Source organism: Hungatella effluvii (genome assembly GCF_003201875.1).
GTDB classification, from domain to species: domain Bacteria; phylum Bacillota; class Clostridia; order Lachnospirales; family Lachnospiraceae; genus Hungatella; species Hungatella effluvii.
Map to the genome: position 1 here is coordinate 1 of NZ_QJKD01000008.1, position 115,343 is coordinate 115,343.

Consider the following 115,343-nt stretch of genomic DNA (forward strand, 5'->3'; position numbering starts at 1 on the left):
TGTTCCACTAATAATTCATTCAATGTTCCAAGCTTGCGGATGGTTCTGGACGTAGATTTTCCGTTGCCATCTATAAAGGACTGCTTGATGTAAAACGATTCAGCATTCTTTGATTTTGATGTATTTACCTTCATAAGTTATTACCTCCCTCCCCCTATTATACCATAAAAAGCTAAAAAGCCTATATATAAAAACATAAAATTTGACAAAAAAATATAAGCCAGTAGCGGCTTAGCGGTGTTTTTCTAGATTGGGGGTGTCAAACTCCCGTAATTGGAGTTTACCACAACCTGACTTCGAGTGCAATCGAATCTATCCTTTTAAACGGTACTGTACCGTTTCATAAGCTCATGGTATAATAAGGCAGAGGTGAAAACATGAAAGGCAGCAATGAATTATACAGACTCGTATACGACTATTATGCAACCAGAATCCTGTTTGGCTTTTATACTTATGGGGATGCGATACCGTCCCTCCATAAAATATGTGTTCAATTCAGACTGGCGGTTCCAACGGTTCGGACAGCATTTACTTATCTGGAGCGGGACGGATATATACAGGTCGAAGCGTCCAGAGTGGCACACGTGGTTTACAAGGCGGCTCCCGCCCAGATCAAGAGTAACATTGCCGACTACTTTCTGCCGCGGGAGGACGGATTAAAAGACATCGGAGTGGCCGGGCAGGTTCTAATCGAACCGCTTTTCGCACTGGGGCTTCAGCGCTGGGAAGAGGACAAGTGGAATCAGCTGCGTGAATGGCTCTCCAATCCCGCTCCGGACGCGTTTTTTATGCAGATTGAGCTCTATATACCGGCGCTTTCTGCACTGGATAATAGGCTACTGCTAAATCTTTACTGGGAGATGGTCCGCTACCTCTGCTTCCCTTATCTGGCCAAACACCATATTGTCTGTAAACGATCCCTGGAAGAACTGGGAAACTGGACAAAAGAAGAGATTATCCACTATCTAAAAGCTGAACATTTCACTATTTATCATAAAACTGTTGATAATCTGTTTTCTTTTCTAAAAACTGTACGACCAAACTATGTATCAAACGAACCGGAGCCTATCCCTTTCCAGTGGAGCATCTACCGGCAGCGTCCCCAGATACGATATTTCCTGGCTGCCAACATCATCCGGGGAATTTCCTCCGGAATTTACACCATCGGAAGCTATCTCCCCTCTCTGCCGCAGATGGCCGAAAGGTATGGAACAGCGCTGTCTACGATACGCCGTACGGTCTCGCTCCTCAATGACCTGGGAGTGGCCGCGTCCCAGCACGGTAAGGGCGTCCTGATCTGTATGACACCGCAGGCCATTGATTTTTCCAGTCCTGATGTGCATGAGATGCTGGATCTCTATCTGGAAAGTTTCCAGATGCTGGTATATACCTCCCGGTCGGTATCCCTGTTTACACTTCAGTCCGTCTCCAAGGCGGCTCTGGAGATTTTAACCGAGCAATTCAGATGCATCAGGAAGGAAAACCGAACGTATCTGTATTTTGAAATCTATCTGGCCTTCATCGTGAAAAACTGTTCCTCTGCCATGGTGCGTGAGTGTTACGACAAATTAAAACTGTTTCTGGCCTGCGGCTATCCGGTCACCCTGATGAGGCTGAAAAAAAGCAGTCTGGGTCAGGAATACGAACCTGCCGTCCTCCAGGCGGTCGCTTCACTTGAGGCCGGGGACACGGAAGGTTTCACCGATCAGTGGTGTGAATTCTTAAGCCGGCAGGAGAACGAGGCGAGATCATTTATCATGGAACAATGGAGGCATTCACCCAACAATCAGAACATTCACCAGAAAGCAGGTGACAGTCATAGACGGTAAAATTTTATTGGCAGACGACGAAAAAGATATTGCAGACCTTATGGAAGAAGTCCTGCGCCAGGACGGTTTCCGGGATATCCGAAAGGCCTGTAGCGGCGCGGATGCGGTGAACATCTGCCGCGAATTCCAGCCGGACGCGGTCATTCTCGATATCATGCTTCCGGATATGGACGGTCTGGAGGTATGCAGGCAGATTCGGGAGTTCTCCTATTGCTCCATCCTGTTCCTTTCTTCTAAAAATGATGATGTGGATAAAATTCTCGGTCTCGCCTCGGGCGGAGACGATTATATCACCAAACCATTCAGCCCCCGCGAGGTTGTGTTTCGCGTCAAGGCGCAGCTTCGGCGCCAGCATTATCAGGCTTCCTCCTCCCAGGGCGCGGGCTCCGTCTTAACCGCCGGTCCCCTCTCGCTGGATAAGGAAAGCGGGCGGGTCTATAAGGATGGACTCGAAATCTCCCTGACCGGACGCGAATTCCTTATGCTCTCCTATCTCATGGAAAATGCAGACAAGATCATAAGCAAAGAACGTCTCTATGAACAGGTCTGGGGAGAATCCAGCAGCATCTGTGACAACACAATCATGGTACACATCCGTCATCTCCGGGAAAAAACAGAGACGGACCCGTCGAGACCGCAGCAGCTCATCACCGTAAAAGGCCTGGGCTATAAGCTCAGGAAAAGGATCGAATAAATGAAGAAATCCGGTTACCGCACCACATTCCACATATATTTTATCTTCCTGCTGACGCTGATCGGCACGATCCTGTCGGCAATTCTTCTCTTTTTTCTGCTGATAACAGTTCGAAAACCGGACGGGTCTTACGTCAGAAGTGACTGGCCAAAAGCCTTTACAGAGAGTTTCGGCAGACAGATCCAGTTTACGGACGGTACGCCCCGGGTTACACAGGCCGGAATCGAGCTGCTGCAGGACAACGGCGTGGGCCTCCAGATCTTAGCTCCGGATGGCCTGGTGGCATACAGCTACGGAAAGCCGGATTTCGTCAGCGGCTCTTATTCCGCCTTTACCGGCACCGTTCAGGGCGCCGGAGAAGACTGTGTCTATATCCTCTATTTTCCCATGAAAATATCCGCCATCACCATGTATCTCAACGGAGATCGTTTTTCTGGCGGCCGGTCGGTCATTCTGACCATTTTATGCGTGCTGTTCCTGGTTATTCTCATCTCCGGCGCCCTCTACGGCTTCTGGACCTCCAGACAGTTAAAGCGGCTGACTGCCTCCATTCAGGACATCTCCCTCCGCCGCTATCTTACTGATCACAGCCGCGGCGCGTTCGAAGATCTGTACGCCAGCCTGAACACGTTAGATGCCGAGATCCGGGCCAGCGACCGGCTGAGGGAAGAGACGGAGAAAATGCGGGAGGAATGGATATCCAACATCACTCACGACCTGAAGACGCCCCTCTCCCCGATTAAGGGCTATGCGGAGATCATAAAGGAGGGGGACGCCGGGCAGGAGGAATCTTACAGGCGGTACGCCGCAGTCATGCTGAAAAACGCAGCCTATATGGAAGCGCTCATCGATGATCTGAAGTTGACGTACCAATTGGAGAACGGCCTGATTCCCGTCAGCCGGGAGAATCAAAATATGGTCCGCTACCTGAAAGAGCTGGCGATCGATATTTTAAACACGCCCGAGTACGAAGACCGCGTCATCGGTTTTGACAGTACGGAAGATGCCATATTTTATTCGTTTGATGAAAAGCTGCTGACGAGAGCCTTTCGCAATCTGATCATCAACGCCTTTGTACACGGAGGAGAAGCGGCGGAGGTCACGCTCCGGATAATCAGCTTTGCCGGAACGCTGCTGATCCAGTTGGCTGACAACGGAAAGGGCATAGGACCGGAGGAAGCAGAGCACCTTTTTGACCGCTACTACCGCGGCTCCGGCACCGATACCGGTACCGGAGAGAAACCGGAAGGGACCGGCCTGGGCCTGGCAATAGCGAAAAGCATTATCGAGCTGCATGGCGGAACGATCACTGCTGCCGGCACCCCTGGCGTGGGAACCGTGTTTTCGATTGAATTTCCTGTTTCTTAAGGTTAATTAAGGTTGTCTGAAAGTCAGATTAAGGCTGACAGTTTATCATAATTTCTATGATAGCTGTCAGCCTTTTTAAAGTAACAGTTCAGCCTTCGCTTCCAGCTGCCGCTGCCCGGCCCGGTGTTTTCGTTTCCTGGACCTTTCCAGTTCCGGTTTCGGGCATAAGAAGTTCTAAACGTGCAGAAATTTTCTAAATCAGCTGATTCCACAGAAAGCAGGTGTCACAATGAAGATCATACTAAAATATATTCTCACTAATTTAAAAGAGCGAAAGCTGCGGACTGCAGTCATGTTCCTGTCCATCCTGCTCTCCTCCATGCTTCTGTTCGTATCCTTTTCCATCGGCGCTTCGTATGAAAGTGCGCAGCAAAAAATGGCCAGAGGCATGGCGGGCAGCGCAGTTTTCTCTGTAAAAGCGGCAGACAGGGCCATTGGAACGAACGAACTTCCCCTGCTTTCGTCCGTCGAGGCGGGCGTCGGCGTGCTGAAGGGCACGGCCCTCTATCATGAGAACGGCTACTACGAGACCATCGATTTAGTTGCCGCCGATTTAACAGAGCTGGAGAAAATCAATCCGCCTCATCTGGCCAATGGTGGGAAAATTACTGATTTCACCGGCTGCCAGGTGATCCTGCCGGACCGATTTACTTTGAAGTACGGAATAAATAAAGGCGATACCATTCATTTACAGATTCATGACGCCACGGTTCCGTTTCAGGTTGCAGAAATTGCCAACTATGACACGGTTTTCCTCCGCCACACAAGGGGGGCAACAGCCCTTCTGCCTCTTTCCACCCTGGCCCCACTCTTAGATCAGACGGACGGGTACAGCGAAATCCTGATAAAGCCCGCTGCCGGAGCGGACACCGCGGTCTTGAAAAACGAACTTGCCGCTGCTCTGCCCTCCCCTGCTTATGTCGTATCCGAGGTGGTCAACGAGGCACAGATCGCAGCCGACGCAAGGCAGAAATCCATGCCGTTTTTCCTCATCAGCTTTTTCTCCATGACCATGAGCGTGTTCATTATTTACAGCAGCTACAAAGTAATTACCCTGGACCGCCTGCCGGTGATCGGAACCTTCCGCAGCATCGGCGCAGAGAAAAAGACCGTGACCCGTATCTTCCTTCTGGAAAGCCTCCTGTACGGAAGCGCAGGCGGCCTTCTGGGAATTCCGTCAGGCATTGTGGTGCTGAAACTGATTCTTCACGGCATGGGGCAGTCTCTGTCCCATGGCATAGAAATCCCGGCGGTGATCTCCCCGCTCAGCGCCGCGCTCTCATTTACCATGGCAGTAACCGCGGCATTTTTCTCCTCCTGGATTCCAATCCGCCATGCGGGACGCATGCCTGTGAAGGACATCGTGCTCGGCATCCCGGAAGAACCGCACACTTCCACCAGATTCGTCACGAGCGTCTGTGTAATCGTGTTTCTGATCTCTGTGATACTGCCCCGTCTTGTATCCGGCCCCATGCTGTACCTGGCCGGCGGCTTCTCTCTGCTGGGAATGATTGCCTCGGCCGTGCTTCTCGTTCCCATACTCACCAGCCTCTGTTCCGCGGCACTCACACCGATATACCGCTCCCTCCTGGGAAATGAGGGCTGGCTGGCTGCCCGGAACATGAGGGGCAATAAAAATACGGCGCAGAATATCACGCTGCTCTTCATCAGTATCTCCGCTGTGATTGCCATCACGGTTGTCGGTGATTTTGTCACAACGTATGTCAGCGATGTCTTTAACGGGGCGGAACTTGACGGCTTTGCGGACGGTCATATGGAACAGGAATTTGTCGACAGGGTAAAGGATATGGATGGTATGGAACAGGTTCTGCCGCTTTACGTATATAAGAATCAGATAACAGCGGACGGCCTCCCCCTAAGCCGGATGGAGGCAACCGACCGTCTCGACTGGTACGGTCCCATGCTGGCGCTCCATTATACGGATAAGGACATGGAAGCATCCGCCATTTCGGCCTTTGCCTCCGGGCGGGCCGTCATCCTGAGCACCGACTGCATGAAACGAATCGGCGCTTCCATCGGGGACAGCCTGTCCCTCTCCGACGGCTCCGTCCAGCAGGACTATCTGCTCGTTGGCAGCTTCAAATCGAGGGCCACCGATGTCGAGGCCGTTATTCCCGCAGCTTGTGCGGTTTCCGATTTCGGAGCCGTCTCCTACGGCTTTCTCGCTTATACCGCGGCCGATCCGGACGCCATCATGGTACAGCTTCGCAGCCTGTTCGGTGAAACCTCCAACTGGAGCCGGACAGTAGAAGAATTCAACACGGACGCCCTTTCCACGGTCGGAACCTTTTTGAAGCCCATGCGCACCATGACCTGGTTTATCCTGCTGCTAGCCGCGGTCGGCGTCGTCAACAACCTTTTGATCAGCCACATTCAAAAGCGCCGCAGCACCGCCATGTATAAGTCCGTGGGGCTTTCAAACCGCCAGATGGCGTTGGTCACAGTGATCGAAGGCTTTTCATCCGGCCTGATCAGCGCAGTCCTTGCTGTATTTATCTCTTATATGGAAATCCAGACCATCTTCCTTGTGGCTGGTCCAAAAATACAGATCGTGCCGGAGCTGGATGCTTTTACGTTTCTGACTTCCGGTATCCTGGGAATTGCGGTCACTCTGCTGGGCTCTATCGTACCCATCATTAAGTGCCGGAAAATGAAGCTTGTGGAAGAAATCAAATTTGAATAGCTTACAGAACTGGAGGATAAGAAATGAAACCTGTTATAGAAACTGCCGCCGTAGAAGGGCGTCATATCGTTAAAAATTTCCGGCTCGGTGATACCGTGACCGAGGTGCTAAAGGACGTATCCCTGCAGGTAATGCCCGGGGAATTTGTCTCAATTATGGGACCATCCGGTTCGGGAAAAAGCACGCTTCTCTATATCCTCGGCGGTCTGGACACCCCGACAGGCGGCCGCGTGCTGCTGAACGGAACCGATATCTCCAGCTTCGGAGACGAAAAAATGAGTGTTCTCCGCCGTCGGAACATCGGATTCGTCTTTCAGTTTTACAACCTGATTCCCAACTTGAATGTGGAAGAAAACATCATGCTCCCGCTTCTTTTGGACGGCCAGAAAATGGAGCGCTGCACAGACCGGCTCGACCGGATTCTGGATATGGTGGGCCTGTCAGACCGGCGCAGACACACGCCCCGGGAGTTATCCGGCGGTCAGCAGCAGCGCGTGGCAATCGCCCGTGCGCTCATCGGCAATCCAGGAATTCTCTTTGCCGACGAGCCCACCGGTAATCTGGACACGAAAGCCGGCGCCGATATTATGAGCCTGCTGCGTGAAATCAACCGCAGCACCGGGCAGACCATCATTATGGTAACCCACTCCCCGGAAGCCGCCAAAAGCAGCAGCAGAATCATTACGGTGCGGGATGGGAGCATCGTGTGATGCGGCAGAACCAGGCTTCCGATTCCGCTTACACTACATCAATCCAAACAAATTCCATAATGGATACATGACAACAATAAATCCCACAAACATGATCAAAGTCTTTAGGCCTTCCTGTTTGATAAAATCCTTCATCGGCATCATTCCGTATTCGTACATAATCAGGTTTCCGTTGGACTCATACGGCAGAAACAGCATTTCACATGCGTACACCAGGATCATGCAGGCCACCACCGGGTTAATGCCCAGGGACACGGCGATCTGCGCAAATGGAATAGACAGCCCGCCCAGCATCGCAAGGGGCGTCATGAAGAAATTGGCAATCATTCCAAACAGCATAAAGGAGATGCATACGACCAGCACGCTCTTTCCGGAGAGAAACGGCACGGCGATATTCGTCAGGAAATCTCCAAATCCGACGGAAGCTCCCACGACGCCGATCCCGAGGCAGGCCGCTACAAGGAAGATCATGGAGAAATTGATTCTTCCGATTATCTCCTTGTCCCCGATTTCAATGCCCGGAACGAACATCAGATACGGGATCGTCATAAATCCATAGGCCGCCGGAAGGCCGGTAAAGTTTGAGGAAAACAGCCAGGCGAACAGAAGCACGATCATGGCCACCGCCTTTTTCTCTTTTTTGCTCATCTTTCCCAGCTGCTCGTATTTTTCATCGAAAATCTTACGGTTCAGCTTTCCGTCCATCTTCTTTGTCTTATAAACCTTCATCAGGATAAACAGCGTCAGCAGGCACCAGATAATGAAGCAGCCGTTGTACAGGAATGTGGTGAACATACCCATGCTGTATTCCGGCACAAACTCCTGCAGAGATGTCTCAATCATGGAATAGTAGCTTGGATAGTACAGAAACACCGTGCTTCCTGTACAGCCTATGGTACCTGCGAAGCACACCAGCGATGATTCCCTGGAGGGCTTCAAATCCATGGCCTTGCACACACCAAAGATCAGTGCACCGGCAATCACCCAGCCATAACAGAAGGTGACCAGATTTAGAAGAATCCCAATGACAAAGCAGCCGTAAACCACACCGCCGTAGGTTCCGCCGCATTTTCTTATGACAAAGTAGGCGATCCGTTTTAAAAGACCGCACTCATCCAGTACCGTACTGAAGATAAGTCCCCCCAGGACCATCCATACCGTCGTATTGGACCAGGAACCAAAAGCCGTCGCGGCCGGAACGATTCCGCTGACAATATACAGTGACGGAAGCAGAATCGCCGATACCAACAGCGGAAACAGCTCAAAGGCAATGATCATAATCATAAACAGCGTAATCATAAAGAACCGCTTCAGACTTTCTGTAAAATCTCCCGAAACCGGAATAAAAGCAATGATGAAAGGAATCAATATGCTGACTGCCCATCCGATCCGTTTTTTCTTATCTGCACTCGTACTCATTCTAGTGTCTCCCCGGATAACCATCTGAACATCTGGGATGCCCTTTACAACGATCCTATTTTATAATGCTTTCCTATAAAGTTCCATAATATCTTTTACATTTGTCTGTCTCGGGTTGGCCGGAATGTTGCCGCTCTTCATGGCATCCTCCGCCATAGCCGGAATCAGCTCCTCTTTAACGCCTGCCTCGGAGAGTGATTTCGGAATGCCAAGGTCTGCGTTCAGCTTTTTAATCTCTTCCACCAGCATCTCCGGTTTGAAACCATTTAATACTTCATTGCCCTGGCGGATATAATTATAAATCACTTCATAACGGCCGTTGTCGGCAAGGGCGTTGTATGCCAGAACCGTTGGAAGCAGAATGGAATTTGCGACGCCGTGGGGGACATGAAAATAGGCGCTTACCGGGTGGCTCATGGCGTGTACATTGCCGAGTCTGGCCCATGCAAATGAGATTCCCGCAAAATTGCTGCCTGCCATCATGGCGCTGGCCGCCTCCTCATTCTTTCTGTTTGCGACAAACTGACGGAGGTTTCCGCCGATTAATTCCATTGCCTTTTCAGCCATTGCATCCGAAAACGGGGAGGCATTGACGGAAAGATACGCCTCAATGGCGTGAATCAGTGCGTCGACACCGCAGGCCGCGGCGATGGACGCAGGCGCCGTCATAATCAGTTCCGGATCCAGAACCGCGTATTTCGGCAGGATTTCATAGCTGAACACCGACAGCTTGTAATTTCTGGTTTCGTCCGTGATAACTGCGGAAGCGGTTACCTCACTTCCGGTTCCCGCTGTTGTAGGGATCGCAATCATCGGCACAATCGGGCCGGGAACCTTGTGATTTCCCTCATAGTCCGTGATGCTGCCGCCGTAGTTCGCCAGCACGCCCACAGCCTTCGCCACGTCCATCGAGCTGCCGCCGCCAAGAGCGACGATGCTGGTCGCTCCGCATTCTTTATAGAGAGCGGCCGCTTCATTGACGATATCGGTGGTCGGATTCGGAATGACATCCAAATAGGAGGTATACCGGATTCCTCCCTCTTCGATGATGTCCTGTATCTTCCCTACCACGCCGATTTTCTCCAGACCGCGGTCAGAGATTAAAAACACGTGCTCCGACTCGTTTTCTTTCAGGATCTCGGGAAGCTTTTTTAAGCTTCCCATTCCAAATTCAATATTCTGAGGTATTTTAAAGCGAAAATCTTTCATTGTTCTTCTCCTTTTTTACAAAACTGCCATCAGGCTGGTGATCAGCATGTTTGCGCCGATAAACAGAAGTACTAAGTATACGATACGCAGGAACTGCTCACGGTTAATTCTCTTTAAGAAGCCCATGCCGAGGAAGAATCCGATGGCGGCACAGGGAAGGCCGATTGCCAGGGCGCTCCACATGCGGGGGGTAAATGCGCCGTTGCGGAACTGAGTATAGATGTTCCAGGTATTTAAGACCACCCATACCATGTTCATCGTGTTGCGGAATTTTTCTTTATCCTTTACCGCCTCGATGGTGTAAACCGTAATCAGCGGGCCGCCGATGGTAAATGCGCCGTGAACGATACCGCCTAATATGAGACAGCCGTAGCGGAAAATCTTCCTGCCGGTTGTGTCGGGCGCGTCTTCCTCATCTGTTTTTTTCAGAACCAGCGGCCTGATGATGTGCTTATAAATATTCATCAATGCGATGATGGTAACCATGGCGCCGATACAGATCTTCGCGGTCGTCGGGCTGATCTTGTAAAACAGATAATTGCCGATCAGGATTCCAGGCGCACACAGTGCGACGATTTTCACTAAATCTTTCCAGGAAACCTCACGCCAAGCCTTCACGCCCAGATAGTATAGGAATGGAATTGTGAGGAGCGTCCCGTACGGTACCCCCTCCGCGGTTCCCAGAAGGCCGTTCGTAACTGCCGCGGCGATAACGGTACAGCCAAATCCCGTACATCCCTGTACAAAGAATCCAAAAATCTGCATCAAACCAACCAGTATAAAATCAAACTCAAAAGTCATAATATCCCCCTATGTATATTCCGTGTATTTTAGAAATGAAGCTCTGTACGCTGAATCAAATCCTTCTGCAGCGGCTTGCCGAGTTCGACAAAGTACGCGCTGTATCCGGCGACACGCACAAGCATGTCTTTGTAGTCCTCCGGCTTCTTCTGCGCCGCCCGCATTGTCGCGGAGCTCATGATATTGAACTGGACATGCATCGCCTGCTTTGCCATATACTCATCGATAAATCCGATCAGAGTGTCTCTTCCCTCGACACCGGCCACAGATTCCTCCGGGAATCTTAAGTTCATCAGCGTGCCGTTGGATGCCAGGGAGTGGTCTACCTTTGTCAGGGAATTCACAAGTGCTGTGGGGCCGCAGATATCGTGGGAGCCGCCGTCGGTATGAACCGGTCCCATGTTGTCAGAGATCGCTTCGCCCGCTTTACGGCCGTCCACGGATGCGTTGGTATTCAAGCCCATGGCCACGTTGGCATTGACCGAGTAGACTCCCGGGCTGAACTCGCCGCCTCTCGGATTCTTTCTTCCCCTGATATGTCTGCAGTAGCATTCGAACATGTAGCGGAACAGTTCATCTGCATAGTCGTCGTCGTTGCCGTAGTGGTGAACCTTGGAGCTGTTTACAAGGGCGTAAAGCTTTTCATGACCTTTCCAGTTATCCTTCACGGCTGCAAGCAGTTCAGAACCGGTACAGCGCTTCTCGTCAAATACGAGCTGTTTGATCGCAGCCAGGCTGTCCGCGCAGGTTGCCATGCCGCTGGCCTGCGGACCGGTGCCGTTATACTTGGCGCCGCCTTCCGTTAAGTCCTTCCCCGATTCCATGCAGTCCTCATAAAATGCGGATACGTAAGGTACCGGCTTTAAGGCGCGGTGGGCATTGTCAATGATATTCAAGCTGCTGCACATCTGATCAGTCCAGTAAGCAAACTGTTTATCTACACTCTCTAGAACCTCGTCAAAGCTCTGGTAGGTATCCAGGCTTCCGGTATCCGGTCCCAGATGGCCGCCGAGGGCGCCGCATTTCTCCCATCTTGCACAGTGAGGTCCGCAGTCCAGACAGCGTCCGCCGTTTAATACCATTTCCATCATCTTCGCCGTGTTGACGTAGGCGGCGTCGTGCCAGCCGTATTCCCTGCCGGGAAGATCGATCTCCACACAGCCTACGACACAGTAATCTCTCGCTTCTTCCAGGATCATGCCTTTTCTCATCATGCCCTTGATCGCCGGGGCATCGTTGAAAAGCTTTGGATGGCCGTAGCCTGCGCGGATACATTCCACGGTCTTGACCTTTAATTCATAGGGGGTATTTTCATGCATACGCACGCAGACCCACGGATTCATCATGCGGGTATGGGCGGAGCCTTCCAGCATCAGCATCGTCAAGTCATTGGTGGCGTCATTGCCGTCTCTGTCCACGCCGCCTATGGTCAGGCTCTCGCCTCCGAAACCGCGGCCGTTGCGCACAGCCATACTTCCCTTATCCTTTAACTTGGTCGGGTTGTTCATCTTTACGTATTCGACCTCGATCAGCTCCAGGACAAATTCCTTCGTGATGGTGCCGCTTTTCATGTCCGCCTCATAGTACGGATACAGCCACTGATCCATACGGCCGTAGGAAATGGAGTGGCCGTTGCTCTCAACCTGAATGAGTGTTGTGGCTATATTAAATAACTGCATTGCCTGCCAGAACGTCTTCGGCACACTGCCTGCGATCTGACGGCAGTTATCTGCCATGGCTTCCAGTTCTTTCTTTCTCACCGGGTCCTGCTCTCCTGCGGCATACTCATCAGCCAGCTTCGCATAGCGCATGATGTATTTTTTCGCAGCCTCATGCATGATAATCATAGCCTGGTACGTATCCCGCTTGTCGCCGTATTCCGGATCTCTCTTATCCAGCTTCTCCAGACCCGCTTTGGCATTTTCGATCAGGCCGTTGTAACCGACCTTCATCAGCTTCGCATAATCGATGGCCAGATGTCCGGCGCCTGCGAAATGGTACAGGTTCGTCTGGAAGATCTTCTTTCCTGCCTCGGAACCCTTAATCTGCTCTTCCTCCAGCCGCACATTGATTAAATCATCCACGGTTCTGCCCTGCCAGTATTTGCACAGTTCGATAATTTCTTTTCTCTCTTCGTCATTTCTTATGTAGAACTGGTCGTGTTCGCGCTCCTCAAACGGGGAGTGAAGGATCTCTTCGATGATCCAGTTCACGGAAAACTCCGGATAGATCGGCGATGCCTTGGGCGGCGCAGCGATCTCACCCAGAATCAGATCTCCGTCGTCAATATACAGCTTCGTATTCAGCAAAATGTTCTCAAAGGCGTAGGCACACTGAAGCTTGCGGGGACAGACTTCATGCTCTTTATAGCTTTCCGTCACCAGCCTTAACCGCTCCACATCGACCTCGTAAGGTCTGTCTAAAAACGTCTGTCTGAGCATGTTTACCCTTGGAAATGGGGACCAGTCTTCATGGTGAACCTGGTAACCCAGACTGTAGACATGATCGAAAGGTTCTGTTCCACACGCGTTTGTGTGATTCTCGTTCATTGCAATTCCTCCTGAAAATATGATATAATTTGGTTTACTGTTTTTCCTTTGTTCCCACCAGGCAGTGAATTCCCCGGCTGTTAAAATACTCTGCAAGCTCGCCCACATGCTTCTGAAAGACCTTTCTATTGATCTTCACGTCCTCCATCTGATAGGGCATTCCCAGGGAGGCGTATTTCTCTTCCCCAAGGCGCATGAAGCTTAAAAGCTGCAGCGTTCTGACGCGGCCGCCCAGCTCGTTTAAGATAAATTCGGCTGTGGCCTCTATGTTGGCCATATCATCATTGACATTGGGGATCACCGGAATCCGAAGGATCAGTTCCCGGTCCCCGCCGGCCAGTCTCTTTAGATTTTCCAGGATTCTTTCGTTGCCCACTCCCGTGTATTCTTTATGTATACCACTGTCCATATGCTTGATATCGGAGATAATGAGGTCCGTATACGGCAGAACCTTCTCGATTTCCTTCCAGTCGGCGCAGAATGTGGATTCACAGCAGGTATGGATTCCCTCGTCCTTACATGCCTGAAACAGCTCCGCCACAAAGTCGCTCTGAATCAGCGGTTCCCCTCCGGATACGGTAACGCCCCCGCCGGAACGGTCGTAATAGCCCCGGTCCTTTCGGATCTCCTTCATGCAGTCTTCCACGGACATCGACTGCCCCCACTGCTTGATCGCATCCGACGGACACGCCTGATAGCAGGCCAGGCAGTTGGTGCATATACTCCGGTCGATGAAAGCCAGCTTCCCGCGCGTAAATTTAAGCGTGCCTTCTGCCGGACAGGCTTCCTCGCACGAACCGCAGTTCCTGCGGGAAATGCATTTGCTTTTATAGATCCCTGGCTGGATATGCGCAGTCCAGCTCTCGGGATTGCTGCACCATCTGCATCGCAGCGGACATCCTTTTAGAAACAGTTCCGTCCGCATCCCCGGTCCGTCATGGATTGTGAAACGCTGAATATTGAAAATAATTCCCTGTTGTGACAATCGGCCCCCTCCTCTCAATGGTCGTTCTCTCCGGTACTTCTGATTGATTGTATCTCTCTTTCGTTGTCCCGGAGTTGTTTTTGTATGTTAAAATTATATCAAACCCGACGGACTGAAAAAAGTGGCCATCTGTAGTATTTCGTATAGGGAATGTTCCCTATTTCGACAGAGAAACGGAAGTCTTCCGGAATCGATCGTGGGGTTCTGGCTTACAAAAAAAGAACAGCTCAATCAGGAAATAAACTATCTCTGATTGAGCTGTTCTTTTCTCAAACTTCTATTTCACTTATACTAAAAAATGCTTTTCTTCAATACAGCCCCTGCCTGACTGTAAACCGCCCATCCTCTTCCGGTTCTATCGTCTGTCTCTCCTCCAGCGTCTTCACCAGCACATCATAAACCGTCATACCGGTACTCTCACTCTCGAGGATAAAGCTTTCCGGAACTGTGGTATCCATAATGGCAGCCGTATAGACCTTCTCCTTATCGATCGCTTTTCCATCCGCTGTCTGTATCGTCCCGATTCGCTTTCCCGGTTCCGCCGTGGGGTCATAGTTCATGGAAAGTCCGGAAAAATAGTAAAACCAGCCGGACTGATTCTCCACAACAATCGATTTTTCCAGAGTCTCGATCAGATTTTCTCCGGTTATTTTTACTACACGCATCTCTCCGGTATCGGGACTCTTCAGATCCGGAAGAATGCATTTTAAATCCACATTCGTCACATCGCCTTTATAGAGTCTGCCGCTCAGTCCCTTGCCGTTATATAAGCCGTCCTTCCCATTATCCATGAACAGGGCGATCTCTGCACCGCTCTGCCCGCGCATGGCGTCCGTAACAAAATTTCCCGTCTGCATCAGGGTAAAGTCAGAAGCCGCAGTTCCATAGATCTCCGGATCAGCCTTATGAACAGGCTCTTTATTTTGTTTATCCACCATCTGTATCACGTCTTCTTTCGTCTTCTCTCCCCGCAGCATACCCGCCAGGCCTTCCTCCAGCGCTTCCTGCGCATGCTCCAGCTGGCCGAACACCGCGTAGCGGCCGGCGCGCAGTACCGGAATTAACGATTCTATTTCAGGGACATCCGGCAGGTCTACATCATTCAGGCAGGAAAACATCGCTCCGGTGTCCGCCATCATGGCCTCCTGTCCCTCGGGTGTGGAAATGAAATCCATAATCTTCATCACCTGCCCATACTTATCCTGATTTTCAGGCTCCGCCAAGTGCTTGTTTACTCCCACATAACACACCATATAAAGCCTTGCCCAGTCGTTGCTGCTGTCTGGATTGAAAAACGGCATGAGTGCAAACTCATCACCCATTTTGGATATCTCATGTCCTCTTCTGGCCAGAAGGGCAGAGTCCTCGACCATGGCGCACTCTCTGGCATAAAGCATGGTCTCCCGTTTGGAGTACTCAATCTCCAAATCAGAAGGTTTCCAGATTCCTTCCTCCGTCATCTGCTGAAAGACGTCTAACGCCGGGCCGAAATGATCCCCGAAGCTGCCGGTTCCCTTGTTATAATTCGCTATCCACTGCTGATCCTCCGGCCTGCTGAAGCAGCTGCCAAAATTAAAACCAGTAAACGCCGTATTTAAGACCTCCGAATTCTCAAATCCCAATTGAATCGACCGGATTCCGCTGGCTTCTATGGTTTTACAGAGCTCCACAAACTCTCCGTAATTACCGGGAACCTCCCAGCCGTTTTCCTGAAACAGAGTCTTATTATACAGAATCCCTCTCACCTGAGAAGGTCCCGGCAGATAAAAAAGTGTTCCTCCCCTGGAAATACTGTTTAATATCGAAAGCTTATATCGGCTCGTAAAATCTTCACCAGACAAATCCAGGAGTCTGTCCGCCCAGTACTCTTCCCCTACATCCAGTGGCCACGTCATCACGATATCCGTCAGATCATCGTGCTCCAGCCTCCGGCTGTATTCTTCAATCCCCATATCCGGAGTATAATTACCAATCTGAACAATATCAATATCCGGGAATTTTTCTTCCACTGCTTTTTCAAAGCTGTTGATACTAAACGCATATTTTACCAGAACGGTTACAGCAGTTCTGCCCTCTTCCACCCTTTTCTGAGAAATGACGTCATAACTGCCGCTATCCTTTTTTCCTCCGCATGCGGTCAAAAACAGCATGCCGCACGTGAGGGCAATCAATCCCGCCTTCTTAACTTTACTCCGGTTCTCCCAACGGATCACTTTTGCGCACCTCCGCTAAACTTTCACCAAAAGCCTTCTGTTCAAACGATGCAATGTTCATGGGTTTATCAAATATATACCCCTGAATGTAGTCGCAGCCTTCCTGCTTCAGCATCTCCACCTGTTCCCTGTACTCCACGCCTTCCGCGACTGTCACCATCGAAAGGGAGTGGGACATGCGGATGATACCGCCAACCACAGCCTTCAGACGGTCTAATTCCATTGTTTTATCTTTGAAAAATACCTTATCAATCTTTAAGGTATCAACCGGAATCGACTGAATAAGATTCAAAGAAGAGTAGCCGCTTCCGAAATCATCCATCGAACAACCGAATCCCGCTGCCCTGATTTGTTCAATGATCTTAATCAGGCGCTCTGTATCTTCAAAAACCACACTCTCCGTAAGTTCAATCTCAATCAGGCTCCTGTCAATCTGATATTGATCTGCTACGGTCAGATAGGCCTGCAGGAACTTCTCATTTTTAAAGTGAACGCGGGAACAGTTGACAGATATCTTCACCGGCTGCACTCCACGCTCTATCCAGGAACATAAGGTACGGCAGACCTCCTCAAATACCCATAAATCCAGCGTAACGACAAATCCGTTTTTTTCAAACAATGGGATAAATTCGTCCGGATAGATCATTCCCTCCGTGCTGCTGCACCAACGTACCAGCGCTTCCGCCCCGCCGATCTTTTCCTCGGGAAGGCGGTATTTGGGCTGTAAGTACACCTGGAATTCCCTGTTTTTCAGTGCTTCCTCCATCACATCCGACAAATGCTTCTCCCGGAACATGCGAGAACGGGCAGCGTCGTCGTAAAATGCATACCGCAGCTTACTGCCGGCCTGCCTCGGCGATTCTCTCAACGCAAGCTTCGCTCTATCGATCATCTCCGGAAACGGCATATCCTTGTTCTCGATCACATAGACGCCGAATTCGAGCTGCGGCATCCCCCATGCAGGATTGAGACGGCCGAAATACTCCTCGGCGGCGGCCGACCAGTCTTCGAATCGCTTGATCAGCTCCTCTTCACTCCGGCAGGTCAGCATGATACAGAAATTATCGGCAAACAGTCTGCCCATGCACTCGTTTTTATTCAGCACGGAGGAGGAATATTTGTAAAATTGCGTTAAGATCATATCGCAGTTTTTCCGTCCGATCTGCGCATTCAGAATTTTAAAATTTTCTATATTGGTATAGACCAGCGCATACTTCTGTTCCGGGACAGATTCCATCATCTCGGCTGCCAGCTCATAAAACCTCTGTATGGTATTCCCCTCGGTTATCCCATCCACGTAAGCGAGTCTCTCCAGCTTTTTTTTATTCGCACGGAAGATCCAGAACAGGATGGCCACAAGCCCGCAAAACAGAACTACAAGCAGCCCGCAGATACGCAGAGTCATAACCAGCAGCATATCCGACTTCTCGTTCACCGCCTGAAACGGAACAAAGGTCAGAAGATACCAATCGTCCGGCTGAATCGGCGTATAAACCATATATCTATGTACACCGTCTAAAGAAAAGCTGATCTGGTCCGCGACATTATTCTCTATATCACTGCATACTTTCGTCAGGCTCTCTTTTTCATCCATCTCCGCATTCTGAAGCGTGGAAAAAATATTATAACCACTTTTCATGGCAAATGGAAAGACGGCCTTTGTCACAAGCGTCCCCGACTTCGTGATAATCTGAGAATAGGCCTGACCGTTAAAAGAGGTCATGGACAGCACCTGATTCAGCGTATCCGGATCATAACAGGCAGCCAGTGCCATAATCTTTTCCCCGCCAACCACGACATGATCCAGGGAAACCGCAAAAACAAAATACTCTTTATTATCCATAATCTGGTCTTTTGCAATCGCGGACTTATTAGCCAGCATACTGTCGAGCATGGCACCATCGAAGGAAAAAAATACCGATTTACTGTCCGCGATATTGTATGCTTTCCCGGATTCCTCTACCAGCATAATTGTTTCAAACTCGCCAAACCCCTGCTGCTTCTGTAAAAGCCGCCTGACTTCCTCCATATTCTCAGGCTCTGTCGCCTCCAGGGATGCTCCCATCATATTAAGCATGGCGAAATTATCTTTCGTTATGCGGTCAAGATTGGCTGCAACCCTTCTGGAAACCTCCTGAAGATATCCCCTGCTCTCTTCTCTTATGGTCTTATGCAGGTTCCTGTAATACAAAAAACTGAAGACGCTTGCCAGAATACAGATCACTATAAATACAACAAAAATCCACCGGTATGTCCCGTTTTTCTTTTTATATCCAGCCTTTCTTCGCTCCATACATCAGACCTTATTACCTTTCCCCGCAGGCTTATTTTAATTTATTCCTGTCAATTGCATTGCTTACTGCTCTCTGTTTTCCAGCCACTTATATAACTGGAAGCGGCTTTTTACTCCACACTTGGTATAGATATTCTGTACATGCTTCTTCACCGTATGATAGCTGATCACAAGCTCGTCGGCGATGGCCTTGTAGGTCAGGCCGTTGTACATGAGCTCTGCCACCCGCTGCTCCGCCTGTGTCAGCGGCAGCATGGTTCCGGAGCCTTCCAGCAGCTTTCCTTCTTCTTTCCTGGAGATGGTAATCCAGTGATACCGGTCGATGATTCCGTTGGAATAGCTCTGATCGTACGTATAGATTGTAAAAATATAATTTTTAATTACCCGTGTCTGGACCCGGTCGGCCGTAAAATTGTCCTCCTCGCCGCCCAGTAAAAACGGCAGCCAGCTGCACGGTGTGGTCGTACTGATCTGTTCGGCGATGGAAGGGCCAAGAATCTCTTTTAAATAGCTCTGAGCCGTCTTGTTATAGCTCATAATATGCATAAAGTCATCCGTGACAAAATAGGCCTTTTCACCGGATGAAATGATCTCACTCTGAATATTTGACACGATCTTGGCCTGCTCGTATTTTTTGAAATTCTTATAGGAATTGGCCACATAGACGTAGATTTCATTCAGTGCCTCAATTTCCTGATCCGTAAAATCTCCGTTCTCCAGACTCTTAAAAAAGGCGACCTGGATATAGGCGTTAATGCCGAATGCCATCGTAACGCTATAATGCGCATGAAAGTTTTCCTCCAGAAAACGGACATAGGCGGAGTGGGTATAATCGACAGGACTGATGACGTCTGTGGATTTATACAGTCTTGGTATCACATTAAAGTAAGTCAGATGGTCACGGACCGCGTCCTGATAAACCACATGCCTGATGACATCATTTGCAACAAATTTCCTGTATGGATGCTCTTCACAGTCCAGCAGGATTCCGTTCCGATTGATCCATGAAAGAAATGTTCCATGTGTATCGAAATAGGATATCAGCACATGCTTTAAGCCGAAATTTCTATCCAGAGAATCCAGCAGAACGTTGCTGAAAAATTCACGTGCCGAAATCTGATGTTCCGCCATTTCCGAGAAAAAATTCATCTGGCCGGCATTTTCGTATTTCATGGTTTCTTTCCCCCATTTTTCGTTTCGGATTGCTCTCTTATGCGGTAAGGCAGCTTCCCTCCACCTTACCATACTCCAAATACATGTAGAAATTATAGCATGAGAACCAGGAACTCTCAAGCGAAATTGATGCTGCCTTTAACATGGAAGTTTGACACCTCATTCATACAAAAATAGCCCGTAGGCCGCCATAGGACCATCTTTTTTTGTCAAGCTCTCCTATGTAGATACCATTGGAAAATCCACAACCAGAACGATCCGTAAACTTGGAACATTAAAAGATTTATTAGTTAAACACGGACCCACACGGGAAACCAGGCCTATATCGTGACACAGTCAATCAGGGAGCCTGCCGATTTGAGATTGGAAGGAAATATTAGCTTTCGTGGACGGTAGAAATAATTTTTTTTCTAAGATCCCCAAAAAGGAAAAAAGACTATATTTCAAAACGAAGCAACACCGCTGTAACCCCCTTATAGAATGGGAATTACAGCGGTGTTTAATTCTTTTAAAATTGTGTGTCAATAATATTCCTGGTGCAATAGTGTCTCATAATAGTATCAATGTTATTGCACTCAAGAAAGTGCCTCCGGCACTTCAGCTCCCCTGGCCCCTCATCAAGGAATGAATGTGCTGAATGCCACCTTTATATCAAAGTTTCGCACCGTTTGAGGCAATTACATCTTTATACCAGTCAAATGATTTTTTCCGATACCGCTGATAACTTCCATTCCCCACATCGTCGCAATCCACATAGATAAAACCATAACGTTTGCTGATCTGGGATGTGGACATGCTGATGATATCAATCGGCCCCCAGGAGGTGTATCCCATCAGTTCCACCCCATCCTCCAGAACCGCCTTTTTCATTTCGCTTAAATGCTGGGTAAAATACGCAATCCGATAATCATCCTCAACTGTTTTTTCCTCAGTCAATACATCATGGGCACCAAGACCATTTTCCACAATAAACAAAGGCAGCCTATATCTGTCATATAACTCAATTAGGGAATACCGCAATCCTACCGGATCAATCTGCCACCCCCAGTCACTGGATTTCAGATATGGATTACGAATCCCTCTGGCAGTGTTGCCGGCGGTTTGTTCTAATCCGGATTCGGTACTGGCGACCATTGACATGTAGTAACTAAAAGAAACAAAATCAGCCGTATGTTCTTTTATTAATGCCATTTCTGCCGCGGTCCGTTCTACCGTTATCTGCTCCCGCTCCCATTCCTGCATGATAAATGCCGGGTATTCGCCAAACACCTGGACATCCGTGTAAAAAGAGTTGCGGCGATTTAACTTCTGGGCCAACAGCACATCCTCTGGCTTGCAGCTGTAAGGATAGATGGTAAGTTTCGTGAGCATACAGCCCATCCGGGACCCCGGAATTATCTCATGGCAGAGTTTCGTCACCATAGCACCTGCTGTCAGTTGATAGTGCAGTGCCTGAAAAATCACTTCATTTAACTGCTCCGGTGCAAATCGATCTGGAACAATTCCGGCGGTTGTAAATGGGTGGCGGAAAATACTGTCAATCTCATTGAAGGTAATCCAGTACTTCACATCCTTCTGGTAGCGTCTGAACAATACTTCACAAAAGCGTACAAAACAATTTATTGTCTCCGGTTTCGCCCAGCCATTATACTTCTCCACCAATCCCATCGGTATTTCATAATGAGACAGAGTAATCAACGGCTCGATCCCGTATTTCTTTAATTCATGAATCACATCATCATAAAATTTAAGTCCTACTTCATTTGGTTCCTTCTCATCTCCCTGGGGAAAGATCCGGCTCCATGCCACAGAAAAACGCAATACTTTAAAACCCATTTCGGCAAATAATTGAATATCTTCCCGGTAGTGGTGGTAGAAGTCAATTCCCCGTCGTTTAGGAAATTCCCCAGCTCCTTCCACTCCCATTGCCCATCTGATATGTTCATTGGTAATTGCGGTCTGCTTCTTAAAATCCTTCACATCTACTGCCGGTTTAAATAAAGCCATATCCGCCACAGACAAGCCTTTGCCATCTTCCAGATATGCACCTTCACACTGGTTGGCGGCCAGTGCGCCTCCCCAGAGAAACCCTTCTGGGAATGACTTGGCGTCAAGCTGCTGCAGGTTTAGATTGTCCCAGCTCAGACCGGCAACCTTGGATTGTTTCTGCTCAGACTGTTGTGTCTTAAACTGACTCATCTCAGGCACCTCCGCACTGCTTCTCCAGCTCTTTATTGGCCGCTTTTACAAACGGTGTGTAAATAACGAAGCAAACAGTCAGAATAATTAACTGTACCAAAATTGCCCGCCAGGTTCCATAGGCAACCAGAGCGTTGATGAACAGTGGCAATCCCCATGGTGTTGCCACCGAGTTGCAGACGAGGAGACCGGAAGAACAGGCAGAGAATGAAATCGCTGCTGCCGCACAGCCGGAAAGCACAAACGGAACACACATAATCGGGTTCAAAACAATCGGAAGGCCGAAGATAATCGGTTCATTAACTCCAAAAATCCCAGGAACCAGTGAAACCTTGGCAATCGCCCGATAGTCCTCCCGCTTTGAAAAAGCCAGGATGGATAGGATCAGAGACATTGTGATTCCTGATCCAGTCATAGTGATAAATACCACCCACAGAGCACCGGTAAATGGTTCTGTTGCCAGTTGTCCTGCTTCTACCAATGCCACATTGGTAGCCAGTGCAGCCGCCGTCAATGGGCTGCGCAACGGAGCAATTAACTGATTGCCATGAATACCAATACACCAGAACAGCAAAGAGGTAAAGGTCATCGCAACAACCCCGAAAGGCGTATTGATTACCTGCTGCAGCGGGATCTGAATCACCTTATAAATAATCTGAGTCAGATACATTCCACTGAAGGAAAGAATAATATGGCCAATGATCGCAATGGCAAAGATCACAATCGTGATTGGAATCAAATCGTTAAAGGTATTGGCGATATTCTTCGGCACCTGGGCCGGCATCTTGATCTTAATCTTATCAATCTTGCCGAGCTGAAAGAACAGCTCAGAAGCCAAAATCGAAACAATAATTGCAGTAAACAAAGCTTCTGAGTTTGTTGATACCGCGGGTAATACATTTTTCACAGTATGTACGGTTTCATCAACTTTTAAGGAACCAGTAAGCGGCGAAACCGAAAGGTATGTCACCACGCAGAGCAGTGCGTTGGTAATCTGGTTCACCTTATTTTGTTTTCCATATAAGAAACCCATAATTGTAGCAATAAAAACCGCCATCAGATTCATCGTCACATAGTTGATCGAGCTGAACATCGGTGACAATCCCTGCAGCCAGGCAAGCGCCGGGAATTTGGCCAGCCCGGTCGCCGGGCTGCATAAGATGGTGTTAAACAATGTTGCAAAGGAACCCACGATAATAAATCCCATTGAAGCCATAAACGTGTTCTTAATTACATTAAGATGCTTATTATTATCGAATACCACTGCAATATCCGACAGCTTTTCCGTAAACGTATCCATAAACCCCATAACTCATCCCTCTACTTTCCGAACAATTCTTCTGCCTGTAAAATAATCCCTTCCACATTCATTCGTCCATAGTCCATTGGCTTGATCACGGCTACCGGCGCTTTGCCGTCAACGATTTTTGTGATTTTTTTCAGCATATGCTGAACCTGTGGTCCTAACAAAAGCACATCAAAATTCTCCAATTCATTGGCAATAACCCCCTGATCAACTGCCCAGATGGTATAATCCTTCCCCTGACTCTGAGCATAGTCCTTCATTTTTTCGACCAGCAGACTGGTGGACAGTCCCTGAGCACAAGCTAACATAATTCGCATAAATACCTCCATCTTCCCCGCCCGTTGGGCAGTTCGGTTAATTTGTTTGTTTATTTTGTCTGGTTATTTTTTAATTCACTGATCATCCGGTATAAATGGATCATCTCGGCAGCATTCTCCTGAGCCATCATTGCCATGGTCAGATGATCCTGGGAATGAACCAGGATAATATTGACATCAACAGGCTCTCCTTTTGCTTCCTGTGTGATGATATCAGTCTGTCCCTGATGGGCTTTTCGCATCTCCAATTCGGCCTGCACCAGGTATTCTTCGGCTGCTTCAAAATCGAATTGCCTGGCCGCCTCGACCGCTTTCATGGACTGGGCTCTTGAATTCCCGGCATTCATGATAATTTCAAATGCACCTAAATATTTATTGTCTTCCATTTTATTCTCTCCTGTTATCTATTTCGAGTTCAATTCCGGCAAGTATCTCTTCCAACACGGAAAACTCCTGCTTCTGCAGCAATTCATGGATATAACCGGAATTAAGCAGCAATTTGGAAGTGACCTGATAGAATCTCTGTAAATCTCTGTTTTCTTTATTTTCAATTGCTGTCAAAAAGACAATTTGAACCTCTCTGGTGCCCCATAAAACCGGCTCCTTTAAAATCCCAACACAGACAAAGGTAGTCTCGCTGAGTGCTTCAAAGGGATGTGGCATAGCAGCCAGATTACCAAAATCAGTGCTTGATAAATGTTCCCGTTTCATCACAGATTCAAAAAATCCAGGGGGCATCTCCTGCCTTTTCTCAATATGCTGGCACATATAGGACAGAATCTCCTCCTTCGTCTTAAAATCAAGTCCGGTCAGAAAAAATTCCGGACAGTAATACCGCCTGACACTCCCGGCACTACGGTTGGTCAATACCTTTTTAACCACTTTGATATCCTGCTCTTCCAGGAAATATTCCACTTCCTGAATCGGCACCGGTACCCGGATGGGAATCGGCACAGTTGTGAATATGTAGTCAAACTGCGTCAGATCCTTCTGGGCGATATGATTGACATCGCAGGCTTCAATATGATTGATATAGCTTCCGAATTCCTCCTGATAGCGGTAAAGCATCAGTTGGGCACTTCCTTTTCCCGATGCACAGACCAGCAATACATTCTTTTTGGCAATCCGGGACTTTTTTCGTTCCAGTGCCAAAGCAAAAGCCAGCGCAAAATATCCGCTCTCATCCTCACTCAATTGTTTCTGACAGTAGGTGGCGATGATGCTGCATGCCTGAAGCGCCATCATATAGGCAAGTGCATAACGTTCTTTGATTTCTCTTAGCATCGGGTTCTTTAATTTCAATCCATACTGCAGCCGGATGGCGAGTGGCACGATATGCTGGCACAGGGACATCCTGAGTTCCAAGTCATTGCGAAAATCAAAATGGAAGGCTTCATACACGGCCTGCAGCATGTCTGTCACCAGACAACTGATCTCATGGCTGATCACCAGATTGCCTGTATCTGACTCCCGGACTTCCATAAACTGTTTGCCAGCCAAATGGATGGCAATATAGTGCTGCTCCGCCTCGGGAAAGCGGAAGGAAAAACGCTGTTCCAACGCTTCTACCAACATCTTTGCCGCTTTCATTTCTTTTTGCAGTTCCGCCATCTGTATCATATCAACCGACAGCGGAATATAATGACCATCTTCTACCCGCTTTATCGCAATGAAGATATGCACCACCAGATTCTGAAATGCCGGTTCCGACACATAAAGGTTACTTTCCTGGAGGCTGGCTCTGACAATCTCGGCAATCTGTGAAAGGATATCTGTTTCCTCACAAGGGTTCCGGTAACCGGCCGCGTAGGTAGCGATACATAGACGAAGATGCATTTCGTCGCCTTCCACCTTGATGCCGTATCCAGGCTTTTTCTTTAAAGTTAAGTTGTATTCTGCCAGCAGTTTTTCTACTGTCTTCATATCATCTGCCAATGTCCTTCTGGATATATAGAGCATCTCACTCAAATCCTCGGTTTTGACATACTCCGAAGCATTCAGCAGATAATCCAGCACATAGCGGATCCGCTCCTCCGAAGAGTTGGGCAGAAACTGTTCCTGCTGCTGTTCCTGTATGGATCGGCAGAAGGTTTCAAAGCAGGAGGGTTCATCAATCCGCAGACAATATCCATTGCCGCGTCTTACCTCAATTCTGGCTCCGTTGGCCGGAAGGAGCTGACTCAAGTTTTTTATGGCTGTCCGCACCGTACGATTGCTGACATTAAGAAGTGCTGCCAATTGATCTGCCGTGAGACAGGATGCGCCCTGCAGAGCTGCTAACAACTGACGTTCTCTTTTCTCCATAAGTTCTTCCTCCTTTATGCGATACCACCTTCAGTAGTATGAAATTATCATAGCAAATTCATTGATTGAACTCAATGAACAGTTTTGCCAGTTGCTTGTGGCAAAAGCTGCAAAATGAACCATTTTACTATCCAGTTGATTTATTTTATGTAATTGTCATATCCTAGGCACAGCGCATGTTCCACAACTTCAATAAATCCGACTCCCTCATTCCCGGGTTTTATCTGTGTTCTTCATACCTTTGGACGCGACTTGAAATGGAATCCTCATATTCATTGTCTTATCTCCGAAGGCGGCGTTGGTTCTTCCCTTTCCTGGCGCAGGGTTACTCACTTTCCTTTTGCTTTTCTGCGCTTTTCCTTCCGGACAGCTCTTCTTAACTTACTTCACTCACGGCCTGGCGATTCTTTTAAGCAGGTGAAAGCTTCCATTTATCATAATCACAAAGATGGGTTTTATGTCTATGCCGAATCCAAAGACTGCAAACCCGACACCGTCCTGAAATACATTGGCAGATACCTCGGACGGCCCGTCATTGCCTCCTCACGCATTGACTCTTATGATGGCGATACCGTTACGTTTCACTATAACAGGCATGAAGACAATGCTCTTGTCACCGAATCGATTCCTGCTATGGAATTTATTTCCCGACTAATCCAGCACATCCCAGAAAGACAGTTTAAAATGATCCGCTATTACGGCCTGTACGCCAGGCATAAAGAGCAGGACAATAAACTTCACCGGGTTCTTTCAAGGGAAAAGCACAGGTTTCTTTTAAGTTTTCATAAATGGCGGTCTCTAATCCTTTCTTCTTTTGGTTATGATCCTTTAAAATGCCCCTGCTGTGGGTGCATCATGGAGGTAGTGGAAGTCTATTACAACCACAAACCGGTCTCTCTGCTGGAATTATACGAAAGGGCTATGAGGGAATACAAATGCCGGCCGCCTGCACAAAAAAACTATACAGCCCACTCCTCCCATGCTAAAATCAAAGCATCTTAACTTTGATTGGAGGTGGGCACTATTACTAACAAAGAACTTGCAGAGAAACTCCGCATAGAATATGCGAAAAATCCTCCGGACGGAATGACCGCTGCCGAAATCCTGCGCATGAAGGATGAAGCTCTTCTTGATATGGATTATTTTCTTCACGAAAATGTATTTGGCGAAGATGATGGAAGTGATGGCTTTTTTATATTTTAGTCCAGTCCATCGTCTGTTTTTGATGCTCTGCAAAAGCAGAGCATCAGGTTTACATAAACCGTTCCACACAAGAACTTTCCTGTTATACAAAAAATATGCCAGATGGGAGCAGAGCCATATCCCTCCTGCGTCAGCCATCCAGCATATCATCTATCTAAAAATGGTGGGTTGATAATCATAAGCTGTCAGAATAACATACATCTAACAAAAGGATAAACAACTCTGCTTACAATTTCCTTTCATCAAACTTCATAAAAATGAACACATTACTTCAATTCTATTTTATCAAGCCATTCTCCGCCAGCCATGCTGTAATATCTTCCGTATCCGACGCCCCGGCAAACAGTCCTTCATGAACAACAGCGTCACCCGCACAATCCCGGATAAAGTCCATAGATTGCTCAAACTGTTCTGTATCCATAGAAGCAGACTGGGAAAATGGGTAAATATCAATGTTACTTAAATCATAGCTCTCCAAAAATGTGCCGATTACCATAGGAGCCGAATGCCACCAGATAGGATAACCAATAACAATGCGGTCATATTCCTCAACAGATGCAAGAGGATTTTTTATTTCCGGCCTCTCATTATTATCTTTCTCCGCTTTGGCAACCTCTGTCGTCTCCGTATAATCATCCGGATATGGGTTAAGCGGAATAATTTCATACGTCGCACTGTCTGTCTGCTCTGCAATATACTTTGCAATTTCCTCCGTATTACCGGAGCGGGAAAAATATACAACCAGTGTCTTGCCGTCCCCTTCCATGGGTTCTGCAGGCTCGGATTCGTCGGTTTCTGATGTTTGCGGTTCTTCCGATGCTTTCTGTGCTGCAGCCTCCGTCACAGCCTGTGTTACATCCTCCGTTGCAGCCTCCGTCACAGTCTGTGTTGCTTCCGGCGTGCTGTCTGGCGCCTGGTTTTTGCCGCAGGCGGCAAGGCCAAAGGCCATCGAAAGACTCAATAATATCATAGTTAATTTTTTCATTGTTTACGCTCCTTTTGGTAAATCAAATCCGTTTTTAGCAACACTTCCTCTGCCCTTATAGCCGAGAAGCAGTCTCCCCAGATAATGACCAATAAAGACAAACAATCCCATTATGAACATATAATCTATTAAAAAAAGAGCAAGCGGTTCTTCAAAGTCAAAGAACACAAATTGGTTTTCAAGAAACATATAAGTTCCCACATCCCGTTTTATAAAAGCATAGATTCCATATCCGGCAATCGCTATGGCAATTCCACGGGCAGCCGGTAAAATAATCTTAGATGACTTCACATGAAGCCGTTTTGCCATACCCACAATCATATTCCAGTGCAGTCCCAGATGTAATGACATCAGTACGAACCCCCAATAAGCACAGAGCAGGTGTAAAGTTCTTGAAAAGCCGCGGCCGCCGTTGATTGGCAAAAAAGTAAACAAATGGTTTGATAGGATAACGCCACTTATCACAGAGCCGATCATGGTAAAGCATATGATAAATACAAGCAATGTCTGCAGTACCCGAAAAGCTGTATACGTTCCACGAAATAAATTTTTGCTCCATTTTACGTTCCACACATGATGCAGTATAAAAAGTACAAACATTACCATACCCACATATTCATGGAACGCGCTGCTGATCAGTTCATAAGTCATGAGCAGTAACAGACACACCGTCATGCCTATATCCGTCAGCATCTTTAGTTTCATCTTGGGTTTCATTCAGTTTCCTCTCAGTTCTGCCAGTATGTCTTATTTATTTAAGCGTTTCAATCCAGTGATCTACCTCGCTTTCCGGTGTTACAAGCAGCCCAAACTGCTTTGAGCTAAACTGGATTGCTTTGCTGTTTTCAACAGGCGAACCTTTGCATGCGTTCCCCATATCCTGCAAAGTGTGACCCGGCCAGCCCGCATGTGTCTGAAACGGAATCACCGTTTTTCCCTCCAGGCTGTTGGAATTCAGGAATGTTAAAATATAGTAATATCCTTTCTTTCACAATCAGAGTTTGCTATAATCTTCATCCAAAACAGGCTCCATCCATTCACAGGAAGAACCTTCTGCTGTCACCTCAACAGCCAGGTGTGAGAACCACTTGTCTTTTGCCGCTCCGTGCCAATGTTTAACCTCCGGCGCTATATCCACTACGTCTCCTGGGTTCAGCTTTCTTGCAGGTTTTCCCCATTCCTGGTACCACCCCTGCCCTCCGGTAACAAGCAGAATCTGCCCACTCTTATGATGAATATGCCAGTTATTCCGGCAGCCTGGTTCAAAGGTAACATTTGATATCGGTCCCCCTTTGTCGGTTAACGGCTGTAAATACGCGGTGCCCTGAAAATACTGGCTGAACTTTTCCGGAAGCTCCTGGCCCGCCGGAAATATACTTGGATTATTTTTTACGATTTCCTTCATGATAAAATCTCCTCTCTATTACTGTTTGTGTTGTGAAAGCAGCCATCGGACAATCGTCCTGTCATTGACTGCATACTGACCGCCCACATGATAGTTATAAATTCCCTGGCGGTTAAAATACAGGTTATCCGGCATATTGATTACTGCCAGTTGTTCAATTTCATTTTCAGTCAGACCTCTATCGGCATAGCCATTACGCAAATCCGTATACGATTTAAGGGTCTGTTCTGAGCCATAATATTCATCGTTCCCAGCTATAAAAAAGTAGATTGGCAACCGGTTCTCTATTACATTGCTAAAATCTCCATTCCACTTTGAACTGCAATGCAGGTAAGCAGAATATAAATCTGACCTGACATTCAGAACACGGGACATGGTTTCACCGCCAGCCGAATATCCCATGGCATAAACACGTGTGGTATCAACAGAATAAGTTTCTAAAAAATACTCTGTCAGTTCTATGACCTGTCGGGCTGATTTTTCTCCCCAATCCTCCAACTGCGGGGACACCACAATCATGTCATCAGGCTGTTCCGTCCATACAAGCGAACTGCGGTCTGTAAACAAATTTACGCCAATCGTCTCCAGCTTCAGAGAGTGAAGCAGTCCATTGTAACCGGGAAGCACAAGAATCATCGGATAACGCTTTTCATGGTTATAGTCCTCCGGAATGAAAACGCTGTAATGCACATCTCCGTCTTTTCCCTGGAGAACATTATTTATTGAGAATCCCTGAAACTCCGGCCAGCCAACATTTTCAGACCGGAGTACAGGAAGGGTGCAAGATGGTTGGACCGTCTGCCCCCTGGCATTCAGGGCATCAAAGTTCTGCCGAATCTTCACCCCTGAATAATCGGTGCGAAGCGTATGTAAATAGCTGGAACTTTGAAAATGGAGCGCCATACCCGCTGTACTTTCCGGCTGCCAGGGTTCGGACTCATCGGGTTCAGGGTTTTCAACACGGGAAAGCTGAATAATTACAAACCTCCCGGATGACTGATTTTCTCCCTTATTAATCTCCCGTTGGTTATTCATATAGACTGCTGTTATTTCACGGGTTTTTCCGCCTGCTTCATCATCTGTAAAAGTGTAGAGTGTTTTAGGATCACTGTCTGGCAGAACAATCTCATCGCTGTACTCAACCGTAATCGTATCCAACATCGTATAGGTGGGGTAAACAGCCGCATTTGCTGAAATTCTTTTAATTCCACTTTGAATAGACTGCGCTTTTATATCTGCGATACTGTCAGCCCCAGCCTGGGGAATGCCGCAGGATGACAGAAGGATACTTAGAGCGGCCGCTATCCAGGCAATTTTGTGTTTACCAAGTCTGTTCATACTTGTCTATCCTTAATATTCAAGGTTTTGAACCCACTCCGTAACAATACTTTCAGCGTTGTCAAGTTCGTCCCAATAAACCGTTACCGGATCATCAATGACTGTGGCTCCCGGTTCCAGTTCTTTGATGGTGGAGACGGTTCTGGAAGCGCCGCTGCCGCCGTGCGCTACAAAGGGAATCATTGTCTTGCCGCTGAAGTCATATTCTTCAAAAAACGTATACATAGGCATTGGCAGGTCCGCATTCCAGTTTGGATAGCCGATAAAAACAGTGTCATAGTCATCCAGATTTTCAATGTGGGTGGACAGTTCTGGTCTTGCATTATCACTTTTTTCTTTGGCCGCGAATTCAAGCAGGTCGTCCATGTTGTCCGTAGGATATTTTTGAGCTGTTTCAATGGAAAACAGCTCCCCGCCGGCATTTTTCTGGATAACATGCGCCATATACATAATGTTTCCAAAGGTTCCATCATCCGACTGCTTGCGGCTGGCTCTTGAAACGGCGTCAACTCCATCCTCCATCGGCAGGGTAAAGTAAGCAATCAGGATATTTCCCTTGCCGGTATCCTGTGTAGGGCTGTCCCCAGCGCTTTCATTGGCTGAACTGCTTAAATCAGAAGTTTCTGCGGTGACAGTGCTGGCGGCGGTGGATGAACGGCTGGCTCCATTGGCCTGGGAACACGCGGACAGGGATACCATGGCAGCAACGGATACTATGATGGATGTAAGGACTTTTTTGTAATCTTTCATTTTGTCTCCTCCTGAATTCCAGATAGATTCAATGACTGAATCCAGTTTGTAACATCGTTTTGGGCTTCTGCAACATTATTTCTCGAAATGGAAAGACCGTCTTTTATCATTGTTGCTTCCGGTTCCAGCTCGGCAATCGTATCTACCGTCCGTGAAAGTCCGCTTCCGCCGTGGGTAACAAAAGGTATCACGGTTTTACCGCTAAAATCATACTCCTCAAAAAAAGTATAGAGGGGCATTGGCAGATCCGCGTTCCAGTTTGGATATCCAATAAAGATTGTGTCATACTCGTCAAAATTGTCTATATGTGCGGCAAGCTCCGGCCTGGCATTTTTCTCTTTTTCCTCAAATGCAAATTCTAAAAGAGGATCATGACTTCCCGGATATTCCTGCTTGGTACTGATTTCAAATAAGTCTCCGCCAACAGACTGATGGATTAGCTGGGCAATATACTGTGTATTTCCCAATATTTCTTCATCTACGACCACGCGGCTTGCGCCAGCTATGGTATCCACTCCATCTGTCTCCGGTACAGTAAAGTAAGCAATTAACACTTCTCCATGTACAGCCTCTGGTTCACTAAGTGGCATGTCATCTGATAATTCCTGGCTTCCCGCAGAGCTTGCGGACCTTTCAGTGCCGGCCCTGCTGCAAGCAGATAATGTAATAATCAGTATGGAAAAAATAGCCACCACCTTCATCCATCTGCTTTTCTTTTTTGTCATTTGCCATCTCCTTTCGATTGTGCTTTATATATTGAAATAAATGCAAAACGGCTGCAGAAAACGCTGCCATAGCGTTCCTCCGCTGCCGTCTGCGATTTATTGCTCTCGGTTATTTGCTGCTATGATATCCGATAGAGCGATATGCTCGTTGCGATAGCGGGCATTAGGGTTCATTTCCGGAATATTAAGCTGAATGGCCTTGTGGGGGCAGTGGTGGATACATGCCATACAAGTCTGGCAATGCTCCGGATCTTGCACAGCTTTCCCATTTTCTATCCGGAAACAGCCTGCCGGACAGACGCTCACACAGAGACCGCACCCAGCGCAGCGGTCTGTAATCCGATACAGATTCTTAAACGTATCGGGAGGAAGTTTCGCGGTGCGCTCCAAATACATCTGATGGGCCTGACGATCCTCCGGCATGGCCGGCTGGATAAAATGTATGCGGGAATTAATATCAGATAACGCAGCCGCAATTTGTTCATCCTCTTTTTTATCTATCTTTTTCTGTTCGTCCATATCAAATGCGGGAAGATAGTTATCCACCATCCTTATGGTGTTGATGTAGGCCGGCTTTAAGCCGTACCGCGCTGCTGTCTGTTCCGCCAGTTCAGCCGCGCCTCCATGTCGGTTGCCGTAAGTCAGAAGTATGTATAAGTAATCTGTTTTAAAGGTTGATTTTCTCATGAAATCTTCAACCATGGGCGGAACCTCATGACCGAAAATCGGGCATACAATGCCAATCGCTTCATCTTCAAACACAGGCTCCTGATTGTCAATAATCTGCGGAATGCTGATTGGCATTTTATCAATCTGCCTTGCTACATACAGGCTGTTTCCCGTAGCTGTAAAATAAAATAACATCATATTCCTCTTTTCCTTTTGATATTAGCAGTTTCTGCCAAGGGCGTATGCTTCCTCCATGGCCGGTCTGCCCTGAATCTCTCCTACATGAAACGCAGAACCGTAAACCTTGCCTTTTACCACAGAACCCGGCACGCAGTTCACAAATCCCTGCATGTCATTCATCGTACATTCCATCACATGTGCTCCATCGGCCGCCGTTGCGATAAAATAGAACTCTTTGCTTTTCAACCGGCTTCCGCCCGCCAGAGTACGGTCAATCATGATCTTGAGCTGTGCGCAGATGGAATAATAGTATACGGGTGTGGACAGTACAATGACATCTGCCGCAATCAGTTTTTCAAGGATTTCTCCCATGTCATCCTTCTGGACACAAACCCCGCCATTGTTTAAGCAGGCTTCGCAGGCGATACAAGGCGCGATTTTTTTGCCCTTAAGACATATTTTTTCCACCTGGTGTCCCGCTTCCTCTGCTCCGGAAATAAACCGGTCGCAGAGAAGTTCCGAATTTCCGCCCTTACGCGGGCTGCTTACAATTACCAATACTTTCTTAGCCATATTCGTCTCCTCCCTAACGATAAGATTCTTTATAGATAGCCACACAGTCCTCATTACTCAACTGGCAGGGATCGTTCAGGAAATTCACTCCAAGCGTATCCTTCGCATTCTGTGCCATTTTTTCAAATTCGTCCGGCGTAATACCATAATCCGACATCTTTAAATCAGCTACCCCGCAGGCTTCCTGGAGGTTAACCAGCGCCGTAATGAAATCCTCCGGCTTTGCAGCGTTCTCCATCCCCATCAGACGGGCCATTTCAATAAACCGGTCATCGCAGACATGTTTGTTGATAAAGAAGCTGTAAAATGCCTTTGAAATCATGATAAGCCCCGCGCCATGTGGAAGTTCATGATGATACGCACTTAAAGCATGTTCCAGCGGATGTGCGCTTGTACAGGAACCTACACACATCTGGATTCCAGAGAGATAGCTGCCGAACGCAACCTTTTCCATTGCGGAAATATCGGTAGGCTCCTTGATAGCTTTTGGCAGATAACCGCTGACATTGCGGATTGCCTCACTTGCCACCATTTTGCTCATTTCGTTGCGCTTATTGGAAATAAAACCCTCGGTGCTGTGAAACAGCGCGTCAAATCCCTGGAATGCCTTAAACTTTGCCGGTACGCTCGTCATTAGCTCTGCATCTACAATCGCAAGTACAGGGAATGTTCCGGTCCCAAAAACACCTGTCTTTTCATCGGTTTCCGGATTCGTAATAACTGCGCCTCCGTCTGTTTCAGAACCAGTGCCTGCGGTTGTGGTAATTGCAACAATGGGGAGCGCCGGCGTCACAGGCCACTGCTTTTTACCTGTGCCGAACTGAACATAATCCCATAAGTCACCGCCGTTGGCCGCCATGATTCCGATTGCCTTGGAGGCGTCGATGACGCTGCCCCCGCCCAGTGCCACAATAAAATCGCACCCGTTTTCTTTGGCAAGCATTCCACCTTCTTCTACAACCGGTTTGGTTGGATTTGCAGGAATCTTATCAAACAAAACGACTTCGACTCCGGCTTTCTGAAGCTGTTCCTCCACCCTGTCAAGGTAGCCGTTTGTACGGGTTGATTTTCCGTTGGAGATGACCAGCAAGGCTTTCTTACCCTTCACTGTCCCCATAGGTGTGTTAATTTCTTCATGTAACATGCCTAATTTACCGGCGCCAAATATCGCTTTTGTTGATACTCCAAAGATAAAACTCATAACGATTTCCTCCTGTTTTCATTGATTAATTTGTGCATACTTCATTTATGCAGTTTAAGGCATTCAAGGTTCTGGGGTAGCCGATGTAAGGCATACACTGTGAAATCACATTGATAAGAAACTGCTTATCATTGCCTACCCGGACATTGCCGTCAATATGTCCTTTGAGCTGCGGTTCACAACCGCCCTGGGCCAGCAGGAAGCAGAATGTAATCATTTCCCTCTGTCTGTAGTCAAGACCATTTCTTGTATAGTAATCCCCAAAGCAATTAGCTGCCAGCCAGCAGTTAATGTGTCTGCTTTCCTCCGGTCCGGATTTGTATAAGTCTTTCATTCTCTGTCCGAAAATTTCAACCTGTGTCTGGCTGCCCCTTATCAGACGGTTTTCTGGATTTGTCGTGGACTGGCCGGAAAGGGGAAGGGGAATCTTCTTTTCTTCAAAGACTTCATTGGTTGCTTTTAAAAATGGATACGTTCTGCCGACTCCTAAGTATGCTGTGGCCTGATATCCAATCTCTTTCACCTCAACCGGTGTAATCCCGGCGCTCAGCGCATCCGGCAAAAGTTCTTTATAAAGAGCAGCGCCCTGGCAGCCTATGAGTGTTGCCAGAATCGCCATGTAGCGGGTTCTTTCCTCCAATCCCTTTCCGGGTTCACCGGTCACCTCGCTGCACGCAAACTGTTCAAAAAATTCTTTGAATTCCGGATCAGTCATTTCAAACTCTGAAAGATACATATTTGTTTTTGCCATACGAAATCTCCTTTTAATCGTGAATTTTTAGGTTGTTAAGCTGCCTTGCGGTACATGCGCAGCTATGGTCAATTATTTCGCTGTGTCCAATATCCATAGCAGTAATTGCGGTCATTTCCTTTTGTGTCAGCTCAAAGTCCCAGATATCTATATTTTCTTCCATCCGTTCTTTATGGGTGGATTTCGGGATAATCACGACTCCCCGCTGTATATGCCAGCGGAGGATGACCTGAGCTGTGGTTTTATTATGCTTTTCTGCTATCTTAGTAAGAACATGATGATGAAAAATATCTTTCTGCCCTTCTGACAGCGGCCCCCATGCCTGGGGCTGAACACAAAACATTTTCATCACATTGAGAGCCGCCGTCTGCTGGTGAAAAGGGTGGATTTCAATCTGATCGACTGCCGGCATAACCTCCGTGTTCATGCATAAGTCCGTGAGACGAGCCTGATCGAAGTTACATACCCCGATGGAGCGGATGCTTCCTTCCTTTTTCAAGCGTTCAAGAGCCCGCCATGCGCCATAATAATCACCAAATGGCTGGTGGATTAGATATAAATCCAGATAATCAAGTTTTAGTTTTTTCATGGAAACGTCAAAAGCCTTTAATGCTTTATCATACCCGGCATCTTGTATCCATAACTTTGTTGTGATAAACAGTTCTTCTCGCGGAATTGCCGACTTTTTTATTGCATTTCCAACCGCCTCCTCATTTAAATAGGCGGAGGCCGTGTCAATCAGGCGGTAGCCAGTCTCAAGAGCGTCATTTACACATCGCTCGCACTCATCGGCATCATTAATTTGAAAGACGCCATACCCTTCCATCGGCATTTCCGTACCGTCATTTAAAACTGTATTCTGCATTTTTTATCCTCCTTGCTTTTATTTTCTGGCTTTATTCTAAAGTTTTTTTCTGAAAAAGTACAATGCCGTTTGCGCAATGTGCTATAATGTAAACGCATACTGAAACGGATGGAGCAAAGGAGGAGTCGTATGTTTGAATTATACCAACTGGAACAATTAGTAATATTCGCAAAATGTGGAACACTGTCCAAAGCCGCAGAACATCTGCATCTTTCACAGCCGGCGCTTAGCCGCTCCATGCAAAAGCTGGAGGATGAACTGCGGGTGACAATATTTGAACGTCATAAAAACAAAATCGAGCTTAACCAAAATGGATTACTGGCAGTGGAGTATGCCGAAAAGGTGCTGGATCAGTCAAGGAATATGGCAGAGCAGCTCCGGGCGTTTGACCGGAGCCGTCATACCATATCCGTAGGCTCCTGCGCACCGGCTCCTCTATGGGAAGTGGCGCCGTTACTATCCGATCTCTACTCGGATATGACGATTTCTTCTGAGATGAAGGATAAGGATTGTTTGCTTCAGGGTTTGCAGGATGGCTCTTATCAAATCATACTCCTTCCCGAACCGTTAGAAGCGCCAGACCTCTATTGCACAAAGTACGGAGAGGAGCACCTGTTTTTTTCCCTGCCTCCCGCCCATGCCTTGTCTGGCAGCAAAAGTCTTTATTTCAAGGATTTAGACGGGGAAAATATGCTGCTCCGTTCTAAAATCGGTTTTTGGCATGACATACACGTTAAAAAAATGCCTGCCGCCCACTTTTTTGTGCAGGAGGAAAATTTTGCTTTTAACGAGCTGGTTAAAATCTCTGCGCTGCCGTCGTTTACTTCTGACCTGGTGATAAAGCGCGAGGGAAAAACACCAAACAGAATCATCATACCCATTCTGGATCAGGAAGCGAATGTCACCTACTATTGCCTGTGTAAGAAAAGTGATATGAAAAAATTAGGCGCTTTCTTCAGGAGAATCGAGCGGGAGCGAAAGTGAGCATTACAGGGCTTATTTTTACTGTTTAGGCATAATCCAGAATTTCATTGTCGGATAGCTCAGTACCACTTGTACCAGGATATTCACAATATTAGCTAACGTTGGAACAACTCCCTGGGGAATGCCTGTATTTACAAGCAATGTCTGGCTGTATGCGGGCAAAGCCGCCGACACGATGACAAGCACCACAGCCAGGCATATGTACTTTGGCACTGCTTGGGCAAACGCTGCGTTGGACCTAAATACAAAATTCTTCTGAACAAAAAAATTCACTGTCTGAGCGCAGGCCGTAGCCATCAGAAAACTTGCAAAGCCGCAGAGCCCCAGATCACTCTCCACATTCGTATAATTAAATATCAGAAAGCGGAAAGGCGTCCGGTTCAGCGATGAAAACACAAACCCTGTACAAATCCACATGACTGCGAAGTTCACCACGGTAGCCACATTTGACAATACATTAAACAAAATAAACTCCCAAATATTGGGGTGTTCTGATATCCAGTTCTTAATTCCTTTCATTGCTTTTGTCCTCCCTGCGCAGCAGTTTTTCATATTTCCGGTTTTCTCTCTGGTTTTTGAAATAGCCTGCGGCTATTTTGGAAACTCCGTGAAGGAAGTGACCATTTATCACCGTCAGCATTCCATCGACCATATCCATGCTCACCAGACCACTGGTCATCTTTGCAATCCCGCGGAAGGGCATATTATAGATGAAAAGTATATTCAAATCAGGCTTGCCTTTTTCTTCACTTCGCTTTTTCATGGTGGTGAGACGGTTGTAAATCATGCGGGCCAGTCTGCTTTTTGCATAATACATCTGGCAGATGGCGTCGTTGATTCCCAACTCTCCCTTCCATTTGCCGGAGGGAAGCGGATAACCGAGAAGTGTCTCGAACTCCTCGTCCTTCACCTGTTTAATCAGCCCTGAAAAATAGGATGGGAGCTGTTCCTTCACATAAGGATATTCCGTGGTCGTTCCAGCCACTGGAAGGCGGCTTACCAGGCGAAGGTCTGTTGCGCTGGCGGCTACAACAATCTGATAGTTCCCTTCCTCAATTTCCCAGCGTCCGGTATTCACATTCCAGTATCGGAAGGTTTTATCATCAAAGGGGATATGGACCGTCTGACTCTCCCCGGCTTTTAGAAATACTTTGGCGAATCCTTTCAATTCTTTTTCAGGACGAAATACCTTTGGCTCTGGCAGCGCAATATATAACTGTGCAACCTCAGCGCCATCAAAGTCTCCGGTGTTGGATAAAGTAAAAGTAACGCCATCTTTTGTCACTTCTAAGTCCGAATATTCAAACCTGGTATAAGAGAGGCCGAATCCAAATGGATAAAGGACTCTTACCAGACTGGTATCATAGTAGCGGTAACCCACGAAAAGTCCTTCCCTGTATTCCGCATTCCTCTCTTTGCTTGGGAAATTCCCATAGGCAGGAGTGTCCTCATGGCGAAGCGGATAAGTCTCGTTCAATCTTCCGGAAGGGTTGACTTTTCCCGTCAGGATATCCAACATCGCGCTTGCTCCGGCCTGTCCGTTTAAATATCCATGGAGAATCGCTTTACAGCACGGGTGCCAGGGCATCTCTATGGAAGATCCGGCGCTGATAATTCCTATTACATTTGCGTTTGTCTGCGCCAGGACGTTTAGCAGGTCAATCTGATTCTGTGGAATCCGCATATGGTTCCGGTCAAGTCCTTCTGCCTCACTCAGCTCATCCAATCCGAAAAAGTACAGAACGATGTCAGCCCCCTCCGCCAGGTCAAGCGCCGCTTTTCTAAGTGCGGCATCCTCCTCGCCGGTCCGTCTGTAACCCTTTTGGATTCCAAGAACCTGGAGATCGTATTCCTTTATCACTGTCTCAATGGTTTCCAGCCTGGTGGGATTGACCATAGAAGAACCGGCCCCCTGATATCTCGGTTCAATCGCAAAATCTCCAATCACGGCCACCTTAGTCTTTGCTTTAAGGGGGAGGATACCGTTTTCATTTTTCAGCAGCACAGCGCTTTCTGCCGCCGCTTTTCTAGCCAGCATATGATGAGCCTGTTCATCGAAAGGCTCTGTTGACGTCGCGCCTTTTGATAATGTCAATACAGCGTCAAGCAGATGATCCACACAGGTATCCAGCTCCTCCATTGTGAGTTCCCCGGTATCGAGGGCTTTTAACAGCTCTCTGGCAGAACCCAGGCCAGGTGTCGGCATCTCCAGGTTCGAGTTTGCTTTTACCCCTTTTACATGGTCATTGGACCCTCCCCAGTCCGAAATAACAATTCCCTCAAATCCCCATTCCTTTCTGAGGATATCTTGAAGCAGGTGCATGTTTTCATTGGCATATTCACCGTTTATTTCATTGTAGCTGGTCATAATGGCTTTGCCATTTCCCTCTTTTACCGCAATTTCAAACCCGGTTAAATAAATTTCCCGTAATGTCCGTTCATCCAGTACGGAATTCATTGCCATGCGGCGCAGTTCCTGGCTGTTGACTGCAAAATGTTTCGGACAGGCGGCAACGCCATTACTCTGAATCCCTTTTACATAGGCAGCCGCCATTTTCCCTGACAGATAGGGATCTTCGGAAAAATACTCGAAATTCCTTCCGCATAAAGGGCTTCTTTTAATATTAAGTCCTGGGCCGAGCACAATATGAACGCCTAAAGCAGAGGCTTCTTCGCCAAGGGCTTCTCCGATTTCGTTTCCTAATTTGGTATCCCAGCTATTTGCAATCGTTGACGCGGTAGGAAAGCAGGTAGATGGAAGGGAGGCGTTTAATCCCAGGTGGTCCCCGGCTCCTTCCTGTTTCCGGATTCCATGTGGGCCATCAGAGCAGAACAGAGAAGGAATCGCAAGATGCGGAAAATCTCTTGTCTGCCACTCTGTTTTTCCACTTAAAAATGCCGCTTTTTCTTCTACAGTCATCTGACTAATCAGTTCCTTATATTTCATAATCCACTGCCTTTCATTCAATCAGGCGAAACCATCTCCTGACAATTTAAAAATGATATTGCCCGGAGATGGCTTCCGTTTTACTTATTCTGCACTGTCTATTTTTCTTTTCTTCAAATATCCCCGGATTACCAGTATCTCAAGTCCTGCCAGAAGAACGGCAGCAGCAAGATCGGCGCCATAAACAATCTTTAACCAGTTGGGAATTGTCCCTGGAACATAGTTTTCATACGCAGAACTGTTTACAGTTGTATAGAATATGTTCTTTACCGCCTGACGCATGGCTATTACGGATGTTGCGCTTAAATCTGTCATGATTGCCTCGTTTCCCGCTGTGCCTAACATCATATCCGTACCGCCGCGAACCGCCCGGTCTGCGTCCATATAGCCATAATTTCCAAAGTAATCGGAAATCACCATGCCTTTAAAGCCCCATTCCTCTCTCAAAACATTTTTTAAAAGAGCAGCACAGCCGCCGGCCCAGTCTGTACCAATGAAATTATAAGAGGACATAACAGCTATTTTCCCATCTGGATTGCTCTTTACTGCTTCTTCAAATGGTTTCAGATAAATTTCTCTGATGGCCTGTTCCGTACTCCAGGTGCAGCACAAGGCGTTTCGATTAATCTCCTGTTCATTTAATGCAAAATGTTTGATGAAAGGATACATGCCTGACTCTACTGCGCCTTCCACCTCGGCTACTGCCATCTTTGCGCTTAACACACTATCTTCTGAATAATACTCAAAATCACGGCCGCCAAAAGCACTTCGGTGCATATTCATGCTTGGAGCATACCAGCCTACAATATGGAAATCGGCAAATTCAAGCCCCATCGCTTCCGCATACTCTTTTGCCAGATCAAGATTCCAGGTCTGAGCCAAAACCACTTCCGAACAGAATCCGGTTCCAAACGCTCCCAAAGTGCTTGAATTTACGCCGGCAGGTCCATCCGTATCCAAAATCCTGATTTTATTAACAGAACCAACCGCTGCATTCTGATGACCGCCGAAAGCAATTAATTCTACCATTTCATCTACTGTCACCTGATCCAGCAAGGACTCCCATCTGGGGTCATCGTAATCAGCGCCTCTTAAATCATATAGTTCCATGCCGTTCTTCGCCCCGGTTACAGGCATTACATCGTCCGCATGATTAAACACGGCAGGATCGTATGTTCCATTTCCCTGGACAATGCCATCCAACTCAAAATCAACCGGTTTCGCCGTTGCGGCTGCATAGTTCTCAAAGCCATTTTTTCTTGAAAGGTAGGTCACGTCGCCTTCCGCAAAGTCAAACTGGCGCTCTGCCACCTGTACGTCCCCATTATGGGTTCCGTTTTCATCAAAAACTACGGTTTCTGCTACATGATAATTTCTTGTATCCACCAAAGTATGACTGTCTGTCCTAAGACTGATCTCATAGTCTCCAGCTTCCAACACATAATGCCCTGTTTCATAAGTATCGTAGGATGCCATATCTTCCACATCAAAAGTCAGCGTCATTGTCTGTGATTGCCCCGGTTCCAGTAAGTCTGTCTTATCAAATGCTGCCAGGTTTACGCTGGATTTTTCAATTCCGCCATTAGTATAAGGCGGGGTATAATAAAGCTCTACGATCTCTTTTCCGGCTGTATTCCCCGTATTTGTCACCGTTACATCAACACTGACCGCACTGTCAGTTACTTGCAAATCGCCCATACTCTGCTGGAAAGTGGTATAGCTAAGTCCATATCCAAACGGGTACATAACTGTATCTTCATAGTTAAAGAGTCCTTCTTGGGCCGCCGTCTCATAAAAACGGTATCCAACATAGATGCCCTCAACATAGTTGACAAAGGAGACGATTCCGTCTGCTTTCTCCCAGGCCGCCTTTGCCGCCGCAGTAACGTCCTCTGTGTTGGTATAAGCAAAATGCCCAATATTGTTAAAGTACGGCGCTTTATGTATGTCTTTCAGCCATGTGTCAGCAGTCTTTCCCGATGGATTGATTTCGCCTGACAATATATTTCCCAGCGCGTTAAAACCCGTGGAACCGGCCCCTGCGCAGAGAAGCACGCTTTTAATCTGTTCATATTCCTCAGTCCAGCCCATTTCCATGGTATTAGCGCCGTTGTAAATGACGACCACATTGTCAAACTCATCACACACCATGTCCACCAGTTCTTTTTCAGTACGGCTTAATTCTAAATAGGACTGTCCGGCTTCAAAATCGTCATAGTTATCTGAATTATTCGTATAGCTCCCTTTCATATATTTCGTGCCGATTTCCATCGTAGATCCGTCCATCACAGGTCCCATATCGTAAGGCAGATCTGCGCCTTCCCCACCGGTTCTGGAGAGTACAACTACCGCAACATCGGAAAAATCCTTTGCATGATCCAGCACTTCCCCGGAATATTCCGCGGCCGGGATTTCAGGGAGGGTCCAGTCCTGTCCATCGTTAATACTGATGGCAGGGCGGTCTGCCCGGTACTGCTCATACAGCTCTGATAATTCCTCATTTGTTTCAAATCCTGCATTTTCAAGTCCCTGAAGAATGCCAATAGCCGTGGCTGTATCAACCGTTCCAGAACCTGTTCCTCCATAGATCGGGTTTGTTGACGCCCAGCCAAACACATTGATTTTCTGCGGAGCAAGGGGAAGGAATCCATCTTCATTTTTAGTTAATATGATGCCCTCATTGGTTACTTCTTCCACAACCCTCCGGGAGTTCTCCACATGTTCCGGCTTTAATTCTCCCTTATCAGACAGTATGACATTCAGCGTATTATAAATGGTTCCTGTCACAGCCGAATTTATGGTAAGAACCACAATTAAAACAAACGCAAATACGGACTGCCAGCGGATTAGTCCCCGCATCGGTTTCTTCCATCTTTTTGCAACTATTAATGCTGCAATCATACAAACAAATGCAATACCGATTATGATGAGGTGTGTCCGCATCATCTGAATGACACTTATGACATCCTCCCATGCTACTTCAACATTACCCATACCCAATTCCTCCTTAAAAATCATTTGTTATATTTGTTGTGAGATTAAAATACCATAAAAACAGCCAGGAAAACCAAAACTGGTTTTTCTGGCTGTTTTTATGGTAAAAGTGGTAGTTCAAGACTGTTCCGGATAAAAAATAATATCCACATAAAATCTCTTTTTTTCTTCGCGCATTAACAAGGTCCCACTATATTTTTCCACGATATACTTAATGCTTCTGACACCAAATCCATGATATGCAGTCTCTTTTTTCGTAGTCAATGGCAGTCCGGCCTCAAACACCACCTTTTCCCCACAATAATTCTCTACATGAATATAATTCCCATGGTTGCGCTGGCTGACAGAGATACTGATGATTCTTTTTTCTTCATCAGGCTCCTTCACAACACACTCTATTGCATTATCCAATAAATTCCCAAACAAGGCATATACATCAGTAGTCGAAATAAAACCCAAAATACTGCCATCCACCATGCAGCTTAGTTTAATATTATACTCATTGCACAGCAGTCCTTTTTCGGTCAGTACCAGATCGAGAGCATCATTGCCCGTCTGGTAAATATTATCATAGATTTCCAGCGCACCCTTGACGTCATTGATATATTCCTGCTGATCATCTACATTCTCAATCCGCGGGATTTTAGAAATACGGTATTTTAAATCATGACACTTCAAATTAATAATATTAATCGTTTCCCTGGACAGCTTCTGCTGTTCCCCCATATTGTGCAGCAGGCTCTCCATCATTTCATTCTCATGGAGAATCCGGTTTTGTACGGACATATAATAAGCGATAAAAATTGCCAAAAGGCTGCAGACAATAGCATATACTTTACAGAACACATTCTGGAGCAGACTGCTGTTCCCGCGAAACATGGCATGATCTACTAACACGCTGATAATTACCACGGTAAACAAAATTGCAAGGGCTAATAGGATCATGCGTATATCCCTGTTTTTCAACTCCCCTTTCCCCTCATATCTGCGTATTACACAAAAATAGATCAGGAGCGATACGGTTACATACGGAAGCACACGCACAAAAATAAAATCAGGGACTACTGACAGTGAAAATCCAGTCAACGTCTGAATAATGGTTATCAGGGCAAATGCAATATGCTGTGTTGCGTATCCACAAACACCTGCAAATAAAATTTCCGCTAAATTGACTGAATAGCACCACTTCATCAGTCCCAAAGTGAGGAGGAACAAACAGCCATAATACAGAATCAGTATAACCGGGTTAGCCCCCGGAATGCTGGAACATATATGGAAAATCAAAAAAGCCAGCACGAAATATGTTAAAAGCCCGGACAAAAGGCGTATTAAAAATTTATCTTTCCTCTCGCAGCCTATTACAAAGACGCTTTCACCGATAAAAAGCTGCATGGAAAAGCGAATACAGGAAATCAGTTGTATCCCCGCCATTAAAAATCACCTCCCAGATATTTCATAAAGTCTTCCTTAAATTCTTTCTTCCGCCTTCTGGTAATCGGTAATGGCACTTCATCTACCCAGACCGTATCTTTTTCCATCTTCGTAACGTATTTCAGATTCACCAGACAGCCATTGATACATTCGGAAAAGCCCTCCCTGCTCAACTGTTGTTCCAGTTCGCTTATCGTTCCTCTTGAACGGCAGACTCCCTGCTTTGTATGAAATACCAGATAATTTTTATCTTTTTCTACATAGATAATCTGGGAGCTGGTCAGCTTTATAATCGAATCCTCTGTATGTATGACAAAATCTTTTTCCATATTTAATCTGGAAAAACGGATTGCCTTATTCAGCTTATCCGTAAACACATAGTAGCTGACAGGCTTCACTATAAAGTCAATGGCATTGACTTCATATCCATGGATTGCATATTGAGCCATGTTGGTAACAAATACGATGCCCAGAGCCTGATCCTTCTCACGGATTTTTTTGGCCGCTGTCATTCCGTCCATATGCGGCATCTCAATGTCCAAAAAAATCACGTCCAGATTGCCGTCATAATCTTCAACAAAATTCAACCCGTCATTGAATTCTTTCATGCTGAAATTGACCTTCTCCTCTTTTTCATACTGTGTTAAAAATGATTTCATGAGTCGCAGATGGTCCAAATCATCATCAATCAAACCAATTCGAATCATATCCTTGCTTCCCCCGTCCTTCCGATATGCCCAAATTATAACACAAGTAAATGATACATTGTAGTCTCAAATGCTATTTCATCTGGGTATCCGCAGATCCCGATTAGCAAATAATACAAGTCAAAACATTTCTTAAAATACACTGGGCATAATAAAGGCGAAACACATGATTAAATAAACATGTATTTCGCCCTATTCTTTACCTTATATTAATTCAACACACACATTTCCCGGCTACTGCATAATCGCAGTAACACTCCTTTTCTTCAAACTCCTTTTTTAACACGATCAATGCTGTCATCAGACCACCAGGAGCCGATTCACCGCCACGCCCGCATATTCCGCAGTCCAGGTTTTGATATCCATGGCTTTTCAATATTGAATTAATCTGCTCCATAAAGTAACCCTGCAGGCGATGTCAATCCCCCCGATAAGGATCAACTTCTGAAGCTGGCAGTCCCTGATAATATGCTACCGTTCCAACAGGTTTTGACTGGCAGATTTTGATTGGATATGGCAAAGCCGCATTGTCCTCGTCCTCACAGGCAATACAAATTCCAATATCCCGATACTCTGTGCAGCTATTCCAGATTCTATCTTCTCTTAACCGTCTTTCAATCTCCTTCGGAGATAATTCCAAGTTTGCATAATATAAATACCAGTTATAGCTGGATATTTCTCTGCCAATACTTTTGATAACAAAGTAAGGATTTTGAGATAAAAATTTCCGATTCCAATCCGCTACTAAATCGTAAATATCCTTTCCCGCAAAATCGCCATAACCATTATAACATGGCTCATATAAAATGCCCCCGTCCGGGCACATCACATAGGCCGCTCTGTCTATTTTCAGTCTTCTTTTATTGTTCTTATCCGCAAATCTCCAACTAAAACAACCCATTTTAAATTCTCCTTTCCATTTAAACACAGCACATAATCTTACCGAACAGCCTCCGCTTTCTCCTGCTTCTTATTTACGATTTCTTTCACACGTTTTTCTGCAATCACAAAGCCGCGGTATCGCTGTTCTTCCTCAAATTCTTTAAAATATGTCTCAAATACCATTTCCGCTACCAACTGGCTGTTTGGAGCCGGTTCAGCGCTGATTCTATAAGTTCCGTAGTCCAGATTCTGGTACCCGTAGCTTTTCAGTATGGAATCAATCTGCTCCATAAAATAATCCTGAAGGCAGACCGTTCCATGGGATACGGTATAGAATACTGAATCCGACAGATAGCGGTTAATCTGCACAAATTCAAATTCGTCCGGTCCAAGGCATCTGCAAAACTGCGCGCAGTCATCAACCGTTTCTGTCCACTCTCCTTCCCCTTTTACCCTTGTTATCTGGAACATCATTCCTGCTGTCCACGCTTCTGCCTGGCAGTTCTCTTTCTCCATCTGACTCTCCATATTTCCTCCAAAAAACCCTAATCAAGAGGCAATGAAACTGAAAATATCCATTTGCCCTGGTATCTGCGGATGATCCTCGGCATGGATCGCTTTTATCTTATCCATCTGTATGTACACCATATTCCTTTCTTTCATGAGCCGAGTAACTTTATCACGGCAGGTTCTCAACATCTCAATACCATTCTCCGGAACCTCATGGGACCGCATCAGAACACAATCGTCCTGTTCTATGGCTTTTTCCAACTGTTCTACATAGCCAAGCGCATAGTAAATATCGGACTTCTTCCGCTCTTTCTCACTTAATTCCGGATTTTTTTCAGCAAGCCACTGATAGTCCTTATTTTCCTTATAGATTTGCAGCGCCCTTTTTGCCGCCGCCTCGATCTCCGCTCTCCGCGCCATGTACTGGCTGCTAATCATGTCCGGTATCTCCAACTCATAACTGGCTGGATAGTCTGCTTCAAGCAGACAGCTTCTAATCCGGCGCCGCTGGGATATCATGCGGTTTCTGAGAAGGTTTAGTTCAACTCCGTCCGGGCAGTTGAAATCCGTTCCCCCGAGCGCATATATCTGCTTCCACAAATCATGCAGCGCTTGGAGTTCCTTCCCCAGCGTTTCCGCCATTGCCCGGTTCTCTATTTTCTGTTCGTCCCCAGCTTCCCACTCATCACAGGACTGATGTTCCAGCCCTGAGTCGGATACAATGGCTTTGCGAATCAGTCCATGTACACAGCAGCCATAGTAATATCGGTTCTCTCCCAGTTTTATTTCCTTCTGTTCCCGTTTCAATGACACACAGGTATTGCAACACGCCTTACCAATCATGCAACCGCTCCTCTCAGGCAATCTTTGCCTCCATCTCACTATAAACCTCTGTAAATGGGGAATCTTCCGCCTCAACCCAGCCGGTTCCCTCCACTTCCTCGTACAATGCCTCCAGCATCGTATACGGCAATAACACCAGGGACTCATTTTGCGCATAGCTGCGTCCATCCTCCAGCTTATCAAACAGCACTGCATGTCCGTGCGTATCGTAATAGTAGCAGTCCTGTCCCCGCGCAAGGATTGTATCCGGCCTTACCACAAGGGCATACGAATACGCATTGCTTTCTCCCAATCCGCAAACGCTTACAGCAATTTTTCCATCAATGATAACCATAAAATCGTTCCTTTCTTAAATGAGAACAGACCTCTTTGTCCCGTTTTTATACAGCTTCATCAAATGCTTCCACATCATAGTCAAGTTCCATCTGTCCCTCCACCTGTTTTTCCCGTTTGGGATTCCCGTACATCCACCAGTTGAATACCGCTTCACCATTCCTCCAGTTCCCATCTGTTTTTCCGGCAGCTCTCCTGGCCTCTACCATACGGTCAAAGGTTCTGATATACGCTTCCCGGTACTTCGGATAACGTTTAAATTCCCACTCCCTGTTTTTTACCGACGCCAAAGGGCAGCCGATACAGCCGAGCCGGCGAAATCCGCAGTCGTAAAGCTCACAGTAAGAAATCTTTAGAGAATAAATAAAAAGCCACACCTCATTCTCTGTCCAACTGATGATGGGATTGATTATCCGTTTCCCCTTTAACTGGCAGTTTTCAATTATCCTGCGGCTTTCTTCATTATCATTATTAAGTATTAAATCCGGTTTCCGTTTTCCCAAAACCTCGACTGCTCCACGGCTTTCCCGTTTACGGCTCTCCTGCCATCTCACCCCGGTAATCACAAAGCGGCCTTCCCCTCCCGTCTCTTTTAGCACGCTGCAGCAATACCTGGCGTTCCGGTAGGGGGGAAGCTGCTTTTTGATAATCAGGTTCCACATGGTAATTGGCGGATAGTCTATAATCACATCAGGATAAATCCGCCGGATAAAATGCACCAGCTCCGGCGGATCTACTGTGGTTAAATGGTAATGTGCCTCGAACCGGACGCCGGCCATTTTTGCCAGATGGTAAATCACCAGGCTGTCCTTGCCTCCGCTGAAAGCTAAATAAAAGCCGGCAGGGTTCATGGCCAACGCGGCCGGTTCACACATGTTTAGCAGTTCAACTGCATCTTTCATTTTTTTCTCTATTTCAAACAGATATAGCTGTTCCATTCCTTCCCGTCCTTCACATACATTTTGCTATGGACGGAAAAGCCATTCTTAACGGTGTGTCTTTTTACGCTGCTAACCGAGTACAGTCCGGAACTTCAGCGCGCAATCGCCTGATTCCTAACAGCAACCCGTATTTTTATACAGGGAATGAAGAAACGAAACGTATTTAAGGCATAAGAGAAAGAGTTGCATATGCCCTCGGCCTGATTTCCAGAATTTGAACATTGGAAATCTTCCGATACGGCCTGCGCCGGTTTTCTTCCTCTACCCAGTCACGAAAGAGCATGTCTATTTCAAACTCTTCATCATCATGGGCGGACCGTAAAATCACATACTTCTTGCCCTCTCTCTGGTTATTCCTGCAGGTATCATAACGGTATGTCACTTCATAAATAGGAGCCGTAACCCTGGAGGTGAGTATCTGTCTGGGGTGTAGATTTTTGAAAAATCTCCGGTATTCTTCCGTGGCCGGAAGTGTGCCGCCGATGGCGATCTCATCAAATGTCACCATATCCGAAAACTTATGTATATGCATACGCTTCACTCTCCTGCACCGATAAAAGACGTTTTAAACGTTTCCTCATCCGGTATAATCTGCCATAGACTCCCGATGCCGTAACACCGCATGCCGTTCCAATCTCACGCCCGGTAAATCCCGCCGCCCTCATCTGGACCACTGTTTTCTCCTTTTCTGTCATATGCACCATGACCTCCTCAATCATCATTCTCTGAAAAACCAAGTCCTCGCATGTTGCATTTTTTGCCTCAATAGTCTCTGCAAGCGTAAAACTGGAATCTTCATATATGGTTCCGTCTAAGCTTATCAGGCAGACCCTGCGTTTTAGCCGGCTGTTGTAACGCCAATACTTAAATAGACAGTCACACATTTTTCTTGACGCGATTGTCTGAAACTCATACTGTCTGGCCCTGCTATTTTCATCATAAGCCTGTACCGCTTCCAAATATCCCATTGCTACCACATCATAATATTCTGCCATATTTAACTGGTTGTAATATAAAAAATCCTTGACGAGGTTATGGTTTTCCTCTGCAAAGCTCCTCTGGTATTCTGTCAGCTTGTGCATCATTCTGATTCCTCCGTTCTTCGGTTTTCTTTTCTTCCGCCTGTTTCTTTCCAAGGGCAACTCTCCGGTTAACCGTAGAAGGATAACAGCCAAACAAATCCGCAATACTGCGTTTGCTGTACCCCTCCTCAAACAGCCGGCACATACACTGGTTCATCTCATCTTTGCTCATCTTGGCAAAATTGACCGGGGGCGGTCTCTTTTTCAGTATCTTCCGGCAGACCGGATGATCCGGGCCGTATTCATAAAGAAACCTGGCCTCACTGGCATCAAAATTTCCCAGAATGGCAATCAAAAGGCAGTAATAGCCCTCGATTTCCTCTCCTTCATATCCCATGCGCACCTCTTATTCCACCGCATATGCCAGACGGTAAGTTCCTTTTCCATCGGTCTGAAATTGAGAGCGGTGTTCGTAAATACAGGCGCGGATACGTTCCTTGTAATATTGGTTTTTCTTTGCTTTGGGATGTTGTTCGAGATGTTCATAAAGATTTTTCAAAGATATTGTGCCGCAGGCCCGTACCGCTTCGGGGGAACATTTTCCCCGCCAGCGGTTGCTGCCGCCCTGTTTCCGTTCCGGAAACGCCATAAACGAGGTCAGATTACGTCCAACACAGCTTGTCAGCTCCTGGGTTCCCAAGTGCTGCACAATCTCCTTCCAGTTCCCTCCAAACTCTTTTTTTAACAGGTGTTCTGCCAAGTAAAGATCGTCCTCTGTCATATATTCCCTCCTTTAGCCCGTCATGACCGTTCCCTGTAAATACTTTTACCATCATACACATGGTTTCCGGTGAGGACTGAATAACAATTCCAGAAAAATCACTTCCCAGTGATTTAAGCTCCTCCCGTTTCCCGCGAACCAGCGATTTGGCAAGACCGAATTCCAGCTGCTCGCTGGACACCATATAAAGCTTTGTTTCCGGATCAAGATGGAAATTTACTCTCTTTCCTACTTCAAAGTCATATTTTCCTGCCATAATTACCTGCAGGCTGATTGATGTTCGTTTCAAAATTTTTCCTCCGTTAGAATTTAGGGTAGCATGTCAAAATCCGGAATCCCCAGTCGGCCTCACCGTCCTTTAATAAGACCACGCAGGCTTTTTTTAGATCTTCATTCAGCATGTCTATCCCCTTTTTAAATCCATAGCCCACAGGCTTTGAAAATTCACCATGCAAAGATATTACGTCCCTGGTGGTGTCTAAGAGCCATTCCCGGATTAAGGGATTGTAAAACCGTTTCATCAGACTCTTTACAACCGCTACCGCCACTTCCATATCCCAAAAAGATGTGGCATAAATAATGTCTTCTGCATTCAGCCGGGTTTTCAGTGCAAGCACCTGAATATCGGTGTGTTTCCTGATTGTATGTCCGCCGTAAAGACCAACCTGGTCTAAGTTTCTCTGTATCATATCCAGCGTAGTCTCTATGGTTTCCTCCGGGATACCCTCAAACAAATCTTTCATCCGTAACTCCTTTCCTCTTTGCGGATAAAATGCACAGGTATCCCAGACGGATTTCTGTGTTGATGGCTGTTTTTTCCATCAAAAAAACCACCGGCTGCTGCCAATGGTCCATTTTTATCCGTCAAAGGATTTCTTTTTTGTTTTTTGCTTTGCCGCTTACTGCGGTCTTTTTAATTTATGACTGCCCTCCTCTCTTTTATAGGTCAACCACAGACTGCCGGTATGACATTTTTCCGCGGTTTCATAGAAATAAAAAAAGACGCCAAAATATCTTCCAATTTTGACGTCTCTCTTCCAAATCAGTAAGGCCAAAGCCTAATGTTTTTACTTCCGGTCAGCTACCGGAACAAAGGTTATTTACAATGACTGAACACTGCAAAAATCAAATTCAAGTACAGTTTAGCACTATATATAGTACGTGTCAATAATTCTTTTCTATATATAGTCATGTGCAGGTATTTGCAGGTATTACTCCTCTGTATGGTTCAGATTCACATATCCATGGTCCGCTTCAGGAATCTTGACTTTTGCTACTGCCTTGAGCCAGTACCAGCGGATACTATAAATATTGAAATCGAATTCTCCTCCAACTGCATTCCTGACCGTTGCCTGGAACGCCGCCGGGATTCTGTGAAAAACCATCTCATCTTTCTTTTTTAGCTGTTTTAACAGATCATACGTTTTTTCGCTTATCTGGGAAACCGGATAGAGAGACCTTGTTTTCTTTGCCATAACGCCTGAGACATATGGAAACTGAATATTATCCCACAGGACATTTTCTAAATCTCCCAATCGGATTCCAGTTTCCCTCATCAGCTGGACCATACAGAGATCTTCTGTTTTTCCGTTCTCTTCCAGAGAGGCTTCAAGATATTCCAGCTTCTGCTCCAGGCTTTTTTCCGTTTGGCATAAATGATGGCTGACTTTTATGATTTTTCCTACTATTGACATCCTATTTCCCCCTACTGTCTTATGTATGTTACGGTTCTTCTTCCAAAAGCTGCCGATAAAGAGCCTCAATACGGCTCTTTATCTCAGCTTTTGTCTGCTCCTCATCCCTGTTGTGCATTCCTAAACGGTTGAGGATATTAATGGTTTTCAGATACTCAATCTGCAGCATCATTTCTTCCCGGATTTCCTGGTTTGTCATGGCTATGCCCTCCTTTATCCATTACTTATCCGGTATTCTGCCTTTTTTGTAAAATAGCTGTGTTTAATTTACCATTTCCTCTTCATACCTCTCAATCATCTCCCAGGTAAGCCATTCGGGTTTTTCATCCTCGGAAAAGCTGTTCCAGATTGCCTTCATCTCCGCAATCTGCTTCTTTTCACTTTTTGCCCACAGGCAGCCGACATATCGATTCCCATGTCCAAGGTAATAGTTACAATCAGTCCTTAACCGGTCCAGCATTTGATACTGGAACCGTTTTTCTTTACTCACGAAACCATTCACGGGCTGAATGATGAACTCCTGTTTGATTGGCGTATTCGGGTCCCCATCCATCCCATTTCCCATGACAGAACATAACTCTGGCTGTTCCGTCTCTCCCAAATTAATATCTTTCCATAAACGGGCATACTGATCCCAGTACACAGGCATTGAAAAATCGTCTTCACCTATATACTTTAAAATTAGCACCACATCTTCCTTTGCTTCTGAATACATAGCGTATCCTCCTCTGCCTTTTAGATTAACTTGCTTTTCTGCATTTTGAATCGTCTTCCCATTCGTCCGCCTGGTCAATGTGACGGATAATCATTTCGGTCTGGCCTGATATCTCCTTTTTTATCAGCAAATACAGCTTATTAAAAAGATTAAGCAAATAGGAACGGAACGCATATTCCTGTTCAAAAGCCCGAATCCATGCTTCTGCCTTGGCAAACAGCCGGAACATATCCAAATCGTTCACATTGACAGATACCTGGGCGTCACAGATGTAGGAATTCTTCTGGCAGTAGGTTCCGCCATTGGAATTACGGACAGCGATTCCCCTTCCGTTTTCAATCTCTGCAATCCACGGATACCGGCGTTTCTCTCCCTTTGTATCTGTGTCAAACCGCTTAATGGATAGCTTTGTTACAATACTAAGCCCATCCGCGTCCGGCACTCCAAAAATCTTCTCCTGCGAAAAATCCACATATAAAGCTCCGCAAAAATTTTTAGAATAGATAAACTTCACTTCCTCCGGATTGATATGAGCACTGACACTGACGGTACGGTCCCCCGTCCCCTTGCTGTAATCCAGCATAATCAGTTGTATCAGAGATCGGGTGCCCTCCTCCGCCTCCTCTCCCATGGCGTGAATATGAGCCGGGAAAAGTTTGGACGCGGGTTTTAATTTATCATTCAGTTCCAGAAGTTTTTTATCTGTCTTATAAACCGCAATCTGTCTCGATACTTCGTTCTTCCAGTCCCTCTGTTCATTTTGTGCCATTTTTTCTCCTCTATCTTATATAACTTAATATCTTCTTCGTAATGCTGAGAGGAAGCCTGGACAAGTCCGAAATATTTAAAAATCCGTCCTGATAGATGTCCTCAATCACTTCCCGGTCATCTCCGATCGCAGCAGCAAAAAGCAGTATCCCATGCCGCTTCAAATCTCTTTTTAAGGCTTTTAAATCCTCTTTTGCCAAATCCCCGCTGTAATTAAGCGCAGCCGGCTGGCCGTCAGATACCAGGAACAGCATTTTTAATTCTTCCGGTCTGGTTTTTAAGCGCTCTGCCACAAAGCGGATTGCCGCTCCATCCCGGTTGCTGCCTCTCGGAGACATATCCATAATCCGGTACCGGTCCTTCCCATCTACGGAATCAAATTCAGCATAGGCATATAAGTCTACGGTTTCCGTTGTATAAAGGCCGCCATAGCTGGTGGAATGCCCGTAGACAATCACCGGGATTCCCAGGTTCACACAGACATCATAGAGAATCAGAGCCGTCAGCCGTCCGAAAGTAATCCGGTCCTCATATGCCATGGATAAAGACTCATCAATCAGCACCGCGATTGCGGCCTGCCGTTCCTCCCCATATGCCCTTCGGCTCATGAAGATTTTTCTATCCTGGCGGTAAAGCCGGGAACTGTCTATCTTTTTCCCTATGGACAGGTTCTTTTCCATCCCATCTTTTTCGGGATAGATAATCTCCCACATCTCTTCCTTCAGCCGTCTCGCAGTTTTCAAAATATCCGGTGACAAACTGTCGTACATCCGTCTGCATGAAACCGGAACATTTGCAAGCCGATGGACCTCAATGTTGCAGTCTGCATGGGCATACCCAAAATCCATGTGTTCTGCCTGGTTTTTTATAGAGCTTATCAGTTTCTTTTCCTGTTCCTGTTCAAACTTCTCCTCCGCCAAATCATACAGTACCCGGTTCATATCCTCCGCAGCATTAAAATACCCGCTTCCTTCGTATTCATGATCCCACTTAACGAGCGATTCTCCATTTGTCGCTTCGCAGACGCTTTCTCCTTCAAACCGGCCATCTTCCTGATCTGTGACTTCCGGTCTGAAATTATCGCGGAATATCTGTAAAAGTTCTCTTAACAGATTCTCTTCCTCATCATCCTCCTGTGGGATTGAATCATCTTCTGTGGTTCCTTCCACAGCCTCCGGAGGTTCTTGCTCCGTTCCGCTTCCTTCCACATCGGATTCCTCTTTATTCTCGTCATCCCGGTCATCTTCCTTCTTTTCTTCATCTGCATGTTCCTCCTCATCTTCCCATGTGCCATCCCAGCCCTCCGGGGTTTCCCCGTCCTCCTCACATTCCTCTTCCAAATCCGGCGCAGGAGCAGCCACATTGCTGAATACGCTTTCTAAAATATCCTCTTCCTCACCATCATTCCGGCAGCCGGCATCAGCTTTACTGCTGGAACCGGCTTCGCTTTCAGAATTATCCTCACTGCCGGAGCTGTCGTCACTGTCAGGTTCCTCCTGACGGTCAGACTCCTCACCGTTTTCCGGTTCATCAGCCGTGGATTTCTTTTTGTCCTTCTGTTCATGAATCCGCTGAATCAAATCCTTCATATAGTCCCAGATTTTTAATATCACCTGATTGGCGGCGCGGAAGCGTTCCGCTTTATCCACGTCCACCACCGCATCATCAATAAGCTCCATGCAGTCATACAGACAGTCCAGATACTCGCCGTCATAACCTTCCCAGTTGTTGATTTCACCGGCTCTGGCATATCCTAAAATCAGATTTAAGATAATCGCCAGCCCATGATCCTGTCTCTGTATCTCCTGGGCGACGGTGGGCAGCTTTTCTATATGCCGGTTCGCATTCATTAAAATGCCTCTCCGGATACTGCCCGGGTATTCGTCACACATTCGCATTTCCACATAAATGTCTTCCAATATGTTATTGATACGCAAAGCGGTATCTGCAATCACAGATACCGCCGCCTTATCTCCTGCCTGGAGGAATTGCTTTATTTCCTCCAGGGCCTCTCTCTCTTTTTCATTCCCCGGCACTGGCGGCCGGGGATATATCTTCCCTTCTTCAAACCCCTTTCCATATAATTTTCGTAAATACATGGCAGTATATTTCTGGTGGCCGCATTCATGCCCCAGGAATCCCACCAGGCTGTCTGTCTTTAATTCCTTTGTGGGAAAGCTCCCTGTAATAGGATTTGCCGCATTGATATACACACTTTTTCCACTCGTAAAGGCAATCGCTGCTGACGGGCTGGTATTCCATCCCATTGAAACCCTTAGTTTCCTTCCCGGTTTCCAGACCAATGAATTTGCCAGCTTCTCCATGTTACGGATAAACGGCTTAGATGTAAAAACCTGCTTATTACTGATCTTATTTTTAATCTCCCGGATTCTTAATCGGTCATATCCTTTCTCACTCATAAAATCTCCTTCACCTTATGCCGCCTCCAGAACTTCAGAGTAGCTTACCTTGATGCAGTTATCATAAATTTCTTCCCTGTATTCCCGATCGGAAGCCGCTTTGCTTAAAATAGTGGACTTTGCCGCTTTTAACACGTCGCCGGTCACCATGTATGCCCAAACCCAGGACTCATATTCCCGGTATCCGCAGACACCACCGCGTATCCGCTCATTTCTGCAATACTTTCTGATTTTTTCCACGGTCTCTGCCATTTTTAAAAGCATGATCTCATCTTTGCAGCCAGTCTTTACCATGGCCCGTTTCTTCATCTGTTCCGGCGTCAGCTCCTTTTTGTCAAAGACCATACACATACGGGACAGGATTGACTCATTCATATCCTTACAGCCTTTATAATCCGTGTTGGTTGTTAAGACAATCACGGTATCTGGGTTTCTGTGGACAATCTCGCCATCCGCAAGGGTGATAGAAGCACAGTCATCCAATAAGCCATTCAGCTTTACCAGAGTTCCCGGCTTTCCTATCACCGCGGGCTCCTGGAGCTCAAAAACGGCTGGCCTGCGGCACGCTTTGATTAAATCCGATTCCACCAGCACAAAGTCCTTCTGGTCTTTGCAGTTTTGATAACCGATTTTATAGATTTGCCGCATCAGCTTTTCAAATGCATGATTGATATCCACGTCCTCCTCATAAGTACCTGTATATTCACTCAGTACCGTGGAGGGGTCCATCATAAATTCCTCGTAATCAGGAAATGGCGGAGGCTCTGATTTTACCTTGTCATTTGTATTGGGAATCATGGTTGATACAAGATCCATCTCGTCCGTTCCCTCTGAGCAGGTTAAAAAATAATACGGAAGCCCCAGCGCATTGGCAAGAATCGCTACATCAATGGTCTTGCCTGTGCCGGAATCTCCCCTTGTCATGAATGTGCGCATGGGAGTATTGTGAATCATCTCCAGGATGTCCTGTACCTCCTCCGATACATGATAATTGGGGGAAATCTGCGGCACGCGGGCCTTTTCTTCCTCCGTCAACTCTACATTCATACAGTATTTACTGCCCAACGACCCGATTGGCTTTGAATTTGCCGTAATCCGGTTCACGCTCAGGATTTCAAACCGTCCTGACGTAACCTCAGTCGGCGCATATTCTCCCCCCGCAATCGCCTGCGGCGTCAAAATAGGCGCGTTTCCGGAGGCAAGGGAGTTCCTGTCAACCGGCAGGCCGTCCGTTACCAGCGCATTGGCATTTTCCACTCTCCGATAAATATTATCACAGCAGATAAATGCGGCTTTAAGCGCTAAATCCATATCGGGCCAGTTGTTTTTGTACTGCGCTCTCAGAATCGTAAAGTTATCAAAAAATTCGGTGTCAAACAGCGGGCCATCTATATTTAAGCTGGCATATTCAAGCATACATATTAAATACTTCCCGTCGCTCTGTCCCGACCGCAGGGCCGGCATATGCCGGTGTATTCCTGCTCCACTCTCGCAGACTTTAAACTTTCCGTTTTTGGGATTATATACAACAACCATCCTGTCCTCATTATTTTTTTTCTTAAATTCGCCGCAGTAGAACTGAAGTTCTCCCATATCATTTTTCTGTACCCCCAACGCGCCGTCCGTATCTGTCTCCATTAATTCCACCAGCGTGAGAACCGCCCGTAAAACAGGGCCGTGAAGTGTAGACTGTTTCCCCTGCTGCATCAGATTGTATCTGGATGTATATCCTTCCTCTGATGATGCTTTGTTTAGCCCATTTTCGATCAGCGTCTGTAAAAATGGTTCCGGTATGGGTAAACTGAATGTCCAGCTTTCAAATATCTTTGAAGATGCCATTTTATCCCTCTTTCTATCTGTCTCGTATTACTTAGCTCTCTACTGTAACCATGCCTCGCTTGGCATATTGCTGATTAAACGGTTCAATGTCTTTGTAGATTTATACCAGCTATAAAACCTATCGTCATTTGCCCTCTCGTAAGCTTCTTCAATCTGCTGTACTAATTGAAGGAATCCCGTATTCTGGTCCCGGAGTATGTCAAAAGACGCCTTTAGGCAGTCATATCTGTGCCGCACGCCAAGATAAGCATACAACACTTTAAAACATGCCTGCGCACACTCTATAAACTGATCTTTTGTCAGCCGCTTCAACCGTTTCCTGCTCTCCGACTCTGCCACACAGTCGTCAAGCTCTATGCCGAAATAATCCTGCTCATAGGCGTCCCAGCCCAACACTCCTCCGCCATATCCGCTTGCGCCGATGGCAACAAATAAATCGTCGAAGCACTCTGGAACATAAGCATTCTGTAAATCCTCCTGCATCTGTTCACACTCCGCGCATAAATCGCAAAACATCATTTTAAACTCAAATTCCTCATCTGAATCCCCGTCCAGCGCATTTAGCAGCGAATCGGAGCCGTCCTCCGAGTCAAAGTACCATTTGACATTGTTGCATTCCTCCTCAATCTCGTACAGTTCCTCCCTTATGAAATCCAGGTTGAGGTTCTTTACGATAGCTTTCCGATACCGAAGCTGTCTTGCCTTGTACCGTCTCGTTTCTTCCGAATCAATCTGATTTGACATCATACCTCCTCCGCCAGGAATCGCTCTGTTGCCGTGTGGGCTGCCCGTATCGCCGCGCCTGAAATCTGGCGCTGCCAGGCCCCGTGGTATCTTGACCAGCGGAAACCTAAGTTCCTGTGCAGAAATTGCCGGAACTCCTGGGATGCGTATCTGTTCATTGTTTTTCTCCTCGTAAATTATGAACTAGCTTGCAATCTGTCCGTCAGAAGTGTCATACTGGGATTTTGCTTTTTCTATCCGCAGAGCCTCCATCTGAATCCGATAAGCCAGTTTTGTATTTCTCTTTTCTTTGTCATCCGTCATAACCGCTTCACAAAAAGCAGCCCAGTTTCCCACCAAAAACACTTCACACTTGGCGCGTGTCACTGCGGTATAGTAGATGTTGCGCTTTAACATTCGCTTGAAACACGGAAGCACCGGAATGATGACCGCTGGATACTGGGACCCCTGGCTTTTATGTATGGTAGCAGCATAGGCGTGCATCAATATGCCATAGTCTTCCGAGCCATATTCCCCAATTCTTCCATCCTCAAACCGGACCACTAATGTAGAGTTTCCGTCCTCATTCTGATAAATATCAGTGACAATCCCCATATCTCCATTGGATACCTCATCTGTGTTCTTTAACTGCATCACCTTATCCCTCAAACGGAATACGGAGCTGCCAAGTTTCATTTCCAGGCACCCCGGAAACTGCGGATTCACCAGTTCCCTAAGCTTTCTATTGAGCGCATTGGACCCCACCGGCGTATCTTGCCTGAAGGGCGTAAGTACCTGTACCACATCGGTATCACCATGACCGGCCTCCAGCTTTTTCTGATACAGGTCAGCAACCACCTCAGCTGCCACCTCATCGCTGTCAACGGATATAAACTGAAAATCGTCACCGAATAACAAGTCCGTATCTCCATTGTTCATTTTCAAAGCATTGATGATAATGCGGGACCCTTCAGCCTGGCGGAACTGTACGTCAAGAACCGTGACCGGAATGACTCCGGAATCAATCATTTCTTTAAACACACTCCCCGGTCCAACTGATGGAATCTGGTCCGGGTCTCCAATAAATACTACTCTGGCGCCGTTTTTTACTTTTGAGATCAAAACGAAAAAAAGCCACATATCCACCATAGACATCTCATCAATGATAATCAGATCCTCGTCCAGTTCTTCCGTCAAATCCAGATTGACTTCTTCTTCCTCACCAGTGATGTAGAGCGCCTTATGAATGGTCATGGCCGGGTATCCCGTGCTGATTACCATGTTACGGCTGGCACGTCCGGTCGGAGCGCACAAAAGAGCGGTCTTTTCCCGCTCTTTCTTCTCAAATATCTTTAAAATAATCCGCTCGACTGTAGTTTTTCCAGTTCCGGGGCCTCCCGTTATGATCGACAGGCTGTTGGCAAATACAGCCCTTACCGCTTCCTTCTGCTGTTTGGTCAGAACCATGTGCGCGGTTCCCTGCACCTCGTCCAGCTCCCGTTCAATGTCATAGGAAGTCTGCCTGTTATTCATCACCCGAAGGATATGCTCCGCTGCCATTTTCTCTGCCATATAATTCTTGATGGAGTACAGTGCATGCCCCTCCGCTGCCAGAAGTTCATCGGAAAAGACCATTTCATTTCCAATATCCTTAATCAGACGGATTTCCACTGCCTGCCGGTACATACCGTAATTTAAAAGTTCCGCCGCCTGTTTTACAATCTCCCTGCTGTCTAAATACAAATGACCATCGCTCTCTGCATTTTTCAGAACCTGGAGAATGGCTGCCTTAACCCGCAGCGTGTCATTGGGCCGGAAATTTTTATTCTTTCTTGCAATAGTATCCACATTTTCAAACCCGAAACCGCTTAACTCACATAGCCTGAATGGCTTTTCCTTCACAATCTGCAAGGCGTTTGCTCCAAAGTAGTCACGAATATCAGATACCCGTTTCGGTCCCACTTTTAGGGGTGAGAGATACTGCATCAGTTCCCGTAAAGAGCGGCTTTCTGAGTATGATTTAAGGATGGTCTCCAGTTTACTTTTCGTAATGCCTTTTACTTCAAGCAGCCTTTCCGGCTGTGTATCCAAAATCTTCAGGGTTGCTTCCCCAAACCGGCTCACTATCCTGTTTGCAGTTACCGGCCCAATTCCTTTAATCAGCCCTGATGCCAGATAACATTCGATCCCCTCTCTGGTTGTCGGCATAAATATCTGGCTTTCCGCCACCGACAACTGCAATCCATAGCCTGTTTTTACCCATTTTCCTTCCAGTCCTGTATCTATTCCCTCAATAAAGGGGATTGCAGTTCCAAAGGCCGTAAAAACACTCTCTCCATTTTTGAAAGACTGGTTTACAGCCGACTCCGGAATCGTCTGGCTGGTTCGATAAGAGGCTATGGTATATCCGTTTTCATCGTTATAAAAAATCTTACGATGTGGTGTACACTGGATCACATTTGATACCTCCGCTTATCAGCCATTCCACGATAGATAAACATACCTTCCCTTTACAGACGCCTCCACTCCGCCATCCCTGGTTAAAAGGCGGCAGATATCCTCTGCCTCCTCTCCCGGATATTCCGGCAGGCTGCCAACACGCCGATACCCCTTGGGTGTTCTGATATTACAGATTCCATCCTTTCGCAGCCAGCATTCATATACGCCTTTTGTATTGAGTCTGGCAATAATCTGGTTTAGGCGCTCTTTTCCAATGCTTCCATACCAGGAAATCACGTTCTGGGAATTTATTTCATCTTCGGGATTCATGTCTGCTTCGTAGGCTGCTGCTGTTTCTGATTGTGCCGGCTGCGTTTCAACAGTCTCGTTTTCCTCCTGGAATACTTCAGGAAGGGTCCCGCCCAACAGGGAAACCAGATGTTTCCGCGCGCGTATTAAGATTCCCAATGCCCATGGATTTTTAAGAGCACACAGGATAACGAAAAGCGGGATTCCAAGGGAGATAACATTGACTGCAATTCCAAGAGCAAACGGGAGCAGAAACGGCAATAAAATACTGCATCCGATTCCTGCAATTACAAATTGAATAATCTTTCTGATATTTTTCTGTTCCATCTTCTTATCCTCCATAATAAAAGGGGGAAATGCAATCCTTTCACCAATCGGTTCCAAAGGATATCCATTTCCTCCTGCATACATCACTTAATTAAACGGTAAATCCCCGTCATCCATTCCGGCATCAATATTCATAAAGTCATCCTTGTTACTCGCGGGTGCATTCTGCCGGGTACCTCTGGGTGCTGGCCTTGCGGCCTGGCGTGCCGGCTGCCTGGATGGCTGTCTTGATGAAGCCTGGTTCGGCTGTGCCGCCCGACTCTGCTGCGCCGGCTGTCTTGACTGTGCGGCCTGACGTGGCTGTGCGGCCTGGCTCGGCTGCGCTGACTGACTTGGCTGATTTGCCGGAGGCGCCTCCTGAACACCCCCATCTTCGCTGCTGTTCTTCTTGCTCTCCGCAAATTCCAGGTCATCCACAACATACTGCATGGAATAGACTTTTACGCCTTCTCTGTTGGTATAGTTATTGTTCTGCATTTTCCCAGTCAACAGCAGCTTCAGACCTTTCCTGCCAAAACGCTCCAGCAGTTCTGCCTTGCGGTCAAATGCCGTACATCGGAAGAAGTCCGCCGTAGGTTCCCCTTCACGTGCCCCCCGCCTGTCTACCGCAAAATCAAAACGCGCAATCGCCATTGCAGTCTCGCCCTGTGTATAGGAAATTTCCGGATCATCCGTCATTCTGCCTAAAAAAATACATTTATTCATGCTCTCTCTCCTTCTGCATTTGTTATTTTTCCTTCTCTGCACTCTAAATAAATCCAATCTTCTGTCTTGCTTTTCTTAAACAAAGATTAATAAATTTCTTTTCCTCCTTTCTCTCATTTTCAGGCAAAAAAATAAGACACAAAGAATTTTCATTCTAAGTGCCTTTAAAGCAGGTGAATCCTGCTGTGCCTTTTCGTTTTAGGGTGTTCCCTGAAATCTTAACTCCCAGTAAAAAGCTGGGACAAAATAAACTATCCGGCTCTTTGAACCAGACATAAATCAAATATCATGTCAAGAATAACACAATATATAGATTTAGTCAACATTTTATATCTATATATAGTTTTTCATTTGTTGAATCCCTATAACTTTTCCATGAGATCACGATATTCCGATTCATAGAGCTGATACTTTTCATAAATCTTTTTGTTTCTTTTATTCAATTTAAAAAACCAGGGAAGCTCAATGTAGTCCTCCACCCAGAACCGGATTGTCATGTTGTCGGCTTCAAAACGGTATTTTATATCCTGTTCCTCTACCGTTAAAACACCGTTGTGAAAATTGTAAACGGTACTGGACCCCAATTTCGGATCATAGTCCGGATTTTCAATGTGCTTATAGCACTCCCTAAAATAGTTTCTCTCTTTATCAATCAATAATTCCGCCATTTCCATATTCTCCTTGATTTCCCGGTACCTGTTTATCTGAAAACCAATTGAAGTATAAGACGTAATAAAGACATACAGGGAGACTCTAATGATAGGTGAACGATTATATGATTTACGGAAAGACGCTGATTTAACGCAGGAAGCCTTGGCTAAAATCTTAAATACCACGAAGCATAACATATCAAAATATGAGTGCGAACAATCGGAGCCGCCTGACAGCATGAAAATTCTGATTGCAAAGCACTTTCATGTATCCATTGATTACTTGCTCGGTCTGACTGATACCCCGGCGCCCTATTCTACCAGACCAATTTTACCTTTACCTGAAAATTTTCCTCCGGAAGCCAAAGCGGAATTACAGGAATTCATCAAGTATTTAAAATACAAATATAAAAGTTAAGGCAGGGAGCCTGTGATAAAACCAGTTCCCTGCCTGCCATTCTACATAAATCTCAAATCTTTACTATTTCTAACCCTCCCGAATTGCCTCAAGCATGATGGGGGAACCCACACAAAACTCCTCAGCATTTCTGTAAATTTTAATTTCATGAGTTATTTCGCCGCTTTCCGGACGCAGGCTTCTGCTGGATACCTGAATCAGTCTCGCATCCTTTTTCAGTATCTCTTCGTCAGTAAGTTTCTCGTATTCTTTGGGCAGTTCTATGTGTATCCCATGATAACCGTCACTGATGGAGAGCAGCAGTCTCCCGCTGTTCCCTATTACCTTACAAAAAAGCTGTTCCTCTATGGTAAGGTCAACCAAGCGTCCCATGAAAATTTCCTCCGGTATAAAATCCCATTCCGAATACTTTTCACCAATCTCGGCCCTCAGCTTTCGCTCATCATAACCTGGAAGTAGTTCAAAGTGATCCGGGCCATCATAATAATCATTGAACCATACCCCTATCATCACATCATTTAAGTATAATTCACCTGCCCACACAATGCCTTCCGGACCGTCTATTGACTTCAGCCCTTTCACTGTAATTCCATTTAAACTTGCCATTCTTCCCTCTTTTATCCTAATATCATTTTTTCATAGTTACTTAACAGTCTCATAACGGAGATTTCATATGCAACCCTTTCCTCCTGCTCACCCATTGGCAGCAGCTTCACGTATTTCCGGCTCTGCATTCTTCCCAATATATGGATTGGCTCACCAACCTGTTTCCCGGCTGCTTCACGGGCATCCTTTCCCCAGCATATACATGGAATGTAATCGGTTTTTCCATAGGGCCGGTTGACTGCAACAATTAAGTCTGTGATTTCCCGGTTTAACGGTGTCCGCCGGTAAATAGGCTCCTTACACAGGAAACCGATCAGTTCCACCTGGTTTATTCCTTCTGCACAGGCCTGTGCATCCCATACCTCCCTTACAAAAATGCGCAGCAATACCTGCCTATGGTCCCCAACGTCTTTTGAATAAGTCCGAAGCTGTCCTCTGATTCCAATACAGCTCCCTGCTTTTAACTGGCTGCAATAACGTTCCGGCAGCGTAACAAGCACTTTGTCAACCGCGTCACTAAGCCGTTTTACTATAACCTCCACCTCAAAAAAACGCTCACCGAAGCTAGTGTGGCTGTAACGAATTTCCTGTCCTACCTCGCCTGTTATCTGGATGTAGTTATTTTCACCGTTCTCCTGCTCTATCATATGTACCTCCATTTCTGCTCTCATAAATATTTCAATTCTCTCCTCTGCCGCTCTACATACGGTTTCCAATAATCGTCTATTCCCTTGAAATTTCCTGCCCAGCTCCCATCTGTATCTAAATCCCATTGCTTTCGCCGGTAGCGGATTGACTGCTCCTGACACAGTGCATAAAGCCGATTGCTCCCCTTCCGGATTTCGGTCCGTTTTCTCTTCTTATTTGGGCAAACCGCGCCTACCTTTCCCTCTAAATCGCATTTATCACAGGATTTGTCATTGTGGTCGCAATTTATTTTCATCTGGCGGTCCATATCATAATAATCAATCACTTCTTTCACGCCGTTTTTTGCCAGGGCAGCCAACAGCAATTCCAAACCCTTATAGTTATTGACCCCCGGATTCCCAATGAAGGTGCGCCCGGAAAACTCGTGGGCAATCAGGCCCTTTAACACACCGTCCGTCACACATACGCTTGTATCATACGGATTTCCGAAAAATGCGGCTGGGCTGTTGCTGCTAACCCCTTTTTCCCTTCCTGCGCTGGACAGCCAGACATACTTCCGGTCATGGACTGGCACATCAAGACGGATTTGAAAACCGATTAAATTCCCTTCAATATCCGGAACCGGGCAGAGATATCCTGAATAATTCTTTCCAAAAGCGATATCCCAGTTTCCCCGGCTATTGAGGTAAAATCCCGGTACACCCGACAGGCTTAAATCTTTTAATAAAAGTTTTCTGGCAAGGGCCTCCGTTCCATAAATGGGCGTACTGCAAAAACGGAACCGTTCAATCGCCTCCTCCGACAGTCCCCGTTCCCTTAACAAAAGGCGGTGCTGTTCTGTTAACTGCAGCAGCTTGAGAAGTTCGCTGTAAACCTGATTCCGTTTTATACTGTCCGCAGGGTCTGCTTCCGCCACCGATGGTTTTCGGATATTATATGCCTGGTTTGAAGAGTATCCGCCACGCGCCAGCCGTTCACGGATTTCCCGATATGCAATTTTATAGCAGTCCGGTCCGGTAATCCCCTTGAGTTCACAGTACAGCGTCAGCATATTTCCTTCAGCACCGCAGTTGTAGCAATGATAGACGTTTTTAATCCGGTTACCCTTCCAGATGCAGGCGTTCATTTTTCCACGCTCATCCCCGCAGAACGGGCAGATCAGATTAAACGAATCCTCACCACCCGTCAGACAGGTTAAATCCAGAAGATTTACAACATCAGCTATACTAAAAGGAGGTATAAAATTTTCGATTTTCTCATCTCCTTTTACGATTCGGCCCCTGTGTTGAACGATTATAATTAAGACGCAGCCTGCAATAAAACTCTTGCCGCCTGCCGGACATTATCGTTAGGGCCTTTGTATTTATACGCAAAAAACTCTAAATCACCAATCCCCTTTGCACCGTCAAGCGCGATCTCTCCCAGGGTTCGTCCTCTGTTTGCCACGCCAAAATTGCAAACCACTTTTTTAGCCTCATCCACGGTAAACCCACCAGGTTCCGGCGCATTAGAAGAAGGTGCCGTTTGCTTTTCCTCCTGCTGTGCCTTTTTTGCATGTTCCGGCAGTTGAACCGGGACTCCGCTTTCCGGTTTTATATTATGGGAAGGCGCAGGCGCCTGTGTCTCCGGCGCTACGGAAGGTTCACTTTCCGCAGCATGATTTCCGTCAGCCTCGTTCTGCTCATCATCACCAGCGGCCTGCATATCAGGATCATCACCGCCTTGGTCAATTGTAAATTTATTAAAGAAATAATACTTCAAAGTATACGTGAGGGCACTACCTTTTGCTTTGTCCGGCATATCATTGGTCCCAATCGCATGAATTTTTACTTTCTCAAAATCCTGTGGGTCCTCCACATTAGTCCAGCGTAACGTTAAATCCTCCTCATACAGCCAATAATTTACCCCTGAAATATAGCGGACAAAGACCTGGTTTCCATTTTCGTCGGTATTGGTAGCCGTTTCTTCCACAATATCAAAATTAACCCCAAGCTCATTCATAGCCGGAGTCAAAAAGCGGTAGATATCATCTATTTTGAGAAAGTCATAGTCAACATTCTCATTGTACCTGCGTTTTACCAGCGCAGGAATCGCTTTGCGTATTCCCACAAACTTCTCTTGCAATGTCATGCTTATTCTCCTTCATTTGTTTGCTTATGAGGCGTTTTTTCATGCCGGCTTTTCTTCCTTCTTAATAAAAAAAATGCTGGAAACGTTTGTCTTTGCATATTCCTGATAGACATCAGGATATGTAAGCTTCAACTTCTCCAACTCTGCTTTGTTAATTGACGTTGTCGTTCTTTTCGTATAACCCACACGGTAAATGATATTACCGGTATTCAGTTCCCCTCCTTCTGCCTGTCCAAGCGCTTTCTGCACCGGAACATAAATCTCCTTAATCTGTTCCTTTACCTCCCTTGCCTGGCTCTCCAGCTCTGCCCGTTTTGCATCAAGCTGTACATATTTTTTCATCACATCTTCCAGTTCCCCAGGAAGCACAATCGTTTTGCCAGGTTCAATTTTCCGGTATTTTTTAATGGCCGCCAATACCAAATCAGGTTCTTCATAGAACTCCGGTTCCCGGCCGGCCTTAACGTTATTCACCCAGAAATCCCGTTCCAGCTCAATCATTTCATCTTCTAATTCTAAATCTCTGGTTAAGGTTCTGATGAAAAATGTATTCTCGGAATTGCCGTAAAGGCAAAGGAATATCACCCCCGCCACATTGGTAACGCTCATATAATGCATCCCCTGCAGCATGTAATGATAAGGGATGGAATCATTGTCCCACTCATCTTTCTTGAAGCTAAAACATAGCGATAGGTAAGGTCTTGATTTGTGCTTCGTTATATTGCCTTATTCTTTAACTTTCTCTTTTATAACATAATAGTTTGATTTAAAGCGTTGTTTCTTTCAACTATGTTGCTAAGTTCTTCAATGTATTCTGTTATGACTCCCTTACCATAGCCTGTGTCGCCAATCATTCTTGGTATAAGGTTCCATATAGCTTCTTCACCATATACTGTATCTCTCATGCTTTCCATGATAATAAGAGCTATTTGGTACATTTCATTATCTACTAGATTTTGCAACATTTTGATTATATCTTCATATTTCAAGTCATTGCCTCTTAAATTACAGATGTTTCCCCATATTGTAAGATTTTTACTTATCCATTTAATAGTTCTTATAACTTCTCCATTTTCTTTCATACGAATAATCTCCTTTGATATGCGCTAGACTATATAGTCCAGACTTTCTAGTCCTAATAATATCATGATTGACTGTTATAATCAATACTAATCGGACCATTTAGTCTGGTTCAGAAAGGATAGATAATTAATTATGACGAAAATTATTCTTGATTTTTCTATTGGCGAGAAGTTACGTCACTATCGTAGTCTTAAAAGGTATTCTCAAATGGATGTTGTTAGAGAAGCAAATTTATTAGGTAGCACCATGTCCGAGTCTACTTATTCAAAAATTGAACAGGGCACTCGTAACATTTTTGCTTCCGATTTGGTTATTCTTAAAATAGTTCTGGGATTTTCCTATGAAGATTTATTTACCGATTTTGAGAAGTCAATTCTTGAGGCGTATAAGTAACACAATCTCAACCTTTTCCCCCGCTCTACACCGTACGTGAGACTTTCATCTCATACGGCGTGCCACCATTTCTATGGTTCTCATACTAGATTTTAACTTATACATTTCTTAGAAGTCTTAATTAAATTGTGCTTAAATAGCATTATTTCCAGCTAAAGTTCTCATTTTGTTAACCTTTTCTAACTGTTTACCATCACATTTTAAAAGCTCCATATATTTTCTTATTGTTTCCGCGTTAGTTGCATGTATAAGAATATGAATATTCTTGTCGATAATAATTAAATTGTTGTATTCATCAGTTCCACCTAGGTGTCTGGGTTTTATATGATGACAGTGAATACTTTCATATTCCATTACTTTTCCAGTAATCGCACATTTTCCCCTTTGAGCACAGTATCTTGATATCCTATTGTCTGAGTATTCAATGCTGCGATTGGCTTCTACTGTTCTCATCATTTTTAAAAGAATTGACATATTCAACTGTAATGGTTCATACATAATTGCTCGGCCCTCAGGTGTATACTTATTTATTTTTCTATTTTTATACCTGGGCTGTTTTGTTTGAATATATCCTATGGGAATGATTGCAGTTTCATGAACATAGCGGAGTTGCTTGCTTTTTCCATACTTTTCTTTTATAAATCCTTCTGGTGAGCCTTCCTTTTTTAACCTCTTGCCTAGCGTTTTTCTTAATACCCGATTAATTATAAATGCTATTTTGTTGCAATCAGCACTTATATGGGTAGTCACTTGGTAGTAATTATGAATTCCTAGAACAGTTGAATTATACTTTTGTATCGTTTTGTATTCTCCTATTCCATCTTTTGGACATCTAATTTCTTTGATAATTTTTTTCAACTTTTCACACTCTGTTTTGATGGCTTTGTCTTTCATGTGCGACTTAATAACGTATTTTTTTCCTTTTTTAGTAGCTCTGATTTTGAACCCTAAAAATTCAGAATATTGCTTTTTTAGGTTTATGACTTTGGACTTTTCTTCATTAATATCCAATTTCAATCTGTCTTTTAACCACAGCTTTGAGGCCATAAATACTTTTTTCGCATCATTAAAATTCCTACAGAAGATTTTAAAATCATCTGCATATCGAACTATATACATTTCTTTCAGGTTACTGTATCGTTTTAGAGACTGATACTTTGCTCCTTGGTCAATAGAACCATTGCTATTAACATATTCTGCATATTGATGTTCTGTAGGGAATAATTCCCATTGACTAGCTGTCCACCAATCAAATTCATTTAGAACTACATTAGCTAATAGCGGCGAAAGAATACCTCCTTGTGGAGTTCCTTTGTCTGGATACATAATATCTCCATTTGGCATGACAATGGGAGCTTTTAACATTTCCTGAATTATACAGATTAATTTTTTGTCTTGTATACCTATATTCCACAGTTGCTTCTTTAGCTTATGATGATTAACATTATCAAAGAATCCTTTTATATCAATGTCTACTACATAGTGTAAGCCTTGCCTTTGAACCATTTTATAACATTGGGCAATAGCTTGTTCTGCTGAACGATTTGGCCTAAACCCATTATTTCGTTCAAAGAATTTAGCCTCACATATTGGTTCTAATATTTGTAATATGCATTGTTGTATTAAGCGGTCCATTATTGTTGGAATTCCGAGTGGTCTTAATTTTCCATTAGGTTTTGGTATTTCTACTCGTCTTACTGGTGATGGTTTATAGAACTTCAGTTTATTCCTAACTTTTTCTACCAGCCAGTCTGGTTCTCGGTTTTCAATATCTTTAATTGTTTTACCGTCAGTACCTATTGTGTGGCTACCAGCGTTCTTTTTAATATTTCGATATGCTAACAGGATATTTTCTCTAGTCAGAATTAATGACATTAGGTTGGTGAATTTTTTTCCCTGTTGACTATCAGAATACAGCTTGTCCATTATTTCTTGCATATCGTAATATTCTGCATATCTAAGCTTTTTGTTAACTTTGGACTTTTCGGAAATCGACATAGGCATCACCCCTTTCTTTTCAAAGGATAATTTTCTTTGTCCTACCCGAAGCTACGTCTATTAATTCTAGTATAATTATATAGAATTGGCTAGTGGCCCTTCCTCCACAGCTTATTATCACTGTTTCCTCGGTACTATGCCACCGCTATCACCTCAATTAAATAGCTTATTTATCCATATGGATTTTCGTCTATACTGTTTCATAGATGTGCAATCATCTCCACATTTGAGGCTTCTGACGTTCCAATATTCCTATCATTGCATTAATTTAGGTGCTTTCTCTGAGCCTGTATATAGCTTATTCAGCCCTGTTGCCTATAACAACATATGGTCTTTCATAAAACAAAGTCTTACTCAACCACATATACCCCATCATTGATGGTATGTACATTTCTATACATTATGCATTTAGACTCGTACTCTCAAAAGTTCGTCGGTGTTTATAACACATTCTCACCATGTTAATGCGACACCCGGCCTATAGGATACACCATCCACCTCTGGACAGCTTTCGAGTTGGCAGATAGTTATTCTGCAAAACTTACGGTATCTCTCAGCCGACTTTGGCGAGCTCCATAACAACTTTCAAATTGCCTATCCAGTTGCCATTCGCAGGTTGTAGTGAGGGCATTTCAAGGCGTTACTCTGTCATTCTACCCTTCGGAATATTAGTTCTATTTCATTAATTATTAATGAAACGCTTTAGCTTTTCACTAAAGAACGTCTCGCACTCGTTTTGCATTCTACAATCCATATCTTCCCATCCTTCTCCACAAAAAAATCCACATTGCTTATCATAAACGGATACAGCGGATGGCGAAACATTTTTCTTACCGCATACGGTTTCAGCCCAGTTTTCTTCATAAAAATCTGAACCACCAGTTCCTCCAGCCGATGTCCGATTTCCAGGCTGACCCAGTTGCGTTCTTCCTCCACAACCGGCTGATATCCCAGCTTCTCATGATACAGTTCATTGGCTGTCTTCCACGGCGAAACCCGGTAAATACTGGCTACATCGCTGCCCCCGATCCCGCACCTGCGGTACTCCAGCCATTGTTCCTCTGAAATTTTTGTGATGTCTTCCACGAAAACTTCTGGTTCATAGTTTAAATTCAGCAAGTATTTTCACCTCCTCGCCGGTTCCTATTTTAAATCTCCCGGAATATCGTAATCGCTCCACCGCAGTGTCAAACACCTGGAAACAGCCTCTTCCAAATCTGCCAGAGGTTTTCCCTGCACACCATTCACCTCCGACAAAAAGATACTGGTGCAAATAGCGCAGTACACATCATAACCACTGCAGGCTCCGCCCATATAGGTAGCTTTAAACTGCTCCACAGTTTCCGCAATCATTTTTTTTCCTATCTTTACCCGCTCCATCAGCCCGGAAATCACATTGACCGGGTGATTTAAGTAAATATGGAATAACCGTTCAACCCCGGCAAGCGCTTCCTCATACCTGGCAAAAGCCATGGACATATTAGCATCAAATTCTGCCATGGACGCCTTCTTTTCATGCGCCAGCTTCAATGCCTTTCCAAGCACCAGCGGCCGCTTATCTTCGCCAATCAGCAGAGAATAATAGATATTCGCACCACTGGCTCCCACGTCTGATGTTGAAATTCTAACCGCGGCTGATAGCTGGTCGTTTAAATCCTCCCGGTAATTTCTTAACGCTTTCCGGTAAGAAGATACCAGTTCGTCATCCTCAATCTCCCAGGTGGCTGTGGTCATGGTGTGGTCGTAATATCCCGCCTTAAACGTTGCCTCATCATATTTCCCGTTGATATAGGACGACGCAGTGCCAAAAATCTCGGTCATCGGCAGGATACAATAGTCGCTCTCATCCCCGCCGTGGACAGCCCTCACTTTGCCTTCCTGAATCCGGATAAGGGCATCGCCTCTCGTGACCTTCAGGCAGTCATTTAATATCCTGGCAAGCTTCGGCTTCTCCAAATCTGACAGTGCATTTCCATTCACCCTTGCCCTGCTCTTTAAGGTAGCCAGGCTGGATCTTCCCAGCGGATAGACGGACCTTCCCATCTTGAGCAAAAGTCCTGTATTCCGGCAGGTATCCGGAATAATCCCCTTTTCCTCCAGTTCTTCTGTAATCCTCTGACACAAAGCCTCATTTTCTTCTGCGGGCAATAAACGTATGGAGCTGCTGGGCCTGACGTCCCAGCCAGCGCGTTCCTCCAGTTCCTCCAGGAACCCATGCAGCTGGTCCTCCTTTGTGAAATTAATCGAAAAATCATCCTGATAATTCATTCCTTCTCCTTTCTAGCTGGCTTCTTCCAGCAACACTGCAGCTGTGACATGGCCATCTTCAATGACCCATTCCAGACCGTATCCGGCTAACTCAATCAATTCGTCAATACTCAATAGATCTGCATTTTTCCATAAAATCTGTGTACCAACCATCTCTTTCTCTCCTTTCATTCTTCTTAAAGCACAAAAAAAGACCCAAAAAGATAATCTACTCGTCTTTTGGGGTCTTTCTAAACGAACCATTCCTGGTCCGGCTTTCGCAACAGGCAACTGCCTCAATCATCATGCTCCCGGTTCTTACCGGGACAAAACTTTGATATGTTTTGGAAACATATAAAATCACTATTATTTATACACTATCACAATATATAGGTTATGTCAAACCTTTCATACTATATACAGTATCATTCTCTACTATAGTTATCGTACATTACATCTTTTCCTACTATGTATTATCATGGTTCCACCCCCGATATACTGATCCTTCCTAACAAGCGAATATAATTGATCCTTTGTAAATACAATCCCTGGGTTTTCGGCCAGCAAATATAGAATATTAAATTCAGTCTTGGTCAGTTTTATATTGGTATTTTCTACTTCAATAATTCTTTTATATGAATCTATGATAAGCTCATATAAAAATATGGTATTTGTATTTTCACTACTCTTTATTTGACTCCTCTGCATAACAGCTTCCGCCCTAACTCTAAATTCCCCCTGTCAAAAGGGTATAGAATACATTCAGAGACTCCATTAGATTTAATCTTTTTTCCACACAATATTCTGATGTAATTGCTATAAAGGGTATTTTACATAAACTCTTGATCGCACTAAACAGAATTCTAATTTCAATCTTTAAAAAACAAATATCCCAAATAATTAAATCATATATTTCCCATTCTAGATTCTTTGCTGCTGAAGAAACTAACTGTATCACAGACACATTTGGGAAATCATCATATTAACCGGGATTCCAAGGTATTTATTTTGCATTACTCAAGCTACAAAAGGTTATATTCTCACATAATTCCAGAGACAGCGTTTGTTTTTTCTTCTGCCCGGGCTTTCCCAACCGTAGATTTGAGAATACAATATTTTTCAGTTCATGTCCAGGCTCATCGAAACCACATAGTTCCAGAGCTTCACATGGTCTCCACACTCTCTTATCATCCAGATATTCTCCCAAAACTTCAACATGATCAAAACTGCAGTTTTCAAAGACCGGAGGCTGGGATGCTGCAATCCCGTCATCGTTATAGCCAACGGAATGAAACAATATTCTTGCCGCGGTGCAGTCCCGCACCATCACGTCACGGACGTAACCGCCCCGCTTTTTCGTGCCTTTAATCTCTATACCAAAGTAAGACTGGCTCATATCACAGTCCCAGATCATCACATCTTCAATTCCTCCGGACATCTCACTGCCAATGGTAATGCCGTGACCGAAGGCGCTTACACAGTCAAAAATCCGAATATGTCTGCTTGGCCTGCCAATTAGATTCCCTTCCGGATTTTTTCCTGACTTAATGGCGATCGAATCATCACCAGTATAAAAAGTGCAGTTAAATATTGTGCAGTTGCTGGAAGAATCCGGATCCCAGCCGTCACCATTCCAAATTTTTTCCGAGTAAAATTTACAGCCGTTTGTCACGATTCTGTCAGAGTAAATCATGTGCACATTCCAGCTAGCCCCATTTTTAAATGTAACTCCTGATAAAACAATATCCTGACAATTACTGATATTAATGAGTCTGGGACGAACCCTGCCAGGGATCGTCTCCGGTTTTTCGCATTCCCCGATCTGCTCTCCCAGAGAATCCAGATAATCCTTCAGCCGTTCACGCTCCGATTCAATCACCTTCTCTGCAAGGCTTCTTCCTCCACTTGCAATCATACCTTTTCCACGAATCACCACATGACTGCAGTTAAAATCTCCGTCATGATTTAAATGTCCCAAATTCAAGAGGCTGCTGTAGCACTCAGTCTCAATTCCCTCAAAACGACTGGGAATACGTGGAAGATAATCTTCCACCACATCTGTCCCCTGAAGAATTCCACCTTCTTCCAGATATAATTCCATATCGCTGTGAAGCCGCAATGCGCCTGTCAAGAAGATTCCCTCCGGTATGTAAACCGCCTCATCCGCCTGACAGTCATCAATCGCCTGCTGTATAGCTCTGGTATTCATCGTCTTTCCATCACCAGAGGCGTAATACGGTGCAGATGTGATGTCACGAAGAATCTTTCTCTTTCCTGTACTTATGCTCAATTCCTCCCTGGCTGCTTCCCGACCATCTCCGTCTTTCTTAACAATACGGATTCTATAATCCGTTTCAGCTTCCAATTCTCCCAGTTCATAATGTGTTTTTACTGTGCTTCCATAATATTTTTCATTTAAATGAATTTCATATTTTACACTCTCTGAAATTTTCTTATCCCAGTACAGAGTAATCGAATCTGCTGTAACAAGTGTATGAATAGTCCCGATCCGTTCCATATTATATTTCTCCTTTCAGAAGCCATAAAATTGAGTCTTCCAAACAACTGTCCCAGAAATACCAGTCGTGATTTCCCTCTCTCTCCTGATAGATTGCATTGATCTCCTCTCGCTTCAAAAACTCATAAAATGCTCTGTTATGCTCCAGGAAAGGATCGCCGACACCGCATGTCAGATAGATTTCAGGCAGTTCAGTCCCCTTATCTTTCAGACTTTTAATCTGAATTTCCGGATTTTGAGAACTTTCCTCCAGCAAATCCAAATCTCCAAAGATCTGGCGGTAATATCCGTAATCACCTAAGCCATCCTCAAATCCTTCCCTTTTTTGGGATATATCGTGTATGATCAACGCGGAAGAAAACCCCACTATCTTCCCAAACGTATCCGGATATGCGAATCCAGTATGAATTGCTCCGAAGCCGCCCATAGAGACGCCGCCGATAAATGTATGTTCTTTCCCTGCTGGCAGGTTCAACATTCTTTGAACATAGGAAACCAATTCCATACCTACGTATCTACAGTAGGTATTTCCTTTTCCCGTGCCGTCCAAATAAAAACTATTCTCACCTGCTGGAAGAATAACTGCCAAATTGTACTTTGCTGCCAGATCCATGATATGAGTGCCATAAATCCAGGATATTTCAGAATTCCCGTATCCCCCAAGCAGCACCAGCGTCTCCGGCTCCCTGTCGTAATGGTGGTTTCCTTCCCTTACTTCGGGATTCGTATCGTTCGGTAGTATCATATTGAACGGAACGTATCTGCACAGTTCCTTTGAACGAAATTTAAACTCTGCGAAAGCCATTTTTCTCCTCCTGCTTATAGGTAAGTTTTACCTCATACACCGGTTTTAGATTCACACGGTTCAGAATGCCAATCTCTTCTTCCACAACCTCAGTTCGTCCTGCCATGGCCGACTCTGCATTCACCTTCGCGCCCTTTTTCAACGGCGTAATATATATGGTAAGCGGCTGGTCTTTAAGACGGTCCGCATACGTTTTAAGGCCAATCTCCCATGGCGCTCCATTGCAAAAATTATCATGGATCATATCGCCATCGATAAACGCCTGTCCAATATCACCCTCATACTCGATCTCCATGACAGCCTCCTTTAAACCAGACATCAAATCCGCTGGCATATGAACCACATATCTCGTTGGACCTGTCTGCTCCACAGACGGTGAGAGTTCCTTTTTTGGGGCAGAGAGTTCATAAATCCCCCACAATTCATCGCTCGTTTTTTGCTGCATTACCTGCGCACTTTCCTTAAACAAATCGGGCGGGTATGCGGAAATCAAAGTGTGATTCTGACTGGTTTCTATGCGTATTCCATCCCTGTCACAAAGAACCGCGGCATTGGTAATGACGAATGCACTGCGTCCATTGATATCCAGTTGATAGAGGTCATTCATGATATTTCGTGGAATCGTATATATGATACATTTCTTATCTTCCCGCGAAACAGTGTATCTTCTGCCATATAAATGAGTTTCTTCTTCCATCACGGTACCGCTCTCAAATACAAATTTTTCTTCCATTCCCTCCGGCTGCAGGAAGAGATATCGAACTATTCCCTCTTCCGCCCATCTGGCAGCCGGCTGTGCAAGCGCATATTTCAGCAGAATTCCATTTAAATTCATGTTAAACGGCAAAATACAATTTTCATCAGGCGCCAGCGATACAGGCCCGAACTCTATCGTCTCGCCTGCCAGGTGCAAGGCGATATACTCATCCTTTTTGGGCCTGGTAACGGCATGATCCTGAAAATTGTTGATAAACAAGAATCCTCTGCCATCTTTCATTCTGGCCGCATAACGAAGCGTATCGAGATCAAGAGGGCTGATTGCCTCTGCTCCCTCCGGGAGATACGTAACGGTATCACACAGCTCTTCGGCAAATTCTTTTGTAAAGCCGTGCAGTGCTTTCAGTCTTTTATAAGATTCTCTCAACTGTCCAAATTCCCCTACTGCCGCCTGATAATCATAAGAAAGTTTCGGTGCCTGTCCCTCATTTAAGAACTCCGGCGCAGTACCTTTCGGATTCGTACCGCCTTTAAAAACATAGTATCCCAGGAAATTACAGCCAGAGGCGATTTTAATATTGGCCATGGCATCCACACTCTTATATGCAAACTGAAACCGGTAATTGTATGTACAGAGCATTCCACCGCCCATCTCACAGCAGGCATAAGGTCTGTCCTCCGGAAGATAACGGGGTTTAAACTCTCTGCTTTCACTCACTTCATTATTATGAAAGTCTGAGTAGATATACTCATCAGTAGCCGGATGCTCTCCTTTATAAGAGTGAAAGATCCACGGACGGTAGGAATAACCGCCCCATAGCGGCATCATCTCTTCTGGCGTTACCGCACCTCCCCAGGCAGTACACGTGTAAAACGGAACTTCAATTCCTACCTCTTTCGCCATATCCCGCAGCCGGTACATATATGCCTCTCCGTCACAGCCTGATGCCATCCATTCATCAGTCGCCCCTGTTGTCATCTCCCAGGGTGCGGCTGAATGCTGGTATTCATTATCAATCTGGGCCCCGATCACAGGCCCTCCGTCTTTATAGAAAAGGCCCGTAAGCTGTTTTGATATCTCCTGATAGAATCGTCTTGTACACCGGAGGAAGCCCTCGTTGATTTGGCGTACCTCAAATGGTTTCCCATACAGCCAGTCCGGCAGTCCTCCGTTGCGCGCCTCGCCATGATTAAAAGGACCGATTCGGATAATAACAGAAAGTCCTTTTTCCTCACAGAGCTGTACGAATTTCCTTAGATTTCTTCTCCCCGCAAAGCAAAACTCCCCCTCCCTCTCCTCATGGTGATTCCAAAAGATATACGTTGATACTATATTAATTCCGCACATCTTCAATTTTTCAAGTTCGTCCTTCCAGTATATCTCCTCACATCGGGAAAAATGAAATTCGCCGCTAACAGCAAACAAAGGGGTACCATTTTTTCTTAAATAGTAATTTGTAAAATCAATGGTATCCCCCGCAGGCGATATGCCGGCAAATTGATCCCCCAAAGGGTATATACTGCGTTTTCCGGCATCTCTTAAGTTCAAATGATACATAATCTCTCCTTATCTACCTCACCAGTTCTCTTATCATTGCCGCCTCAAGCTCCTGTTCCGGCTTAAATAGCTCGGAATCCATATATTGGTAGATGGCACCCAGAAGGGCCCGTGCTTCCGGATACTGCTGTAAATCCTGTAACCCCATAGAGGACAGGATCAGCGAACCATTACCGCAGCGGCACTCCAGCAGTTGAGCCATAGGTCTCATATAAGCATAGCTGTCCATCTCCGTTATCATTGCTTTTACAGGCTCTTTAAAAATAATGGCTCTTTGGGAGGCCATTGGCCACCACTGCCAGTTGGTATGAGTTTCCGTTGGAAAATTTGCAAATAACGGATGGTCTGCATCAATCAACTGTCCCATCCCGCCCTCTTGAACAGAAAATGTTCCCACCGACCAAAAATCCGTGGTAAACTGCGCCTGAATGGAAAATGGCAAATTCTCCTTAGATGATGGCGGAGCCAAATACACCTTTCCGCCTTTTTTCAAAACCGCTTCTGTCTTCTGGTCAAACACTCTTGTTTCGTATATACCAGGCGGGCAGACTGGCATGGAAGGCGGGTAGACCCAGACCCGGTATGTATTAGAGATATCTCCAATCCGCACAATCAGGTCCAGCCGTACAGCAAAATCAATGGTATCCGTCGAAATTTCCAGTGTACCCGCCTTGGTGAGTCTGCCCACGGGGCAGATTCGTCCTGGCAGTGTACCTCCTAACGATACTCCCGTTCCCTTCAGTTCGTATATTACAGGTCCCGTAATATCCCGTTTTCCGTAATTTGCCACCATAACATCAGCAACCAACTGCTCTCCTGCCTCATACGTATACTTTGGCAGCAATACCAAAGGCAGCTGATCGCAAAAGAAAGATTTAAACGCCTTTGGAGCAGCAAAGGGAAATGCTTTGGGCCTTAAATGAGAGTTCATCATTCCCACCAGGGCGGTCCCCTGACCCGGGAAATCCTGTAATCCCAGCAGTGAAATTCCAGACAGCTTCTCCGTACGCATCGCCGCCTCGATCTCTTCCCGGTATCCAATACGCGCCAGCTCTCCCGAGGCTTCTACATACCGCTTCCATTCACCGGTCAGCCCCAGCTTCTCCACCGATTCCTGTACAATCCGCAAATTGACTGGGTCCGTAATCCCTTTAAAATCCTTCAGTTCGTCAAAATCAGGCAAGACCTCAAACTGGCCGACCTCGAAGCTGAATACTGGCCTGTCATACACACTTCTGATGCACTCCATGGCAGCGTTATAATTCATCCTGGCATCTGGATACCGGTTGTTCACATATCCACCCAGTCTGGGATTTTCTTTGTCCTGACCTGCATACGTCCCCCGCAGCACATCGCTAGAATACCTCTGCGACGTATAGAAATCGCTGTCCAGCTCCATCTCATGCCTGCCATAGTGAACATTTGATCCTTCTGCGTATAGGCGGGTGGCATCCAGTTCATGCGCCTCTGCCAGAAGTTTTCGCATTCTTGTATGGCCCAAATCCCCGGCCTGCAACTCATTTCCAAATGTCATCATCACGAAGGACGGATGGTTTGCCATATTGAGAAGAATCTGCCTCATCTCCTGTCTGTAATAATAGAAGCTTTCCTCTGACTCAAACGCAGTCTCCGGATTCCAGTGGGACAGTTCCGGCTGCATCATCATCCCCAGGCGGTCAGCAGCAGCAAAGGCGGCCTCCGGCGGACAATAAGAGTGGAAACGTACACAGTTTACGCCATAAGACTGATACTGTTTCAAAATATCGAGCCATTCTGCCTCCGACATCGGGGGATAACCGGTCTCCGGAAATACGGCGCAGTTTGCCTCACTCCTTAAAAAAATAGTGCGTCCATTGACTGCAAGTCTTCCTCCCCCATCACTGCCAAAATCACGTACGCCAAATGTCACTGTCTTCGCTTCCAGCCCAGTAAGTTTTGCAGTCATCTGGTATAAATTTCCTTCGTACTCATCCCACAACTGCACCTCCTCTGCGACAGGCAGCTCGTCGAAAACCACTACAGATATACCTTCCGTAAGAGATACTGCCTTAGAAGCCGGCTTCTTAAGTGCAGCCGATTCCAGGGTAACCTCTCCATCATAAGGCACACCCGCGCAAATCTCCACAATAACTGTAACCGTCCTGCCTTTCGGATAAATCCTGACAGAGGAGCAGAAAACCTGTTCCTTCACGCAAAGGCGAAAATATCCCAGAATACCGTTCCAGTTTGTCTGAGTTTCATCGGTCGCAGCAGATGAATATACGATTGAGTCATGCGGCATATCCGGATAACTGTTGTCAGAAATCAGGGTCACTTCATTATCGCCATTCAGACGGCCGGTAATCTCAAAAACATGGGGTGTACTGAGGGAAGGCATAGTAAAATGCGGAATTTTCACTCCATCAATCAAAAGCGTCAACCATCTCGCACGCTCCGCTTCTAAAAAGACGCGGGCTCCTTTCGGCGGCTGATACGTCATTCTTTTGCTGATACTGACTGCCCCTTCATAGGTGTATTTTCTTGTAAATCTCGTTCTAATCTGCGCCTGTGGATCAAAAGCAGCTTCCGCATTGCCAAGTCCGGCATCCGGATGCCACTGCCTATCTCCCCTATCCGGGTATCCGATCTTGTTTTCATCCAGGGTTCCGGGCAATGACATGGAATGAACCGTACCGTCATTCAGCTTAGCCTGCCAAATTCCGTTTAGAGAATAAATCATTGACGATCACTCCCTTCCCATCTGAGCACACATCAGCAGAAATGCTCCCACACCGTGCAGATCATTGGAGGAGACAGGACGGCTGCAGTAGTAAGCGTAATCCCCCACTCCAGTACCAATACAGACTCCATTCACAAAAAGATTATCCCCCTCCCACTCCAGAGACCGAATCACCGCGTGATATCCTTTTTCCGCAAATTCCAGGTAATCTCGTGACAATATCTTTTTTCGTACTGCCTTGCAGATGGCTGCCGTAAAGAGGCAGGTACACGATATTTCCGGCCAGTTTCCCGGCTGTCCGGCTTTATCCACGACCTGATACCAATAACCGTCTTCAGACTGGTAATGGCAGACAGCATGCAGCAGATTTCTCACCAATTCAATTAGCCTTTTGCGGTCTGGATGTCCATCCGGCAGAAAATCCAGTTCATCGAGAACTGCAACAGGAACCCAGCCGATACTTCTTCCCCAGAATTCCGGAGACAATCCAGTCTGCGGATCCGCCCAGGATTCCTTTTGGGAACAATCCCAGGCATGATGCCAGAGTCCCGTCCTGTTGTCCCTCGTCTTCGTCTCCATAAGAAGAGCCTGCTCCGCCGCCAGGTCTAAAAACTCCGGATGTCCGAATTTACTTCCATACTCAGCGCTTATTGGCCCAGCCATATAGAGGCCATCCAACCACATCTGCTCGGGAAACCATCTTTTATGCCAGAAACCGCCTTCTTCATTTCTCGGAAACCGCTTTATGATTGAGGCTAACGTATCTAAGGCATTTCGATATCGTACCTCTCCGGTCCGCTCTAACAATGGAAATAAAAGAATCCCCGGCTGTATATCATCCAACTGCCCTTCATCAAACACAAGGATCTCGCCCTTATCATTCAGACAGGAATCAACCCATCTTTTCATATAATCGAAATACCTCTCATCACCGCATTCTAAGTAGGTCTGATAAACACCGGACAAAAACACTCCCTGGTGGTAATGGAAATGGCCGGCCGGAGGCAGTTCTTCTGCCTTATACTTCCTCATCATTGTCTCACAGGAAGCCTTTGCATAATCCAAAGGGGACTTACATATCATCACGCTATTCTCTCCTCTCAAGTTAAATGTCTTTTACCTTCACTCAACAGACAATCCAAAAAACACATTATGGTCTGTATAAATGTTAGAGGCATTTCCCGTCATAATCACTTCGATATCATTTCTTCCTTCTTTTAGCTTTGTACCTATATGAAACGTATGGGGATTCCAGAAGCTGACTCCTGTCAGTTCCCCATTACACCAGCATTCGGCCATTTCTTCCCCTGACACACGAAAGCTATCCGGCACAGCCAAAGATTCATCCCGCTCCACGGTACAGCCGTAAATACGCCTGTTCCCTTCCTGTGTCCGCAGTTCAAATCGTTCCGTCCAATCTTCTATTTTTGTTCGCCGGCTCATCACGTCCGTCAATACTCCTTCTGAGTCTGACAGGATCAAGGCTGTTTCACAAGGATTTATCGTTACATCAATCCATTTTTTGTTTTCTGAATCCAGAGTATAGCTACAGCCGTAAACCTTTCCTTCCCACAGATCAATCCAAACGGGATTTTCCATGTTCACCGCCAAAAGCCGCGTCTGTACCAGGTTTTTCCCTTCGTTTGAAAGAAAAATCAATTCCTGATCCCCTTTCATCCGCCTCACTGCCCGCAGGCTCCGGGCGTCAGACGAGAGTGTGACCGTTCTAAAGGTTTTATATTCCTCCAGTTTCACCAGTTTTAGAATCTCCGCTGCTGAGTACACCATCCGGATGTTTCGAAGCTCCTGCTGAGATTCATACGATTTTCCCAATACATTCAGTATGATTTCATAACGGCAGTCCCCGATCCGGAAGGTTCCATCTTCCTCTCTTCCACCCTTTACCATAGAAACCGGTAGATAGTGGAATCCGATCTGATTTTCATACAATACTGCCACTTCCTCCGCCGGAACAAGATTGTTATCGCAGAGAACCGCCACCGAGGCACAGTCTTCCCCGTCCGTCATTAACCAGGAAATCCGTTTTATATAATCCGAAAAATGACGGTAGTGTGGCCACCAGATATTATTGGGGCCTACATCCGGCGGCCGCTCCTCCTTTCGTTTTCCCATCACACTGTAGTAAAATGCATGAGGAACAAACAGATTGACTCCACGGATACCAAGCCAGTCAATATACCATTTCATATCTTCGCCTGTAAAATGCCAGGGGATTTGCCCTCTGCCGCATACGCCAAAGCACTCGTTCATATTACGCCGGCAGCCAAGCAGCCTGGCAATATCCGCGGCCAGCTTCGCCTGAACCGAGTCTTTTCCGCTCAAGCCTCCTGTCATGGGTACGACTCTGCGAAGAATTAAGTCCTGCCCTGGCACGTGAAAATACAATTCCTCCTCGATGTCATCGCTTTCCGCCGGATGACCCATAAATGCAATCCCATGGTCTTGGCACCAGTCTGACAACGGTTTATAGAACGTCTCTCGCAGATGAAGCTTAACCAGTTTTCGGTAAATACGGGTGGTTTTATTTTCAAGGCCTTCAAACAGCACCTCCAGTTCAATCAGTTTCCCCCCTTCCAGTACAATCTCTTTCTCCATGCCCTTTGCCCATTCCCGATAGGCGGACGCATTTCTTCCCAACGCACACGGCTCGTCGGTAAAAAAACCAATTATCGTGGTCCCGAAGTACTCCTTTAATTCCCTGTAATATCGTTCATGGGTCAGTCGAATAAAAGTCTGCACTGCCTCCGGATTCAGAATATCCGCCGACTTAGGCGCGCCATTCTCCCCATCGTCCTCTCCAAAATGAATTCCCCGTATGGTACCTCCCGTAAAGCCATATATGAGATACTTTCCATCTGGCATCCGGGCCAGTATCTCCTGATCCCCCGGCTCTTCCGCCAGGGTAATTCCTTTTGAAGCATATTCCGGATTTTCCTCTGCCACCATTCCGTGAGCGGATCCGGAAGGGTACATCCCTTCATCATAGAGTACGACCTTCATTCCAATCTCAGAAGCTGTTTTTACAATAAACCGGACCGTTTCAAAATAGGCCGGGGACAGGTAGGGAATCGTCTCCGGAATCCCAATTCTCGGATGCAGTACAAACGCATTAACGCCTTTCTCCACAAAATCCTCCAATTGCAGTCTGATTTTCGTTTCATCCGGCTCATCATTAAAAAACCAGAACGGAACGGGTGTAAACTCTTCAGATGGTTCCATAATTTCTTTCCACAACTGTTTGACATCTCCCATAACTGCTTTCCTTTCTCTTCCTTCTATGGGGCACCCTTACACAATCCGGCTCTCAGGCGGTCCAAAATAGGAATAGACTCTTTCTCCAGTATATATCACAATTTTGTCTAATACGAACCCCGGATCCATCTGATAGACTCGCAGAACATGAATCCCGGCCTCTTGCACTGCAATCTTCCCTGTAAGAATCTCCGTATTTTCATAGACGCCGCGTCCCCAACTGTCCGTACCGTCGGAATCATTAACATAAGCCTGGGTTCCTGTAAATACAACAGGCGCTTCCTCATCAATACTTGCCGCAACTCTCATGCTTCCGCTTTCATTCAGCGTGGGAATACGGTATAGATCCATCTCAAAGGTTCCCGCTGACCAAACATAAATCCGGTATTCCACAAACGCGCAATGCCTTTGATCCGGACACTCCACAGGCTCAAGGAGGTTGGGATAGAGCTTTATGGAATCTCCATTTCTGCTCAAATACGGCTCAGTCTGCCAATTACTGGTTCCATTCGACTGTCTGATACTATAATGTTCTGCTTCCATAGATATGTATCCGTCTGCCTCGATAAAAGTCTTATCCGGAAGCAGTCCGGCTCTTCGGTTATCCACAACAACAGATACGGTCCGGCTGTGAATCTGTTTATCACTCTCCATGCCGGAAACCGTGATTTCGGCCTCTGCTATACCGTTCGGTACCTTCTCCCAGATGACAGAGACAGTAACTCTCTCATCCTGCCACACACAGCCTTTTTCTTTGCTGAAGGCCAAAAAGTCCGAATCCGATGCAATACTCCAGTCTATATACCCGCTTCCCTCATTGTAAATATCGATAAAGCGGCTGTTCTCACCATAAAAAGAAAAATGATGCGGTATTTCCATTCGGACTCCCAACCTTGCATAACCAAGATCCGCTGCGGACGGACGGTACAGCAGATTGGAGAGGACCGCCCTTCTCGACCGAAAATAGGGCTGGTACGGGTCCATGATGAGATTCCAGCGTCCGTCTAAGAGTGTATGGTACGCTTTCGTGTCCTTCACAATTCCGTAATAAGCAGCTTCCGAAAGACCGCTGTATTTTCCAACGCAGCCGCCTCTGTCCTGCCCGTAATAAAGCACTGCCTTATCCGCAGAAATATATTTCTTCGCTGTATTGGAACAGGAGCGCAGTGGGTAGAGCTGAAGTTCATAAAAGGAGGGCCGCTTCTCTTCAGCTAACGCATCACACAGGTTTTCAGAACGTTTCACCAGTTTCTCATACGCTTCCATATATTTAAGTCCCTCATCGCCATACGCTTCCATCTGAAAGAGTCCGCTGCCAAAATGCTCCGGCTTTCTCGCATACGCCAGCTGTTGGAATATCAGTTCAATATCCGCATATTCTTCTGCCTGCTCTTCAGAAAGCCCGAAATCCCGCACAGCTTTTTCCCTTAAATATTCCCTCAAGTCCTTTTCTCTCATCTGATCCACATCATAAGCCAGATTCAGGAAATATTCAATCCTGCCTTCCGCCGGTTTCAAATCCCCCACATTTACAATCCAAATATTCCGGGCCAGATAATCGTAAGCCTTTGCCATTTCTTCGCGGATCAATGCATAGGGAGTGGTGCTTAACCAGATATAACTGTTGGGGCTTCCATGATATCCCACATGATAATAAACGCCTGCACCTCCCTTTCTTCCGCGTTCGTTCTCCTCAGGCAAACGGCGTAAATATCCGTAATTGTCATCGGTCCACATCAGCGTAATATCCTCCTGCACCCTCATACCGGAGTCGTATATCTCCTGCATCTCCTTATAAGGTATAAAAAGCTGGGGAATCTCCTCCGCCCGGTTACCAAGAGCTTCCTCCAGAAGCTTCCTCTGCGCATCTATAATTTCTTCCAGAAGCCCCCTTTTTTCTTCCATTGTCTCTGCACTTACAGGCTGCCAGGTTGCGTCATGGAGTCCGCGCATTCCCATGGTAAAGATACATTCATGCCTCCCATACCGCTCCACGCTTTCCTTCCAGTAATCCTGTAAAAACTCTTTATTATACACGACTTCCCCCGTGTCGGGATTTTTACTTACATAGACGTAACCGCAAGGCGTGGGAGAATCGGTCAGCTTCGTTTTATATAGTGTTTTTCCGGAATTTTCTTCCTCCCAACGCTTCTCAAACTCGAAATATTCACTGACATTGTTGCGCAGCAGCATTTCGCAGTGGGAAGTTCCTATTACAATTCCATACCGTCCGGCATTCTCTGCATTGGCCGGATTTTTATGAAAATACGGAGAACCGCCATGCATGGCGGGCCATAAGGTATTGGCCTTTAGGCGAAGCAAAAGTTCAAAGATATGTTCATACGTTTTCACAAAATCTTTGTCGCCCTGGCCCATGGCCCAGTTATCAAACGCATATTCATCGTTGATAAAAATACCGCGGTATTTCACAGAGGGTTCCTTTGATATGTACGTCTTTTTCGGATCAATATAAACGCCTTCCATGCGTTCCGCTTTTACATCTGCCCACCATTTCCACGGGGATATCCCCATCTTTTCACACAGATCATAGATTCCGAATATGGTTCCTCTTCTATCTGAGCCGACGATCAGAAGCTTTTCTTCCACTACCTGTATCTGAAAGCACTCCCACCTCCCAGCTATTCCAGAGACGTCCAGTACTCCTGTGCGGATCATTTCATCAACCTTTTCGCACCTGCCTATAGTTCCGATTATGACGGCAGCCTCATCCGCACTCTGTCCCTTGACCGGGACAATACCGGTGACAGCTTCAATATCTGCAATCAAATCTTCTGTCGCCCGAAGAACACCGGCATCCTCACCCCTGTCTGTCCAGATCACCGGTCTCACGCTCTGATCTGCCAGGGTAAAACAGCCATTTTTCCACTCTTTTAATGTATACGTTGCCATACGAACTACTCACTTTCCGTTTTGTGTAGCGATCCGCGTCGAATCGCTCCCATTTTTATTATTGTAACGTTCTGTTCCAACTGTGTATATATAAAAAATTTCTGTTTCTATCATAATTTACAGTTTTACGACCTGCAACTCTTGACTTGAAAAATAATACCAATTAAATTAGTATTATAAATAAGAAGATATCACGGGGGGGGAAATTTGCATGTATCATGTATTGTTAGTAGATGACGAAGAAAGCGTACTGAACGTCCTGCGTACCAGTATCGACTGGCAGGGACTTGGAATCGAGACCTTATTAACCGCAAATGACGGCCTTGCTGCGCTGGATATATTCGAGCAGCAGCAGATTGACCTGCTGATCACAGATATCCGCATGCCCCGGCTGGATGGATTGGAACTGATCCGAAGCGTACGCCGGCTTTATCCTGATACCCACTGCATCCTTCTGACCGCATACGGAGAATTTGACTACGCCAGACAAGCCATCTACTTAGGAGTGGAGAACTATTTGCTTAAACCGGTTGCCAAGAATGAGATCGAGCAAACCGTCTCCAACGCTCTGAACAATCTCTACCACCGTCACCAGAATACCTCTGGACTGTTATCAGAAAATATCTTAAGGCGTTGGATTAACGGTTCCATAACCTCGGAAGAGCTGGGTGAGCGCGCTGCCGTCCTGGGGATCAACTTATATCTGCCGCAATACTGTGTTATATGCATTGTAAAAACAAGACGCGCTTCAATCTCACTGTTTCGCTCAGCTCTCATCGAAGCTTTGAGTTCTGACTTTGAAGTCTGGCATTTCTGGGATGAAAAAGGCCGCTTTATTCTGATTCTCGGCGGAAGATCCTTTGAGACCGGATCTCTGACCACTCGGATTTATGAGACTGCAGCAGCAAATGAGGCAGAGGAGAATATTGCCGCAGCAGTAGGCACTACAGTCACAGAAACAGCCCTTCTCCATCTCAGCTACTTAACAGCCACTGAAATCCTTGAACGTTCCGACCTTTCCAAAGGCCAGACCATCCTGTCAGGCGATATCACCTCCCACGCCCTTGGCAGCGATCTGCTGGCAGAGGAAATCCGTACCCTGTTCTTTGAACCCAACGAAAAATTCCGCGAAAACGGATACAAGCATCTGGCGCTGAAGCTCTATCAATCAAGCCCCTCTCAAAATTTGTCCTCTTTTATGTACGCCTGCATCAGTATTCTCGTAACGGAATTTCCAGAGCGGGATAACATACAAAAGCTGATATTTGAGCAGGACTGGGACTTGCCGGAGAATCTGGAGAAAGATAAATTTTTAGTCCGGGTCAATGAGCTTTTCAACCATGTTTACGCCATATTTGCGGACTGCATGGCAAAACGCAGCCCCATTATACAGGCTGCCCTGCGCTATATCCACAACAGTGTGATTGAAGGAAACAGCGTATCAGTCAAAGAATTCTGTGCAAAGAACGGGATGAATCCAGCTTATCTCGGCCATTTGTTTAAGCAGGAAACAGGCAGTTTCTTCAATGATTACCTCATGCAGTGCCGGATCAACCAATCTGTCATCTTACTGCGTAACCCAAACCGTAAGATTAAGGACATTGCGGAAAAGATCGGCTTTACCTCCACCAGCTATTACGTCAAATGCTTTCGGGAGGCAAAAGGAATGTCACCGGCCAAATATCGGCTGGATATAGAAGGAAACAGTGAAAAGGAGAAGTCATGAAGGTAAAGAAAATCATTTCATCCAATCATCTAATCATACTGCTGATCAGCTGCTACTTACTTATCCTGACTGTCATCAGCACCGTTGCCTGCTATTTTTCCTATCAGCGCTCTAAAGTAGAGCTCTTAACAGAGCTCGATATGATGCAGCTTCAGGCCGCAGAAGAATACAAAAATTTAACAGACCAGTTCTGGGAATATTATATGCCGATCTTCGAGAACAGCAGTCAGTATTATCCTGTTCTTCAGAGCTATTTTGTCTCCGGCAGCACAGGAACACTGTCGCCTCTGGATAAATTCAACTTATCCAGTCTTCTTTCCCAGATCGCGCTTCGGGATAACCGGGTACAGTGGGTTGCCGCCTGGTCTCCCTCACGTTCTGTCAACTACATCTATGATACCGAACAGAGGACGCTTCAGATGTTAGATGATGATTTTCCTTATCTTGAGCATTTGCAGAAGAAGTCTAAGGCCATGGAAATCTACAGTGAACAGCAGTATGATTCCCAAGGTGTCTCCTGGTCCACCCTGGCCATTGCAGGCGGGCTTCCTGCCGGTATGGGGAAAGGTTCCATCATTATAGGATGCAGCCTGGCAAAACTGGACCAAATCTGTCAGAATAACAGTCCGGCCGAAACGCTGCAGTTCGATATCCTCGTAGACGGAAACCGTATCTTCTCCTCCGGAGACCGTCCTGTAACCGATCAGGATGTCCCCCTGCCTGGTCAAAACGGCCTCCGCAGGCTGGAGGGCCGCCGTTATTATTTGAGCAGTTATGTCCAGCCATCCAATGGAGCTGTCATCACGTATTCCCTGCGTTTTAGCGAACTGCTTAAGCTGTCCCACAAGAATACGCCCTTTGTTCTCGTAATAATACTGGTACTGGTTCTTTTGTCCGTTCTTTTATACGTACTGCTCATCCGTACGATTTCCCATGAAGTCGGCATGATCCGGGACGGGCTCGATAAAATCGGCCAGAAACAGTTTGATTCCCGTATCACCGGTCCATTTTTCCAGAATAGCTTTGCCAATATTGCCGAGTCAATCAATGAAATGGCACAGAGCCTAAAAGAGAATATCGACCGCGCTTATTTTTATGAATTAAAGCAGAAAGAAGCGGAGCTGCAGGAACTGCAGTCAAAGTTCAATCCTCATTTCCTCTACAATTCACTGGAACTGTTTCGGGCCCGCTGTTACCAGAATGATGATCCGGAAACTGCCGAATTAATCGCCCAGACGGCCTCCATCTTCCGGGGCTTCATCGGTTCACGCACCTTTATTCCCATACAGGAAGAGCTGGCTTTCAGCAAACGGTATCTCGTCTTATTCAGCGCACGGTTTGATGATGGTGCTCAAATACTTTACGATATCGACACGGAAGTCCTGCAGTACGGCATTATCCGCAACGTATTTCAGCCCCTGATTGAAAATTACTTTTCACACGGCTACGATGCGGAAAGAGATGACAATTCCATATTATTTCGTGGTTACATACAAGATGAGGAGCATATCGTTTTTGAAGTCACAGACAATGGACTGGGGATCTCTCCCGACCGGCTCTCACAGTTAAACGCCAGTCTCCACGAGCCAATTACCAGTGAGAAAGAAAGCTACGGCCTTAAGAACCTGCATCAGCGGCTCCGCTTATTCTACGGTGAAGGATACGGCCTGTCTATCTATAACAATCCAGTTAAGGGAATTACGATTAAAATGGTGATCAGGAAACTCAAATGCAGTGAGGGAGAAAATTAGGGTGCCGCACGAATGCAGCACCCTGATTTTTCACTTTAATGTTTTTACAATTTCAGAGGCATTCTTTAAATCTCCCAGGCGCCAGTCAATAATTTCCTGCGCTCCCAGCCCCTCACAGTCTGAGACCATCTTATCCCACAGAGAGTCAAAGGATGCTTCATCTTCTGCATAAACCATCTGCCAGCTTGCATTCACTACCTTATCTTTGATCGCATCGACGGTCAGTTTCATCATGTCATCCGGGTTGGTCGTAAAGTTATTTACGTCCTCCATATCCGGATCGTTGAAGTATGCATGTTCAGATTCCAGCCATTCTTTCCAGCTTTCATGGCCAGTCACTTCCTGCCAGCTCTTAAACGATTCATTCTGGCTTCCGAAAGAATCTACCTCCGGCCAGCCAGTGGTTGTACAGCATAACGGAGTCCCATCCGCATCTTTGTAGCTGGTAATCGCGCCGTTTGCAACTACCCATGGAGTATTCCAGAGTTCCATCTTCTCGCCGCTTGACAGTACAAAACCACTGCTGTCTCCCATTTTTGCTTTTTCCATATGTGCACGGCCTGCTTCTGTAAGGCCGGCAACTCCATTTTCATCTGCCTCCCAGCACTCGCCTTCCGGTCCTGAACTGACGGTTAAAAATGCATCCGGATCACACAGCATATCTAAAAATGCAAGACAGGCATCAAGATTCTTGGTATTTGCATTAATGCCGATCATAACCCGGCTCTTCCCATAGGTAGCTGTATAGTTATAGTACACTTTTGTCCCAGGTATATAGTACTCGTAATAGGTAGGCGCCCAACCTGGCAGATATCCGCTCGGTATCATCGCATACCCTTCGTCGACCTTAATTTTCTGGGTTGGCCGATCGTTGTTAATGCTTTCCGGGTCCATAATCCCCCTTCTGTAAGCCTCGTTGTACCACTTAAGCCCTTTATAATACATGCTGTCCTTGCTTAAAATCGAGCTGTAAGTTCCTTCCGCCATGTTCGCCTCCAGAAGATACGGAAGCTGTACCTCGGAATACCCCTGCATCCGATACCACATAACCATATTGGCCCAATAATTTGAATCAGAACCATTGTTTAAAACCGTACCATAATATGGAGTGCCATCTTCGGCCGTCGGCCTTGCTGCAAGCATCTGTTCCATCACATCCAGCACGTCGTCCATACTGTTCATCTGAGGGGCTCCGATTTCCTCATACACGTCCCAACGCAATTTTACCGCGTTGCGCTCTGTTGAATCAATGGACTTATAGCGGGCCATATTATCGCCAACATCGGTTGTCAGGCCATAGACACTTCCAGTTCCTGCACTTTTATACTCCCTGATGTACTTAAGCGCCGTCTCCATCGGTTCATATGCCTGTAGGTGCGGCATATCATCCAGATAATCATCCAGATTCAGAAGCATTCCTGATTCGATCATGATGTCGAGACTGTTTTCCGGAATAAACATAACATCCGGCAGATCACCGCTGGCAAGAATCGCATTTGTCTTTTCATCGGAATAAGCCCAGACATCCAATGCAAATCCACGGGAAGCAAAGTAATCTCCCCGGAATCCGCCTACCAGGCCGCTGGATAAGTTAGCTGCTGACGGATAAAATGTGATAGTGGGTACTGCGCCATTATTAGCACCGGTTTCTCCTCCGTTATCTTTTGCAGCAGCTTCTGTCTTAGCTGTCTCAGTCTTTCCGGTCTCTGTATTGGCAGCATCCGTGCCTCCATTTTTTCCGCAGCCAGCCATAGTAAGTAACATGACGCCGGCGAGAGCCGTACTGATAAGGCGTTTTGTTGTTCGTTTCATAAGATTTTCTCTCCTTCTCTCTCTTTTTTCATCTTTATCGCTACCCCTTGACAGCGCCGACCATAATGCCCTTGACATAAAAGCGCTGAACAAACGGATAAACACATATAATAGGGATTATAACAATTGCAGTCAGAGTCAGCCGGATCCCTGTAGGCGTAATGCTGGCATAGGGATTCGCATTATTAATCTGTTCTGCTGCTGCGGTTACCTGCTGAAGCAGTTCATACAATAAATACTGCAGGGTGTAAAGCTTCGTATTTGTGATATACAGTTTAGTCGTAAAGAAATCATTCCATTGATTCACCGCAGTAAATAAAGACACTGTGGCCAGAATCGGGGTCTGAAGCGGCAGTATGATCTTAAAAAATGTGGTAAGGTAACCTGCACCGTCCAAATATGCAGATTCTTCCAATTCCGGACTCATAGACTCAATATTGGTTTTTACCAGAACCATATTATAAACGGAAATTGCCGCCGGAATTACATAGATTCCAAAGCTGTTGGTAAGTCCCAGCATTCGGTTGTTTAAGTATTCCGGTATCATGCCTGCAGAAAAATACATGGTAATAACGGTAAAACGATACCAGAATTTTCTCCCCCACATGTTGGTTTTCGTAAAAAAGTACGCCATATAAGAGGTACAGACCAGGCTTAAGGCCGTGGTACAAATCGTACGGGCTACCGATATAAAAGCAGAGTTGGCAAGATTCTGTACCTGAAAAATTTCTACATAGTTCTTAAAGTTTATCCCATGAGGAAGGAACAAAATTTGGTTTAAATCCACCATCTTCTGATTGCTGATGGTACATATCATGAGATAATAAAACGGGTAAAAACAGATTAACGCAATCAGGGTAAACACGCAGATCGCCGCTATGTTGTATATCACATCTCTTTTTCCCATTCTGACATGATTTTTATTTTTAACCTTAATGCTTTTTGTAACTGTCATCTTTATTTTCCTCCCGTTTAGAAGATGCTGGTGCTGCGAACTTTTTTAGACGCATAGTTGGCAGCTGAGAAAAGTACGACCGCTACCAGGGATTTCATGATTCCGACTGCAACACTAAAGGATATCTGCCCGCTTCCAATACCGAGATTGTAGACATATAAGTCCAGTACCTCGATTGTCTCCTTATTAAGCGCATTGCCAAATGCCAGATACTGATCAATGCCGCAGTTTAAAAAGTTACCAATACTCATAATCAGCAGTACGAAAAAGGTAGGAACCAGAAGCGGGATTGTGAGATAGCGTATCTTCTGCCATCTGCTGGCGCCGTCTACCATCGCCGCTTCGTAAACTTCCTGATCGAGACCGCTGATAGCCGCAAAATAGATGATAGCGTTCCAGCCCATAGACTTCCACAGTGCAAGCAGCGCCTGGGTCAGCCATACGTGATCTTTACTGTTTAAAACATTAAGAGTTGCATCGATGCCAAGATTATGTAAAATCGTATTGATGAGTCCGTTGGTCCCCAGCAGATTTGACGCAAGAGCAAACATGATAACCCAGCTGATAAAATGCGGCAGCGTGGTGACCGTCTGCACCACTTTCTGAAAACGCTTACTGGATACCTCACTTAAGAAAATCGCAAACAGCATGGGAACCGGCATCAATAAAAAGTTTAACCCCTGAATCGCAAATGTGTTCCGCAGTACCCGGATTAAATTATCACGCATAACCGGATTGCCAAACAGCAGGCTGAAATTCTTGAATCCCACAAACTCGCAGTTTGCAAGACTCATTCCCGGTTTATATTGAAAAAACGCAAAGCTCCAGCCCCATAGGGGGAGGTATTTAAAAATAAAGATAAAGATTAAGCAAGGCAGTATAAATAAAAAAAGCTTATACGGTTCCCTGATTCTCTTTTTGCCTGGTACCGAAGCCACCACAGCGGTTCTATTATTTTTCATAATTTTAACCATTCTCCTTCATATTTTTTATTTTCTTTATAGTTTTATTATAATTATTGGTATCCGGAGTGTATATAAAAAAGATTATAGATTATGTAAATAATTACACTTTATATTGAACCCCGTGAAAGGTAAAATTGCTGACAGCAGTAATTCTTCCAAACGCTCCCGCCTGAATACTTATATCTTCAAAGACCAGATTTTTGAATGGACTTTCTTTTAGTCCCTCGATTAAGAAAGCTTCCGATTCTCCCACATACGTCTCCTGTAAGACTGCGGTAACACGCCTCACTGTAATATCTTTTACACAGGGAATCCCCCGGCCGTCAGGGACCGTCTCTACCAGCGCTTGCCAGTATTTTGGAATTTCCCCTTCGTAATCCGTCGGAATTTCGCAGCAGCTGTATTTCGGATACCAGTTCAATTGAAAGAGAAACGGATGGGCGACATCCAGCATATTCAGGTTCTCCACCGTTATATTTTCTATCACACCACCTCTTGTCCTGGCCGACTTGATACGGAATCCATTCCTGGTTCCAATAAAACTATTGTTTATAATCCGTATATTGCAGATCCCTCCAGATGTCTCGCTGCCCAGAGTAATCCCTTCCCCTTCAAATAAGGTGCAATTCTGAATTGTTACATTTTTACAGATTTTAGCTACTTTAAGCCCGTCTGCATCCCGGCCTGATTTAACACATATATTGTCATCATTGCAGGAAATCTGGCACCCTTCGATCAGAACGCAGTTACAGGAGTCTATATCAATCCCATCTGTACTTGGACCGCTATTATCACAAATCCTGATTCCACGAACCGTCACATTTTTGCTGTAGCAGAGATGGACATTCCAGAACCCGGAACGTCTGCTGACAAATTCTTCCAGGCTGATATTCTCACTGTTCAGCACAATCACATTTCTGACACGAAAACAGTCGTAATCCACTGCCCATCGAAGCCCTTTCTTTTCATAGCGCTTCCTCATTCCCCCACGGTGGTCATCGCCCCAATACTTCTTCCACCAGTACTCCCCCTGCCCGTCAATGGTCCCGGGACCCGATATCCGCACATTGAATGCATTCCGCACATTGATAACCGCAGCCGGCCAATCCATCTCGATTCCTGCTACCCTGCCGGAAACCACAGGGTATTCATCCTCGCTATCAATGCCAAGCAGTACGGCGCCTTCTGCCAGATAAAGACTCATATTACTTTCTAAAAATAAGGCTCCCGTCAAATAGACTCCCGCAGGAACGTATACCTCTCCCCCACAGGCTCCCGCTTCTGCTATAGCCGATTGAATGGCCTTCGTACATAGGGCTTGTCCTCCGTCTTCCGCTCCATATTCACGAATGTCAAATTGTTTTATCATAATCTTTTCTCCTAACACTGAGTAGTGATGCTGGTTGAAAACATCTTCTCTTATTGTAGAGGGGCTAATATATAGTGTATATATAAAAAATTTTTGTTTCTGTTATTTTTTATGTATTTTTTCCAGAAACAATAATACCCTCTTCCGTTTTGGCACCTCCCCAGCCACAATAAAATAGGCGGTCAATTTGACCGCCAAATAAAATTTGTTTTTGCTTTTCTATCCATGTAATATTTTCTCTTTACAATTTTTCCGTATTATTCACTGTCAAAAGTCCCCTTAACTCCTCACATGCATCTTTCCGTATGAAAACCGGTATTTCATCAAGAGATGCCGGCACACAAATCCACTGCCCGCCAGAGTATACTTTTTTTCCAAAATAAGCGATCCAGTCCTGCCCCTTCGGCAAGTAGACTTTACTCTCATAACAGTCTTTATAAAGCACTGGTGCAACAAGAATATCCCTTCCGAACATATACTGTTCTTCCAGTTCCCAGCACAGTGTATCATCAGGAAATTCATAGAACATGGCCCGCATTACCGGTGTTCCTGTTTCGTGTGCTTCCTTCATGATTCTTCTTATATATGGCCGCATCAATTCCCGCAACAGGATATACCGCTTCATTATGGCATAATTTTCATCTCCAAAACTCCAGATTTCGTTATCAGAACCCGTGGGCTGCATCATACTTCCATCTTTGCGGTAAAGATTCTTGCTGGGCATACGATCTCCATGCAGTCTCATGACCGGGCAAAAGGTTCCCCATTCAAACCAGCGGATTAACAATTTTCTGAATTCATCACTGCCTGGATCTCCTCCGCTGAAACCTCCAATATCGGTAGTCCACCAGGGGATTCCGGCAATTCCCATGCTAATTCCGGCCTTAACCTGCTTCCTTAAAGTTTCCCAGTCACAATGGACATCACCGCTCCACACCAGTGCTCCATAACGCTGACTTCCAGCCCAGGCACAACGCACCAGATTCAGCACATTCTCCTGTCCTTCCGCTCTCATTCCATCAAAAAATGTTCTGGAATACATCTGTGGGTATACATTGCCAATCTGAACATTTGGTCCCATATGATAGCGGTAATTATCAAAATCGTATACAGAGTATTCCGGTTCTGCTTCATCCAGCCAGAATATTCTGATTCCATTCTGATAATAATTGTCTTTACACTTTTTCCATACGTAATCCCTGGCTTCCGGATTTGTCGCATCGAAAAACATACTATCGCCGCCAAAGCGCATCCCAATCTCCACTCCACGCTCCTGCTTTACCAATAATCCTTTCTGGCGCATTTCCTGATAATTTTCGCTGTCCAGCCCAATTTGAGGCCACACCGATACCATCAGTTCGATTCCCATCTCTCTTAATTCCTGCACCATTCCCTCAGGATCAGGCCAGAACTCTTCTTCAAATCTAAAATCCCCCATATGAGGCCAATGAAAAAAATCACAAACGATCACATCTATGGGGATATCCCTTTTCTTATATTCTCTGGCAGTCTCTAACAGCTGTTCCTGATTCCAGTATCTCAGCTTACATTGCCAAAATCCCAGCCCATACTCCGGCATCAGAGGTACTGTCCCTGTTACACCTGCATATGCCTGCTCTATTTCGTCTGGACTGTCGCCTGCAGTAATCCAATAGTCCATCTGTTTCGTACTCTCTGCATACCATTCAGTTACATTTTTAGAAAAATTAACATGGCCGATTGCCGGGTTATGCCATAAAAAACCGTAACCCAGAGAAGAGATGTAAAATGGTACGCTGGCCTGAGAATTTCTATGCGCCAGTTCCAGACTGCAATTTTTTAAATCCAGGGAATTTTCCTGATACTGGCCCATACCGTATATTCTTTCTTCAGGATTCGAAGCAAAAGATACCGTCAATTGAAAATCCCCACCCAAATCAGGCTTAAAACAGCGATTGATCCGATTGAGGGCTCCGCCAGTCCCCGCTTCTTGTAACAGCAGTTCTCCCTTTTGGTTGTAATAACTGATATCACATCGATTATTATAATCATTAATAGTTAATATGGCTTTTATATTTCCGTTCTGGATCGAGGCCTGCATTTCACCAGTTCTAATAACCACGTTTTTATTTTTGGGTTTTAATAAGGCATAATCTGTTTCTTTTATATCTCCCATCATAGCGGAACGTACCCGCAGGCTGTTATCCCCCCACGGTTCCAGCTTTAAGATTTCACCATCCCATCGATAATATAACGCAGACTCATCCGCTGTCATTGTCCACATCTCTTTTCATTCCTTTCCTACTGATTCATCAAGTATTACTGTTTCCTTCAACCTGAATATACTGACTGACTCTGCTGGAACCATATACTTTACAATTCCCTTATCTACAAATACAGACGTTGTTGCAGGCGAGACTTTTTCCGGCTCATCAAAACTATTTTCATCCGTTAGCGCATATCCACTCATACAGCAGACCTCTGCACTGCTGATCTCTAACTCTGATAATGCAATCTCCGCTTCATAGGACTCAGCTTTTAAATTTACGGCCTTCACGATAATATCTCTACTTTCCTCATCCCTGGATGCAGTACAATAAATTGGTTCAATTACAGCGGCCGGGCAATCCACTTCATTCATTATTTTTCCATCAATCTTATTAACAATCCGTTCATGCCCCACGATCAGTTCTATCTCATAAACAACGCCGCTTTTAATAGAAAATGCTCCCTGATCAAAACTTGTATTCCTTCCGTCAATATCTTCTTCAACAGAAGAGTTTTGATTCTCCCAGCCGCCATATTCAACTCTGCGTTTATTCTGTTCATCCATAAAATTAAACCAAAGTGCGAATCCCAAACCTCCACTTATTCGTTTGGCATGGAATTTAATTCTATAACTGCCTTCTGCTTCTCCTATAAATATCGGATCAGCGGCAGAATCGACCAGAATATCCGGGCATCTTACCAGCCCCTCCTCTTTGATTATCTCAATATTCTTAATCTCAACCCTGCTGTCTGCATTCCGCAGATTAGGCGCAAAGTAAATTTTTTTTCCCATTTTATCCGGAAGTGCTTCAGATTTCATGTCCGTCTCAATGTCTACTTTCAGCCCGAAATCTCCCTGATTATTCATAAACAACTTCTGCACATAGTAATTAGGCGTACCAAAGGCACGATGATTATCAAACCAGATCAGATTTGGCTTCCAATCTACATAGCCTGCATTACACAACATCGGTGCGTAACACGCCAGACCAACACCTTCCGCATTACGTTCCAGACCTATCATATAGCTGGCTTCTGCAAGCGCATTATACCAGCTGTTTCCCTTCGATGCATACTCCCCCAGAAATACTTTTGTCTTTCTTTTCCGATATGAGTCATAGTGATGATGGTTTGCAATAAACCATTCTGGTGCCTGATAATAGTGTTCATCAATCAATTCAGAACCGTTTTCTACTGCGGATTTCCACCCCGTATCATATGCACTGCCGCTTACGGCCGGACCCGCACTGTTAATAATTTTAATATGTGGATACTTTTCTTTTATCGCCTTTTGAAAAAAGGAATATCTCTCAAAAAAATCGTCTCCCACTTCTTCATTCCCTATGGCAATATACTTCAGATGAAACGGCTCCCTATGGCCAAGTTCTGCTCGTTTTGCCCCCCATACTGTATTTTCTGAACCGTTGGCAAATTCAATAAGATCCAAAGCATCCTGAATCCACTCCTCAAGCTGTTTTAGTGGTACAGCCCTGCGATGATGAGGATCACAACCTCCTGGCAGAACAGGAAGCGGTTTAGCTCCAATATCTTCGCACAACTGAAAGTATTCATAATATCCAAGTCCAAGCGTTTGATTGTAATTCCAGTTATTACGTCGTGACGGGCGGTCTTTCAACGGTCCGATCGTATTTTTCCAACGATACATGGAATCCCTGTCACTCTGATTTAATGAGCCGTCATGTATGAGACAGCCACCAGGAAAACGCATAAATTTAGGCTTCATATCTTCCAGTAATTTCGCAATATCTACTCTCATTCCATTTTTACGGTTACGAAAGGTATCGATTGGAAACAGTGATACCAAATCGAAATAGACCCGTCCGGCAGACTTCAATTTAATTGACAGCCTTGCACTATAGTTAGTAACCGGAGCGATAAACTCTGTGCTTAGCATAACCCATTCACGGCTGGTAATTTGGAAAATCCGACTCTCATATATTTCACCATCCATGTTCTCCAGTGCTGCTTCAACTGTCTGAAGCCTGCCATCACATGCTGTATAGAAAGATAATTCATAGTGTTTTCCTGCTTCAAGCGGAATTCCGCTGTTGTAACCACAATTCCGAACTCCGACACCTTCAGATGGTTCGCATGCATCAATAACCAGATAGTGAGGATTTTTGCTGCTTACTGGATTTCCTGTCTGCACCGATACAGAGCACGTTATATCCCCAGGAATGATTTTTTCCCAGCCAGTCAATCCATGGTAGCCTGGGTTATCCAGCTCACAGAATTCAAAACTGCGGTTTTGTAGCAATTCGGCATATAACCCACCATCTGCTGCATGATTGATATCTTCAAAAAAAATGCCAAATAAATCTCCCAGACTTCCTGTCTCCAGCTTGGGGTTCACCGTAATTTTCATAACCTGCTGTTTTCCCTTCTATAATCATGTACCTTGTTCTTTCAGCATAAAATCAAATTCCTGATCCCTGTCACAGTACAACAAGCCATCTTTAACTGTCAGTTCGGCCACCTGAATTGCTGTATGGAATTCCTTCTGACAGACGCAGTCCTGCTCTTTTCTGTCAGGATGGCAGAAATATACGATATATGCCTTTCCATCACATACGAGTACGTCAGCATGATTCCCTACTGCCCCGTCAAAAGGCCTTTTCCCTGGATTCCCTAAAATAGTCTTATCCTGCTTTACCCAGTTTTTTAAATCATGGGAAGAGTACACTCCCATGCCATGCCACTCATCAGTAATCATCCAATACATTCCACAGAATTCAAATACATTGGGCCCCTCGTGCGGACAATCAGAAATTGCCTCTCCAATCACCTCCCACTGATAAAGATCCCGGCTTTCTGCAAAAAACGTGTGGGAATCTGCCATTTCATTTTTATACCACATATACCAGCCTCCGTCCGGCTTTTTAAATACGGCCGCATCAATCACCTTATCCGAATCCAGGTCAAGCTGTTCATGCAGAGGGTCGCGGTATAAAGGGGATTTCGGTATATTCATATTTACTATCCTTTCAAAGATCCTGCTGTTAAGCCTCCAATTATCTGTTTCTGCATAAGAATGTAAAAGATTACCATCGGTAATAATGCAATTACAAGAACAGGCATCATAATACTCCAATCTTTTGAATACATACCGATTCCATTATATACCTGCATAATAAGCGTAGTTTTTTTCGTCGAACTGATAAACAGATATGTCAGCATAAAGTCATTCCAGATCCACATAACATTAAAGATAATTAATGTGGCGGTGACCGGCTTCAGCAGGGGAAATACAATCTGCCAGAAGGTTCGCGACATGGATGCACCATCAATTCTCGCGGCTTCTTCTAAGTCAACCGGCAATGCACGGATAAAACCTTTATATAAAAAGCTTCCAAAAATACAGCCATTGCTGTGCAGGAAGATAAGTCCCCACAGCGAATTAATCAGATGCAGACGGTTCATGATTGCAAACAGCGGAATCATCGTGGTCTGCAGTGGAATCATAAACCCGAGTAAAAAATAGTTATCCAGGAATCTAATGAACGAATTCTGTTTTCTTCTTGCCAATGCATATGCAGCCATGGAACCGAACAAAACAATAAATATAATGGATATTAGTGTGATAAACAGGGAATTCGAAAATGAGACCCCAAAGTTCATTTTAGAGAAAGCCTTTTCATAATTTTCAATCGTAAAATTGACTGGTAATGCCAACGGCTGTTCAAAAATTTCCTGCTGAGTTTTAAACGTACTGACTACCAGATAATAAATAGGAACGACGAAAACAACACTGATCAATATCATCATGCATTCCGAAAAACCTGCCTTTATTCTTTTTACCCTCATGCCAGTTTCTCCTCTCTCTTACTCATAAGTTTTGTCTGTAATACTGTAAACAGAGATATGAGTATCAGGAAAACAAACGACATGGCGGACGCAAACCCCACCCGGTTTGAGTTGACTCCTTCTGTAATAATTGTCTGTGTTATCATAGTCGTTGCGTATCCGGGTCCCCCTTTTGTCAAAGCAAATGGAAGATCAAACGCTTTTAAGCTTCCTGTAATCAAAAGCATAACGCTGGTAGTCATAGCAGGCGCCAGCATGGGAACTGTAATATTTTTAAAAACATCCCACTTATTTGCTCCATCCACTGCTGCTGCTTCGTAATACTCAGGGGAAATTGTCTGTAAGTTAGCCAGGTAAATACAGGCATGCCAACCGGTACTGCACCATACGGTAACGAGTATCAGAGAAACCATAGCCATTCTGGGATCCGATAGTAACAACAGTTTCTCTCCTCCCAGACTGATAATGATACGATTAATCAACCCATTCTGAGATGGTGAAAGAATAAAATTCCATATGTAACCCAGAAACAGGGAACTGATTACAGATGGAAAAAAGAAAATTGCCCGCTGGATGTTTCTTGTCTTCATTTTTCCATTTAAAATAACAGCCAAAGGGATTGCTAAAATAGTAACTAAGACTGGTACTGTCAATGCATATACAATACTGTTAATAAAAGATACTTTAACATTACTCGTTGTAAATACTTTCAGATAATTTGATAATCCCACAAAATCAAATTGTTTTGATAGACCGGTATAATTTGTGAAGGAATAAAAAAATGTATAGATGGTAGGGATAATCGTTATAACGGAATAAATGACTGCTGCTGGAAGTACAAATAATATATATGGAATGTCTTTTTTTAATTTATGATTCAACCTGATCGCTCCTCACTGTTTGTATAGGTTATTATAATAAGTAAGGCTGCTGCATCGATGCAGCAGCCCTCATTTAAATATATTTATCTGCCTTCCATCAGTTCAGTCTGTTTATCATCTAATTCCTGAATCAATTCTTCCTGTGTTTTGGTCCCCAGCACAATTTCCTGAAGCCCTTTTTCAACAATCGGAGTTAATGTTGAACCATATACCCAATTTACATTAGGCAGTGCAAAATTCCCACTCTCTGCAAATCTTCTCAGCGGCTCCATTACAGGGCTGATCTCGTACTCTATCCCTTCTACTCCCAGGAAGTTGCCGGTAATACCCTGGTAAATCTTAAGTCCCTCATCACTTCCAACATAATTAATAAACGCTTCCGCAGCTGCTTTGTTCTTGGTTCCAGAGCTGACAGCAAAACCCACATTTAAAGCCCCTGAAGAAATTTCTCTGCCGTCTGCGCTGACAAATGGAAATACACTCATATTGATCTCTGGATTCTTACTGTATATTCCCTCCACTGCCCATGGTCCAGTAATGGTCATAGCTGCCTGCCCTGAGGAAAATTCGTCCATTCTCTGATCATCGGAAAGGCCAACCATGTCTTTTGTTATAAACCCTTTTTCCACTAAATCCGCATAAAAGATGGAGAGTGCGTCTGTATATCCTTCTTTAAAGGTAGTCTCTCCTGTATTAATTTTTGCATCAAATTGCGGATCATCAATCATAACTTCTGTATCGTGAAGCCAGTAAAACCAGTCCACCATATTACTGCTCACAGCAAGAGGCTTCACGCCTGCGTCAAGCAGCACCTGGCAATTGTTAATAAATTCATCCCATGTACCTGGAACCTCCAAATTGTGTTCTTCATAAATATCCACATTATAGAATACACCGCCAACCCAGGCATCCGGAGAATATACTACTACTTTTCCGTCATAGCTGAATGCGTCCTGATAATTCTGAGGCAATCTCTTAACAGCTTCCAAATCACTTAAATCTGCAAGATAGCCATTCTCTGCCATCGACTGTACCGGTGGCCCCAGATAAAAGATATCCGGCAGTTCGTCCGTGCTGGCCAGCAGGCTCCTCTTTTGATCATACTGGCTGTTCTCTGACGGAACATGCTGAAAATCAAATTCAACGTCAGGATATAATTCATGGAATCCGTCTAAAAGTGGCTGAAATTTTTCTTCTTCATACCATGACAGAAATGATAATACTCCAGATACATCTTTACCCGGCTCATTTTTTTCGTCAGTCTCCTGAGCCATAGTATCTGACTTTTGATCAGATTGTTGCTCCGTCTGCTGGTCTTTCTGCGTATTATCCGCCCCACACCCCGTAATACTTAAAGATAATATAATTGCTGTTCCCAATACTAGAAGACTCTTTTTCATCGTTACCTCTCCTTTCTTTTATGAGCTAAGTATATCACCTCCCCAGATAATCCCAAATGACAGGTATTACGATTTTTTGCTCAATAATATGTTTTTGCTATTCTTTTATACGGTAATTGTTTGGAGTTATCCCTGTCAGCTCCTTAAATTTTCTGCTAAAATGATTGATGCTCTGGTACCCAACCGCTTCGCTGATCTGTCTGATGGATTTTGTAGTTTCCCGCAGCATTTTTTTTGATTTCTCAATTCGGAATGATGTCAGATAGCTCCAGTAAGTTTGTCCCGTACCCTCGCTGAATACTTTTGACAAATGATTTTTACTAATTCCAGCATATTGCGCAACCTGCTCCAGTGTTAAACCGGCATCTCCATAATGCTTCACTGTATAATCTTTTGCCTTACGGATTATAAGGGAAGGCTCCTGACCGATCTGTATTATTTCCAGTGTATCCTTCAATTCATCCAGCAACAGACCAATGTACCTGGCCAGCAGTTCATAATTCCAGCACTGCTTCAGGCTGTCTAATGTTATATGCCTCAATACTGCAACCGTATATTCTCCATATTTTTTAGTCAAGCCCAGCTTCAGGGAGATCAGGAGTTCCATCAATATCTCGTATATCTCATCCGGATTTATTTTTAGAGCGTTAATTTTATTCAGTCCTTCTAAAAATTCCTGCCTGGCGATTTCAAAATCAGCCCACTTTTGCAGATCTGTGACCGCCTGCTCACAAACAGCCCATATCTCTCTGCTGTAGTCAGGATAAACCGCCCCGTTTTTCTCCAAAGAGTATCTCATTTTAGTGTAATAACAGCGGTACCTGGTTTGTTTTGCCTTCTCATAGCTAATACTCCATATCTGTCCTTTTACAATAGGAGCCACTCCTGCAAATCCATAAATATCTTCCTTCTCAAGTAATTCCAGTCCCTTCTGCATCTTTGTAGCAAAAAACTCGCTTTCAATAATGACGAAAAGCTCAGTATGGGACTGATAAAGAACCATTGTCTTATCACCAAATATTTTTCTGAATATTTTTTTTACAATTTCTTTCCTGTTCTGGCTCTCAATCTTCTGCTCTCCATATAAATAGATATTTATAACATATGTATATGAACTTACTGCTTCTCCATACTCTGAAAAAAACTTCTTATATTGAAGTTCATTCCCCCGTATTATCATTAACTCCTGAAGCTTCTTTTCACAGAGTTCCAGTTCATAATAAATATTCTGGTTTTTCTGCTGTTCCCGGAGTTCAATCTTCCTAAGTATATTAATCATACACTCTTCCAGCTTATCTTCATCCAAAGGTTTAAGCAGATACGATTCTGCTTGAAACTCCAGTGCACTTTTAGCATACTCAAATTCTGCGTAGGCTGTCAGTATGATTATATGAACAGTTTTATCAAACGCTCTGACCTTTCTTGCAAACTCAATGCCTGTTACAATTGGCATTTCTATGTCTACAACAATTATATCTGGTTTTACTTTATCATACAGATCCAGACCCTCTTTGCCATTCTGGGCCGCTCCTGCAATCTCAATCTGATACTTCTCCCAGTCGATAGCATGGTATAAGAATTTAAGGACACTGGTTTCATCATCAATAAATATAACTTTATACAATTACTTTTCCCCCTCTGTCAGATACCCTATTTTTAATATAAACTTAGTATATCCATCTCGATCATTCCGGATATCAATAATTCCAAATCCGTCCCCATATGCCAGTCTCATTCTCTGATGGACGTTGATTACCCCAATATGGCCAGATTCACTCTCTTCCCGACATAAACTTTCTTTCAATGTCTGCAGCTTTTCTTCAGGAATCCCTTTCCCGTTATCCCAGACCTCGCAATAACAGCAGCTATTTTCCGCATATATTATTATTTTTATATCCCCTCCCTGAGCAATATCCTTTAATCCATGCTTAATAGAATTCTCTACAATTGGCTGCAGGATCATCTTCTGCGTCTGATATTTCAACAGAAGATCGTCAACCTTTATCTCATATTCAAATTTCCCCTCATATCTCATCTGGTAAATATTAAGATAGTCACTGATATAATTAATCTCATCCTTTATTGTAACTGCCTTCACAGTGTGATCCATGGAATAACGAAGCAGCATCGAAAATGATGTCACTATTCTGCTGATTCTTCTATTTTTTGCTATCACAGCCTCAGTTTTTATTAACTGAAGTGAATTATACATAAAGTGTGGTGTAATCTGTTCCCTCAAAACTTCTATCTCAGCATTCTGCCTTCTGATTTCAGACAAATATACCTGCTTAATCATACTGTCCATTCTTCTCAGTAATTCGTCAAATTTCCATCCAAGCTTATCGATCTCCAACGAACCGTATTCTTCACTATCCTCCTGGTAATGTTCAAGGTCTGCATGCTCTACTTTGGTACAAAGTTTCTCCAAAGGACGTTTTATATAGAGAGAAAGCATGTAGGAAATAGCAATTACAAATATAATACTGACAGGCAGAATAACAAACACAATCTGATTGAACACCTCTTTCGCACCTTTCATCATGGAGCGGTAAGATATTTCTGCCAGCAGATACCAGCCCGTTACTTCGGATTGCTGATACACATACATAGCCGGTTCTCTATTAGAATCAATTACAAATGTCCCCGTAGAGCCGAGGAGCTTTGTATAGATCATCTCATCAATTTCCTGATTTACCCTGCTGATGTCCTGATCGAAAATAATTCTGCCGGTTTCTGAGACCATGGAAATCTTTATGTCATTTTGATCGTGAACTTTTTCCAGTACGGAATTAAGCTTATCGTAGTCTAAATCTCCCTGAATAAATCCTATATGCTGCCCATGCTCCTGAATAGGAAACACTGCACTCACCACAAGATGGTCCTTTAAATATCGGGCATAGTAATCGGTGTAATGAGGCATTGTAAAATATATCCTTTTACTGCTGTCATAGTTTTTAATCCAGTCAAGTTCTAATAAATCGGCATTTTGATCCAGAGAGCTGTTATTAGGCAGATTCTGTTTATAGCCATTGTTGCCGATCAGAATAATATCACTGATATAATTCTTTAAAATATTCACATTTGCATTGTTCTCGTCGATTTCATTTTTAAGAAAATATCTCTCTTCTATATTCATATCCTGGTAATACTTAAAAGCTTCATTTATTTTAGAATTATTGCTTACATAAACAATCATTGTTTTAATATCTCTAAAATAATAGTCAAAATTATCACTGATCTGCTCAATCAGAATCTCCATGCTTTTCTCTTTATCTTTTTTAAGACTGTTATAATAAGATTTATAGCCGATAAAAGCTGTAAACAGCAGAATTATTATGATAAATGGAATAAATATCATTAGAATCCGATTACCAAAACTTCTTCGCTTCATTTTACCCCTCCCAGTTAATAATGTTAGAATAATAGTATTTTACATTAGTTTTTTTGTCAATAGCACTGTTTCAACCATAATTGTCATAGAAGATGGAAGACTTGTCCAGCAAAATAAATTTCTATAATTTATGAGACTAAAAACGTAGCATACCCTCTAATCGAGCAAGAATCAAGGCTTCTGATGGGAAGCGTTTTAGTCTATTTTTGCAGATTTCTTTTTAGTTTGGTAGGTACGGATTATCCACCGTTTACCATCCTTCCGCTATCTCTCCTCTCTCTGCTCAATAAAAAAGACACACAGATACAATCATCTGGTGTCATGCTTATATGTACTGTGCCTCTTTTATGTTCCTTACTAGCCATATCCCTACGGTCTGGTAAATTCTCTCCTTTCTCTAAAAAATTTTAATAAAAAACACAGAAATCTTATATCATGTATCCCTTAACACAATAATTTTATTAGTCTTTTGCTTCATCTGTAAATCGGTACCCTATCCCCCATATGGTTTGAATATACCGGTTCGCCTGCCCCAGCTTCTTACGCAATCGTCCGATGTGACTCATAATATTACCATCATCTTTTATGAATTTATCCTCCCAAATCATATCGTATATCTGCTCCTTAGAAAACACCACTCCTGGATTGCTTGATAGAAGATATAAAATGTCAAATTCCCTTTTAGTAAGGTCAACTTTTCTTTTTTGTAATTCGACTAACCTTTTGCTTGGATCAATTACTAATCCTATATTCCTCTTGATAATCGGTTTTAATTCAATTCGTTCTTTTCCCCTTTTCATACAAGCTATACTACGGATAATTAGTTCGTCAAACGTAGTCGGCCAAACCATACAGTCATCTGCCCCCAAGTTCAATATTCTAATTCTAGTTTCAATTTCTAGCTGCTTTGTCAAAACTAATATTGGAGCATTACTTAACCTGCGGATAATCTGAAGCAAAGCCTCTCCTTCCATGTCTTGTATAAAAATGTCAAAAATAATAAGATTATATATTTCCCGCATAATCATTTCCATTGCTCGTGTTGATGTCCTGACGCAGTACACTGTAGTAAAGGTATCCACAAAATTTTCTTCTATTGTATGCCCAACATTCTTTTCTTTACTTATTACTAATATATTTCTTTTCATGAATATTCTCCTTTCTCTTTCGTATAATAATCAAACACATCTATACTGCCATTCCTACCTCCACCGCAGTTACTACTAGTATTTTAAAAGGGTAAAGTACAGATACCAATACTTTACCCCCTTGCTGCTTTAAATGAATCATTTGCCTACATATATTATTTCAACTTAATAGATGCCTGATAAACAGGCTTAATATGAATTCTATCTACTGATTCTATTTGCTCATTATTTTCTTCCAACCTACCAGCCATTGTGGAACTGACATTTACAGAAGACCCTTTTTTTAATGGTGTCACTACGATCGTAACTGGAGCATTCATAACCAAATCCCAGTGTTTTTTTAGCCCAATTTCCCAGATATCCCCATTACAGAAGTTATCCGATATCATTTCGCTATTAACAAAAGCTTGACCGATATCTCCTTGATATTTGATTTGTAGTAATAATTCACGGCAATCATGAAACTCTTTTGGAATATTTACTGTATACTTACCTACTCCAACGTTCTGAAAAGGTAATTCTATACTTCGACACTGTCGATCCTCCCAGCGAATCTTCACTCCTGTAAAAATATCATCCACCACAGTGTTCATAATAGCCCCCTGTAATTCAGTAATACTATGGTTGGGATATATATATAGCATCACCTCATTGTTTTCTATCGCAGGAGTTTCTAATCGCAAGTTATCTCCATCGTATGTAATTGCGGTATCACAAAGTAGAACAACCTTCTCTTGCTGCCACTCAATTTCACTATACATCAAGCTTTGTGCTCTAGTTAATAATATTACCTTTACCTTTCCATGAATACCGTCCAAAGTCGTAACAGATGCCTGAGTCGCTACAGGTTTTACCCTTATTTCTGGCGACTTCAAAGTTTTCCCATTTACTGATGTAATATTTTCACCATTCCATACAAATTCCGGCATCATACCTTCTGGCATAAAAAAGAAATAGGTTGTACTATCTTTCTCAGTTATTACAGATAAGAGCTGTGCCTTAGCATATCTAAGTTCATACCCTGCCATATTAAAATTAAAAGGTAGTATGACCTCTTCTCCAGCCGATATTGATATATCCTTAAATAATACCTCACCCTTTTGGGTATCTAAAGCAATATTAGTATTCTGCTTTTCTTTGCATTCTGTATGATCCTGATAATTATTGATAAATAAAAATCCACTGGTACCATCAGTACGAACTGCATAACGTAATGTATCAACATCTGAAGGTTGAATTTCTTGTGAACCTTCCGGAAGTATAGTTACTGTTTTACAAAACTCATTCGGGAAATTCTTAGTTAACATGTGAAGGGCCCTAAGTCGATAATAGCTTGGTCTAGTCTGTCCATATTCGCCAATCGCAGCCTGATAGTCATAAGAGAGTTTGGGGCATTGACACTCATTCAAGTATGTATTCCTTACTCCCTTCGGATTCGTTCCGCCACGATACATATAATACCCAAGGAAATTACATCCACCTGCCAACTTAATATTTGCCATTGCATCCACACTTTCATAAGGCAGTTGAAAGCGATATTGATAATAGCATGTCATTCCTCCACCCATCTCACAGCAAGAATAAGGCAGACTTTCCGGCTCATAAGCAGGTTCAAAATTATAAGTTGCTGGCACATCATTATTATGATATTCCCGATAAATATACTCTGGTGTCAAAGGATGCTCGCCTCTATAGTTATAGAATATCCAAGGCCAGAAAGCATATCCCCCCCACAAAGGTAACATTTCATCTGTTGGAGCTGCTGCTCCTCCCCAACCTGTACATGTATAAAAAGGAGTAACAATTCCTTCTCCTATCGCCAATTCCTTTAGCTTGAGCATATATGCATTACCATCACTTCCACCAGGCACCCACTCATTGGTAACACCAGTTGTCATTTCCCACGGAGCGCCGGAGTGCATATATTCGTTTTCAATTTGCGCTCCAATAATAGGACCACCATCCTTAAAATAGAGCCCTTGAAACTGTTCCGCAAAATTTTTATACAATCGCTTAGTATAAAATATAAACCCATCATTAATACTACGCACATCAAAAGGTTTTCCATAGAGCCAATCAGGCAGACCACCATTTCTTACTTCACCATGATCAAAAGGTCCGATACGAACGATTACGTACATACCATGCTTCTGACACAATTGTATGAATGCTCTAATATTACGGCATCCATCAAAACGAAACACCCCCTCCTCCTCTTCATGGTGATTCCAGAAGCAGTAAGTGGCAATAATATTTATCCCACCCATCTTCATTTTAAGTATAGTATCTTCCCATTCACTTTCATGAATTCTGGAGTAATGGCACTCGCCACTGATTCCAAAATACGGATTTCCATTCATCGTCATATAGTAATTGGTAAATCCGATTTCATTACCCACCGGATCTTTACCGTAAAATTTTTCCGATAAAGGAAAGATATTTTTTTTCACACAGTCTTTTATGTTCAAATAGTTGTTCATTTTATTTTCCATCTCCATTGCCTACTCTGCCCTACGGGACTTCATTAGCGCATATAACTCATCCGTGGTTATATGGTTTTCCATATTTGTAATTAACACTACACGTCTATCTTCTTCAGAATACAAAAATTGTCTTTGCCATTCATAGAAATAGGGTTCATCACCAACAATATACAGGAAACTCATGTATCCATGAATTACATTAGCAGTCCATTTCATATCAGTTAAACACTCATTCTCATAAAAATCTTTCCACTTATCATGTTCTCTTTGACGCATCAGTGTGTTTGCTAAAACATATTCTTCCCTAGCTCTTCCTGCATAGTAAAACGCATTTTTATAATCCTTATCAAGTGCAAGCTGCAAGCTCTTAGTTATAAACTGTGCCCCGCTATTACAATAATAATAGATTTGTGCCTGAAGAAGGAGCGAGTCCTGAAACAGTTCTGATGCTTCTGGTGACAGTATCTCTGCTGTTTTCTTGCATTCTTCCAAAAAACACTTATATTTCTCCACCGCTTTTACATAGAACAAGTCAAAAAGCTTTACCTGTTCTTCAAAAGTTTCTTTGGGCTGCAGCCACTGCAGCTGTTCTGATGGTTGATAGGAGTTTTTCATAAATGTACTGATTAGTCCCCTCACATTGTGATTAGCAAACTGTTCACCTGCATGCTCATCTTCATTCGGCCCAAATGCTGTTGCTGATTTAAAATAGTCCACAAAGCATTTTGAAATCTCTTCTATATTATCCTCACTGTAATATTTTCTTATATATCCGGTGCGATGCTTTTCTATATCTATATCACCAGTTCTCCACATAGTTGCAATGAAGTCCAGATAATAGACATGTGGTTTTACATTAGAACAGTTAATTAACCAATAATCCTTTACCCCTACATGCAATACCTTTTGTAATTCTTGTCGTATAAATGATGGTTCATTTGGCAGCATTGTAATATGGCTCCCAGCCAGCAAATCATAGTAGGATACATGATAATAAATTCCATGGCTCCCAGCATCCTCTTTTTCAGGCAGAGATGGTATTCGTGGATTGTAGTTTTTTTCCAGCCTTCTTGTTACCATTTTTCCATATCCATTATCTGCCCAAATTTTTATAACTCCCTCAGGAATTGATAAATGTCCGCCTTGATATAGCTCCATCGTTTCACCATATATATTTGTACAACATACAGCATCAGGAATTCTTTCTTTCACAAGATTATATTGTATCTGAATCAATTCACTGATCAGCTTACCACGTTCCTGATCCGTCTGATACCGTGGATCATTTGCCCAAAATGGGCAATCGCCCTGTCCTCGAAACCCCAAGTTCCAAATGACTTGACAATCTTTTTGTCTTTCAATCCCATCTATCCATAACTGTTGAAATTTTTCCGGGTGTTCATCATAAGATGGATTTAAGTCAGGGTATGCCCTCAAGAACATTTCTGCACCTAATGGTTCTGCATGGTGATGTGTAACTTTTAGCCCCATAACAGCCGCCAGTTTTCTATAGCGTATTGCATTTCTGTCTGTGCCTGGAACAACCATATTTCCACCTAATCGTAATAAAGCTTCAAAAACCATTTCCCATGGTTTATCTTTATCTCCTTCTAAGGTCCAAGTATGCAGCAATACCTCATCATTTACAAACCAGCCACGCTGTTTCACCGCATAAGGAGTCATCTGATAGCTATATGCATCAGGAATTACAACACATTCTTTTTTATCCACTTTTTGATTATTCCAAAACCATAAATCATGTATACCCAAAAAACATCTGCTGATATGGTAAATTCCATATATAAATCCTAAATCGTCTGCTGCTTTAATCTCTATCTGATTGTTGTTGACTGCAATGGAGTAGCATTCATTTTCTTGTTCTGCCTTTACCAGAAAAATATCATTTCGTTTCTTTGAATCACTTTTGAACACTGTCTCAATATCTCTCTCTAATGTTGCTATTGCCCGCATGACTGGTCTCGTCGCTGCCTCAGCCAGTATCTTTGAATTTCTGCCTAATGTTATTATCATTTTTTCTCCTTATTTGAAGCAGCTTCCAATTGTATGTGCCTTCGGCAAGCTGCTTGATTATTATATGGGTAATATCCTTTATTGCAGTTAGAAAGAAAATTCATACTGGATATTTCTTTGATATAATTCACCAGTACGTACTATATCAACGCTGTTAAGTACCCTGCCAGTATATGTTGGAACATCCTGTGGTTCAATGGCCACTGCACAGTTTCGCTTTGTATTAAAAGATGTTTGCTTTTCACCATCATCTCCCAAAAAACCACCTGTATAAACAACTACTGCTGGTGCATCTGTATACATTATCAGTTTTCTTTGTGATACTGGTTCTTCAAGAACCAACGCTTTTCTCATGATCCATAGTTTTTGTCCTAATATAAAAGCATGATTATAGCCTCTTGCCACTTGGATCTGTACATTATCTGAAGCTTGCTGTATTCTATCAACGAAGCTATGATGCTCTCTAAAATCAAACGGAGTTCCTTTCACTGACTGCCTGCTATCTGGTATGTGTTCTGTTGTATTTGCGACATATTCCTTAGCGTAAACCGTCAAATAATGGTTATGAACACTGGTAGTGAAATCGCCAGAAAGATTAAAATAAGCATGGTTTGACAGGTTTAAATACGTATCCTGATCGCTACAGGCATTGAACCGAATCAGAAGTCTATTTTCTTTTGTCAGTCTGTAACAAATATTAATTACCCTGTTTCCCGGAAAGCCATCCTGTCTATGGTTCAACATAGTCGTAAAGACAATTTCGACCCAATCATCACTTACTGACATATTTCCAACGGCTGTATTGGTATAGGACAAACTGGAGAACCCACCATGAATATTATGCTGCCCTTCATTCTGCATTACCTGCCATTTGTTTTTGCCAAAATTAATAATTCCATCTTTTATGCGTCCTGTGGTCGGACCAAGAGATGCTCCGGCATACCATGGATTTTTTACATAACTCCTTAGATCTTGACTAGAAAGCAATACGTTGATTTTGTTGTCTGCAATACCGGACGGAATATAGATTCCAGTTAATGATGCACCATATGTTATTACATGAACTGACATCATACCATTATCAAGGCAATACTCATCAATAATGTAACATTCAGTTTCTATGGAGTTTAATCGACTTATCATCATTGTCTATAGCCCCTCCCCATAGCATCATCACGATATCCATCTGGTGTTTTTACCTCCTTGGTATAGCCAATTCTACTGTCTGTTCCGCTATATCAATAGTCGTTGTAATTGTGATATTTTCCCTTACTCCTCTACCCTTTGATACCGTCTGATGCAATCCCATCAACCAAGTATCTCTGGAAAATTATGAAAAATATTATAATTGGTATTAATGATACCCAAGACATTGCAAACAAGCCACCATAGTTATTATAGGATTGAGGATCCAAATACATATTCAAAGCAAGTGGTATCGTAAATTTGCTCGTCGTATTCATAAATATCAATGGCTGGAAAAAATCCTGCCAGCTCCAATAAAATGCAAAAATCGCAGATGTAATGATTGCCGGCTTCACCACAGGAATCAAAACCTTAAAGAGAATACCAATTTTTCCACATCCATCAATTGAGGCCGCTTCATCCAGTTCCACTGGAATACTTCGGAAAAATTGGATCAATAAAAAGATAA

The 115,343-nt window shown here is 44.8% G+C and carries 96 protein-coding genes and 2 pseudogenes (1 of these 98 running past the window's edge); 11 read left to right on the forward strand and 87 right to left on the reverse strand.

The genetic code is table 11. From position 1 onward, the window contains the following. Positions 1–377 precede the first annotated feature (377 nt). The 5 genes from DFR60_RS15710 to DFR60_RS15730 all read left to right on the forward strand — a co-directional run bounded on the left by DFR60_RS15710 (position 378) and on the right by DFR60_RS15730 (position 7,305). Complete coding sequence (locus DFR60_RS15710) at positions 378–1,829, forward strand: GntR family transcriptional regulator (protein WP_110323743.1); 1,452 nt, start codon at positions 378–380, stop codon at positions 1,827–1,829. Next, a complete protein-coding gene (locus tag DFR60_RS15715; protein WP_110323945.1) occupies positions 1,819–2,523 on the forward strand; it encodes a response regulator transcription factor in 705 nt (234 codons plus the stop codon). Before DFR60_RS15710 ends, DFR60_RS15715 begins: the two co-directional genes overlap by 11 nt. Beyond that, positions 2,524–3,891: a sensor histidine kinase gene (locus DFR60_RS15720; RefSeq protein ID WP_110323744.1), complete on the forward strand. Its 1,368-nt coding sequence runs from the start codon at positions 2,524–2,526 to the stop codon at positions 3,889–3,891. Positions 3,892–4,120: 229 nt separating this feature from the next. Beyond that, entirely contained in the window at positions 4,121–6,595 is a 2,475-nt protein-coding gene (locus DFR60_RS15725; protein ID WP_110323745.1) for an ABC transporter permease, read from the forward strand. 23 nt (positions 6,596–6,618) lie between these two features. Then, the gene (locus DFR60_RS15730; RefSeq protein WP_110323746.1) at positions 6,619–7,305 is read left to right on the forward strand and encodes an ABC transporter ATP-binding protein; all 687 of its coding nucleotides are present in this window, start codon (positions 6,619–6,621) and stop codon (positions 7,303–7,305) included. A 33-nt stretch (positions 7,306–7,338) separates the two neighbouring features. Here the strand turns inward: DFR60_RS15730 and DFR60_RS15735 are convergent, their stop codons facing one another. The 13 genes from DFR60_RS15735 to DFR60_RS15800 form a co-directional block, all read right to left on the reverse strand. Beyond that, positions 7,339–8,724, reverse strand: coding sequence for an SLC13 family permease (locus tag DFR60_RS15735; protein ID WP_110323747.1), 1,386 nt, complete (start codon positions 8,722–8,724; stop codon positions 7,339–7,341). Between the two features lie 60 nt (positions 8,725–8,784). Next, complete coding sequence (locus DFR60_RS15740) at positions 8,785–9,933, reverse strand: iron-containing alcohol dehydrogenase (RefSeq protein WP_110323748.1); 1,149 nt, start codon at positions 9,931–9,933, stop codon at positions 8,785–8,787. Between the two features lie 15 nt (positions 9,934–9,948). After that, positions 9,949–10,734 carry a sulfite exporter TauE/SafE family protein gene (locus DFR60_RS15745; RefSeq protein ID WP_055659501.1) on the reverse strand — a complete coding sequence of 262 codons (786 nt, stop codon included), beginning with the start codon at positions 10,732–10,734 and terminating at the stop codon, positions 9,949–9,951. A gap of 29 nt (positions 10,735–10,763) precedes the next feature. Next, entirely contained in the window at positions 10,764–13,283 is a 2,520-nt protein-coding gene (hpfG, locus tag DFR60_RS15750; RefSeq protein WP_110323749.1) for a (2S)-3-sulfopropanediol dehydratase, read from the reverse strand. A gap of 34 nt (positions 13,284–13,317) precedes the next feature. Beyond that, a complete protein-coding gene (gene hpfH / locus DFR60_RS15755) occupies positions 13,318–14,268 on the reverse strand; it encodes a (2S)-3-sulfopropanediol dehydratase activating enzyme (protein WP_110323750.1) in 951 nt (316 codons plus the stop codon). Between the two features lie 308 nt (positions 14,269–14,576). Continuing rightward, positions 14,577–16,481 (reverse strand): 5'-nucleotidase C-terminal domain-containing protein, encoded by a 1,905-nt coding sequence (locus DFR60_RS15760; protein WP_110323751.1) that lies wholly within the window; start codon positions 16,479–16,481, stop codon positions 14,577–14,579. Beyond that, positions 16,456–18,774 carry a bifunctional diguanylate cyclase/phosphodiesterase gene (locus DFR60_RS15765; RefSeq protein WP_110323752.1) on the reverse strand — a complete coding sequence of 773 codons (2,319 nt, stop codon included), beginning with the start codon at positions 18,772–18,774 and terminating at the stop codon, positions 16,456–16,458. The genes DFR60_RS15760 and DFR60_RS15765 overlap by 26 nt, the downstream gene beginning before the upstream one ends. Before the next feature lie 63 nt (positions 18,775–18,837). Continuing rightward, positions 18,838–19,947 (reverse strand): response regulator transcription factor, encoded by a 1,110-nt coding sequence (locus DFR60_RS15770; protein ID WP_110323753.1) that lies wholly within the window; start codon positions 19,945–19,947, stop codon positions 18,838–18,840. A gap of 651 nt (positions 19,948–20,598) precedes the next feature. Next, positions 20,599–22,146, reverse strand: a complete 1,548-nt coding sequence (locus DFR60_RS15780; RefSeq protein ID WP_110323755.1) for a glycoside hydrolase family 1 protein — start codon at positions 22,144–22,146, stop codon at positions 20,599–20,601. A gap of 1 nt (position 22,147) precedes the next feature. After that, positions 22,148–23,455 carry a PTS sugar transporter subunit IIC gene (locus DFR60_RS15785; RefSeq protein ID WP_110323756.1) on the reverse strand — a complete coding sequence of 436 codons (1,308 nt, stop codon included), beginning with the start codon at positions 23,453–23,455 and terminating at the stop codon, positions 22,148–22,150. Between the two features lie 11 nt (positions 23,456–23,466). Continuing rightward, the gene (locus DFR60_RS15790) at positions 23,467–23,769 is read right to left on the reverse strand and encodes a PTS sugar transporter subunit IIB (RefSeq protein ID WP_110323757.1); all 303 of its coding nucleotides are present in this window, start codon (positions 23,767–23,769) and stop codon (positions 23,467–23,469) included. A gap of 50 nt (positions 23,770–23,819) precedes the next feature. After that, a complete protein-coding gene (locus DFR60_RS15795) occupies positions 23,820–24,155 on the reverse strand; it encodes a PTS lactose/cellobiose transporter subunit IIA (protein WP_110323758.1) in 336 nt (111 codons plus the stop codon). A 1-nt stretch (position 24,156) separates the two neighbouring features. Then, on the reverse strand, positions 24,157–26,073 hold the full coding sequence (locus DFR60_RS15800; protein WP_110323759.1) for a BglG family transcription antiterminator: 1,917 nt from the start codon (positions 26,071–26,073) through the stop codon (positions 24,157–24,159). Positions 26,074–26,246: 173 nt separating this feature from the next. On the opposite strand from DFR60_RS15800, the pseudogene DFR60_RS15805 reads away from it, so the two are divergent. Beyond that, positions 26,247–27,075: pseudogene (locus DFR60_RS15805) on the forward strand (IS91 family transposase); the annotation flags it as partial. 478 nt (positions 27,076–27,553) lie between these two features. On the opposite strand, the gene DFR60_RS15815 reads toward DFR60_RS15805, so the two are convergent. The 11 genes from DFR60_RS15815 to DFR60_RS15865 form a co-directional block, all read right to left on the reverse strand. Continuing rightward, positions 27,554–28,261: a flavodoxin gene (locus DFR60_RS15815; protein ID WP_110323761.1), complete on the reverse strand. Its 708-nt coding sequence runs from the start codon at positions 28,259–28,261 to the stop codon at positions 27,554–27,556. A gap of 3 nt (positions 28,262–28,264) precedes the next feature. Next, positions 28,265–28,978, reverse strand: coding sequence for a DUF4405 domain-containing protein (locus DFR60_RS15820; protein ID WP_110323762.1), 714 nt, complete (start codon positions 28,976–28,978; stop codon positions 28,265–28,267). 277 nt (positions 28,979–29,255) lie between these two features. Next, positions 29,256–29,666 (reverse strand): cupin domain-containing protein, encoded by a 411-nt coding sequence (locus DFR60_RS15825; protein ID WP_110323763.1) that lies wholly within the window; start codon positions 29,664–29,666, stop codon positions 29,256–29,258. 18 nt (positions 29,667–29,684) lie between these two features. Further along, positions 29,685–31,004, reverse strand: coding sequence for a prolyl oligopeptidase family serine peptidase (locus DFR60_RS15830; protein ID WP_110323764.1), 1,320 nt, complete (start codon positions 31,002–31,004; stop codon positions 29,685–29,687). Between the two features lie 12 nt (positions 31,005–31,016). Continuing rightward, complete coding sequence (locus DFR60_RS15835) at positions 31,017–31,754, reverse strand: flavodoxin (protein WP_243005089.1); 738 nt, start codon at positions 31,752–31,754, stop codon at positions 31,017–31,019. Next, positions 31,751–32,479: a flavodoxin gene (locus DFR60_RS15840; RefSeq protein WP_110323765.1), complete on the reverse strand. Its 729-nt coding sequence runs from the start codon at positions 32,477–32,479 to the stop codon at positions 31,751–31,753. Before DFR60_RS15840 ends, DFR60_RS15835 begins: the two co-directional genes overlap by 4 nt. 96 nt (positions 32,480–32,575) lie before the next feature. Further along, positions 32,576–33,346, reverse strand: coding sequence for an EFR1 family ferrodoxin (locus tag DFR60_RS15845; protein WP_243005090.1), 771 nt, complete (start codon positions 33,344–33,346; stop codon positions 32,576–32,578). Positions 33,347–33,367: 21 nt separating this feature from the next. Then, positions 33,368–33,901, reverse strand: a complete 534-nt coding sequence (locus tag DFR60_RS15850) for a flavodoxin family protein (RefSeq protein WP_110323767.1) — start codon at positions 33,899–33,901, stop codon at positions 33,368–33,370. A gap of 13 nt (positions 33,902–33,914) precedes the next feature. Further along, entirely contained in the window at positions 33,915–35,102 is a 1,188-nt protein-coding gene (locus DFR60_RS15855; RefSeq protein WP_110323768.1) for an iron-containing alcohol dehydrogenase, read from the reverse strand. A 25-nt stretch (positions 35,103–35,127) separates the two neighbouring features. Continuing rightward, positions 35,128–35,853 (reverse strand): carboxymuconolactone decarboxylase family protein, encoded by a 726-nt coding sequence (locus DFR60_RS15860; RefSeq protein WP_110323769.1) that lies wholly within the window; start codon positions 35,851–35,853, stop codon positions 35,128–35,130. 13 nt (positions 35,854–35,866) lie between these two features. After that, positions 35,867–36,718, reverse strand: a complete 852-nt coding sequence (locus DFR60_RS15865; protein ID WP_110323770.1) for an aldo/keto reductase — start codon at positions 36,716–36,718, stop codon at positions 35,867–35,869. 129 nt (positions 36,719–36,847) lie between these two features. Here DFR60_RS15865 and DFR60_RS15870 point away from each other — a divergent pair, with 129 nt between their 5' ends. Further along, entirely contained in the window at positions 36,848–37,702 is an 855-nt protein-coding gene (locus DFR60_RS15870) for a LysR family transcriptional regulator (RefSeq protein ID WP_110323771.1), read from the forward strand. A gap of 18 nt (positions 37,703–37,720) precedes the next feature. On the opposite strand, the gene DFR60_RS15875 is transcribed toward DFR60_RS15870, so the two are convergent. The 28 genes from DFR60_RS15875 to DFR60_RS16000 form a co-directional block, all read right to left on the reverse strand. Then, the gene (locus DFR60_RS15875) at positions 37,721–38,221 is read right to left on the reverse strand and encodes a GtrA family protein (RefSeq protein ID WP_110323772.1); all 501 of its coding nucleotides are present in this window, start codon (positions 38,219–38,221) and stop codon (positions 37,721–37,723) included. Next, the gene (locus tag DFR60_RS15880) at positions 38,208–40,649 is read right to left on the reverse strand and encodes a glycoside hydrolase family 3 C-terminal domain-containing protein (protein WP_110323773.1); all 2,442 of its coding nucleotides are present in this window, start codon (positions 40,647–40,649) and stop codon (positions 38,208–38,210) included. Before DFR60_RS15880 ends, DFR60_RS15875 begins: the two co-directional genes overlap by 14 nt. An 84-nt stretch (positions 40,650–40,733) precedes the next feature. Continuing rightward, the gene (locus tag DFR60_RS15885; RefSeq protein ID WP_110323774.1) at positions 40,734–43,643 is read right to left on the reverse strand and encodes a glycoside hydrolase family 3 protein; all 2,910 of its coding nucleotides are present in this window, start codon (positions 43,641–43,643) and stop codon (positions 40,734–40,736) included. Positions 43,644–43,760: 117 nt separating this feature from the next. Continuing rightward, positions 43,761–45,074 (reverse strand): ATP-binding protein, encoded by a 1,314-nt coding sequence (locus DFR60_RS15890; RefSeq protein ID WP_110323775.1) that lies wholly within the window; start codon positions 45,072–45,074, stop codon positions 43,761–43,763. Beyond that, complete coding sequence (locus DFR60_RS15895) at positions 45,074–45,781, reverse strand: LytR/AlgR family response regulator transcription factor (RefSeq protein ID WP_110323776.1); 708 nt, start codon at positions 45,779–45,781, stop codon at positions 45,074–45,076. Before DFR60_RS15895 ends, DFR60_RS15890 begins: the two co-directional genes overlap by 1 nt. A gap of 214 nt (positions 45,782–45,995) precedes the next feature. Continuing rightward, positions 45,996–46,178, reverse strand: coding sequence for a hypothetical protein (locus tag DFR60_RS15900; RefSeq protein ID WP_110323777.1), 183 nt, complete (start codon positions 46,176–46,178; stop codon positions 45,996–45,998). Positions 46,179–46,199: 21 nt separating this feature from the next. After that, on the reverse strand, positions 46,200–46,709 hold the full coding sequence (locus DFR60_RS15905; protein WP_146218606.1) for a hypothetical protein: 510 nt from the start codon (positions 46,707–46,709) through the stop codon (positions 46,200–46,202). Between the two features lie 11 nt (positions 46,710–46,720). Beyond that, positions 46,721–47,191, reverse strand: a complete 471-nt coding sequence (locus DFR60_RS15910) for a hypothetical protein (RefSeq protein ID WP_110323779.1) — start codon at positions 47,189–47,191, stop codon at positions 46,721–46,723. 21 nt (positions 47,192–47,212) lie between these two features. Continuing rightward, positions 47,213–48,016, reverse strand: coding sequence for a hypothetical protein (locus DFR60_RS15915; protein WP_110323780.1), 804 nt, complete (start codon positions 48,014–48,016; stop codon positions 47,213–47,215). A gap of 13 nt (positions 48,017–48,029) precedes the next feature. Beyond that, positions 48,030–48,350, reverse strand: a complete 321-nt coding sequence (locus DFR60_RS15920; RefSeq protein WP_110323781.1) for a hypothetical protein — start codon at positions 48,348–48,350, stop codon at positions 48,030–48,032. Between the two features lie 46 nt (positions 48,351–48,396). After that, on the reverse strand, positions 48,397–49,287 hold the full coding sequence (locus DFR60_RS15925) for a phosphoadenosine phosphosulfate reductase family protein (protein ID WP_110323782.1): 891 nt from the start codon (positions 49,285–49,287) through the stop codon (positions 48,397–48,399). Between the two features lie 166 nt (positions 49,288–49,453). Beyond that, the gene (locus DFR60_RS15930) at positions 49,454–49,822 is read right to left on the reverse strand and encodes a hypothetical protein (RefSeq protein ID WP_110323783.1); all 369 of its coding nucleotides are present in this window, start codon (positions 49,820–49,822) and stop codon (positions 49,454–49,456) included. Beyond that, a complete protein-coding gene (locus tag DFR60_RS15935; RefSeq protein ID WP_110323784.1) occupies positions 49,809–50,375 on the reverse strand; it encodes a sigma factor-like helix-turn-helix DNA-binding protein in 567 nt (188 codons plus the stop codon). Before DFR60_RS15935 ends, DFR60_RS15930 begins: the two co-directional genes overlap by 14 nt. Next, complete coding sequence (locus tag DFR60_RS15940; protein WP_110323785.1) at positions 50,323–50,709, reverse strand: helix-turn-helix domain-containing protein; 387 nt, start codon at positions 50,707–50,709, stop codon at positions 50,323–50,325. Before DFR60_RS15940 ends, DFR60_RS15935 begins: the two co-directional genes overlap by 53 nt. Before the next feature lie 9 nt (positions 50,710–50,718). Beyond that, on the reverse strand, positions 50,719–51,093 hold the full coding sequence (locus DFR60_RS15945; protein WP_110323786.1) for a hypothetical protein: 375 nt from the start codon (positions 51,091–51,093) through the stop codon (positions 50,719–50,721). Positions 51,094–51,395: 302 nt separating this feature from the next. Next, positions 51,396–51,836, reverse strand: coding sequence for an RNase A-like domain-containing protein (locus DFR60_RS15950; RefSeq protein WP_110323787.1), 441 nt, complete (start codon positions 51,834–51,836; stop codon positions 51,396–51,398). Positions 51,837–52,304: 468 nt separating this feature from the next. After that, positions 52,305–52,787 (reverse strand): site-specific integrase, encoded by a 483-nt coding sequence (locus DFR60_RS15955; protein ID WP_110323788.1) that lies wholly within the window; start codon positions 52,785–52,787, stop codon positions 52,305–52,307. Positions 52,788–52,815: 28 nt separating this feature from the next. Next, a complete protein-coding gene (locus DFR60_RS30435) occupies positions 52,816–52,986 on the reverse strand; it encodes a hypothetical protein (protein ID WP_167437614.1) in 171 nt (56 codons plus the stop codon). A 63-nt stretch (positions 52,987–53,049) separates the two neighbouring features. Beyond that, positions 53,050–53,502: an LPD11 domain-containing protein gene (locus DFR60_RS30440; RefSeq protein ID WP_167437615.1), complete on the reverse strand. Its 453-nt coding sequence runs from the start codon at positions 53,500–53,502 to the stop codon at positions 53,050–53,052. 25 nt (positions 53,503–53,527) lie between these two features. Then, on the reverse strand, positions 53,528–54,271 hold the full coding sequence (locus DFR60_RS15965; RefSeq protein ID WP_110323789.1) for a hypothetical protein: 744 nt from the start codon (positions 54,269–54,271) through the stop codon (positions 53,528–53,530). Between the two features lie 10 nt (positions 54,272–54,281). Beyond that, positions 54,282–56,690, reverse strand: coding sequence for a cobaltochelatase CobT-related protein (locus DFR60_RS15970; RefSeq protein ID WP_110323790.1), 2,409 nt, complete (start codon positions 56,688–56,690; stop codon positions 54,282–54,284). A 15-nt stretch (positions 56,691–56,705) separates the two neighbouring features. Next, complete coding sequence (locus tag DFR60_RS15975; protein ID WP_110323791.1) at positions 56,706–58,529, reverse strand: P-loop NTPase family protein; 1,824 nt, start codon at positions 58,527–58,529, stop codon at positions 56,706–56,708. 39 nt (positions 58,530–58,568) lie between these two features. Further along, positions 58,569–59,276 carry a hypothetical protein gene (locus DFR60_RS15980; protein ID WP_243005091.1) on the reverse strand — a complete coding sequence of 236 codons (708 nt, stop codon included), beginning with the start codon at positions 59,274–59,276 and terminating at the stop codon, positions 58,569–58,571. Continuing rightward, positions 59,273–59,431, reverse strand: a complete 159-nt coding sequence (locus DFR60_RS30445) for a hypothetical protein (protein WP_167437616.1) — start codon at positions 59,429–59,431, stop codon at positions 59,273–59,275. The genes DFR60_RS15980 and DFR60_RS30445 overlap by 4 nt, the downstream gene beginning before the upstream one ends. A 25-nt stretch (positions 59,432–59,456) precedes the next feature. Beyond that, entirely contained in the window at positions 59,457–61,709 is a 2,253-nt protein-coding gene (recD2, locus tag DFR60_RS15985) for an SF1B family DNA helicase RecD2 (RefSeq protein WP_110323793.1), read from the reverse strand. A gap of 18 nt (positions 61,710–61,727) precedes the next feature. Then, positions 61,728–62,327 (reverse strand): hypothetical protein, encoded by a 600-nt coding sequence (locus tag DFR60_RS15990; protein WP_146218608.1) that lies wholly within the window; start codon positions 62,325–62,327, stop codon positions 61,728–61,730. 87 nt (positions 62,328–62,414) lie between these two features. After that, positions 62,415–63,032: a single-stranded DNA-binding protein gene (locus DFR60_RS15995; RefSeq protein WP_110323795.1), complete on the reverse strand. Its 618-nt coding sequence runs from the start codon at positions 63,030–63,032 to the stop codon at positions 62,415–62,417. Positions 63,033–63,394: 362 nt separating this feature from the next. Then, entirely contained in the window at positions 63,395–63,700 is a 306-nt protein-coding gene (locus DFR60_RS16000) for a hypothetical protein (protein ID WP_110323796.1), read from the reverse strand. Between the two features lie 88 nt (positions 63,701–63,788). Between DFR60_RS16000 and DFR60_RS16005 the strand changes: the two genes are divergently transcribed. Next, positions 63,789–64,100 (forward strand): helix-turn-helix domain-containing protein, encoded by a 312-nt coding sequence (locus DFR60_RS16005; RefSeq protein ID WP_110323797.1) that lies wholly within the window; start codon positions 63,789–63,791, stop codon positions 64,098–64,100. 69 nt (positions 64,101–64,169) lie between these two features. On the opposite strand, the gene DFR60_RS16010 is transcribed toward DFR60_RS16005, so the two are convergent. From DFR60_RS16010 to DFR60_RS16035, 6 genes are all read right to left on the reverse strand, one after another. After that, positions 64,170–64,706 (reverse strand): hypothetical protein, encoded by a 537-nt coding sequence (locus DFR60_RS16010; RefSeq protein WP_110323798.1) that lies wholly within the window; start codon positions 64,704–64,706, stop codon positions 64,170–64,172. Between the two features lie 11 nt (positions 64,707–64,717). After that, positions 64,718–65,377: a single-stranded DNA-binding protein gene (locus DFR60_RS16015; RefSeq protein WP_243005092.1), complete on the reverse strand. Its 660-nt coding sequence runs from the start codon at positions 65,375–65,377 to the stop codon at positions 64,718–64,720. Further along, a complete protein-coding gene (locus DFR60_RS16020) occupies positions 65,374–66,480 on the reverse strand; it encodes a DNA primase (protein ID WP_243005093.1) in 1,107 nt (368 codons plus the stop codon). Before DFR60_RS16020 ends, DFR60_RS16015 begins: the two co-directional genes overlap by 4 nt. Positions 66,481–66,653: 173 nt before the next feature. Beyond that, entirely contained in the window at positions 66,654–67,484 is an 831-nt protein-coding gene (locus DFR60_RS16025) for an ERF family protein (protein ID WP_110323800.1), read from the reverse strand. A gap of 39 nt (positions 67,485–67,523) precedes the next feature. Further along, positions 67,524–68,093 (reverse strand): hypothetical protein, encoded by a 570-nt coding sequence (locus tag DFR60_RS16030; RefSeq protein WP_207659542.1) that lies wholly within the window; start codon positions 68,091–68,093, stop codon positions 67,524–67,526. Positions 68,094–68,230: 137 nt separating this feature from the next. Continuing rightward, the gene (locus DFR60_RS16035) at positions 68,231–68,566 is read right to left on the reverse strand and encodes a hypothetical protein (protein ID WP_110323801.1); all 336 of its coding nucleotides are present in this window, start codon (positions 68,564–68,566) and stop codon (positions 68,231–68,233) included. Between the two features lie 133 nt (positions 68,567–68,699). Between DFR60_RS16035 and DFR60_RS16040 the strand changes: the two genes are divergently transcribed. After that, on the forward strand, positions 68,700–68,960 hold the full coding sequence (locus tag DFR60_RS16040; protein WP_110323802.1) for a helix-turn-helix domain-containing protein: 261 nt from the start codon (positions 68,700–68,702) through the stop codon (positions 68,958–68,960). 132 nt (positions 68,961–69,092) lie between these two features. Here DFR60_RS16040 and ltrA read toward each other — a convergent pair whose 3' ends face one another. The 12 genes and pseudogenes from ltrA to DFR60_RS16095 all read right to left on the reverse strand — a co-directional run bounded on the left by ltrA (position 69,093) and on the right by DFR60_RS16095 (position 87,705). Then, positions 69,093–70,958: a group II intron reverse transcriptase/maturase gene (gene ltrA / locus DFR60_RS16045; RefSeq protein WP_110323803.1), complete on the reverse strand. Its 1,866-nt coding sequence runs from the start codon at positions 70,956–70,958 to the stop codon at positions 69,093–69,095. Positions 70,959–71,687: 729 nt separating this feature from the next. Continuing rightward, positions 71,688–72,077, reverse strand: a pseudogene (locus DFR60_RS16050) (YqaJ viral recombinase family protein); the annotation flags it as partial. 24 nt (positions 72,078–72,101) lie between these two features. Beyond that, positions 72,102–73,226, reverse strand: a complete 1,125-nt coding sequence (locus DFR60_RS16055) for an endonuclease III (RefSeq protein ID WP_110323804.1) — start codon at positions 73,224–73,226, stop codon at positions 72,102–72,104. 12 nt (positions 73,227–73,238) lie between these two features. Continuing rightward, on the reverse strand, positions 73,239–73,379 hold the full coding sequence (locus DFR60_RS30680; protein ID WP_207659543.1) for a hypothetical protein: 141 nt from the start codon (positions 73,377–73,379) through the stop codon (positions 73,239–73,241). A gap of 267 nt (positions 73,380–73,646) precedes the next feature. Then, entirely contained in the window at positions 73,647–73,913 is a 267-nt protein-coding gene (locus DFR60_RS31465) for a winged helix-turn-helix domain-containing protein (RefSeq protein WP_110323805.1), read from the reverse strand. A 295-nt stretch (positions 73,914–74,208) separates the two neighbouring features. Then, on the reverse strand, positions 74,209–75,723 hold the full coding sequence (locus DFR60_RS16065; protein WP_110323806.1) for a glycosyl hydrolase family 28 protein: 1,515 nt from the start codon (positions 75,721–75,723) through the stop codon (positions 74,209–74,211). Position 75,724: 1 nt separating this feature from the next. Continuing rightward, the gene (locus DFR60_RS16070) at positions 75,725–76,528 is read right to left on the reverse strand and encodes an alpha/beta hydrolase (RefSeq protein WP_110323807.1); all 804 of its coding nucleotides are present in this window, start codon (positions 76,526–76,528) and stop codon (positions 75,725–75,727) included. Next, positions 76,509–78,803 (reverse strand): beta-galactosidase, encoded by a 2,295-nt coding sequence (locus DFR60_RS16075; RefSeq protein ID WP_110323808.1) that lies wholly within the window; start codon positions 78,801–78,803, stop codon positions 76,509–76,511. Before DFR60_RS16075 ends, DFR60_RS16070 begins: the two co-directional genes overlap by 20 nt. Before the next feature lie 13 nt (positions 78,804–78,816). After that, positions 78,817–81,522, reverse strand: coding sequence for a DUF8487 domain-containing protein (locus DFR60_RS16080; RefSeq protein ID WP_110323809.1), 2,706 nt, complete (start codon positions 81,520–81,522; stop codon positions 78,817–78,819). Positions 81,523–81,528: 6 nt separating this feature from the next. After that, positions 81,529–82,605 carry a glycoside hydrolase family 88/105 protein gene (locus tag DFR60_RS16085; protein WP_110323810.1) on the reverse strand — a complete coding sequence of 359 codons (1,077 nt, stop codon included), beginning with the start codon at positions 82,603–82,605 and terminating at the stop codon, positions 81,529–81,531. Positions 82,606–82,644: 39 nt separating this feature from the next. Then, a complete protein-coding gene (locus DFR60_RS16090) occupies positions 82,645–84,795 on the reverse strand; it encodes a hypothetical protein (protein WP_110323811.1) in 2,151 nt (716 codons plus the stop codon). 36 nt (positions 84,796–84,831) lie between these two features. Further along, positions 84,832–87,705 carry a glycosyl hydrolase 115 family protein gene (locus tag DFR60_RS16095; RefSeq protein ID WP_110323812.1) on the reverse strand — a complete coding sequence of 958 codons (2,874 nt, stop codon included), beginning with the start codon at positions 87,703–87,705 and terminating at the stop codon, positions 84,832–84,834. Between the two features lie 211 nt (positions 87,706–87,916). On the opposite strand from DFR60_RS16095, the gene DFR60_RS16100 reads away from it, so the two are divergent. Both DFR60_RS16100 and DFR60_RS16105 read left to right on the forward strand, forming a co-directional pair. Then, the gene (locus DFR60_RS16100) at positions 87,917–89,431 is read left to right on the forward strand and encodes a response regulator (RefSeq protein ID WP_110323813.1); all 1,515 of its coding nucleotides are present in this window, start codon (positions 87,917–87,919) and stop codon (positions 89,429–89,431) included. After that, on the forward strand, positions 89,428–91,182 hold the full coding sequence (locus DFR60_RS16105; protein ID WP_110323814.1) for a sensor histidine kinase: 1,755 nt from the start codon (positions 89,428–89,430) through the stop codon (positions 91,180–91,182). Before DFR60_RS16100 ends, DFR60_RS16105 begins: the two co-directional genes overlap by 4 nt. Positions 91,183–91,212: 30 nt before the next feature. Here DFR60_RS16105 and DFR60_RS16110 read toward each other — a convergent pair whose 3' ends face one another. The 17 genes from DFR60_RS16110 to DFR60_RS16190 form a co-directional block, all read right to left on the reverse strand. After that, positions 91,213–92,994: a type 2 periplasmic-binding domain-containing protein gene (locus DFR60_RS16110; RefSeq protein WP_110323815.1), complete on the reverse strand. Its 1,782-nt coding sequence runs from the start codon at positions 92,992–92,994 to the stop codon at positions 91,213–91,215. A gap of 40 nt (positions 92,995–93,034) precedes the next feature. Beyond that, entirely contained in the window at positions 93,035–93,949 is a 915-nt protein-coding gene (locus DFR60_RS16115; RefSeq protein WP_110323816.1) for a carbohydrate ABC transporter permease, read from the reverse strand. 17 nt (positions 93,950–93,966) lie between these two features. Further along, on the reverse strand, positions 93,967–94,911 hold the full coding sequence (locus DFR60_RS16120; protein ID WP_110323817.1) for an ABC transporter permease: 945 nt from the start codon (positions 94,909–94,911) through the stop codon (positions 93,967–93,969). 103 nt (positions 94,912–95,014) lie between these two features. After that, entirely contained in the window at positions 95,015–96,283 is a 1,269-nt protein-coding gene (locus DFR60_RS16125) for a glycoside hydrolase family 28 protein (protein WP_110323818.1), read from the reverse strand. Between the two features lie 241 nt (positions 96,284–96,524). Next, positions 96,525–98,546 carry a glycoside hydrolase family 31 protein gene (locus DFR60_RS16130; protein WP_110323819.1) on the reverse strand — a complete coding sequence of 674 codons (2,022 nt, stop codon included), beginning with the start codon at positions 98,544–98,546 and terminating at the stop codon, positions 96,525–96,527. Between the two features lie 6 nt (positions 98,547–98,552). After that, positions 98,553–100,916: an alpha-L-arabinofuranosidase C-terminal domain-containing protein gene (locus DFR60_RS16135; RefSeq protein ID WP_110323820.1), complete on the reverse strand. Its 2,364-nt coding sequence runs from the start codon at positions 100,914–100,916 to the stop codon at positions 98,553–98,555. 24 nt (positions 100,917–100,940) lie between these two features. Then, positions 100,941–101,522: a glycoside hydrolase family protein gene (locus DFR60_RS16140; RefSeq protein ID WP_110323821.1), complete on the reverse strand. Its 582-nt coding sequence runs from the start codon at positions 101,520–101,522 to the stop codon at positions 100,941–100,943. Between the two features lie 5 nt (positions 101,523–101,527). Continuing rightward, complete coding sequence (locus DFR60_RS16145) at positions 101,528–102,355, reverse strand: carbohydrate ABC transporter permease (RefSeq protein WP_110323822.1); 828 nt, start codon at positions 102,353–102,355, stop codon at positions 101,528–101,530. Beyond that, positions 102,352–103,236 carry a carbohydrate ABC transporter permease gene (locus tag DFR60_RS16150; RefSeq protein ID WP_110323823.1) on the reverse strand — a complete coding sequence of 295 codons (885 nt, stop codon included), beginning with the start codon at positions 103,234–103,236 and terminating at the stop codon, positions 102,352–102,354. Before DFR60_RS16150 ends, DFR60_RS16145 begins: the two co-directional genes overlap by 4 nt. Positions 103,237–103,319: 83 nt before the next feature. Further along, positions 103,320–104,636, reverse strand: a complete 1,317-nt coding sequence (locus DFR60_RS16155) for an ABC transporter substrate-binding protein (RefSeq protein WP_110323824.1) — start codon at positions 104,634–104,636, stop codon at positions 103,320–103,322. Between the two features lie 97 nt (positions 104,637–104,733). Then, a complete protein-coding gene (locus DFR60_RS16160; protein WP_110323825.1) occupies positions 104,734–106,260 on the reverse strand; it encodes a response regulator transcription factor in 1,527 nt (508 codons plus the stop codon). Further along, a complete protein-coding gene (locus DFR60_RS16165) occupies positions 106,261–108,027 on the reverse strand; it encodes a sensor histidine kinase (protein ID WP_110323826.1) in 1,767 nt (588 codons plus the stop codon). Positions 108,028–108,488: 461 nt separating this feature from the next. After that, positions 108,489–109,175, reverse strand: a complete 687-nt coding sequence (locus tag DFR60_RS16170; RefSeq protein ID WP_110323827.1) for a response regulator transcription factor — start codon at positions 109,173–109,175, stop codon at positions 108,489–108,491. 155 nt (positions 109,176–109,330) lie between these two features. Beyond that, positions 109,331–111,673 (reverse strand): beta-galactosidase, encoded by a 2,343-nt coding sequence (locus DFR60_RS16175; RefSeq protein WP_243005094.1) that lies wholly within the window; start codon positions 111,671–111,673, stop codon positions 109,331–109,333. 3 nt (positions 111,674–111,676) lie between these two features. Then, positions 111,677–113,689, reverse strand: coding sequence for a glycosyl hydrolase 115 family protein (locus tag DFR60_RS16180; RefSeq protein ID WP_110323828.1), 2,013 nt, complete (start codon positions 113,687–113,689; stop codon positions 111,677–111,679). Between the two features lie 87 nt (positions 113,690–113,776). Further along, positions 113,777–114,835: an aldose epimerase family protein gene (locus tag DFR60_RS16185; RefSeq protein WP_110323829.1), complete on the reverse strand. Its 1,059-nt coding sequence runs from the start codon at positions 114,833–114,835 to the stop codon at positions 113,777–113,779. 131 nt (positions 114,836–114,966) lie between these two features. After that, positions 114,967–115,343: the final stretch of a carbohydrate ABC transporter permease gene (locus DFR60_RS16190; RefSeq protein WP_110323830.1), read on the reverse strand. 475 nt of this gene lie beyond the right edge of the window; the window shows 377 of its 852 coding nt (coding positions 476–852); its start codon lies beyond the right edge, outside the window; the stop codon is at positions 114,967–114,969.

Coding starts and splice junctions, on each gene's coding strand:
- DFR60_RS15710 (WP_110323743.1), top strand. CDS start 378: ATGAAAGGCAGCAATGAATTATACAGACTCGTATACGACTATTATGCA.
- DFR60_RS15720 (WP_110323744.1), top strand. CDS start 2,524: ATGAAGAAATCCGGTTACCGCACCACATTCCACATATATTTTATCTTC.
- DFR60_RS15725 (WP_110323745.1), top strand. CDS start 4,121: ATGAAGATCATACTAAAATATATTCTCACTAATTTAAAAGAGCGAAAG.
- DFR60_RS15730 (WP_110323746.1), top strand. CDS start 6,619: ATGAAACCTGTTATAGAAACTGCCGCCGTAGAAGGGCGTCATATCGTT.
- DFR60_RS15735 (WP_110323747.1), bottom strand. CDS start 8,724: ATGAGTACGAGTGCAGATAAGAAAAAACGGATCGGATGGGCAGTCAGC.
- DFR60_RS15740 (WP_110323748.1), bottom strand. CDS start 9,933: ATGAAAGATTTTCGCTTTAAAATACCTCAGAATATTGAATTTGGAATG.
- DFR60_RS15745 (WP_055659501.1), bottom strand. CDS start 10,734: ATGACTTTTGAGTTTGATTTTATACTGGTTGGTTTGATGCAGATTTTT.
- hpfG (WP_110323749.1), bottom strand. CDS start 13,283: ATGAACGAGAATCACACAAACGCGTGTGGAACAGAACCTTTCGATCAT.
- DFR60_RS15765 (WP_110323752.1), bottom strand. CDS start 18,774: ATGGAGCGAAGAAAGGCTGGATATAAAAAGAAAAACGGGACATACCGG.
- DFR60_RS15770 (WP_110323753.1), bottom strand. CDS start 19,947: ATGAAATACGAAAATGCCGGCCAGATGAATTTTTTCTCGGAAATGGCG.
- DFR60_RS15780 (WP_110323755.1), bottom strand. CDS start 22,146: ATGAGTCAGTTTAAGACACAACAGTCTGAGCAGAAACAATCCAAGGTT.
- DFR60_RS15785 (WP_110323756.1), bottom strand. CDS start 23,455: ATGGGGTTTATGGATACGTTTACGGAAAAGCTGTCGGATATTGCAGTG.
- DFR60_RS15790 (WP_110323757.1), bottom strand. CDS start 23,769: ATGCGAATTATGTTAGCTTGTGCTCAGGGACTGTCCACCAGTCTGCTG.
- DFR60_RS15795 (WP_110323758.1), bottom strand. CDS start 24,155: ATGGAAGACAATAAATATTTAGGTGCATTTGAAATTATCATGAATGCC.
- DFR60_RS15800 (WP_110323759.1), bottom strand. CDS start 26,073: ATGGAGAAAAGAGAACGTCAGTTGTTAGCAGCTCTGCAGGGCGCATCC.
- DFR60_RS15815 (WP_110323761.1), bottom strand. CDS start 28,261: ATGAAAAAATTAACTATGATATTATTGAGTCTTTCGATGGCCTTTGGC.
- DFR60_RS15820 (WP_110323762.1), bottom strand. CDS start 28,978: ATGAAACCCAAGATGAAACTAAAGATGCTGACGGATATAGGCATGACG.
- DFR60_RS15825 (WP_110323763.1), bottom strand. CDS start 29,666: ATGAAGGAAATCGTAAAAAATAATCCAAGTATATTTCCGGCGGGCCAG.
- DFR60_RS15830 (WP_110323764.1), bottom strand. CDS start 31,004: ATGAACAGACTTGGTAAACACAAAATTGCCTGGATAGCGGCCGCTCTA.
- DFR60_RS15835 (WP_243005089.1), bottom strand. CDS start 31,754: ATGAAAGATTACAAAAAAGTCCTTACATCCATCATAGTATCCGTTGCT.
- DFR60_RS15840 (WP_110323765.1), bottom strand. CDS start 32,479: ATGACAAAAAAGAAAAGCAGATGGATGAAGGTGGTGGCTATTTTTTCC.
- DFR60_RS15845 (WP_243005090.1), bottom strand. CDS start 33,346: ATGATGTTATTTTATTTTACAGCTACGGGAAACAGCCTGTATGTAGCA.
- DFR60_RS15850 (WP_110323767.1), bottom strand. CDS start 33,901: ATGGCTAAGAAAGTATTGGTAATTGTAAGCAGCCCGCGTAAGGGCGGA.
- DFR60_RS15855 (WP_110323768.1), bottom strand. CDS start 35,102: ATGAGTTTTATCTTTGGAGTATCAACAAAAGCGATATTTGGCGCCGGT.
- DFR60_RS15860 (WP_110323769.1), bottom strand. CDS start 35,853: ATGGCAAAAACAAATATGTATCTTTCAGAGTTTGAAATGACTGATCCG.
- DFR60_RS15865 (WP_110323770.1), bottom strand. CDS start 36,718: ATGCAGAATACAGTTTTAAATGACGGTACGGAAATGCCGATGGAAGGG.
- DFR60_RS15870 (WP_110323771.1), top strand. CDS start 36,848: ATGTTTGAATTATACCAACTGGAACAATTAGTAATATTCGCAAAATGT.
- DFR60_RS15875 (WP_110323772.1), bottom strand. CDS start 38,221: ATGAAAGGAATTAAGAACTGGATATCAGAACACCCCAATATTTGGGAG.
- DFR60_RS15880 (WP_110323773.1), bottom strand. CDS start 40,649: ATGAAATATAAGGAACTGATTAGTCAGATGACTGTAGAAGAAAAAGCG.
- DFR60_RS15885 (WP_110323774.1), bottom strand. CDS start 43,643: ATGGGTAATGTTGAAGTAGCATGGGAGGATGTCATAAGTGTCATTCAG.
- DFR60_RS15890 (WP_110323775.1), bottom strand. CDS start 45,074: ATGGCGGGGATACAACTGATTTCCTGTATTCGCTTTTCCATGCAGCTT.
- DFR60_RS15895 (WP_110323776.1), bottom strand. CDS start 45,781: ATGATTCGAATTGGTTTGATTGATGATGATTTGGACCATCTGCGACTC.
- DFR60_RS15900 (WP_110323777.1), bottom strand. CDS start 46,178: ATGGAGCAGATTAATTCAATATTGAAAAGCCATGGATATCAAAACCTG.
- DFR60_RS15910 (WP_110323779.1), bottom strand. CDS start 47,191: ATGGAGAGTCAGATGGAGAAAGAGAACTGCCAGGCAGAAGCGTGGACA.
- DFR60_RS15915 (WP_110323780.1), bottom strand. CDS start 48,016: ATGATTGGTAAGGCGTGTTGCAATACCTGTGTGTCATTGAAACGGGAA.
- DFR60_RS15920 (WP_110323781.1), bottom strand. CDS start 48,350: ATGGTTATCATTGATGGAAAAATTGCTGTAAGCGTTTGCGGATTGGGA.
- DFR60_RS15925 (WP_110323782.1), bottom strand. CDS start 49,287: ATGGAACAGCTATATCTGTTTGAAATAGAGAAAAAAATGAAAGATGCA.
- DFR60_RS15930 (WP_110323783.1), bottom strand. CDS start 49,822: ATGCATATACATAAGTTTTCGGATATGGTGACATTTGATGAGATCGCC.
- DFR60_RS15935 (WP_110323784.1), bottom strand. CDS start 50,375: ATGATGCACAAGCTGACAGAATACCAGAGGAGCTTTGCAGAGGAAAAC.
- DFR60_RS15940 (WP_110323785.1), bottom strand. CDS start 50,709: ATGGGATATGAAGGAGAGGAAATCGAGGGCTATTACTGCCTTTTGATT.
- DFR60_RS15945 (WP_110323786.1), bottom strand. CDS start 51,093: ATGACAGAGGACGATCTTTACTTGGCAGAACACCTGTTAAAAAAAGAG.
- DFR60_RS15950 (WP_110323787.1), bottom strand. CDS start 51,836: ATGAAAGATTTGTTTGAGGGTATCCCGGAGGAAACCATAGAGACTACG.
- DFR60_RS15955 (WP_110323788.1), bottom strand. CDS start 52,787: ATGTCAATAGTAGGAAAAATCATAAAAGTCAGCCATCATTTATGCCAA.
- DFR60_RS30435 (WP_167437614.1), bottom strand. CDS start 52,986: ATGACAAACCAGGAAATCCGGGAAGAAATGATGCTGCAGATTGAGTAT.
- DFR60_RS30440 (WP_167437615.1), bottom strand. CDS start 53,502: ATGTATTCAGAAGCAAAGGAAGATGTGGTGCTAATTTTAAAGTATATA.
- DFR60_RS15965 (WP_110323789.1), bottom strand. CDS start 54,271: ATGGCACAAAATGAACAGAGGGACTGGAAGAACGAAGTATCGAGACAG.
- DFR60_RS15970 (WP_110323790.1), bottom strand. CDS start 56,690: ATGAGTGAGAAAGGATATGACCGATTAAGAATCCGGGAGATTAAAAAT.
- DFR60_RS15975 (WP_110323791.1), bottom strand. CDS start 58,529: ATGGCATCTTCAAAGATATTTGAAAGCTGGACATTCAGTTTACCCATA.
- DFR60_RS15980 (WP_243005091.1), bottom strand. CDS start 59,276: ATGATGTCAAATCAGATTGATTCGGAAGAAACGAGACGGTACAAGGCA.
- DFR60_RS30445 (WP_167437616.1), bottom strand. CDS start 59,431: ATGAACAGATACGCATCCCAGGAGTTCCGGCAATTTCTGCACAGGAAC.
- DFR60_RS15990 (WP_146218608.1), bottom strand. CDS start 62,327: ATGGAACAGAAAAATATCAGAAAGATTATTCAATTTGTAATTGCAGGA.
- DFR60_RS15995 (WP_110323795.1), bottom strand. CDS start 63,032: ATGAATAAATGTATTTTTTTAGGCAGAATGACGGATGATCCGGAAATT.
- DFR60_RS16000 (WP_110323796.1), bottom strand. CDS start 63,700: ATGGCGGAATTATTGATTGATAAAGAGAGAAACTATTTTAGGGAGTGC.
- DFR60_RS16005 (WP_110323797.1), top strand. CDS start 63,789: ATGATAGGTGAACGATTATATGATTTACGGAAAGACGCTGATTTAACG.
- DFR60_RS16010 (WP_110323798.1), bottom strand. CDS start 64,706: ATGGCAAGTTTAAATGGAATTACAGTGAAAGGGCTGAAGTCAATAGAC.
- DFR60_RS16015 (WP_243005092.1), bottom strand. CDS start 65,377: ATGAGAGCAGAAATGGAGGTACATATGATAGAGCAGGAGAACGGTGAA.
- DFR60_RS16020 (WP_243005093.1), bottom strand. CDS start 66,480: ATGAACGCCTGCATCTGGAAGGGTAACCGGATTAAAAACGTCTATCAT.
- DFR60_RS16025 (WP_110323800.1), bottom strand. CDS start 67,484: ATGACATTGCAAGAGAAGTTTGTGGGAATACGCAAAGCGATTCCTGCG.
- DFR60_RS16030 (WP_207659542.1), bottom strand. CDS start 68,093: ATGAGCGTTACCAATGTGGCGGGGGTGATATTCCTTTGCCTTTACGGC.
- DFR60_RS16035 (WP_110323801.1), bottom strand. CDS start 68,566: ATGAAAGAAAATGGAGAAGTTATAAGAACTATTAAATGGATAAGTAAA.
- DFR60_RS16040 (WP_110323802.1), top strand. CDS start 68,700: ATGACGAAAATTATTCTTGATTTTTCTATTGGCGAGAAGTTACGTCAC.
- ltrA (WP_110323803.1), bottom strand. CDS start 70,958: ATGTCGATTTCCGAAAAGTCCAAAGTTAACAAAAAGCTTAGATATGCA.
- DFR60_RS16055 (WP_110323804.1), bottom strand. CDS start 73,226: ATGAATTATCAGGATGATTTTTCGATTAATTTCACAAAGGAGGACCAG.
- DFR60_RS30680 (WP_207659543.1), bottom strand. CDS start 73,379: ATGGTTGGTACACAGATTTTATGGAAAAATGCAGATCTATTGAGTATT.
- DFR60_RS31465 (WP_110323805.1), bottom strand. CDS start 73,913: ATGCAGAGGAGTCAAATAAAGAGTAGTGAAAATACAAATACCATATTT.
- DFR60_RS16065 (WP_110323806.1), bottom strand. CDS start 75,723: ATGGAACGGATCGGGACTATTCATACACTTGTTACAGCAGATTCGATT.
- DFR60_RS16070 (WP_110323807.1), bottom strand. CDS start 76,528: ATGGCTTTCGCAGAGTTTAAATTTCGTTCAAAGGAACTGTGCAGATAC.
- DFR60_RS16075 (WP_110323808.1), bottom strand. CDS start 78,803: ATGTATCATTTGAACTTAAGAGATGCCGGAAAACGCAGTATATACCCT.
- DFR60_RS16080 (WP_110323809.1), bottom strand. CDS start 81,522: ATGATTTATTCTCTAAACGGAATTTGGCAGGCTAAGCTGAATGACGGT.
- DFR60_RS16085 (WP_110323810.1), bottom strand. CDS start 82,605: ATGATATGTAAGTCCCCTTTGGATTATGCAAAGGCTTCCTGTGAGACA.
- DFR60_RS16090 (WP_110323811.1), bottom strand. CDS start 84,795: ATGGGAGATGTCAAACAGTTGTGGAAAGAAATTATGGAACCATCTGAA.
- DFR60_RS16095 (WP_110323812.1), bottom strand. CDS start 87,705: ATGGCAACGTATACATTAAAAGAGTGGAAAAATGGCTGTTTTACCCTG.
- DFR60_RS16100 (WP_110323813.1), top strand. CDS start 87,917: ATGTATCATGTATTGTTAGTAGATGACGAAGAAAGCGTACTGAACGTC.
- DFR60_RS16105 (WP_110323814.1), top strand. CDS start 89,428: ATGAAGGTAAAGAAAATCATTTCATCCAATCATCTAATCATACTGCTG.
- DFR60_RS16110 (WP_110323815.1), bottom strand. CDS start 92,994: ATGAAACGAACAACAAAACGCCTTATCAGTACGGCTCTCGCCGGCGTC.
- DFR60_RS16115 (WP_110323816.1), bottom strand. CDS start 93,949: ATGACAGTTACAAAAAGCATTAAGGTTAAAAATAAAAATCATGTCAGA.
- DFR60_RS16120 (WP_110323817.1), bottom strand. CDS start 94,911: ATGAAAAATAATAGAACCGCTGTGGTGGCTTCGGTACCAGGCAAAAAG.
- DFR60_RS16125 (WP_110323818.1), bottom strand. CDS start 96,283: ATGATAAAACAATTTGACATTCGTGAATATGGAGCGGAAGACGGAGGA.
- DFR60_RS16130 (WP_110323819.1), bottom strand. CDS start 98,546: ATGTGGACAATGACAGCGGATGAGTCTGCGTTATATTATCGATGGGAT.
- DFR60_RS16135 (WP_110323820.1), bottom strand. CDS start 100,916: ATGAAAATTACGGTGAACCCCAAGCTGGAGACAGGAAGTCTGGGAGAT.
- DFR60_RS16140 (WP_110323821.1), bottom strand. CDS start 101,522: ATGAATATACCGAAATCCCCTTTATACCGCGACCCTCTGCATGAACAG.
- DFR60_RS16145 (WP_110323822.1), bottom strand. CDS start 102,355: ATGAGGGTAAAAAGAATAAAGGCAGGTTTTTCGGAATGCATGATGATA.
- DFR60_RS16155 (WP_110323824.1), bottom strand. CDS start 104,636: ATGAAAAAGAGTCTTCTAGTATTGGGAACAGCAATTATATTATCTTTA.
- DFR60_RS16165 (WP_110323826.1), bottom strand. CDS start 108,027: ATGAAGCGAAGAAGTTTTGGTAATCGGATTCTAATGATATTTATTCCA.
- DFR60_RS16170 (WP_110323827.1), bottom strand. CDS start 109,175: ATGAAAAGAAATATATTAGTAATAAGTAAAGAAAAGAATGTTGGGCAT.
- DFR60_RS16175 (WP_243005094.1), bottom strand. CDS start 111,673: ATGGAGATGGAAAATAAAATGAACAACTATTTGAACATAAAAGACTGT.
- DFR60_RS16180 (WP_110323828.1), bottom strand. CDS start 113,689: ATGATAATAACATTAGGCAGAAATTCAAAGATACTGGCTGAGGCAGCG.
- DFR60_RS16185 (WP_110323829.1), bottom strand. CDS start 114,835: ATGATGATAAGTCGATTAAACTCCATAGAAACTGAATGTTACATTATT.